Source organism: Vibrio sp. KUL80, assembly GCF_059725495.1.
The window spans coordinates 2015344-2130686 of sequence record NZ_AP045841.1; the positions used below are offsets into that span (position 1 = coordinate 2015344).

General features: G+C 45.6%; 99 protein-coding genes and 6 pseudogenes (2 of these 105 only partly in view). 51 read left to right on the top strand and 54 right to left on the bottom strand.

Translation table 11 applies throughout. From position 1 onward, the window contains the following. Window positions 1-717, bottom strand: partial view of a D-2-hydroxyglutarate dehydrogenase YdiJ gene (ydiJ, locus tag AC6I8U_RS09310; protein WP_498016655.1) — the 5' end (the start) only. The gene continues 2325 nt to the left of window position 1, outside the view; only the first 717 of its 3042 coding nucleotides appear in the window; it begins with the start codon at window positions 715-717; its stop codon lies off the left edge, out of view. Between the two features lie 306 nt (window positions 718-1023). Between ydiJ and AC6I8U_RS09315 the strand changes: the two genes are divergently transcribed. From AC6I8U_RS09315 to AC6I8U_RS09340, 6 genes are all read left to right on the top strand, one after another. Next, entirely contained in the window at window positions 1024-1704 is a 681-nt protein-coding gene (locus AC6I8U_RS09315) for a DUF3334 family protein (RefSeq protein WP_394152118.1), read from the top strand. A 142-nt stretch (window positions 1705-1846) separates the two neighbouring features. Then, window positions 1847-2530 (top strand): DUF2786 domain-containing protein, encoded by a 684-nt coding sequence (locus AC6I8U_RS09320; protein ID WP_042475466.1) that lies wholly within the window; start codon window positions 1847-1849, stop codon window positions 2528-2530. A gap of 35 nt (window positions 2531-2565) precedes the next feature. Continuing rightward, window positions 2566-3591 carry a J domain-containing protein gene (locus tag AC6I8U_RS09325; protein ID WP_498016656.1) on the top strand — a complete coding sequence of 342 codons (1026 nt, stop codon included), beginning with the start codon at window positions 2566-2568 and terminating at the stop codon, window positions 3589-3591. Between the two features lie 140 nt (window positions 3592-3731). Next, the gene (locus AC6I8U_RS09330; protein WP_234493877.1) at window positions 3732-3920 is read left to right on the top strand and encodes a hypothetical protein; all 189 of its coding nucleotides are present in this window, start codon (window positions 3732-3734) and stop codon (window positions 3918-3920) included. Window positions 3921-4222: 302 nt separating this feature from the next. Continuing rightward, window positions 4223-4624, top strand: a complete 402-nt coding sequence (locus AC6I8U_RS09335; protein ID WP_052412951.1) for a hypothetical protein — start codon at window positions 4223-4225, stop codon at window positions 4622-4624. A gap of 259 nt (window positions 4625-4883) precedes the next feature. After that, window positions 4884-5990 (top strand): phosphoribosylaminoimidazolesuccinocarboxamide synthase, encoded by a 1107-nt coding sequence (locus AC6I8U_RS09340; RefSeq protein WP_498016657.1) that lies wholly within the window; start codon window positions 4884-4886, stop codon window positions 5988-5990. A gap of 61 nt (window positions 5991-6051) precedes the next feature. On the opposite strand, the gene AC6I8U_RS09345 is transcribed toward AC6I8U_RS09340, so the two are convergent. The 3 genes from AC6I8U_RS09345 to AC6I8U_RS09355 all read right to left on the bottom strand — a co-directional run bounded on the left by AC6I8U_RS09345 (window position 6052) and on the right by AC6I8U_RS09355 (window position 10516). Next, the gene (locus tag AC6I8U_RS09345) at window positions 6052-7377 is read right to left on the bottom strand and encodes an IS4 family transposase (protein ID WP_498016658.1); all 1326 of its coding nucleotides are present in this window, start codon (window positions 7375-7377) and stop codon (window positions 6052-6054) included. Between the two features lie 200 nt (window positions 7378-7577). Further along, window positions 7578-7964, bottom strand: coding sequence for a transporter (locus AC6I8U_RS09350; RefSeq protein ID WP_498016659.1), 387 nt, complete (start codon window positions 7962-7964; stop codon window positions 7578-7580). A gap of 203 nt (window positions 7965-8167) precedes the next feature. After that, window positions 8168-10516 carry a helicase-related protein gene (locus AC6I8U_RS09355; protein ID WP_498016660.1) on the bottom strand — a complete coding sequence of 783 codons (2349 nt, stop codon included), beginning with the start codon at window positions 10514-10516 and terminating at the stop codon, window positions 8168-8170. A 208-nt stretch (window positions 10517-10724) separates the two neighbouring features. Between AC6I8U_RS09355 and AC6I8U_RS09360 the strand changes: the two genes are divergently transcribed. The 4 genes from AC6I8U_RS09360 (at window position 10725) to AC6I8U_RS09375 (ending at window position 14472) form a co-directional block, all read left to right on the top strand. Continuing rightward, the gene (locus tag AC6I8U_RS09360) at window positions 10725-12413 is read left to right on the top strand and encodes an NAD-dependent malic enzyme (RefSeq protein WP_498016661.1); all 1689 of its coding nucleotides are present in this window, start codon (window positions 10725-10727) and stop codon (window positions 12411-12413) included. Window positions 12414-12500: 87 nt separating this feature from the next. Further along, a complete protein-coding gene (locus AC6I8U_RS09365; protein WP_042475457.1) occupies window positions 12501-12824 on the top strand; it encodes a DUF3392 domain-containing protein in 324 nt (107 codons plus the stop codon). A gap of 80 nt (window positions 12825-12904) precedes the next feature. Continuing rightward, entirely contained in the window at window positions 12905-13564 is a 660-nt protein-coding gene (locus AC6I8U_RS09370) for a SanA/YdcF family protein (RefSeq protein ID WP_498018349.1), read from the top strand. A gap of 80 nt (window positions 13565-13644) precedes the next feature. After that, window positions 13645-14472: a DUF2797 domain-containing protein gene (locus AC6I8U_RS09375; protein WP_394152104.1), complete on the top strand. Its 828-nt coding sequence runs from the start codon at window positions 13645-13647 to the stop codon at window positions 14470-14472. 57 nt (window positions 14473-14529) lie between these two features. Here the strand turns inward: AC6I8U_RS09375 and AC6I8U_RS09380 are convergent, their stop codons facing one another. Both AC6I8U_RS09380 and AC6I8U_RS09385 read right to left on the bottom strand, forming a co-directional pair. Further along, window positions 14530-15753, bottom strand: a complete 1224-nt coding sequence (locus tag AC6I8U_RS09380) for a cysteine desulfurase-like protein (RefSeq protein WP_498016662.1) — start codon at window positions 15751-15753, stop codon at window positions 14530-14532. Further along, window positions 15737-16393, bottom strand: a complete 657-nt coding sequence (locus AC6I8U_RS09385; protein WP_234496094.1) for a 2OG-Fe dioxygenase family protein — start codon at window positions 16391-16393, stop codon at window positions 15737-15739. The genes AC6I8U_RS09380 and AC6I8U_RS09385 overlap by 17 nt, the downstream gene beginning before the upstream one ends. 520 nt (window positions 16394-16913) lie before the next feature. On the opposite strand from AC6I8U_RS09385, the gene trxB reads away from it, so the two are divergent. The 3 genes from trxB (at window position 16914) to cydC (ending at window position 21494) form a co-directional block, all read left to right on the top strand. After that, window positions 16914-17870 (top strand): thioredoxin-disulfide reductase, encoded by a 957-nt coding sequence (gene trxB, locus AC6I8U_RS09390; RefSeq protein WP_128650444.1) that lies wholly within the window; start codon window positions 16914-16916, stop codon window positions 17868-17870. 125 nt (window positions 17871-17995) lie between these two features. Further along, on the top strand, window positions 17996-19780 hold the full coding sequence (gene cydD / locus AC6I8U_RS09395; RefSeq protein WP_498016663.1) for a heme ABC transporter permease/ATP-binding protein CydD: 1785 nt from the start codon (window positions 17996-17998) through the stop codon (window positions 19778-19780). Beyond that, window positions 19773-21494: a heme ABC transporter ATP-binding protein/permease CydC gene (cydC, locus tag AC6I8U_RS09400; RefSeq protein ID WP_498016664.1), complete on the top strand. Its 1722-nt coding sequence runs from the start codon at window positions 19773-19775 to the stop codon at window positions 21492-21494. The genes cydD and cydC overlap by 8 nt, the downstream gene beginning before the upstream one ends. A gap of 72 nt (window positions 21495-21566) precedes the next feature. On the opposite strand, the gene AC6I8U_RS09405 is transcribed toward cydC, so the two are convergent. Next, window positions 21567-22862, bottom strand: coding sequence for a hemolysin family protein (locus AC6I8U_RS09405; RefSeq protein WP_498016665.1), 1296 nt, complete (start codon window positions 22860-22862; stop codon window positions 21567-21569). A gap of 233 nt (window positions 22863-23095) precedes the next feature. Here AC6I8U_RS09405 and AC6I8U_RS09410 point away from each other — a divergent pair. Together AC6I8U_RS09410 and AC6I8U_RS09415 are read left to right on the top strand one after the other, a co-directional pair. After that, window positions 23096-24290, top strand: a pseudogene (locus tag AC6I8U_RS09410) (ISL3 family transposase). Window positions 24291-24395: 105 nt separating this feature from the next. Then, window positions 24396-25589, top strand: a complete 1194-nt coding sequence (locus AC6I8U_RS09415; protein WP_498016666.1) for an ISL3 family transposase — start codon at window positions 24396-24398, stop codon at window positions 25587-25589. A gap of 51 nt (window positions 25590-25640) precedes the next feature. On the opposite strand, the gene serC is transcribed toward AC6I8U_RS09415, so the two are convergent. Further along, a complete protein-coding gene (gene serC / locus AC6I8U_RS09420) occupies window positions 25641-26735 on the bottom strand; it encodes a 3-phosphoserine/phosphohydroxythreonine transaminase (RefSeq protein ID WP_498016667.1) in 1095 nt (364 codons plus the stop codon). Window positions 26736-26866: 131 nt separating this feature from the next. Continuing rightward, window positions 26867-28183, bottom strand: coding sequence for a DUF945 family protein (locus AC6I8U_RS09425; RefSeq protein WP_498016668.1), 1317 nt, complete (start codon window positions 28181-28183; stop codon window positions 26867-26869). Window positions 28184-28293: 110 nt separating this feature from the next. Between AC6I8U_RS09425 and AC6I8U_RS09430 the strand changes: the two genes are divergently transcribed. The 3 genes from AC6I8U_RS09430 (at window position 28294) to AC6I8U_RS09440 (ending at window position 31606) form a co-directional block, all read left to right on the top strand. After that, window positions 28294-30264 carry an ATP-binding protein gene (locus AC6I8U_RS09430; RefSeq protein ID WP_498016669.1) on the top strand — a complete coding sequence of 657 codons (1971 nt, stop codon included), beginning with the start codon at window positions 28294-28296 and terminating at the stop codon, window positions 30262-30264. Further along, window positions 30257-30754: a response regulator gene (locus AC6I8U_RS09435; RefSeq protein ID WP_498016670.1), complete on the top strand. Its 498-nt coding sequence runs from the start codon at window positions 30257-30259 to the stop codon at window positions 30752-30754. The genes AC6I8U_RS09430 and AC6I8U_RS09435 overlap by 8 nt, the downstream gene beginning before the upstream one ends. 306 nt (window positions 30755-31060) lie before the next feature. Further along, window positions 31061-31606, top strand: coding sequence for a hypothetical protein (locus AC6I8U_RS09440; protein WP_042475437.1), 546 nt, complete (start codon window positions 31061-31063; stop codon window positions 31604-31606). Between the two features lie 113 nt (window positions 31607-31719). Here AC6I8U_RS09440 and AC6I8U_RS09445 read toward each other — a convergent pair. Next, window positions 31720-33194, bottom strand: a protein-coding gene (locus AC6I8U_RS09445; RefSeq protein WP_498016671.1) for an IS1182 family transposase whose coding sequence is annotated in 2 segments (ribosomal slippage) — window positions 31720-31772 and window positions 31772-33194 — 1476 coding nt in all. Because the reading frame shifts where the segments join, the coding sequence is not laid out codon by codon here. A gap of 142 nt (window positions 33195-33336) precedes the next feature. Further along, window positions 33337-33927 (bottom strand): TfoX/Sxy family DNA transformation protein, encoded by a 591-nt coding sequence (locus tag AC6I8U_RS09450; RefSeq protein WP_498016672.1) that lies wholly within the window; start codon window positions 33925-33927, stop codon window positions 33337-33339. A 368-nt stretch (window positions 33928-34295) separates the two neighbouring features. Between AC6I8U_RS09450 and AC6I8U_RS09455 the strand changes: the two genes are divergently transcribed. From AC6I8U_RS09455 to AC6I8U_RS09475, 5 genes are all read left to right on the top strand, one after another. Further along, entirely contained in the window at window positions 34296-35219 is a 924-nt protein-coding gene (locus tag AC6I8U_RS09455; protein WP_498016673.1) for an HDOD domain-containing protein, read from the top strand. A gap of 52 nt (window positions 35220-35271) precedes the next feature. Beyond that, window positions 35272-36177: a LysO family transporter gene (locus AC6I8U_RS09460; RefSeq protein ID WP_498016674.1), complete on the top strand. Its 906-nt coding sequence runs from the start codon at window positions 35272-35274 to the stop codon at window positions 36175-36177. A 91-nt stretch (window positions 36178-36268) separates the two neighbouring features. After that, a complete protein-coding gene (locus AC6I8U_RS09465; protein ID WP_498016675.1) occupies window positions 36269-36784 on the top strand; it encodes a hypothetical protein in 516 nt (171 codons plus the stop codon). Window positions 36785-36994: 210 nt separating this feature from the next. Beyond that, window positions 36995-38638, top strand: coding sequence for a pyridoxal-dependent aspartate 1-decarboxylase PanP (gene panP, locus AC6I8U_RS09470; protein WP_498016676.1), 1644 nt, complete (start codon window positions 36995-36997; stop codon window positions 38636-38638). A gap of 374 nt (window positions 38639-39012) precedes the next feature. Continuing rightward, the gene (locus tag AC6I8U_RS09475; protein ID WP_042475430.1) at window positions 39013-39867 is read left to right on the top strand and encodes a MurR/RpiR family transcriptional regulator; all 855 of its coding nucleotides are present in this window, start codon (window positions 39013-39015) and stop codon (window positions 39865-39867) included. Window positions 39868-39953: 86 nt separating this feature from the next. Here the strand turns inward: AC6I8U_RS09475 and AC6I8U_RS09480 are convergent, their stop codons facing one another. Then, window positions 39954-41180 (bottom strand): iron-containing alcohol dehydrogenase, encoded by a 1227-nt coding sequence (locus AC6I8U_RS09480; RefSeq protein ID WP_498016677.1) that lies wholly within the window; start codon window positions 41178-41180, stop codon window positions 39954-39956. A 407-nt stretch (window positions 41181-41587) separates the two neighbouring features. Between AC6I8U_RS09480 and AC6I8U_RS09485 the strand changes: the two genes are divergently transcribed. Together AC6I8U_RS09485 and AC6I8U_RS09490 are read left to right on the top strand one after the other, a co-directional pair. Next, window positions 41588-41851 (top strand): GrxA family glutaredoxin, encoded by a 264-nt coding sequence (locus AC6I8U_RS09485; protein WP_234493899.1) that lies wholly within the window; start codon window positions 41588-41590, stop codon window positions 41849-41851. A gap of 264 nt (window positions 41852-42115) precedes the next feature. Then, window positions 42116-43798 carry an aspartate:alanine antiporter gene (locus AC6I8U_RS09490; RefSeq protein ID WP_234493900.1) on the top strand — a complete coding sequence of 561 codons (1683 nt, stop codon included), beginning with the start codon at window positions 42116-42118 and terminating at the stop codon, window positions 43796-43798. A 110-nt stretch (window positions 43799-43908) separates the two neighbouring features. On the opposite strand, the gene fabV is transcribed toward AC6I8U_RS09490, so the two are convergent. Further along, complete coding sequence (fabV, locus tag AC6I8U_RS09495; protein ID WP_498016678.1) at window positions 43909-45111, bottom strand: enoyl-ACP reductase FabV; 1203 nt, start codon at window positions 45109-45111, stop codon at window positions 43909-43911. 225 nt (window positions 45112-45336) lie between these two features. Here fabV and AC6I8U_RS09500 point away from each other — a divergent pair. Next, a pseudogene (locus AC6I8U_RS09500) lies at window positions 45337-46811 on the top strand (IS1182 family transposase). Between the two features lie 85 nt (window positions 46812-46896). On the opposite strand, the gene AC6I8U_RS09505 reads toward AC6I8U_RS09500, so the two are convergent. The 6 genes from AC6I8U_RS09505 to AC6I8U_RS09530 form a co-directional block, all read right to left on the bottom strand. Continuing rightward, complete coding sequence (locus AC6I8U_RS09505) at window positions 46897-49179, bottom strand: acyl-CoA dehydrogenase (protein ID WP_498016679.1); 2283 nt, start codon at window positions 49177-49179, stop codon at window positions 46897-46899. 66 nt (window positions 49180-49245) lie between these two features. Beyond that, complete coding sequence (gene psrA / locus AC6I8U_RS09510; RefSeq protein WP_498016680.1) at window positions 49246-49872, bottom strand: TetR family transcriptional repressor PsrA; 627 nt, start codon at window positions 49870-49872, stop codon at window positions 49246-49248. Between the two features lie 400 nt (window positions 49873-50272). Continuing rightward, complete coding sequence (gene nhaA, locus AC6I8U_RS09515) at window positions 50273-51442, bottom strand: Na+/H+ antiporter NhaA (RefSeq protein WP_498016681.1); 1170 nt, start codon at window positions 51440-51442, stop codon at window positions 50273-50275. A 307-nt stretch (window positions 51443-51749) separates the two neighbouring features. Beyond that, entirely contained in the window at window positions 51750-52856 is a 1107-nt protein-coding gene (locus AC6I8U_RS09520; protein ID WP_498016682.1) for a lipocalin-like domain-containing protein, read from the bottom strand. A 9-nt stretch (window positions 52857-52865) separates the two neighbouring features. Further along, window positions 52866-55319, bottom strand: a complete 2454-nt coding sequence (locus AC6I8U_RS09525) for an ABC transporter permease (protein ID WP_394152073.1) — start codon at window positions 55317-55319, stop codon at window positions 52866-52868. Further along, the gene (locus AC6I8U_RS09530; protein ID WP_042475417.1) at window positions 55300-55971 is read right to left on the bottom strand and encodes an ABC transporter ATP-binding protein; all 672 of its coding nucleotides are present in this window, start codon (window positions 55969-55971) and stop codon (window positions 55300-55302) included. The genes AC6I8U_RS09525 and AC6I8U_RS09530 overlap by 20 nt, the downstream gene beginning before the upstream one ends. Window positions 55972-56230: 259 nt before the next feature. On the opposite strand from AC6I8U_RS09530, the gene AC6I8U_RS09535 reads away from it, so the two are divergent. Continuing rightward, the gene (locus AC6I8U_RS09535) at window positions 56231-57655 is read left to right on the top strand and encodes a DUF2867 domain-containing protein (RefSeq protein ID WP_498016683.1); all 1425 of its coding nucleotides are present in this window, start codon (window positions 56231-56233) and stop codon (window positions 57653-57655) included. 74 nt (window positions 57656-57729) lie between these two features. On the opposite strand, the gene AC6I8U_RS09540 is transcribed toward AC6I8U_RS09535, so the two are convergent. The 3 genes from AC6I8U_RS09540 to rsuA all read right to left on the bottom strand — a co-directional run bounded on the left by AC6I8U_RS09540 (window position 57730) and on the right by rsuA (window position 60503). Further along, window positions 57730-58383, bottom strand: a complete 654-nt coding sequence (locus AC6I8U_RS09540; RefSeq protein ID WP_498016684.1) for a DUF2913 family protein — start codon at window positions 58381-58383, stop codon at window positions 57730-57732. Then, a complete protein-coding gene (locus tag AC6I8U_RS09545) occupies window positions 58383-59588 on the bottom strand; it encodes a Bcr/CflA family multidrug efflux MFS transporter (RefSeq protein WP_498016685.1) in 1206 nt (401 codons plus the stop codon). The genes AC6I8U_RS09540 and AC6I8U_RS09545 overlap by 1 nt, the downstream gene beginning before the upstream one ends. Before the next feature lie 216 nt (window positions 59589-59804). Then, a complete protein-coding gene (rsuA, locus tag AC6I8U_RS09550; protein ID WP_498016686.1) occupies window positions 59805-60503 on the bottom strand; it encodes a 16S rRNA pseudouridine(516) synthase RsuA in 699 nt (232 codons plus the stop codon). A gap of 70 nt (window positions 60504-60573) precedes the next feature. Here rsuA and radD point away from each other — a divergent pair, with 70 nt between their 5' ends. The 10 genes and pseudogenes from radD (at window position 60574) to AC6I8U_RS09600 (ending at window position 69709) form a co-directional block, all read left to right on the top strand. Continuing rightward, complete coding sequence (gene radD, locus AC6I8U_RS09555; RefSeq protein WP_498016687.1) at window positions 60574-62310, top strand: DNA repair helicase RadD; 1737 nt, start codon at window positions 60574-60576, stop codon at window positions 62308-62310. Between the two features lie 72 nt (window positions 62311-62382). Then, window positions 62383-62790 carry a PepSY domain-containing protein gene (locus AC6I8U_RS09560; protein ID WP_394152062.1) on the top strand — a complete coding sequence of 136 codons (408 nt, stop codon included), beginning with the start codon at window positions 62383-62385 and terminating at the stop codon, window positions 62788-62790. A 25-nt stretch (window positions 62791-62815) separates the two neighbouring features. Continuing rightward, window positions 62816-63472, top strand: a complete 657-nt coding sequence (locus AC6I8U_RS09565; RefSeq protein WP_128649432.1) for a response regulator transcription factor — start codon at window positions 62816-62818, stop codon at window positions 63470-63472. Next, a complete protein-coding gene (locus AC6I8U_RS09570; protein ID WP_498016688.1) occupies window positions 63465-64832 on the top strand; it encodes an ATP-binding protein in 1368 nt (455 codons plus the stop codon). The genes AC6I8U_RS09565 and AC6I8U_RS09570 overlap by 8 nt, the downstream gene beginning before the upstream one ends. Before the next feature lie 161 nt (window positions 64833-64993). Next, entirely contained in the window at window positions 64994-65272 is a 279-nt protein-coding gene (gene rplY / locus AC6I8U_RS09575) for a 50S ribosomal protein L25 (protein WP_042475403.1), read from the top strand. Between the two features lie 458 nt (window positions 65273-65730). Beyond that, entirely contained in the window at window positions 65731-65919 is a 189-nt protein-coding gene (locus AC6I8U_RS09580; RefSeq protein ID WP_038230201.1) for a hypothetical protein, read from the top strand. 16 nt (window positions 65920-65935) lie between these two features. Next, window positions 65936-67204, top strand: a complete 1269-nt coding sequence (locus AC6I8U_RS09585; RefSeq protein WP_498016689.1) for a site-specific integrase — start codon at window positions 65936-65938, stop codon at window positions 67202-67204. Between the two features lie 28 nt (window positions 67205-67232). Further along, entirely contained in the window at window positions 67233-68105 is an 873-nt protein-coding gene (locus AC6I8U_RS09590; RefSeq protein ID WP_498016690.1) for a hypothetical protein, read from the top strand. A 372-nt stretch (window positions 68106-68477) separates the two neighbouring features. Further along, a complete protein-coding gene (locus AC6I8U_RS09595) occupies window positions 68478-68777 on the top strand; it encodes a hypothetical protein (protein ID WP_498016691.1) in 300 nt (99 codons plus the stop codon). A gap of 61 nt (window positions 68778-68838) precedes the next feature. Further along, window positions 68839-69709 (top strand): annotated as a pseudogene (locus AC6I8U_RS09600) (IS5 family transposase). 177 nt (window positions 69710-69886) lie between these two features. On the opposite strand, the gene AC6I8U_RS09605 reads toward AC6I8U_RS09600, so the two are convergent. The 21 genes from AC6I8U_RS09605 to AC6I8U_RS09705 all read right to left on the bottom strand — a co-directional run bounded on the left by AC6I8U_RS09605 (window position 69887) and on the right by AC6I8U_RS09705 (window position 87245). Beyond that, window positions 69887-70354, bottom strand: a complete 468-nt coding sequence (locus AC6I8U_RS09605) for an Sbal_3080 family lipoprotein (RefSeq protein ID WP_498016692.1) — start codon at window positions 70352-70354, stop codon at window positions 69887-69889. Between the two features lie 77 nt (window positions 70355-70431). Further along, a complete protein-coding gene (locus AC6I8U_RS09610) occupies window positions 70432-70872 on the bottom strand; it encodes an excinuclease (RefSeq protein ID WP_446579312.1) in 441 nt (146 codons plus the stop codon). A 16-nt stretch (window positions 70873-70888) separates the two neighbouring features. Continuing rightward, the gene (locus AC6I8U_RS09615) at window positions 70889-71281 is read right to left on the bottom strand and encodes a hypothetical protein (protein WP_446579311.1); all 393 of its coding nucleotides are present in this window, start codon (window positions 71279-71281) and stop codon (window positions 70889-70891) included. 16 nt (window positions 71282-71297) lie between these two features. After that, window positions 71298-72245 (bottom strand): esterase/lipase family protein, encoded by a 948-nt coding sequence (locus AC6I8U_RS09620; protein WP_498016693.1) that lies wholly within the window; start codon window positions 72243-72245, stop codon window positions 71298-71300. An 83-nt stretch (window positions 72246-72328) separates the two neighbouring features. Further along, window positions 72329-73555 carry a beta-ketoacyl-ACP synthase gene (locus AC6I8U_RS09625; protein WP_498016694.1) on the bottom strand — a complete coding sequence of 409 codons (1227 nt, stop codon included), beginning with the start codon at window positions 73553-73555 and terminating at the stop codon, window positions 72329-72331. After that, the gene (fabG, locus tag AC6I8U_RS09630; RefSeq protein ID WP_498016695.1) at window positions 73555-74280 is read right to left on the bottom strand and encodes a 3-oxoacyl-ACP reductase FabG; all 726 of its coding nucleotides are present in this window, start codon (window positions 74278-74280) and stop codon (window positions 73555-73557) included. The genes AC6I8U_RS09625 and fabG overlap by 1 nt, the downstream gene beginning before the upstream one ends. A gap of 17 nt (window positions 74281-74297) precedes the next feature. Further along, window positions 74298-74765 (bottom strand): hotdog family protein, encoded by a 468-nt coding sequence (locus AC6I8U_RS09635; RefSeq protein WP_498016696.1) that lies wholly within the window; start codon window positions 74763-74765, stop codon window positions 74298-74300. Further along, window positions 74758-75951 (bottom strand): beta-ketoacyl-ACP synthase, encoded by a 1194-nt coding sequence (locus AC6I8U_RS09640; RefSeq protein WP_498016697.1) that lies wholly within the window; start codon window positions 75949-75951, stop codon window positions 74758-74760. Before AC6I8U_RS09640 ends, AC6I8U_RS09635 begins: the two co-directional genes overlap by 8 nt. After that, complete coding sequence (locus AC6I8U_RS09645; RefSeq protein WP_498016698.1) at window positions 75944-76528, bottom strand: DUF3261 domain-containing protein; 585 nt, start codon at window positions 76526-76528, stop codon at window positions 75944-75946. Before AC6I8U_RS09645 ends, AC6I8U_RS09640 begins: the two co-directional genes overlap by 8 nt. After that, window positions 76525-78804, bottom strand: a complete 2280-nt coding sequence (locus AC6I8U_RS09650; RefSeq protein ID WP_498016699.1) for an MMPL family transporter — start codon at window positions 78802-78804, stop codon at window positions 76525-76527. Before AC6I8U_RS09650 ends, AC6I8U_RS09645 begins: the two co-directional genes overlap by 4 nt. After that, the gene (locus AC6I8U_RS09655; protein WP_498016700.1) at window positions 78804-79427 is read right to left on the bottom strand and encodes a LolA family protein; all 624 of its coding nucleotides are present in this window, start codon (window positions 79425-79427) and stop codon (window positions 78804-78806) included. Before AC6I8U_RS09655 ends, AC6I8U_RS09650 begins: the two co-directional genes overlap by 1 nt. Next, on the bottom strand, window positions 79415-79825 hold the full coding sequence (locus AC6I8U_RS09660) for an acyl-CoA thioesterase (RefSeq protein ID WP_446579302.1): 411 nt from the start codon (window positions 79823-79825) through the stop codon (window positions 79415-79417). The genes AC6I8U_RS09655 and AC6I8U_RS09660 overlap by 13 nt, the downstream gene beginning before the upstream one ends. Then, the gene (locus tag AC6I8U_RS09665; RefSeq protein WP_498016701.1) at window positions 79826-81367 is read right to left on the bottom strand and encodes an HAL/PAL/TAL family ammonia-lyase; all 1542 of its coding nucleotides are present in this window, start codon (window positions 81365-81367) and stop codon (window positions 79826-79828) included. After that, on the bottom strand, window positions 81360-82997 hold the full coding sequence (locus tag AC6I8U_RS09670) for a glycosyltransferase family 2 protein (protein WP_498016702.1): 1638 nt from the start codon (window positions 82995-82997) through the stop codon (window positions 81360-81362). Before AC6I8U_RS09670 ends, AC6I8U_RS09665 begins: the two co-directional genes overlap by 8 nt. After that, window positions 82994-83338, bottom strand: coding sequence for an ApeI family dehydratase (locus AC6I8U_RS09675; RefSeq protein WP_498016703.1), 345 nt, complete (start codon window positions 83336-83338; stop codon window positions 82994-82996). Before AC6I8U_RS09675 ends, AC6I8U_RS09670 begins: the two co-directional genes overlap by 4 nt. 2 nt (window positions 83339-83340) lie before the next feature. Continuing rightward, on the bottom strand, window positions 83341-84678 hold the full coding sequence (locus AC6I8U_RS09680; RefSeq protein ID WP_498016704.1) for an AMP-binding protein: 1338 nt from the start codon (window positions 84676-84678) through the stop codon (window positions 83341-83343). Window positions 84679-84682: 4 nt separating this feature from the next. Further along, entirely contained in the window at window positions 84683-85225 is a 543-nt protein-coding gene (locus AC6I8U_RS09685) for a COG4648 family protein (RefSeq protein WP_498016705.1), read from the bottom strand. Between the two features lie 12 nt (window positions 85226-85237). Next, window positions 85238-85492: an acyl carrier protein gene (locus AC6I8U_RS09690; protein ID WP_498016706.1), complete on the bottom strand. Its 255-nt coding sequence runs from the start codon at window positions 85490-85492 to the stop codon at window positions 85238-85240. A gap of 1 nt (window position 85493) precedes the next feature. Beyond that, on the bottom strand, window positions 85494-85769 hold the full coding sequence (locus tag AC6I8U_RS09695) for a phosphopantetheine-binding protein (protein WP_498016707.1): 276 nt from the start codon (window positions 85767-85769) through the stop codon (window positions 85494-85496). Beyond that, the gene (locus AC6I8U_RS09700) at window positions 85750-86370 is read right to left on the bottom strand and encodes a lysophospholipid acyltransferase family protein (RefSeq protein ID WP_498016708.1); all 621 of its coding nucleotides are present in this window, start codon (window positions 86368-86370) and stop codon (window positions 85750-85752) included. The genes AC6I8U_RS09695 and AC6I8U_RS09700 overlap by 20 nt, the downstream gene beginning before the upstream one ends. Before the next feature lie 188 nt (window positions 86371-86558). Then, window positions 86559-87245 carry a beta-ketoacyl synthase chain length factor gene (locus AC6I8U_RS09705; RefSeq protein WP_498016709.1) on the bottom strand — a complete coding sequence of 229 codons (687 nt, stop codon included), beginning with the start codon at window positions 87243-87245 and terminating at the stop codon, window positions 86559-86561. Between the two features lie 285 nt (window positions 87246-87530). Here AC6I8U_RS09705 and AC6I8U_RS09710 point away from each other — a divergent pair, with 285 nt between their 5' ends. From AC6I8U_RS09710 to AC6I8U_RS09720, 3 genes and pseudogenes are all read left to right on the top strand, one after another. After that, window positions 87531-88598 (top strand): methyltransferase, encoded by a 1068-nt coding sequence (locus tag AC6I8U_RS09710; RefSeq protein WP_498016710.1) that lies wholly within the window; start codon window positions 87531-87533, stop codon window positions 88596-88598. Between the two features lie 22 nt (window positions 88599-88620). Beyond that, window positions 88621-89151: an acyloxyacyl hydrolase gene (locus AC6I8U_RS09715; protein WP_498016711.1), complete on the top strand. Its 531-nt coding sequence runs from the start codon at window positions 88621-88623 to the stop codon at window positions 89149-89151. Between the two features lie 117 nt (window positions 89152-89268). Further along, window positions 89269-89385, top strand: a pseudogene (locus tag AC6I8U_RS09720) (IS5/IS1182 family transposase); the annotation flags it as partial. A gap of 54 nt (window positions 89386-89439) precedes the next feature. On the opposite strand, the gene AC6I8U_RS09725 reads toward AC6I8U_RS09720, so the two are convergent. The 4 genes from AC6I8U_RS09725 to AC6I8U_RS09740 form a co-directional block, all read right to left on the bottom strand. After that, the gene (locus tag AC6I8U_RS09725) at window positions 89440-89985 is read right to left on the bottom strand and encodes a recombinase family protein (protein WP_498016712.1); all 546 of its coding nucleotides are present in this window, start codon (window positions 89983-89985) and stop codon (window positions 89440-89442) included. Between the two features lie 191 nt (window positions 89986-90176). Next, a complete protein-coding gene (locus AC6I8U_RS09730; protein WP_498016713.1) occupies window positions 90177-90464 on the bottom strand; it encodes a hypothetical protein in 288 nt (95 codons plus the stop codon). A 143-nt stretch (window positions 90465-90607) separates the two neighbouring features. Then, window positions 90608-91729, bottom strand: coding sequence for an ISAs1 family transposase (locus tag AC6I8U_RS09735; protein ID WP_498016714.1), 1122 nt, complete (start codon window positions 91727-91729; stop codon window positions 90608-90610). 69 nt (window positions 91730-91798) lie between these two features. Continuing rightward, complete coding sequence (locus AC6I8U_RS09740) at window positions 91799-92800, bottom strand: integrase domain-containing protein (protein WP_498016715.1); 1002 nt, start codon at window positions 92798-92800, stop codon at window positions 91799-91801. Window positions 92801-93737: 937 nt separating this feature from the next. Here AC6I8U_RS09740 and AC6I8U_RS09745 point away from each other — a divergent pair. Further along, window positions 93738-94628: a hypothetical protein gene (locus AC6I8U_RS09745; protein WP_498016716.1), complete on the top strand. Its 891-nt coding sequence runs from the start codon at window positions 93738-93740 to the stop codon at window positions 94626-94628. Here the strand turns inward: AC6I8U_RS09745 and AC6I8U_RS09750 are convergent. Next, window positions 94588-96202: pseudogene (locus tag AC6I8U_RS09750) on the bottom strand (IS1634 family transposase). The gene AC6I8U_RS09745 and the pseudogene AC6I8U_RS09750 sit on opposite strands and share 41 nt — an antisense overlap. A gap of 362 nt (window positions 96203-96564) precedes the next feature. On the opposite strand from AC6I8U_RS09750, the gene AC6I8U_RS09755 reads away from it, so the two are divergent. From AC6I8U_RS09755 to AC6I8U_RS09800, 10 genes are all read left to right on the top strand, one after another. Then, complete coding sequence (locus AC6I8U_RS09755) at window positions 96565-97083, top strand: hypothetical protein (protein WP_498016717.1); 519 nt, start codon at window positions 96565-96567, stop codon at window positions 97081-97083. A 546-nt stretch (window positions 97084-97629) separates the two neighbouring features. Next, window positions 97630-98661, top strand: coding sequence for an IS630 family transposase (locus tag AC6I8U_RS09760; protein WP_498016718.1), 1032 nt, complete (start codon window positions 97630-97632; stop codon window positions 98659-98661). 322 nt (window positions 98662-98983) lie between these two features. Further along, entirely contained in the window at window positions 98984-100792 is a 1809-nt protein-coding gene (locus tag AC6I8U_RS09765) for a caspase family protein (protein WP_498016719.1), read from the top strand. Between the two features lie 32 nt (window positions 100793-100824). Beyond that, window positions 100825-101490: a hypothetical protein gene (locus AC6I8U_RS09770; protein ID WP_498016720.1), complete on the top strand. Its 666-nt coding sequence runs from the start codon at window positions 100825-100827 to the stop codon at window positions 101488-101490. Next, entirely contained in the window at window positions 101490-102464 is a 975-nt protein-coding gene (locus tag AC6I8U_RS09775; RefSeq protein ID WP_498016721.1) for an LPP20 family lipoprotein, read from the top strand. The genes AC6I8U_RS09770 and AC6I8U_RS09775 overlap by 1 nt, the downstream gene beginning before the upstream one ends. A gap of 22 nt (window positions 102465-102486) precedes the next feature. Continuing rightward, window positions 102487-103710, top strand: a complete 1224-nt coding sequence (locus AC6I8U_RS09780) for a murein transglycosylase domain-containing protein (protein WP_498016722.1) — start codon at window positions 102487-102489, stop codon at window positions 103708-103710. 9 nt (window positions 103711-103719) lie between these two features. Further along, entirely contained in the window at window positions 103720-104172 is a 453-nt protein-coding gene (locus AC6I8U_RS09785) for a hypothetical protein (protein ID WP_498016723.1), read from the top strand. 9 nt (window positions 104173-104181) lie between these two features. After that, complete coding sequence (locus AC6I8U_RS09790; protein ID WP_498016724.1) at window positions 104182-104970, top strand: ETEC_3214 domain-containing protein; 789 nt, start codon at window positions 104182-104184, stop codon at window positions 104968-104970. A 509-nt stretch (window positions 104971-105479) separates the two neighbouring features. Beyond that, window positions 105480-106394 (top strand): SMP-30/gluconolactonase/LRE family protein, encoded by a 915-nt coding sequence (locus tag AC6I8U_RS09795; protein WP_498016725.1) that lies wholly within the window; start codon window positions 105480-105482, stop codon window positions 106392-106394. Window positions 106395-106475: 81 nt separating this feature from the next. After that, the gene (locus AC6I8U_RS09800) at window positions 106476-107258 is read left to right on the top strand and encodes an IclR family transcriptional regulator (RefSeq protein WP_498016726.1); all 783 of its coding nucleotides are present in this window, start codon (window positions 106476-106478) and stop codon (window positions 107256-107258) included. A gap of 2 nt (window positions 107259-107260) precedes the next feature. Here the strand turns inward: AC6I8U_RS09800 and AC6I8U_RS09805 are convergent, their stop codons facing one another. The 6 genes and pseudogenes from AC6I8U_RS09805 to AC6I8U_RS09830 all read right to left on the bottom strand — a co-directional run. Continuing rightward, window positions 107261-108052 (bottom strand): IclR family transcriptional regulator, encoded by a 792-nt coding sequence (locus AC6I8U_RS09805; protein ID WP_498016727.1) that lies wholly within the window; start codon window positions 108050-108052, stop codon window positions 107261-107263. A gap of 134 nt (window positions 108053-108186) precedes the next feature. Further along, the gene (locus tag AC6I8U_RS09810; protein WP_498016728.1) at window positions 108187-112251 is read right to left on the bottom strand and encodes an NPCBM/NEW2 domain-containing protein; all 4065 of its coding nucleotides are present in this window, start codon (window positions 112249-112251) and stop codon (window positions 108187-108189) included. 97 nt (window positions 112252-112348) lie between these two features. Next, window positions 112349-113380 carry an IS630 family transposase gene (locus tag AC6I8U_RS09815; RefSeq protein ID WP_498016649.1) on the bottom strand — a complete coding sequence of 344 codons (1032 nt, stop codon included), beginning with the start codon at window positions 113378-113380 and terminating at the stop codon, window positions 112349-112351. 58 nt (window positions 113381-113438) lie between these two features. Continuing rightward, window positions 113439-113750, bottom strand: a pseudogene (gene folK / locus AC6I8U_RS09820) (2-amino-4-hydroxy-6-hydroxymethyldihydropteridine diphosphokinase); the annotation flags it as partial. Between the two features lie 347 nt (window positions 113751-114097). After that, on the bottom strand, window positions 114098-114661 hold the full coding sequence (locus tag AC6I8U_RS09825; RefSeq protein WP_042475359.1) for an aldolase/citrate lyase/malate synthase family protein: 564 nt from the start codon (window positions 114659-114661) through the stop codon (window positions 114098-114100). 272 nt (window positions 114662-114933) lie between these two features. Next, window positions 114934-115343, bottom strand: partial view of a quaternary amine ABC transporter ATP-binding protein gene (locus AC6I8U_RS09830; protein ID WP_498016729.1) — the 3' portion only. The gene runs 853 nt beyond the window's last position; the window shows 410 of its 1263 coding nt (coding positions 854-1263); the start codon falls outside the window, past its right edge; its stop codon occupies window positions 114934-114936.

Here is a 115343-nt window from a genome sequence, read left to right on the forward strand (position 1 = left end):
TAGATCGTAGCCGGTTAGAAAGCGGTTTAATGGTGGAAACTTTTCGTTAATAAGTGCTTGCTTCGAAGCACAGACCTGTCTTGCAATTTCAACGGCCTGCTTGGCAAACGTGCCTTCATTCAACACATCAACAGATTCACTACTTTCAAGCAGTGAGCCATCGGCAAAAACCGCTTGAAGTGACAAAACGTGATCTGAGGTTTTACCGTATTTAAGCGAGCCTTGTCCGGATGCATCGGTATTTACCATTCCACCTAAGGTTGCGCGATTACTGGTTGATAGATCTGGCGAAAAGAAATAACCAAACGGGCGCACAGCATCGTTTAGGGCATCTTTAACGATACCAGTTTGCACTCTCACCCAACCTTCATCTTCGTTGATTTCAAGCACTTTGTTCATATGGCGTGACAAGTCGATGACCACACCAGATGTTAACGATTGACCGTTAGTACCTGTACCTCCTCCACGAGGGGAAAATGTGACGTTGCTGAACTTATCTTGGTTCGCAAGCTGACCAATCAACTGAACATCGTGCGTTGTTTTCGGATGGACAACGGCTTGTGGCAGTTTTTGGTAGACACTGTTATCGGTCGCGACTGCTAATCGGCTTGAATATTGAGTTTCGATATCACCGGTGAAGCCATTGGCTTCAAGTTGCTGTAAAAAGACCAGCACTGTGGGATGTATATCAGATTGTGAGTGTAATCTTGGTAACATTAGCTTCCTGCCCCTTAAGTCTGCCGATCCACTCGGCAAAGGAGTAAATTGTGAGAATTGCCCTGCGTCGCAGACGTCTTAGAATTGCATACTCAATTGCTGAAAATCCCGCACCTTGAGTTCACTTGATTATATACGTCGCTGAAAGCACATCGATTTTACTTATCCCGTCACTTTACAACAATTAAAAATGTGATCAAATCGGAAACTCACAGTCATTACCTATGTTTTATACCTTTTCAACACCAGAGCTTCGTGACACACTCCTAAGACTAAGGAAGACACCATAAGATCAAGCGGTCCGCAATGAAGAAAACAAAAGTAATCACTACAGAAGATATTCTATTAAAACTTTGCCAATCGGTTTCCACTGTCCTGACATCTGCAACAGAATCTAGCGTTACCTATTCGGCCATGGTTCAGAAGATAACAAAAACCACACTTAAGCCGGACTACGGTTGCTTTGTTTTATTTGATGGCGGATTTTCGGGATTGGTGGTGATTAACTTTACTTCCAAAGCCGCCCTAGAGCTTTATACCAACTACATGCGCAACATGGGCATGCCTGAAGAGGAGCTGGCCATTCACCACAACTCTGACGAAGTGGGCGATGTGCTCGGTGAGTTGATGAACCAACTGGTCGGTGATTTCACGAATAAAGTGCGTAAAGAGCTGCAAACCAACATTACTCAAAACCAACCAAAGATGCTGTCTATCAACAAGCAAGTGGTGCTCTCTGTAGACACTAACTTGGAGCGCCCACAAGCGAGACGCGTTACCTTCTCGACAGAAAACAACAATATCTTCTATCTTGAGTTTGCGATGGATAAGACGGAATTTATTCAAATGGAAGAGTTTGAAATTCAGCCAGACGAGTGTCCGGACGCTATAATTGAGAAAGCTCGAACGGCTCAATCTGAGAAAGCCAAACCCAAAGCAGAAGCAGTCGACGACAACCAAGATCTCCTCGATCAACTCGGGCTGTAAAACGCACCTTCTTTGAATTTCTGTATGGCTGTGTGAAGTTTCATAGCCATACACACCTATTGTAACACCCTTCCACTTTTGCATAAAAGTCGCTAAAATATCCCCCCTTTTTCTTCCACGGTTGAGAAACTTCAGGTTGTCGATGGATAAACAAAAAGCCCTCAAAAAGATCGCTAAATGTCTAGAGCTAGGCAACTCAGCGAACGTCAATGAAGCCGCAAACGCCATCAAAATGGCGCACAGGCTTATGTTGAAATATGGTCTCGATAAAGATGATATCGAGTTCATCAAGATGGGTAAGACGCAATCCACTCACCTGCTTCCGACCAACATCAGCTCAACCTTGCTGCGTGTTATTCGTGGTATCAACACCAAGTTTGGTGTTGAAGCTGTCCTACTAAATCACAAAGGGCTAAAACGCGTCGAGTTTATCGGCGAGGCGGATCGCGCTATCTTTGCGGCCTTTGCGTTTGACATCATTTACCGCGAAATGAACGAGCAGACAGGTCAGTTTAGAAATAGTTTTGCCGGCTCTGGCACGTCTACAACCGAAGTAACACGCCGTGTGAACTCTTTTGTCTCTGGTTGGATTGAGGGAGCGCTTGAAAAGCTGCCAGTCATCACACCAGATGACGAGTCAGCAAACAAGATCAATAACTACATAGATAAAGAGTTTAAAAACATCGACCGTGAAACCTTCAAACAGCAATTAAAAGAAGCGATGAAGAACATCACAGCGGACTATGAAGTCGGTCTCAAAAAAGGTCGAAAGGTGTCAGTTAACCGCCCTATTGACGGTGCGCAGGCTCCAAAACTACTGAAATAAACACCTATCTAACTTGCCAATGGAGTGCAGAATAGATGCTTAAAAGCTTGGCGACTCACCAACGTAGCATGCTGCTTTTTCTCGTATTATTCTGCCTTCCATACTCCGCCCTAGCGTCTACGGAGGCGCTCGAAAAACAAGCCTTACTTAACAATGCCGATGCCCAATATCAACTAGGTCTGGCCTACGAAACAGGTGAAGGTGTTAAACGCGACCTGACAAAAGCAGCACACTGGTATCAACAAGCCAGTGAGAATGAACATCCCGCCGCGACTTTTAACTACGCTCAAGCGCTAGAGTTTGGTCGAGGTGTTCAAGCCAATCCATCAAAAGCCGCGCTACTCTATACTAAGCTCGCGGTTCAAGGTGACGTTTCTGCACTCGGAAAAGTCGCGAAACTCTATCAACAAGCTGCGGTAGACATTCCTAACGAAGACCAAGCGGTTTTGTGGTACTCCCTTGCGAAAGATGCTTCGCCTAGCTATCAAGAAGCTTATGACGCCGCGCTTCAAGCGCAGTTCAATGCTCAGCAGTTGCGACAGATAGAGGCACTGAAACAGCAAGAGCAAGCAAACACACCTCAAACGTTTACTCACATACCCTCGTCGGAGGCGATCTCTTCAGATTGGCGTTGGTTAATCCACGCGAGCTACCTTGTCTTGATCGGAGCAATCATAGCTATTGGAGTTTATCTACAAAGACAAACAATGCGTGCGTCCAATGATCATGAATTGAACCTCGGACAGCTAAAACAAAACCTCGCTAAACAACAACAGATCATCAAAACATTGCAAAAACAACTTAAATCGGCAACCGAACAACTGCGCAGTCGCTCGACTGATTCCCAAAACTCAAGCTCCCAAAGCCCACATTCAACAGTAAGGGATGCCTACCTTCGCTTCGGGCTCAACATAAATGAACCACCTACTGCAAGACAGATCAAGGCGCGCTACAAACAGTTGAGCCGTATCTATCACCCAGATGCCCAAGGTAGTGAAGAAGAGATGAAGCAGCTTAACCTTGCACTGAACACGCTTACCAACCATCTAAAGAGTCGATAATCGCTATTTAAACTGGCGGTTTTATAACCAAATCTGCACAATGCCGCTTTTTATGAAACATATATTTAACATTCCTATTGGTTTTGTGTCATAATACTCCGCGAAAATAACACCCAGACAGATAAGGGTGGGGAGTAATAATGTACGTATTCACTAAAGAAGGTATCTGTGACTGGTGCCACACACCAAGTTATGTCACTAAACATGAGTATATTGACGGCAAGTGCCATCACTCTTGCGAGCAATGTTTAAGTTTTGCCGTTATGGATGTCAGGCAGTTTAATCTCGCAGAAATCGAGCTTCGCAACAAAATGACCGCTCAACCATAAATGAAATGCCATGCGCCTCTGTTAACAGAGGCGTTTTAGTCTCTAGCCCCTCAAACTCCCTACACCCCGCTCATTTCATTGCTTGCCAACAGACGCACTATACAGTGGTTATACAGTACTTTTACTCCAAACTACTGTTGTTACATCATCTCACGCTAAAAACTCACGATAACCTAAAATTTAAATTCATTAAAATTCAGACACTTAAATTTAACTGAGTTTTTAATGAACAAAAAATGCTTGATCTTTCCCCTGCAAAAAACTACTGTATAACCATACAGCATGTATAAAGGAACAGGGTTATGTTACTCAACAATCAAATTCGCTCTCAATACAATGTTTCACGTACTTACAACGCATTCGGTAGCAACATCGCGTCACAAGGCATTCAGGATGAGGTTCTTGAAAAGTTATCGAAGCTAACGTCTAGACCACAGTGGATTTTGATGACAGCGGAATGCCCTCGCCCTTCTGCAGGACAAGCACTTCATTTTCATAAGTTGGGTAAACATATGGTTCAAATGAAACCTTCTGCTAGTTTGACGCAATATCAAGTTGTCGAAAAAGCAATCCGCTCTGGAAACGCATGCGCCATTATCGCCAACGGTCAGTTCAGTACCCAAGAGCAAGCGACTTTGAATGCACTCGCATTAAGCCAGCAATGTGAAGTTGTCTTTTTATCTGGCGAACGTTACCTGCATTAATACGCCTCTTTTCAGACTCGAGGCAGTGAATCTGCCTCGAGACGTACGTACATTACCGCTCACACAATCCCCCTTTACACCAACCTAAAGCCGTCTTTTTAAACAATTGACTCTATAACATAAACAAATTGCGCAAACGTTTGCTTTTTCTCTGGCAGGATCAACCAGTTCTGGTATGATGCGTGGCAATAATGAGTGTTACCACTCTTCCACTTGTTGTCGCTGTTGTCGCGACCTTACATTAGATAGGAATGTCTCCATGAGTCTTGCTGATCAAGTTCTTGCCGTAAACGACGATCTCCCAATTCGCACTAACAAACCAGTTCATAGTGGTAAAGTGCGTTCTGTATATTGGCTGACTGAAGAAGATAGCCGCCGACTTATCAAAGAGAAAGGCTACGACGTAGCAGAAGACGCACCACTTGCGATTATGGTTATCAGTGACCGAATTTCAGCTTTTGATTGCATTTGGCACGGCGAAGGGGATCTTCGAGGTGTTCCTGGTAAAGGCGCAGCGCTTAATGCGATTTCAAATCACTGGTTCCAACTTTTCAAAGATAACGGTTTAGCGGATAGCCATATCCTGGACATCCCTCACCCATTTGTTTGGATCGTTCAAAAAGCTAAACCAGTCATGATTGAAGCTATTTGTCGTCAATACATCACTGGCTCAATGTGGCGTGCCTATGAGAAAGGCGAGCGAGAGTTTTGCGGTATTACGCTACCAGAGGGTCTAGAGAAAGACTCGAAGCTGGAAGATATTCTTATTACACCGTCCACAAAAGGTATCTTGCGCGGTATTCCAGGCGTTCCTGAAGCAGATGATGTCAACATCACTCGCCAGAACATTGTCGACAACTTCGAATCATTCAACTTTAGCAATGCAGCTGACATTGATGGCTATGAGAAGTTGCTTAAAGAAGGCTTTGGCGTTATCAGTAATGCACTTGAAGCGATTGACCAAACGTTTGTTGATACCAAGTTTGAATTCGGCTACGTAACGGATTCAAAGGGCAAAGAAAAGCTAATCTATATGGATGAAGTGGGCACACCTGACTCATCACGTATCTGGGATACGAAAGCCTACGAAACAGGAAGCATCGTTGAAAACTCAAAGGAAGGCTTCCGTCAGTTCCTGCTAAACCACTTCCCAGATCCTGATATCCTTCTAAATAAAGAGCGCATGCCAGAGCGCGAAGCACTTGCGAAAGACAATGCATTGCCGCTAGAAGCACTAATGGATGTATCACGTACTTATACTGGTATCGCAGAAAAGATTACGGGTCGTGAGATCAAGCTAAGCGAAAATCCAAAACAAGAGATCATCGATATCTTGCGTGCCGAATACGACTTAATTGCAGACTAGTACCGCCTCACTGTAAAGAAATTCAGCACCAAAAAGGGGGAGCATAGCGCTCTAATGCCGTTCACTTAAGGTGAGCGGCATTGTTTTTTCTAGGGTATCGGCATGGTTTTTTCTTCACTACTCTAGGGAAGGATCTTTCCCGTCTTGGCTCTAATATTAAACTCTCGCTTATTGAGTAAAAGTTCTGGAGTTGCCTAGGTATTGCTCCTGGTGACGAATATGGAAGGCCTACTAGTAAGCGCATAATATGGGCTAATGCACCGTTGAAGCTTAGTTGGTATGGCAGGTAATCTCCATTCAACGTGTGACACATTTGAACCATTTGATACCTGACCAAGTTATACGTTAGCAAGATCCCCCATAGCTCCTGCTTCACTAATTCTGGAAGTCGACTTCTTAGTGTAAGTCGGTTGCCAAGCATATATTGTTTTTGTTCTCTGTATCCGAGCTCAATTTCCCAGCGGTATCCATAAAGACCAACTATGTCTGACTTTGGGTAAAGCATCGGGTCGGTCATTGAGGTAAGAACATCATATGACTTGCCATTCTTGACCTTCGTGATTAGACGGACAACAACTTCTCGTTCTAGCGTTGGCCATTTCTTGCGAGCTTGCGGATTACTCTTCAGTTTAATGAGTTTATCTTGTCGACCAAGGGACTGAACGACTTCGTAATTTAATCCCTTTTTCATTGGGATGAGCCAATGTCGATTTACACCTTTAGCGCTCCACTCTTGAAGTAACCCAAGAGAGTAAAAGCCTTTATCGAAAAGGGTTAGACTGTTATCGGGAGTCGTTTCTATTAGTTGCTCGGCCAGCGTCATTTCATTCACGGTATAACAGCCGAAAGCGCTGCCTGTTATTAGATGACTGCTTAGTTCCATCTGGCACACCATACGTAGCTGAGGGTACTGTGTTTCTTTACCATCACGATTGGTAGGCTTTGCAAAAGCCTCGGCGTTATCATTAGTATCTTCTGTTCGCCACAAAACCCCATCAACACCAAGCAGTGTGAGTCCGTTCCAGTTGGGTAGTCTTGCATGCTCAAACCAATGCCTTTGCGTACACTTAAATAGGGCTTTAGCCGCGGATTCACCGAGATTTTTTCTACGCTGTGTCAATGCACTCGGGGCAACAAACGGTTTACCTGAACGGTCGACAATATCAAGCATATTGGCGATATCAGCCATAGATTTGTGGTTATAAATAGCCATTCCGACCAAAAGCCATGCCATCGATTCCAAAGTCAGTTTTCGCTTTCTAAGAGTGACTGTGTCTGTCAGCTCATAGGCATCTTTGATTAGCTCAATCGGTAGGAGGTCTGCGAGAGTTTCGACTTGATTCGGTTTGTAGTTATTTATGATATCGAGGGCTTGAGAAACGTGCATAAAAAAATCCGATAAACAGGGTCTATCGGATTTTTACACACTGGAGGGATCATTCAATTGATCTGCCGATTAATGTTTAACTGATCGGCATTAGAGCATAGCGCTCCCCCTTTTCATTGGTTCGAACATTGTTAACTACGCGCATATTGGGGTATTTACATGGCTAACTAAGTCTCAATTTAGCATCGACGAAGCTAATGCTAAGCATGGATCACTGCGATCAGTAGATCTTCATCGGGCACCGCAGTAATACTCGCATTCCCTTTGGCTTGTATCGTCTCTATTTGATCGGCATCGAGTGAATAAGGCATTATCACTTGTAGGCAATCAATATGCTCATCTCGAGCAAGTCGAATTAACGACACTAGGTTGGATTCATCACTACGACTGGTTGATAAAGACTGAAGCGCCATCTCCCATAAGCGGCTGTCTGGGTCACTATCTTGTTTGGTGGTCTCTTTCCAAGCCTCACCGAACACTGGAGCCACAGAAGCTAACGCCTCTAGGAAAGTCCATTTTTTACTGCACGATTCGCCGAGAAAACTGGTGTAATCAAACTCCACTGGCGATTTTTTATCATCACACATCTTCACTCCCGATTGCAGAATGCTACTTGATTACTATCATTCAAGCTTGCTTATATAGCAATAGGATATATAAAAACGGTCTTTTATAGCCCTTTTGCGATGTGAAAAGTGATATAAAAACCCAATACGCAACATCTTCTGAACATTCGCTCAGCAATAGGCAAATTGTTGTGTAACCTGCCTTGACACCTCGCTAACGGACACTACCTCAAGTCTAGCACTCTGCTTGCTTTTCGGTACTTCACTCGCCATCCCGACCAAGCAGGCAGCTCTTTGCGTTTAGGGTCATCTTTTCTTGATCCCGAATGATGACTGACTTCAACTAGTTTACCTTTACCGAAGTACTCAACCGTCAGTGTCAAACCACTCAATTGAATAACAAGCGGATACTTAGCGGCGAAGTCGGCATACTTCCATTCAGGAATGCCTTCAAACTCAAAGTCATTCGCATCGATAAGTTCAAGATCGTCGAAGCTTTCAACGCCAAGTTTGTCAAGTCTACTTTGTAACCAGAGAGACAGCTCTCCAGTCTCATAGCTCTGCCCTTGCCCCAACCCTAGTTCAAGATACAGTTTCCAATGCGCCATTTTTGTCGATAATTCTTGTGCTAACCCAGGGAATAGTTGTCCACTCATTATCGCATCAGCAATAACCGCAAGTGCGGCTTCTCCCTGAGGTTCACTTTCTCGTTTAGCAATTGTTCTTCCTGCATAAACTAGGGTTTCAGTGGTAATGAGGCCTGCTTCCGTCTCAACGGTCTCTCCAGCAACCCACTCACCTATCGAAAGCTCACGTAGCAAGGAGAGTTCAACCGGAACTAGCAAGGTTCCCAAGGTCATCGTCTGTTTCACACCGCGCCCTGGTAGGGAGTGCGTTGATAACACCAACGCAGATTCTGCATTACTCTTGAGTCGACTAGAGCGACCCAACAAGACCTCAATCAACCCATTACCAAGCGCCTCGCGTCGTCTCTCTCGACGCACAAACAACAACGTTGGATTGGCATTGATCATCTGCTTGATCCATTCACTTCGATCGTATCGCGATGCGACTTCTAGACTCGGCAGCTCAAATACCGATCGCATTTGCTCAGACAAACCTTGCGCTTCGCGCAGAGCATCTTGATCTGCGCTGACGCCAGAGAAGCTCTCGCCACGCAGTAAACCAACCATGATTTGCGCATCGCATCCAAACGGCTCTTCGATATCCAAGCGTTCAAGTGCTTCTTCGTTAGATGTCAGTTGATACAACTTGCCCGTGGTGCAGATTGCTGCGGTCAGATCAATCATGACCTCTTTCAGCGCCTTAGTTGGCATCTTAGTGACAAGGTCGGCATAGATAGCATCAATTGGCAGTGGAGCAAGATTTCGCCCATGCTCGGTAATGCCATTATCATCAATCGCCCCTAGCTCTTTGAGCTGCATTTTTGCCGAGGCTAACGATTTGTCCGGTATAGTATCGATAAAACTCAGAGTCTCTAACTCGTGCCCACAAACCGCGGAAGCCAGCATTGGCTCCACGATAGACTCGCGTTGCAACTCCGGTGGCGTTACCGACTCTAATGCTGCATGCTCTCCATACAAACGTACACAAATACCATTCATCACGCGTCCTGCGCGGCCCGACCGCTGCGACGCGCTCACTTTTGAAATGTGAGTGAGCATGAGCGTCGTTTGACCATTTCGCTGGACATTACGACGCTCTAACCCTGAATCTATCACTAGCCCGATATTGGGAATGGTCAGCGACGTCTCAGCAACATTAGTAGCCAGTACCACTTTGCGCTTGTCTTGTGTGGTCATGGCTAAGCTCCGCTCATAATCCGTCACTGAGGCATGCAGCGGCGCTACAAGGATGTCGTCAGTATCACAGAGAGGAGCCAACGCAGTTCTAACTTGTTGTATCTCTTTTCTGCCAGGTAGAAACACCAAGATATCACCCGATGTTTCACCAAGTTGCTCTATCACTTCTTGCTTAATTCGCGTTTCTAGATGACTGCTGTCAGGCAACTGTCGACTGTCATCGCGTCGATGTTGAATATCCACGTCATAAACACGACCACTTGCCACCAGCCGCTCGGCATTGAAGTAACGTGCTAACTTCTCCCCCTCGATTGTCGCAGAGGTAATAATGGTTCGGTGTGACTGCTTCTGTTTGAGTAATGCCACCAACAGATCGGTATCCCAGCGACGCTCATGAAACTCATCCACGATAACAACCGAATATTCAGCTAACTCGTTCTCCGCGTACCAACGTAGTGCCACCCCAGGCGTTACGAATACTACCTGAGATTCCGCGGTAAAACGGTTTTCTAGCTTGATGGCGTACCCTATTTTTTCTCCGACTTTCTCTCCTAGAGACTCAGCTAAAAATTCGGCAAGTGAGGTGCAAGCGATTCGACGCGGCTCAACGACGAGGACTTTACCCAGCTCCATTGCCCAAAGCGGAAGTCTTGTAGACTTGCCCGACCCTGTCTCTGCTTCAACAATAAGGTGGGAATGTGCCAGCGTTTGCTTCACATCTTGTTCAATAGAATCAATAGGTAAGGTCATTGTACTTTCTGAAATCTCGGTCGGATGTCGAGAGTATACCTGTTGCTGCCGCAAGGTGCAGTACAACCTCAGTCAGCGATAGGATTTTTACGTGATATTTTCTACAATTAGTTAACATTTGCACTTCGCTTAATCTCTTAATTTGTGTTAAATTAGCGCGCTAATTGTTCCTATTTCCCGAATGACTGTTCCCATATCAGGTAACCTAATGAACAACAACAAACGACCGCTTTACATCCCTTACGCAGGTCCTGCGCTTCTTAGTACTCCATTACTCAATAAAGGCAGTGCTTTCACTTCAGAAGAGAGAATGTCTTTTAACCTAGAAGGTCTTCTTCCAGAAACGACAGAGACCATTCAAGAGCAAGTAGACCGTGCTTACAAGCAGTACACTAGCTTTGAAAATGACATGGATAAGCACATCTATCTGCGCAATATCCAAGACACGAACGAAACCCTTTTCTACCGTTTAGTTCAGAATCACATCTCGGAAATGATGCCAATCATTTACACCCCAACTGTAGGTGCAGCATGTGAGAACTTCTCGAACATTTATCGTCGTGGTCGTGGCCTGTTCATCTCTTATCCAAATCGTGATCGCATCGATGACCTACTCAACAACGCACGTAACCACAATGTTAAAGTCATTGTTGTAACCGACGGTGAACGTATCCTCGGTCTTGGTGACCAAGGTATCGGTGGTATGGGGATTCCAATTGGTAAGTTGGCACTGTACACCGCATGTGGTGGTATCAGCCCAGCTTATACACTGCCAATCGTTCTTGATGTGGGTACGAACAACCCGCAACGCTTAGCAGACCCAATGTACATGGGCTGGCGTCATCCTCGTATCACGGGTGATGAGTATCGCGCGTTCGTTGAAGACTTCATCCAAGCTGTACAGCGTCGCTGGCCAGATGCACTGGTTCAATTCGAAGACTTTGCTCAGAAAAATGCAATGCCACTTCTTGAGCGCTACAAAGATCGAATCTGCTGCTTCAACGATGACATCCAAGGTACCGCTGCTGTCACTGTTGGTTCGCTATTAGCAGCTTGTAAAGCGGCTGGCAGTAAACTGTCAGAGCAACGTGTAACGTTCCTTGGTGCAGGCTCTGCTGGTTGCGGTATTGCTGAAGCAATTGTGGCGCAAATGGTGTCTGAAGGCATTAGTGACGAGCAAGCTCGCTCACAGGTCTTCATGGTTGACCGCTGGGGTCTATTACAAGAAGGCATGCCAAACCTGTTGGACTTCCAGCAGCGTCTGGTACAAAAACATGAGCACACGCAAAACTGGGAATCAGAGAACTCTGGTTTCTCGCTTCATGACGTAATCAAAAATGCTAAGCCAACTGTGCTTATCGGTGTATCAGGTGCACCTGGCCTATTTAGCAAAGAGATCATTCAGGAGATGCATCAGCATTGTGAGCGTCCGATTGTGTTCCCACTGTCGAACCCAACAAGCCGTGTTGAAGCGACGCCGAACGACATCCTTCGTTGGACTAACGGCCAAGCACTCGTGGCAACAGGTAGTCCATTTGACCCTGTTGTCGTCGAAGGTAAAACCTACCCAATCGCACAGTGCAACAACAGCTACATTTTCCCTGGAATTGGCTTAGGTGTCCTTGCTGCTCAAGCATCTCGCGTAACCGACGAAATGCTAATGGAATCTAGTCGTGCACTGGCTGAGTGCTCTCCACTGGCACAAAAAGGCACTGGTCAGCTACTTCCGCCTCTAGAAGAGATTCATCTGGTCTCTAAGCGCATCGCTTTCGCTGTCGCTAAAAAAGCCATTGAACAAGGCGTGGCGAAAGAGTGTTCAGATGAAACACTACGCAAAGCCATCGAAGAAAACTTCTGGCAGCCAGTTTATCGTAAATATAAGCGTTCAGCGTTCTAACCTGAATCAATGTCACATGAAGGCTCTTGTTATCAAGAGCCTTTTTTTTGTTTAATGAGCCGCTAATTATGAAAAAGGAACCCTTCAATGTTGGATCTATTCGCTCCAGGTGGCAAGTTACTCTCTCCTTACCTTCTTGAAATCTCTACCGCGCTAGTAGCCTGTGCGCTGGTTGTCCTCGGTGCTGACATTAATCGTTTGATGCGTAACGTATTACGTGATACTAATTTCGTTATTCGGACAGGCTGTTTTATACTTCTTAACGCGTTTGGTTATGGATTGATCATCATAAAAGCCACGCCAGTATTAAAGAGTACTCTCAATAATATCGAACCCGGTTTGATGTTTTCCATCGTGGTTCTAAGCTTTGTAGGTATCGGCATTTGGGCTCAAAGGAATCGACAGATTTAGTGACCTTAAGATTTAACAAGGAATCTTGGCAATTAGGTAATGTTCTCCCGTTTTTGAAACGGTGCGTTCGCGTGCTTGCCATCACCTTGGTGTTATTTGTTGTTTTGGTTGTCACCGTCGATCGCTGGGTGAGCTGGCAAGCCGAAGATCACTTGGTGACATCTATTGAAGAAGTGGACAATGTGCAAGTCGCTGTCGTGCTTGGAACCAGTAAATACTTAGGCCGCACACTCAACGAATACTACTCACATAGGATAGATGCCGCGATCAATCTGTATAACGAAGGCAAGGTGTCCCACTTTTTGTTGAGTGGCGATAACGCCCATCGCTCTTACAATGAGCCATGGACCATGAAGAGAGACCTCCTTAGAGCAAATGTGCCAGAGCCTGCAATTCACCTAGACTACGCCGGTTTCAGAACCCTAGACTCTATTGTTCGTGCCAAAAAAATCTTCGACACCGATAACTTTCTTATCATTACTCAGAAATTTCACTGTGAGCGTGCATTGGTGATTGCGCAGCACTATGACATTAATGCCAAGTGTTTAGCGGTCTCAGGTCCTGTTTCGAAAACAGGCTACTCAGTACGACTTCGCGAAGTATTTGCGCGCACGAAGGCGATGCTTGATCTGTATGTCATGAACACTCAGCCTAAGTTTCTTGGTCCCAAAGAGCCTATCGTTACGAGCGATGAGTTTATTGGACCGCTGCTTCCTAGTGAGCAAAACGAAGCCAACTAGTTTCTATACCCCGTTGATATAAGGATTTTTTAGCTTGAATTTGCTAGCATGACAGTACAATCAAAATAAAGAGTAATGTCATGTCACTACTAGCTTCAGGGACGCTGTCTAAAATGCGCGCTTCCCTAGAATCCACTGTTCAATACCGACTTCCGGTTGGTGATGAAGAGGTTGACCTTTCACCATTGATCGGTAAGACCATCACCCTAAACCACACGGGCAATATCTTTTGCGCCTCTTGCGGCAAAAAAACCAAAAAGAGCTATTCACAAGGGCATTGTTTTGTCTGCATGAAGAAGCTAGCAAGCTGCGACATGTGCATCATGAAGCCGGAAACCTGTCACTATGATGAAGGGACTTGTCGTGAACCTGAATGGGGCGAAGCCAACTGCATGGTTGACCATTTTGTTTACCTTTCAAACACGTCGAGTCTAAAGGTTGGTATTACGCGTCACACTCAAATCCCAACGCGTTGGATTGATCAAGGGGCGACACAAGGTCTACCTATCCTAAAGGTCAAAACGCGCCAGATCTCTGGCTTAATTGAAGTAGAGCTGGCGAAGCACATCGCAGACAAAACAAACTGGCGTACACTGCTTAAACAAGATGGTGAGCCATTAGAGTTAGTTGACCAAGCGAAAGCACTTTTGCCACTTGTTGCGGATAAAATTGAAGAGATTCGTGCAAAATACGGTGAAGACGCTGTAGTTGTGCTCGATGAGTGTATTACTCCACTGAGTTATCCGGTAAACACCTATCCGACCAAAATTACATCGCATAACTTTGATAAGCAGCCGTTAGTGACGGGCTTGCTACAAGGCATCAAGGGGCAGTACCTGATCCTTGATACTGGTGTGATTAACATTCGTAAATTCACATCTTACGAAGTAGAAGTCAGCGCTGAGTAACACTTATCACTCGTAACGCTAAAAAACAGCCCGTGTAATGCGGGCTGTTTTTTTTAATTAAAGACTTTCAAGCGTATCGAAGAACCGGTCTACTTCTTCCAACGTGTTGTAGTGCATAAATCCAACACGAAGTACGCCACCTTTATCTTCCAGTCCTAGTTGTCTCACCAAACCTAGAGCATAGAAATGCCCATTCCACACGCAAAGGTTATGCTCACCTAGTGTTTTGGCAAGCAGCTCTGGTGAGTGCGTAGAAGATCGCAGAGCAAAGGTTGGAGTGCGCTTAAGATGATCGCAATTCTCTGTTCCATAAAGCGAGAGTGATTCAACCTTTTGTAATCGCTGTAAGAAATAGCGGCTTAATTGCTCTTCATGAGCGCTAATATCCTTCATGGCGCTGACTAACTTCTGTCGGAGTGAATCCCCTTCTCCCCAAGACACCAGATAGTTCACAGCGGCAATAAATCCTGCGAGTGCTTCAAAGTTCTGAGTACCCGTTTCAAACCTTCCCGGACCAATATCTGTCGCTGGTTCAACCTTGTATGGACGAAGAGATTGCAACCAATCAGAGGCTACGAACGCCACGCCCAAGTGAGGACCAAAGAACTTGTATGCCGAGCATACAAGAAAGTCGCAACCTAGTGCCTCTACATCCACAAGGCCGTGCGGTGTATAGTGAACGGCATCAACATAAACAGCAGCGCCATAGCGCTTTGCCATCTCAACGACGCGACGAATATCCGTGATAGTGCCTGTTGTGTTTGAGGCATAAGTAATGGCAATCAAGCGCGTCTTTTCATTGAGTAGTGATTCAAGGTGAGCTAAGTCCACTGAGCAGTCTTTTGGATCCACTTTCGCTTGCTTAACTGTTGCCCCTTTATCTTCTGCCGCTTGCTCCCAACTCGACACATTAGAGTAGTGATCAAGTGCGGTTACGATCACTTCATCTCCAGCTTGCCAATCACGAGAAATAGCGCGGCTCAACTGGAATGTTAGTGACGTCATATTGGCGCCGAACACAATATTGTCCGCCGTCGGTGCATTGAGAAGCGCACGAGCGTGTTCTCTCGCATCAGCAACCAACTCAACGGTACGTTTGCTCGAAAAGTAATGACCACCGAGGTTTGAATTATAGAAGCCCAAGTACTCGTTCATGGCTGTCAGCACGCTTTGAGGAACCTGCGAGCCTCCTGGACCATCGAGAAAAACCACAGGCTTATTGTTATGAGTTTGACTCAGAGCGGTAAACTGAGCGCGAGCAGTATTAGGAGTGAAGCGCATTTTTCGGACCTTTTGCAGTAAGAACGAAGACATCCATGTAGCCTTCATGTTGCTCATCAACACAGCGAATTGGCGTCGCGTTATGCCATAAACGAGAATCATCCAAAATAGCGACTTCACCAGCGGCCAGCACTTTCTTAAAGAATGGCGCTTCCTTGTGACTGCTATAAAGCATGATGTCGCCACCAACAATGTTTTGGCGCCCGACTCCAACTAAAGCAATATGGTCAAAACCGTCTTGGTGCACGCCCTCTGGCGCTACCTCTGTTTCGTCATAAACCGCTGCGATTCGAATCTGATGGATTTCAATTTCCTGCCCATTCGGCAGGTCATTAGTGCGCACAAATAGAGACACAAGTTCTTTCATCGCATCGCTTTGCAATGTCGATGCTAGAACTGGCTCAAACTGCCTGACGACATCGCCTTGAAAGTGATTGTAGTGCTCTGATTGCACAAAGCTGCTATCTCCCGTATCTAGGATCTCACCATCGCGGTAGTTAATAACAGAGTATCGACGCAAGCGATATTGACCATCTGCATGTTGAGTATTAGGTAAGGTTGCAAAAGTCGGTGCTAACTGTTCGATTGCTCGTCCACTAAGACTAGTGAGATGTAAGGTACTTTCGCTCGAGTGCAGCATCATTAACTCCATTTAATGTTATGTTGAATTCCGATATTTCACACTTTATTTACATATCATTAAATATCACTAATCCTGCAAGATCAACTTTTGACAGCACCAAACTCCACCAAAACCTACATTTAAGATGATATAACCGGAATTTGCACCCTATGTAGGATTACCCTCCAATTTCAGTTCTAGCTACACTCGAAATCTAGAACAGTTCACTAGCATAATAACCACATATATTTTATCGGGTTATTCAAAACCCAACGCAAAATAGCGTCAAGATCACAAAACCAGCAACAACCACTATATCTTCACTATATGGTAGTGATTACGACTTTCGCTATTGGATTATTGAACAACAGAAATGAATCAACTGTGGCAGCTCTGCTTTGGTTTGTGACCAATCGACCAAAATATCACCGTTCATTGCAAATCTAGTATTGATTCTTAACCCTCAACCCCAATATATTAGGTAGCAAAGCCTCACCCACCCGTGGTGTTGATAAGAATAGAGAAAGTGAGAAAAACTATGGCTGACACAAAACACTGTAAATTGCTGATCTTAGGATCTGGTCCTGCGGGTTATACAGCCGCTGTCTACGCAGCGCGAGCGAATCTAGAACCTGTACTAGTGACTGGGATGCAGCAAGGTGGCCAGCTAACCACCACCACGGAAGTTGAGAACTGGCCAGGCGATGCCGAAGGTCTAACCGGTCCACTGTTGATGGAGCGCATGCAAGCTCACGCAGAAAAGTTCGAGACTGAGATCATTTTTGATCACATTAATGAAGTCGATTTTAGCGAGCGTCCATTTAAGTTAACTGGCGATAGCCAGAGTTATACTGCCGATGCTGTCATTATCTCAACAGGAGCGTCTGCGAAGTACCTTGGTCTTGATTCAGAAGAAGCATTTAAAGGTCGCGGTGTTTCAGCATGTGCTACCTGTGACGGTTTCTTCTACCGCAACCAAAAAGTAGCGGTAGTGGGTGGTGGTAACACGGCTGTTGAAGAGGCACTGTACCTTTCAAATATCGCCTCTGAAGTACACCTTGTTCACCGTCGTGACAGTTTCCGTGCTGAAAAGATCCTAGTTAAGCGTCTAATGGACAAAGTCGAGAGCGGCAATATTGTCTTACACACAGATCGCACTCTAGAAGAAGTGGTCGGCGACGACATGGGTGTTACTGGTATTCGCATTAAAGACACACAATCCGATCTCGTTGAGCAAGTCGACGTAATGGGTGCCTTCATTGCGATTGGTCACCAGCCAAACACCTCTCTATTTGAAGGTCAGCTAGAGATGAACAACGGCTATATCGTTGTACAATCAGGATTAGAAGGCAATGCAACCCAAACTAGCATTCCTGGTGTTTATGCCGCTGGTGATGTTATGGATCACAACTACCGTCAAGCCATCACCTCAGCAGGTACTGGTTGTATGGCAGCGCTGGATGCAGAACGCTTCCTTGACGCCCAAGACTCTTAAGAGACTTGCTCTTTTCACCAGCAGCTCATCAATATTGAAAATTGAAAACCCATAGGTATAACCTCTGGGTTTTCTTTTGTATAATTGCTGGTTCTATTAATAATAATACTCATTAAGCCTTCTACATGGATAAGAAAAAACAACGGAGCTTGAATAAGTGGCTCAAAGAGCAAAGTAAGCTAGCAAAGCGCTGGCTTATGATTGCGATAGGGCTCGGCGTTCTTTCAAGTCTGTTCCTTCTCGCGCAAGCCGCGCTTATCGCCACCATTCTTCATCAACTTATTATCGAACATGTCGATAAATATGAACTAATCCCCCACTTTGGCGGACTTGTTGTCGCCGTTGCAGGACGTGCTGCCTGTGCTTGGGGTCGTGAGATTGCTGGCTTCAAATGCGGCGAACAAGTTCGTATTTACATAAGGCAGCTAATACTCGACAAGCTTAGAGAACTCGGTCCAACGTACATCAAGGGCAAACCTGCCGGTACTTGGGCGACTCTAGTACTTGAGCAAGTCGAAGAGATGCAAGAGTTCTTCTCCAAGTATCTTCCTCAAATGTCACTTGCTGTTGCCGTTCCTATTATTATTTTGGTCGTTGTATTTCCAATTAACTGGGCAGCGGGTCTTATCTTCCTTGTGACGGCTCCTCTAGTTCCTATCTTTATGGCTTTGGTGGGCATGAAGGCGGCTGATGCCAACCGCAAGAACTTCAAAGCGCTACAGCGCCTTTCTGGTCACTTTTATGACCGATTGCAATCTATGACGACAATTCGTCTTTTCAATCGCACCAACGCAGAAACGGAAGTGCTGCATGGCGCATCTGAAGTATTTCGTAAGCGAACCATGGACGTTCTGAGACTGGCGTTCTTATCTTCCGCTGTGCTTGAGTTTTTCACCTCTATCTCGATTGCAATCACCGCTGTTTACTTCGGCTTTAGTTACATTGGCGAACTTAACTTCGGTCACTACGGCGTCGGCGTTACCCTCTTTGCTGGTTTGTTTATTCTTATCTTGGCACCAGAGTTCTATCAACCACTGAGAGACTTGGGCACCTTCTATCATGCCAAGGCACAAGCGGTAGGTGCTGCGGAGAGTATTGTAGAGTTTCTTGATCTTGAAGTTGCAGACCTACCCAATGGTCAACAACCATTAAACAAGGATGCAATAACCATCAGTGCAGATAACCTCGAAGTCTACAGTCCTGACGGAACGAAGCTCGTAGGTCCTGTGAGCTTTAACCTTGATGCCAACAAAGCCACGGCGTTGGTCGGTCCTAGCGGTGCTGGCAAAACCAGTTTAATCAACGCTATTCTCGGCTTCATGCCATACGAAGGCTCGCTCAAGATAAATGGTGTTGAGCTCAAATCTTTAGACCAGCATTCATGGCGTCAAGCTATCAGCTGGGTGGGACAGAACCCATTGCTTCTGCACGGCACCATTTTGGATAACGTGACGCTTGGCAATCCTGACGTCAGCGAAGCCCGCGTTAATGACGCTCTGCTCGCTTCGTTTTCAGCTGAGTTTGTCGAAAAGCATGGCCTCAACTATCAAATTACCGACCGCTCTGGTGGTTTGTCTGTTGGCCAAGCTCAGCGCCTGGCACTGGCTCGAGCTATGGTCCAAAACGGCCAATTCTGGTTACTCGATGAACCAACGGCGAGTTTAGATGCTAAGAGTGAACGCTTGGTTACTCAAGGACTACACACCTCAACAGCGGGCAAAACGACCTTAATGGTGACGCACCAGCTTTCACAGCTTAAAGAGGTCGACAATATCCTTGTGATGAACAAAGGCCAAATTGAGCAGCATGGTGACTACACCTTGTTAGCCTCAAATGATGGTCTCTTCAGAACCATGCTTTCCGCACAACAATCTGCAAAAGCCCAAGATAAGGGGAACCTAGATGCGTGAACTTCTCCCTTACCTGAAACTGTATAAGAAGCATTGGTTTGGTCTCTCTCTCGGTATGGTACTCGCGTTCTGTACCCTGTTTGCTTCTATTGGTTTGCTGACGCTTTCCGGTTGGTTCATCTCGGCTTCGGCTGTCGCTGGTCTGACGATTGCTCGCGAAACATTTAACTACATGCTTCCCGGTGCCGGCGTGCGTGGCGCCGCTATGGCAAGAACCGCTGGCCGCTGGGGTGAGCGTGTTGTCAGCCACAATGCGACATTCAAACTACTGACTGACCTGCGCATTTTCTTCTTTAGGAAGCTGGCACCGCTTATTCCAGGTAAAGCGGTTAACATTCGCGATGCAGATATGCTTAACCGACTGGTTGCCGACGTCGATGCCATGGACCACGTCTATCTAAGACTAGTGAGCCCTATCATCGTTGGTGCTTTTGGCATCCTGTGTTTGACGGCCGTACTTTGTTGGTTTGATATGACACTGGGCTTAACACTGGGCGCTATCTTGATGCTGCTTCTCGTGCTTTGGCCAGTTATCTTCTACCGCCTTGGTAGAAGCAATGGTGAAGCACTGACTCTGAACAAAGCCGATCTCAGAATCAAAACGCTAGACTGGCTGCAAGGTTATAGCGAGTTAACTCTGTTTGGCGCTGAGTCGCGCTATCGTCAATCCATCATAGATGCCCAAAACAAGCTGCTATCGAACCAGTTTGTCCACGCTAAGATTTCTGGCATGGCTCAAGGTCTACTGATTCTGGCTAACGGCTGGTTGCTGATTCTTATGCTGTGGCTAGCGGCTGATGGTGTGGGCGGTAATCAACCTGATCCACTTATTGCGCTTATGGCATTTGCCACCATGGCGAGCTTTGAACTGCTCATGCCTATCGCAGGCGCATTCCAATACCTAGGCCAAACGCTGACGTCAGCGAAGCGTCTGAACGAAGTTATTTTGGCTGAGCCTGATGTCACCTTCCCTGCGGAGTCTGTCTCTCACGATAATGCGTTCTCAATTAAGGTGAACAACGCAACATTTCGCTATCCAGATGCGAATCAACCCGCACTAAGAGAGTTGAATCTCGATATTCCTGCTGGTCACAAGCTTGCTGTCGTTGGTCAAACGGGCTCTGGTAAATCAACATTACTGCAGCTGATTACCCGCTACTGGGACGTTAATGAGGGTTCTGTCGAGCTCGCAGGTCACGATATTCGCTCATGGAGTGAAGCTCAGCTTCGTCAATCCACCAGCATTGTGAGCCAGAAAGTCGATATCTTGAACGGAACACTACGCGACAACTTGTCGATGGCGAAACCTGACGCATCCGATGAGGAGCTCGCACAAGTGCTTGCTCAAGTTGGGCTGGAACACCTCAACCAAGACTCAGGCTTAGATGCATGGCTTGGCGAAGGCGGTCGACAGCTATCCGGAGGCGAGAAGCGTCGAGTTGGGATTGCCCGAGCCCTGCTGCATGATGCACCGATATTGCTTCTTGATGAACCTACTGAAGGCTTAGATAAGAAGACAGAGCAACAAATCATGTCGTTGTTTGAGTCGAAGTTTGCAGGTAAGACAGTGATCTTCATTACGCACCGTCTAGTGAACCTGGATACCTTTGATAAAGTTTGCCTGTTAGAAGATGGCGAGGTGCTCGAGCTTGGTCATCATGACGAGCTATTAGCTGCACAAGGACGCTACTTCGAACTGCATCAAACTCTATAGCGCACTTACCTTCACTACCAATAAAAATCCCCGTTCAAATAACGGGGATTTTTATTTTCGCTAGACCGACCATTAGTGATCGTTTGCTTGCTCAATCACTACTTCATGTACCCTAACCTGTGTAATCCGATTGTTCTTTACAGTAACAACCTCGAAAACAAATCGCTGGTAGTAAATAGCCTCACCCTCTTCGGGCAAACGACCTGATAGCCAAGTAAGGAAGCCATTTAAGGTTTGAAAACCTTCCGTTTCTTCCCCTTCAAGGACGTCTAGGTTTAGCTTGGTCTTGAATACTGAAATAGGAATCAGACCATCAAACTGCCAGCTGCCGTCTTTCCCCTTTCGTGCCGACATATGTTGTGTGGTCATGGCTAACTCACCCGCTATCGACGTTAACAGGTCATAATGAGTAACCAGACCTTGAATGTCACCATACTCATCGACCAAAAACGTCATCTCACTACTGGTCTGCTGCATATAGCTAAGTAGAGACAGTCCTTTCATCGATTCAGGAACAAACCTCGGCTTACGCAATAGCTTCACTAAGCGCTCAATGGATAGCTCGCTATATTCATCTAGTAATACCTTAGAGGAGATGGTACCGATAAGGTTATCTAACCCGCCACGACAAACCGGCCACACCGAGTGTTTAGTTTGACGAAGGTTTTTCAGTATCTCGGCTAATGGCTGCTCTATATCTAGATATTGGATCTCACATCTTGGTGTCATCAAGGACGTCGCCATTCTATCGTTGAGCTGCAATAAATTGGCGATCATCTCTTGCTCTTGAAGTTCAATAACCCCAGTTTCTGAGCCTTCCTTTACCAAAGCGACAATGTCTTCTTCAGTGACAGCGTCACCATTAGTGTCCTTTTGTCCCAACAGTTTCAACATGAGATTGGTGGAGAATGTCAGTAGAAGGACAAAAGGCTTAGTGGCGATTGAGAGCCAATAGATCGGATAGGCAACCACCACGGCAATGCGCTCAGCATTGTTCTGAGCGATTCGTTTCGGTACTAACTCGCCCACCACTATCGCAAAATAGGTGATCACCAAAACCACCCCTGTCGTTGCTAACACCGTTGCCAACTCGCGTTCCATGCCCATGCTAACAAGCCATTGCAAAATTGGCGCTGACAGAACCGCTTCACCCCAGATACCACTTAAGATACCAATAGCGGTAATGCCAATTTGAATCGTTGAAAGAAACAAGGTGGGGTCGTCTTTCAGTTTCAGTGCAGTCTGCGCAGAACCAAACTGTTCTGCGAGTTTTCTGAGTCGACCACCTTTGGCCGCCACCAGCGCAATCTCAGACATTGCAAACAAGCCGTTAAGAGCAATCAAACCAAATAAAATCAATATGTCCATAATGCCATCCGATCATCAACACACTCTCAGCATATAGAGGAATGCGAGAGAAGAGTGTGAATAATCGCATGTTCACCAGATTCTTTGATATCGAGTTTACTATGGTTACGATAAGCTTTGATTATTCAGACAAAAAAAAGGTTCATCGCGGATTAGCGGGGACTTAAAACAAAAACGGTAGTAAGTGATAAGGTTACATCGCCAAATACAACCTTGCACAAACTACCGTTTTCATGCCGAATAATACTTTCCTATCATCGTTCTGGGAAGGCTTTCATGTCGTAAAGTCTGTACAAACGTCTTCTCTTATCACGATTACTCTCAAACCCAGTACGACTGCTCGATGTGCATGTGGGCAACATGTTCAAGCCATACATGATTATCAGTGGCGCACCATTAAGGAAGCGATGATTCTTGGCGTACCTGTCGAGCTGCACCTACAAACAAGGCGTATCAAGTGCCCTGACTGCGGTATCAAAACCGAATCTATTTCTTGGCTTGAACCTTTTTGCCCGTCTTACTAACCGCTTGCGTAGTTATATTGAACAGTTGCTGCCTCTTCTCCCTATCAAACATATTTCCCAAATGACGGGTGTTCATTGGCATACCGTCAAGGAGATAGATAAGCGCCGGCTGCAAAATGTAGTGCCAGAGGTTAACTGGGCGGAGCTGCGACAGCTTGTTATGGATGAGTTTGCCCTCTTCAAGGGACATCGTTATGCCACTGTTATCGCGGATGCAAAGACGCATCAAGTACTTTGGATAGGCGTCGGACGCAGCCGAAAAGATATCCGTCCTTTTTTCGAGTTACTCGGTAAGCATGGCCAGAACATAGAAGCGGTTGCGATGGATATGAATACGGCTTTCGACCTCGAAGTGCAGCAGCATTGTCCTAACGCCCGCATTGTGTACGACTTATTCCATGTAGTCGCCAAATTTGGACGAGAAGTGATGGATAGAGTCAGAGTTGACCAAGCTAATCGACTTAAACAAGACAGGAAAGCACGTCAATGGATTAAACGTTCACGCTGGGTTCTCCTCAAAAACAGAGGCAATTTAGACAGTAAGCAGGAGAGTTATCTAAATGAGATACTGAGTATGAACAAGGACTTAATGGTGACGTATTTACTTGGCTCTCAGCTTAAAGAGTTATGGCGGTGCCAGTCAGAGAGCGAAGCGGAAGGCTTGTGGGACATATGGTGGGAGCAAGTTCAAGAAAGCGGGATCAAACCACTAATGGACTTCGCGAGAAAGCTCAAACCGTACCTTCATGGCATAGTTGCTTCTGCAAGGTACCCACTCAACACCTGTACGCTAGAAGGGATAAACAACAAGATAAAGTTAATCAAACGAATGGGCTACGGTTACCGAGATATCGATTACTTCTTTCTAAAGATAAAAGCGGCTTTCCCCGGAAAGCCGCGATGAACCAAAAAAAAGGTTCATCGCGGATTAGCGGGGACTTAAAACAAAAACGGTAGTAAGTGATAAGGTTACATCGCCAAATACAACCTTGCACAAACTACCGTTTTCATGCCGAATAATACTTTCCTATCATCGTTCTGGGAAGGCTTTCATGTCGTAAAGTCTGTACAAACGTCTTCTCTTATCACGATTACTCTCAAACCCAGTACGACTGCTCGATGTGCATGTGGGCAACATGTTCAAGCCATACATGATTATCAGTGGCGCACCATTAAGGAAGCGATGATTCTTGGCGTACCTGTCGAGCTGCACCTACAAACAAGGCGTATCAAGTGCCCTGACTGCGGTATCAAAACCGAATCTATTTCTTGGCTTGAACCTTTTGCCCGTCTTACTAACCGCTTGCGTAGTTATATTGAACAGTTGCTGCCTCTTCTCCCTATCAAACATATTTCCCAAATGACGGGTGTTCATTGGCATACCGTCAAGGAGATAGATAAGCGCCGGCTGCAAAATGTAGTGCCAGAGGTTAACTGGGCGGAGCTGCGACAGCTTGTTATGGATGAGTTTGCCCTCTTCAAGGGACATCGTTATGCCACTGTTATCGCGGATGCAAAGACGCATCAAGTACTTTGGATAGGCGTCGGACGCAGCCGAAAAGATATCCGTCCTTTTTTCGAGTTACTCGGTAAGCATGGCCAGAACATAGAAGCGGTTGCGATGGATATGAATACGGCTTTCGACCTCGAAGTGCAGCAGCATTGTCCTAACGCCCGCATTGTGTACGACTTATTCCATGTAGTCGCCAAATTTGGACGAGAAGTGATGGATAGAGTCAGAGTTGACCAAGCTAATCGACTTAAACAAGACAGGAAAGCACGTCAATGGATTAAACGTTCACGCTGGGTTCTCCTCAAAAACAGAGGCAATTTAGACAGTAAGCAGGAGAGTTATCTAAATGAGATACTGAGTATGAACAAGGACTTAATGGTGACGTATTTACTTGGCTCTCAGCTTAAAGAGTTATGGCGGTGCCAGTCAGAGAGCGAAGCGGAAGGCTTGTGGGACATATGGTGGGAGCAAGTTCAAGAAAGCGGGATCAAACCACTAATGGACTTCGCGAGAAAGCTCAAACCGTACCTTCATGGCATAGTTGCTTCTGCAAGGTACCCACTCAACACCTGTACGCTAGAAGGGATAAACAACAAGATAAAGTTAATCAAACGAATGGGCTACGGTTACCGAGATATCGATTACTTCTTTCTAAAGATAAAAGCGGCTTTCCCCGGAAAGCCGCGATGAAAAAAAAAAGCCGCGAGTAATCGCGGCTTCGAGCAAAATCGAGAGTTGAGTTTATGCGTACTCAGCTTCAAATTCTTTCATGAAGGAAACAAGTGCTTGAACGCCTTCTACTGGCATCGCATTGTAAATTGATGCGCGCATACCACCGACAGCACGGTGACCTTTCAACGCGCGAAGACCGCGTTCATCCGCAAGCTCTAAGAACTTAGCATCAAGCTCTGGCTTCGCTAGCTGGAATGGTACATTCATAAGAGAACGGTTGTCCGCATGAACATTATTGTTGTAGAAAGGCGACGCATCAATATAGTCGTAAAGGATAGCTGCCTTCTCGCGGTTGATACGCTCAATCGCTTGTACGCCACCTAGCTCTTTTAGCCATTTGAATACCAAGCCAGAGAGATACCAAGCAAACGTTGGTGGCGTGTTGTACATCGACTCTTTTTCTGCCAACACTTTGTAGTTTAGAAACGTTGGTAGTACATCGCTTGCAAGCTCCAGTAAGTCGTCACGTACAATCGCGATACAGATACCTGCAGGACCGATATTCTTCTGAGCACCAGCGTAGATCACACCGTATTTCGACACGTCAATTTGACGAGAAAGGATGGTCGAAGACATATCTGCCACGATTGGCAAATCAGTTTCTGGAAGCTCATTAATTTCGATACCGTCAATCGTTTCATTCGGGCAGAAATGCACGTAAGCAGAGTCAGGGTCAATGAACCATTCACTTGCCGGCTGTACTGCTACCTTACCCTCAATTTCCGTCTTTGCTTGATAGACAACTGGTGTACAGTATTTTTCCGCTTCATCTACTGCGCTTTGTGCCCAGTAACCGGCATCAATGTAAGTCGCTTTGTCTTTACCGCCAAGTAGGTTTAATGGCACTGCCGAGAACTGGGCTCGTGCGCCACCCTGGCAAAATAGGACCTTGTAGTTTGAGGGGATGTTCAGAAGATCTCGTAGATCTTGTTCAGCCTCATCGGCAACCTGAATAAACTGCTTGCTTCGGTGACTGATCTCCATAACCGACGTACCCAAGTCATTCCAATCAAGTAGCTCGGACTGTGCTTTTTTAAGCACATCTCTTGGCAACCCTGCTGGACCTGCACTGAAATTAAATACGTTATCTGACATCGGCTCCATGACCCTACTACTCCTAACAAAATACTTAAAGAAGCCATCAGTAATATCACGTTTTCAAAGAGATAAAAAGCAAGAAAAGAGGCTGGAAGCCTCTTTTCTATTGGGGGATGAAAATTTGATCAATCTAGGCGCTATTGCCCCATTGATTGTCCCATCAGTAATGGGAGAAACAACGCAATCAAAGGGATTTGTTGACCGTTTTCAAACACCAATTGTCCGCCCTCAATATTGGCATCCAACTCGTACCCAGCATCTTTCTCTTTGATCATATCCATCACAACCAGCTCATCGACACCCTGCGCGAGCATTGGGTGGGCAAGTGCCATACCTTGAGACATATACGCATTCATGTTTCCTTGCAGCGCCGGCAATACAACACTTGGATCACGAGATACGTTTTCAGTCCCTTCCGGCACTTCAACTAGCCACTTTGACTTGAACTCTTCTTCAGCAATTTTGAAGTGCATGTCATTCATCGACACTTGGAAGCCACGAGCAAACAAGTTTTCGATAAGTGGAGCAATCTCGTTGATATCGGCATGCGCTAAAGATGGATTAGAGCGGTACAGAGAGACTAAACCCTCAAACGCCGAACGGTCGAGTGAGTTCATCGCAAAATCAACTTTTAGGTCGCTCAACTGAGCGCCCTCTGGATAAGTCAGTTGAGTCATATCGAAGATATGTTGAGTATCGATACGATCACTCTCAGCATTCAGAGACGACTTGAAGGTATATCCGATCGTGTCGATATCAAACAAACTATCATGGTTTTGATCAAGGATACTGAACTGCTTCATCGATGCGCTCTGTTCACCGAGCCAGAAACCATTTTCTTGTTTACCTTCGCCTTTAGCAGAGACTTGGTTAATCACTAATTGCTCGCCATTCTCGAAATCGAGCTGAACAGAAGGCACGTTTAGTTGGAATGATACCTGACCAAGCACGGTTGCTGTGCCGGTCGCGACAGACGGCGAAATCGACATACTCACGGTTTGGTCATCACTGCCTTGATAGCTCCAGCTATCCAATGACAACTCAAACTCTGTATTGCCATTGAGTTGAGTGACGGTTTTCAGAAGTAACGGAAAGTCCGGGAAGTTCTTTAGAACCGAGTTCGCGGTCAAACTCATCAAACCGTGGCTGATATCGCTTTTCACCACTAACTCTGTTGGCAACCCATCGACTTCAAGCTGCTCTTTAAGGATTGGGTCTTGGACTTGATAGCGAGTTTCTACTACCGATGAGAGATAGCCGCGATCATAAGAAACGATTTCTGCTGCCACGCCTTCATTGTTGAGCTGCGCCACGCCATCTTCAATAACTTTCTGACCAATGTGGCCAACCGCTAGGGGCCAACACAGCACAAGAGCGACTGCGCCACCAATTGCGCCATACTTCTTAAGTTGATTCATAGAGATAATTAAAACGTTTTGTGAGGTGTATTTCATTCAGTCTAACTCAAGTCGTTAGGATCTCCAATCTCATACCTACTTCTCATAACCCTCTGCTTTTTATTGATATATTAAATTCACGTACGACACGAGAGACTCATGTATCAATGACCCAAAATAACCGTTATGCCGTGCTCTGTTTAGATAGTGATTTAGCGAGCTTAGATAAGCTCGATACTGAGCTTTCTTTGTACCAATCGCATTTCGATATTCATTTGGCGACCTCCATCCTCGAAGGGCATGAGTTGATTCAACAGATCGGTCGACAAGGACAACATCTCGCACTAGTGATCGCAAGACATAGCAGACTGTTTGATGGTGGAGAGTTCTTAGTTCAGCTTGAGCAAATGGCCCACGCTCAATCGGCTAGAAAAGTGCTCATCAGTAAAACAGATGCCCATGACATCACTGCGATTCTCAATGCGGTGAATGAAGGACGACTTGACCACTGTCTGACCTACCCGATCGAACAAAGTAGCCTGCATAAAACAGTGGTGAAAGAGCTCACGCAATATGTAGTGCAACATGAGACAGAACATCTACTGCATTTTGGAAAAGTACTCGATCAGCAAAAAATACTCAGAGCACATATAGAAAACAAAATGCATTCCTATCGTGCGAGCTTTATTCATGATTTTCATGAAATTTCAGACAATCAACTCGCAGTACAAGTCATAGAAGCCTTGCTCGCCTTCTTTGCAGAAAAAGATGAGACTCGAGCCGTTCGAGCCTACTCTGCTGAGCACCTACTCACGGCCGAAGGGCAGCCTAATCAGTTCTTATGGTTTATCGTCGAGGGGCACGTTGCACTTTATAAGAAAGATGACATTGGCCAACAGCGAGAAGTAGTAAGACATGGTAGAGGTGGCATTGTCGGTGGTATGTCTTTCGTGACGGGCGAGCAGTCGTTCTCCACAGCAATGACCCTAACCCCAACTCAGGTCATCAAGCTTGATCGAACGGTATTTACTCAGGTGATGCATTCCAACACAGATTTGCTTCCACTGTTTACCAACCTTTTGCTCCGTCACTTTAACCGGCGATTACAGCGAAGCATCAATACCAAGCTCGAACTACAGAAAACTCTCGAATCACTCGAGTCCGCACATCAGCAGTTAATCGAACAAGAGAAAATGGCCATGTTAGGTCAACTCGTGGCAGGTGTCGCCCATGAATTGAATAACCCCGTTTCGGCCATTCTGCGCGGTTCAGAAACCGTTTCTGACAAGATTGACTCGATTTTAAATGCTAATCATGACGCTAACACCTTTCAATTGGGTTTGGATGTTCTGCAAAGGTCTCGACTCTCTTCGCCACTCTCAACCTCAGAGCTGAGAGAGCGCACCAAGCAGCTTCAAGAAAGAATCAAAGACCGCCGATTGTCTAAGCGTTTGGTGAGCCTGGACCTTCATAATCACTCCACATTGGTCGAGCAAGCCTTAAAACAGCCAGAGCAACTTGCCGACACGCTCTCGAAACTCGAGAGCTTCCAAGTGACGGGGGCAACACTGCGCTCGATTCAAGTTTGCGCCCAGCGCATTGCGGACATGGTGAAAAGCCTTAAAGGTTATTCGAGACAGGATAATGAATCTTATGAGTTCGTTGACCTTCATGAAGGCATCGAAGACACCTTGGTGATATTTGAAAATCGCTTAAAGCGACATAAGCTCATCAAGGAATACGGCGCCCTTCCCTCTATTTTCTGTAAACCTATCGCCCTGCAGCAGGTTTGGACTAACCTCGTGTCCAACGCTTTAGACGCCTTGCCTGAAAAAGGCACCCTAACGATTCGAAGCAGCCAAGTTAATCGAGATGGCGACACTTACAACCTATATGAGTTTATCGACAACGGTTGTGGTATACCTGCTGAACAATTAGAGAGTATCTTTGAGCTTAACTACACCACCAAAAAAGAAGGCAATTTTGGCCTAGGCATTGGCTTGTCGATTTGCCAACAGATACTGGCTCAGCACAAGGGCTGGATTGAAGCCCATTCTGAGTGTGGACAGTACACCAATATGGCAGTGTTTATTCCTGTCACCCAAGAAGAACTGATAAAGGAGCACAACCATGACTGAATATCTAATTTTGTGTGTGGATGACGAAAGAGAAGTCCTTGATAGTGTCTTGCAAGATTTGGATGATTTCGAGGAGCACTTTATCGTCGAAGGTGCGGAGTCGGTTGATGAAGCTCGCTCTGTGATTGCTGACCATACTCGAGAAGGGGCAAAGCTGGCACTCATTCTCTGTGACCATATTATGCCAGAGCAAACTGGCGTGAGCTTTCTTATCGAACTCAGCGAAAACGAAGAACTAAAGGCATGTAGAAAGGTTCTACTTACTGGGCAAGCGGGTCATGAAGACACTATCGAGGCGGTTAATCACGCCTGTTTGGATTTCTATATTAGTAAGCCTTGGAAAGGCGATGAGCTTCGTTCCATTGTTAAGCAACAGCTCACTGATTACATGATAAACAATGTCAAAGATTTGATGCCCTGGGGACGAGTGCTTGATACTGAACGCATCTTCAACGCCATTGCCGACAATAGAATAAACTTTGGTGACTAGTGAATTATGTGCCTTAACGCCTATTCCTGACAACTTGGCTTAGAAAACTCACACTTCCTAGGGCGTTAGTGTGCTACATCTCTCACTTTTGATTACGATTTTCTTACACAAAGCGTCCATATTGCTTGAATTATGTATGGCATTGTAAATTTTTGGGAATTTGCACCCGATAAAGGCACTTTTTGTTGGAGAACCAAGGACAAATTGATTTATCATAGCGAGATACTTTAAGTCACCATAAGCATCTTGCTACGCGCACTCTTATGGTCAAGGAATTGAGTTCAAACAAAAAGGTTTAGAGACACTATGCGCAAAACTCTATTAGCTGCTCTGATGGTTATCACTTCGCAGCAGGCATTTGCCAACCAGGACGAGCAACGAGCGACGATGAGTAACTTCAATTACGATTATGCTGAAGCTCGTATTGGTGCAAGCCCAATGACCTTCGGTGCTGCTATCAGCAAATCAATCCACCCAAATGCTCACATCGTAGGTAGCATCGACTCAAAATTTGAGGGTGACTACGACTTCTCTGGTGGTGTTGGCTTCCACGCACCAGTAAACAACTGGGCAGATTTTACAGGTGAGATGCTAGCTCACATTCACGACAGTGGCGATCACCACAAAACTGACACTGGTATGGAAGTAAACCTAGGTGTGCGTCAATGGCTTGGTCCACAACTTGAAATTGGTGGTAAAGCAGGTTACCTAAACGTTGGTGATAAAGACCGCTGGATGGGTTCTGTATATGGTCGCTTCCACTCAACAGAGCTTTTCTCTCTGGGTCTTGAAGGTCGTATCAACCATATCTATGGTGACCAGTTGATGTTCACTGCTCGCTTTGCATTCTAATCTAACACCTATTTGTAGATTACGCTGATTAGCAAACGAATAAAAACACAAAGACCGTGCTTAGCACGGTCTCAGATTGATGACGAACCCCACTTTTTAAAGTGGGGTTCTTTTTATGAGCGACCGTAGGTCGCGATCGCGATATTTTTTGTCAAGTAACCTGTGGGGCGTTAGTGTTCTTAAGTTGGCGTACATTAGCGAGGATTTGCGATATTTCACTTCGATTTAGGCCGAGTTTACGCAGATAGTTCACCACCAACGCTATCTTTTTGATGTTTTGAGCAGTTGCCGCCAACCAGCACTGCATCTGTACCTTGGCTAGGCCACGGAAGCGAGCATAACGATGACCGTGATGCTGTTTTGCATCGGCGAAGCTTCTTTCTACCGTTTCACTTCTACGCCTGTAGGTCTTCTTTCCATAAGCGGAGACTCGCATCATGTTCGCTCTATCCATGGCCTCCGTATAGATATGCCTTGTAACGACCTTCTTCATGTTTTTACTTTGAGTACATTCATCACGCATTGGGCAGAACACGCATTCTTTAGGGTCTGAGTGATACTCTCGATAAGCGTCGCGTGATGTTGTCTTGTAAATAAGTTCTTGTCCGTTAGGGCAACGATAGCTGTCTTTTTCTTTGTTATAGATGAAGTGCTTCTTCTTGAAGGCATTCTTTGTTCGTGATGGTCGGCGATAGCCGAACACACCAAGTATCCCTCTGCGCTCAAGGGATTCTGCGACAGGGGCAGTGAAGTAACCGGCATCAAGGCCAACGGCGATAGGATTGAGATTAAACTGTTCAAGTGTGTAGTCGAGGCGGTGGATATAAGGTTGGGAGTCATTGATATTCCCCGCGGTCGCGTGGGTATCAACGATGATGCCATGCTGACCATCGACCGTGCGGTGGTCGAGATAGAAGAACCCTTGCGGCTTGTTGTCGCGGGTCATGAAGCCACTTTCTGGGTCAGTCGTACTGCTCTTCGTATTCTTGGTCTTCTGCTCAGAAGGTCGTTCTTTTAGCGGTTTCTTTCCTTCTTTTTCTCGGTCTAGTACCACGTCTTCATCTAACATGTCTAAATAGGCACTAGCTCGAACCGCCGTTTGTTTATTGGTGTACTTGTTTTTGTTCGCGTTTGCTTTGAGGTGAGTGCTGTCAGTAAAAAGCTCTTGTCCAGCGACTAAGCCTTTCGCCATGGCTTGTTGAACGATGTTAATAAAGATACGTTCGAAGACATCCGTACCATTAAAGCGGCGGATACGGTTTTGGCTGAGTGTCGAAGCATGGATGACTTTTTCGGTGAGAGACATGCGTAGGAACCAACGATACGCGACATTCACTTCGATTTCTTTGACAAGTTGACGCTCACTTTTTACGCCGAAGATGTAGCCCAGTAGGATAATTTTGAATAAGCGGACAGGGTCTACAGGCGGTCGGCCATTGTCTTTGCAGTAGAGGTGGGCAACTTCGTCACGAATGAACTCAAAGTCGATAGCAGAATCAATTTTGCGTACAAGATGGTCTTTGGGAACCAGTTGTTCCATCGTCACCATTTCGAGTTCGTACTGTTGTGGAGAGGGTTCTTGGAGCATGTCAGAGTATCCATATTTCGATACTCCTATTAGATCAAAGGTCTAGCTCAATAGCTAGACCTTTGTCAGCAGTCTGAGACCGTGCTTAGCACGGTCTTTTTCAATGCTGATCTAGTGAACTACTGTTTTAACTTCGAATCTACTACTCTATCTTCGAGCAATGCTCCAAAAGTCTCTGTTTCATTGGATCTTGAATCAGTTTCCAATGCACGCCATCGACTGCACCCGCAAACTTCCATAACAGTTTAAGGTCAACATCGTTGCCATACGTGCGTTTCACTCTATTGAAAACACGTGGCGCTCCTAACTCTAAGAACGTCTTAACATCCTGAATCCCCGACTTTTTCACCATGCGCTCTAATGTGAGTTGCATGTTAGGCAAGTCCCTCAATCGTCTATTCTCGACTGAATTCTTACTACAGTGCTGATCGACTGAGTTTTCGATGGACTGTCTAACCAAATCTTTGAGCACAGGAGCTTGCTGGTTGTACAGATTCGTTATGTCGTAATAGTTTACCGTTGCTGTTGATTGTTTTTTTACATGACGAAATTTCTCGCATTGCAGCTCGTGCAACTGAGCATCCAGTCCTTTTCCACCGCGGATGAACACTTTGTCGTTACTGATCAGTGCGTACATGGCGCCTTCCTTGAAGAGCCCTGTGCCACCAAACATCGAACGTTTTTGCGATTCGCCAAATTGAGTCGTGTAGTCGTAAAAAGATTGCTCTATCATTTCCTTTGATCCTTAATCTTTACCCCGATTAATCGATCACCAGAAATAGCAGCTGAAAAAATGAAAAATGTTATTAGCAGGGTCAATTTATAGCAGTATAAAATGCCTCGCTTTTTTATATGTTTTTATAATAGTTCACTATGCAAATTAAGTCTGGCTCAATGTCACAGTTGTGCGAGTTGGTCACAATTCATTTGCGAGTCACTTCACAATAACGCTCATACACAACCAGTTTCAAATCTAGTTACAATTGAATGATGTTCTAAACGCCATTTAGGCGACATTCGCCAATTTAAATCACTAATGTTATTGTCAATGACTGACCCACAAAGGTACACTTGCGCAATCGCTTCACCTGTCGAATGTTTATGAATCACTTATCATTTTATTGGCTTCCAGAGAATCAACAACTCTTCATCAAAAGCCTCGAAACGGAATTTGCAGACTTAGTCGAGCAATCAATCAACACCGGAAAGATTTCCCTTCCTCCTATTTCTGAAGTTGTACTAAAAATACAAGCCTTATGTAATGATGAAGCTACAGGTATCTCCGACATCGCGGACTGTCTATTAGAAGACCCAGGTCTTGCTGCTACCGTCCTTAAAGTCGCAAACTCTGTGATATTCAATCGCAGAAATATCACATGTAACGACCTGAACACCGCGGTCTCCCGTCTTGGTATTTTCCGTGTTCGCGACATAGTCACAGCTCAATCCATCGAACTGCTCAAACACTCCGTCAATTTATCGAAAGAGTGCCATGAAGTACTGATAAACAGTGCCATGGTATCTCGAGAGCTGGCTGCTGTTATGGTCATGGTTACCCGCAGTTTCCAAGAGCTTTCTGTTGATGATTACACCCATCTCGAACAAGAAAAGTCGCTTTTGGTTGGCTTTCTCGCAGATATCGGTCTTTTCTGTTTGGTCAACGAGTACCACCTTTATTTAGAGAAAGGAAACTACCTAGACCCTGATCTCGCGATGCAAATCTTCCAATCTCGCTGTGCACTTACCAGTGAGCAAGTCCTAAACACTTGGGGATTTGATAAAGATTTTATCGAAGTTGCATCAAACCAAGTTAAACAGATTGAGCGACCTGAGGTTTCTTACCTAGACATTGCCCGTATCGCTAACCACATACTTCTTTTCCGAAAGAAAGATCATGACGCACTTGAAGAACACGAAGTGGAAATCAACGTTGATGGTGCAGAAGTCATGTATCAACTTACCTCACTGAGCGAAGTTGAATTCCAGGAAAAAATCAAAGACGTTCTTCGCTCTGCAGGCATGTAATTAGCCGCGAGCCGCTCATTGCTCAAATAATATTTTTACGAGGCACACGGAAATGTTTTCAGGGATGTTGTTCATTTTTACTCCGCTAGTGATTGGGTATTTATTCCCAGTTTCCAACGCGGCGTACCTTAACACCATTAACCGAGCAACATCCTGGTTAATATACGTCATCCTTTTCTTGATGGGATTAAGTTTGGCAGCTCTCGACAATTTCGGGAGTCACCTAAAGACCATCATTACAATGACCGCGACATTTTTTGTCGTCATTGGTGGATGTAATCTATTGTGCCTTCCGATGATTGATAAACTGATGCCTCTTGAAACAGAGCAGCTCAAGAATCAATTGCCGTTGTCTTCGATGGCGCTTGAATCACTCAAGCTCATCGGTGTTGTAGGCTCTGGTCTCATCTTGGGCTTAATGCTGCCAATCGGTCTTGGCTGGGTCGAAGCAGCCAGCGAATGGATTCTGTTTGCCCTCCTCTTCTTTATTGGTATCCAACTAAGAAACAGTGGCCTCACACTCAAGCAAATACTGGTCAACAAACAAGGCATGACCATAGCGACTGTCATTGTGGCGAGTTCTCTTATTGGGGGCATAATCGCAGCGCTTATTCTAGACATCTCTATTTATAAGGGACTAGCCATCGCTTCGGGTTTTGGTTGGTATTCATTGGCTGGTATTTTGATAGGTGATGCGTTCGGCCCCGTTTTTGGCGGCACCTCCTTTATGATAGAGCTACTAAGAGAGCTTGTTGCTTTGGTCATAATACCGATGCTCATTGCCAAACGACCATGCACCGCAATCGGTTATGCCGGCGCGACTGCAATGGACTTTACGCTGCCAATAATTCAAAGCAGCGGCGGTGTTAGATGTGTACCCGTAGCGATAGTTAGTGGCTTTATCCTGAGCTTGCTGGTACCGGTTTTAATGCTGTTTTTTGTTTCTCTTGCTGCGTAGATCTCAGGAATGATTTTCTCATTCCTGTATTCTTGCCCCTCAAACATTACAATAAAGAAAAACGCTCGTTAGCCCACGAAAGGATACAATAATGAAAAAATGGCTCGCCGCTGCGGCAATTTTAAGCACCTCTTTTTCCGCAATGTCTGCAGACTCTACTCAATGTTTCGAGAACAAGTACGATGCGTACATTGATGCGTCTATTCAGTGGTATGAAGATTTGGTTCAAATGACGACCAGCGAATACCCAGAATTGAACGAAGTCAGTAACTGGTTTTTGGAAGGCCGCAAGCACCACTTCGAACTAAACCGTGAAGCCGTGCGCTATTACTTGAAAAATGAACCGCAGAAAGTAGCGACTGAGCAATCTATCGAGACCTGGTTGCAGCTTGAGCAACAAGACGTAAAAGCCTTGGCTCAAAGAAACGATGAGCTTGGACAAATCGCTGCAAAAAGCTTTGCTGACCGTCAAGCTAAGCCACACCCTCAAAACTACGAGCTACGTAGCGCGTTTGCCGATCTATTGAGTCACCCTAAGAAAATCGAGACGGCATTAAATAGATACAATGAATCTATTCAGGAAGTTGAGGCAACCACTTGTAATTAGTGTACTAACTCTTCTCGTTCCAAAAGACGGACAACTCTTAAACAAAAGCTGGCTGATACGCCAGCTTTTGCATTTTTAGTAACCAAATACAGGGACAATACGCTGTGGCACGGCAAAAAATCGGTGCTGTGCTACATTTTTGCGAGACATTCGGACTCAATTGGTTTAGATTGTGCCGCTTGCAGTAACGGAATAATAGTAGATAACGATATGGTATCTGAGCAAAAAATTGCTGATGTCAGCTTTGAGAGCCTCCTTCGAATATTCACTATCCCTGAAGGACCTGACTCGACACTAACGCAAATTGAAGAGAGTTTATCCAAAAACTTGAACCAGTTTTTGCGAGAGCATATTGTTGCGGAAGAAAAACCACTTCACGAAATCGAAAAAGACTTCTCTAGTGCAGCAATTCCAGAGCAGCCAGAGTTCGTCTCTGCTCATACAGAACATCTGTTAGATACTTTAGTTTCGCACTCCGTTCACACCTCATCGCCAAGCTTTATTGGTCATATGACATCGGCACTTCCCTACTTTTTAATGCCTCTGTCTAAGATCATGATCGCTCTTAACCAAAATTTGGTGAAGATTGAGACTTCAAAGGCATTCACACCACTAGAACGCCAAGTTCTAGGAATGCTTCATAAACTGATTTATACCGAGCAAGACAGCTTCTACCAAAAATGGATGCACAGCGCAGAGCATTCTTTGGGCGCGTTTTGCTCTGGTGGCACCATTGCCAACATTACCGCTTTATGGGTCGCAAGAAACCGTGCGTTGAAAGCGCAAGGCGATTTTCTTGGTGTAGAAAAGGAAGGACTTTTCAAAGCGATGAAGCACTATGGCTATGAAGGTTTAGCTATATTGGTATCTGAGCGAGGTCACTACTCACTTAAGAAAGCCGCTGATTTGCTAGGAATTGGTCAACAAGGTCTTGTCGCTGTTAGAACAGACGAAAATAATCGAATCTGCCCTCTAGACCTTGAACGAAAATTCAAAGAGCTGAAACAGCAAAAAATCCACCCATTCGCGGTTATTGGTGTTGCTGGTACCACGGAAACCGGTAACGTTGATCCTCTTCGTGAGATTGCTGCTATCTGTGAACGAGAAGCCTGTCACTTCCACGTTGATGCAGCTTGGGGCGGCGCGACATTGATGTCCGACAAGTACCGCTCCATCCTCGATGGTATTGAGCTTGCTGACTCTGTCACGATTGATGCTCACAAGCAGCTCTACATCCCTATGGGTGCGGGTATGGTACTGTTTAAAGATCCCGATGCCATGAAAAGCATCAAACATCATGCTCAGTATATTCTTCGCAAAGGCTCAAAAGACTTGGGCCGCCACACGTTAGAAGGCTCTCGCTCAGGTATGGCAATGCTTGTGTATGCGGCAATGCATATCATCAGTCGACCAGGGTATGAGCTGCTGATCAACCAAAGTATTGAGAAAGCCCGTTACTTCGCTGATCTTATCGAACAGCAAAATGATTTCGAGCTGGTCAGTAAGCCTGAACTTTGTCTGCTCACGTATCGCTATGTACCAGAGAATGTGCAACAAGCACTAGAGCTTGCATCTGATAGCCAGAAAGATGAGCTGCATGAACTGCTCAATCAATTGACTAAGCTCATCCAGAAGAAACAGCGTGAGACGGGTTTGTCATTTGTATCTCGTACCCAACTTAATCCGACAATTTGGTCTGGTCGTGATACGATTGTTTTTCGCGTGGTGCTAGCAAATCCACTGACTTCAACAGAAGTATTAAGCAGTGTGCTAGAGGAACAGCGACAAATAGCAAACACTTCACCTGAAATACTGACCAAACTAACCAGCTTGGCAGACCAAATTCTGGCTTAACGATACCTCATTATTCGAGAATGAAATCAATTTCACTTCCCCAGTTATGAAACTTTCTTTCTGTTTTGTGGGAGTGATACGGTAAAACTGCGCTAGAAAGAAGCAAAAAGCGAACAATTTTCGCTCTATTGTTTTTTTCTTCCAGTTTTTTGTTTGATGCCTGTCATATTCTAAAGATTTCATGTGAGCTTTTGTTACAGATGACAAGAAGCATCGTTTATACTGAGGTTATGGAGTTGGCGTTAATCGACCTATTATAAAAACTCGACATCACGGACTCCGATTATAACAAACCCTTTTTTACTATCGTGTTGGTTATTTTTCGGACCTGATTAATTACGCCAGCAAGTTGTTCTCTTTACCCTGTGAACACTATGAATACACTAGAGAAAGTCCAAAAAAATTTAGAGAACTTCAGTAAGTCTGAACGCAAGGTTGCTGAAGTTATTATGGCGTCCCCCCAAACCGCCATTCATTCCAGTATTGCTACGCTAGCTAAAATGGCTGACGTTAGCGAACCGACTGTGAATCGCTTCTGCCGCAGACTCGACACTAAAGGCTTCCCTGACTTTAAACTGCACTTAGCGCAAAGTCTTGCTAACGGGACACCTTATGTGAACCGAAACGTCGAAGAGGACGATGGTCCTGATGCTTACACCCATAAGATTTTCGAATCAACGATGGCGTGTTTAGACGTGGCGAAAAACAGCTTAGACTCAATGCAGATCAACCGTGCCGTTGACTTGTTGACTCAGGCGAAGCGTATCTCATTTTTCGGTTTGGGTGCATCATCGTCAGTTGCTCGCGATGCTCAAAACAAGTTTATCCGATTTAACATCCCTATTTCTTGCTACGAAGATGTCGTAATGCAACGAATGAGCTGTATTAACTGCTCAGATAACGATGTTATCGTGCTTATCTCTCATACTGGTCGTACTAAGAGCCAAGTAGAGGTTGCTCACCTTGCTCGTGAAAACGGCGCAACGGTTATCGCCATTACTGCGAAAGACTCGCCGCTTGATAAAGCAAGTTCACTGTCTATTACTGTCGACGTTCCAGAAGACACTGACGTTTACATGCCAATGGCAAGTCGTGTGGTGCAGATGACTATTATCGACGTACTAGCAACAGGCTTTACTCTGCGTCGTGGAAGCGGCTTCCGCGATAACCTTAAGCGTGTGAAAGAAGCACTTAAGGACTCTCGCTACAACAAAGTGCCGAATTACTAATCGAGCCATTTGTATAGCGCTAGATATTTAAAGGAGGTCAATATTGACCTCCTTTTTGATTTTTACGAACCCACCTCAATAAGGCATTAGTCAGTCTCGATAGGATTGTTGCGATATTCTACCTGCATACTGTCATCCCTGTTTTCCGCGCTGCCATCGCAATTACACTGACAGACTTGGTTGAGGATGTAGATGAGGCGGTCCTCGGTTAATGGAATTGGATTGCCTTTTATTGCCATTGACTTCATCGCGTCAGCTGCGACTTGCTCAAACGATGTCCCGCACACACCAAATTCCGACAGTTGTGGAAGCGCTAAGCGCTCTAAGATCATGTTTACCCACTGAATGCTGTCTTCGATAGACGCATCATTTCGCCCAGTCAGTATCTGAGCCATAGTGCGATAGCGGTTTAGTACATCACTGCGACCCGCCCTTTTCGCGGCTTTGATGTTTTCCATCATTACATGTGGAGCCAGCCTTGCAGTGATCACACTGTGAGGCGCGGAGATCTTACCACCAAGCGCAGAGGCTAAGCCGTGTGCTGCTCCCAATTTAGCATTGGTAATCGCCATACCGCCGAGCATAGCGGCAAAAGATAGATCTGCACGAGACTTAGGGTTGTCTTGCTTACACCCAGGAATGATGGAATAGCTCAGCCGTCTTAGCCCCTCCTCACACACCATGTCAGTCAATGGGTTGGGTTCACCACAAACGTATGCCTCCATAAGGTGAGTGAAAGCATCCATGGCACCACGCCCGGAAGTGTATACATTGGTACCGTAAGTTAAGACGGGATCGACAATGGCAACATCAGGAAGCATATCAGGGTTTCGTAGACTGACTTTTACCTTATCCTGCCCTGATTTAAGAACTGCGTTCTTGGTGACTTCGGCCCCGGTGCTTGCGGTGGTTGGAATGGCAATCATTGGAATGGGTTTGGTTTTTAACGGAACATTTCGGCCAACAACTTCTACGTAATCATAGACATCGCCTTGATTAGGAATGATAGCGGCAAGTGCCTTACCCATATCCAACACACTGCCACCGCCAATCGCCACCACCATGTCGGGTTTAAAGCGACGTCCCATGATGGCGGTTTCTTCCACCATGGTAATATTTGGCTCGCCACGGATCGCTACGTGTTGATAACGCATTTTTTGATTATGGAGATAGTGAATAACGGGCTCTGCTCGTTGTCGATCTTGCCCGGTTACTAAGAGAACGCTGTAACCAAATTGATTGATGATAGAAAGAGAAGACTGAAGCGCCCCCTCACCAAAGATAATGCGACTCGACGTCATAAACTGAAACATACCAGACTCCTTTAGGTATACCGTAAACTCACCAGTCGAAACATTGCCAAGACCGCCAGCAATACGAAAAACAAACCATCAGTGAGTGTTATCGGTAGAGCAAACATACAAAGCTGTACTCAGAATGCTATCTCAAAGGACGACAGTTTTTGATTTAAGCCAAGCAATTAGCGCATGTCGCCCGTTTAAATTCGTAACTTTTGCACATCATCACACACTAGATAGGGTCATTGTTACGACGATTTGCCCAACTTCTGCTCTGATAGGTTTTACCTATCGCACCAAGAGACAAATGACACTTTATTTCCTCTTCATCTTAAGGCATAGTGGATTTCAACAAGATGAAAGAACCACAACCATTATTACTCGTGGTTCAAAGAAAAGTTTAGTCTTCAAGGAGAAATTGAATGTTCGTTGTTATTTTTGGTCGCCCTGGTTGTCCTTATTGTGTTCGTGCAAAAGAGCATGCTGAAACGCTAAAAGCAAAACGCGACGATTTTAACTATCGTTACGTTGACATCCATGCAGAAGGCATTTCAAAAGCTGACCTAGAAAAAACCGTTGGTAAGCCTGTTGAAACTGTTCCTCAGATCTTCATCGACCAAGAGCACGTTGGCGGCTGTACTGAGTTTGAAGCTTACGCGAAAGAGAACCTAGGTCTATTCGACTAATTAGCCTCTGCAATCAACTCAAGTATAGTTGACGATAGAATTGAATAAGCCAGCGTTTTACGTTGGCTTTGTTTTTTGCGAGGTAACCCACCTTCGGTACATACTTTCACCAACGGCACAAATAACCCTCTGTTTTTCCTAAGCTAAGGCACTCAAGCTGAACTAATGCAAAAAGGGAAAAAAATTCACTTATCTTTTTGAAAATTTCCGCTACAATCGCCACACTTTATTTATTCTCCACTACTGTCTGTTTGAGTCGTACTAGTGAACATCGACGTCGTCAATTTGCTTGACCAAAACCCTATCCTCCTTATCTTTGTCGTTCTCGCGATCGGCCTCGCCTTTGGCAAAATTCGCTTCGGAAATCTGCAATTAGGTAATTCAATTGGTGTGCTGATCACCTCATTGATCATGGGTCACCTCGGCTTCACATTTAATGCTGAAGCGCTGACTATCGGGTTCATGCTGTTTATCTACTGTGTAGGTATCGAAGCGGGTCCTAACTTCTTTGGTATTTTCTTCAGAGACGGTAAGCACTATCTAATACTCAGCCTCACAGTGCTGGTCACCGCTTTGATGGTGACCTATTTCGCCAGTCACTACCTTGGCTTGGACTACGGCTTATCAGCAGGTGTCATGGCAGGTGCTCTAACCGCAACACCAGTACTCGTAGGCGCGCAAGATGCACTGAATTCAGGACTGGCAACTATTCCGCGCGGTATGGATTTCTCTCTAGTTATTGAGAACCTGTCCGTCGGTTATGCGATGGCCTATCTCATTGGTCTTATTAGTATGATTATGCTCGCCAAGCTACTACCTAAGCTTCAAAAGCAAAATCTACACGACTCTGCGCAGCAGATAGCCCAAGAGCGTGGATTGGGTGGCAGTGGTCAACGTAAGGTCTATCTACCCATTATTCGTGCCTATCGTGTCGGACAGGAGCTTATAGACTGGACTGATGGTAAAAACCTGCGTGAGCTAGGTATCTATCGACAAACGGGCTGCTACATTGAACGTATTCGACGCAACGGCATTCTAGCCCACCCTGATGGTGATGCTATCTTGCAAGAAGGTGATGAAATTGCACTCGTGGGTTTCCCTGATAGCCACGCTCGACTCGATCCAAGCTTTCGTAACGGTAAAGAGGTGTTCGACCGTAACCTTCTTGACCTTCGAATCGTTGAAGAAGAGATCGTTGTTAAGAGTGACAATATCGCAGGAAAAAGCCTGTCCGATTTAAACTTGTCTGAATATGGCTGTTTCTTGAACCGCGTAGTTCGAGCTCAGATTGAGATGCCAATGGACGCTAACATCGTACTTGCCAAAGGTGATATTTTGCAGGTCAGTGGTGAAAAGAGTCGCGTTCATGGTCTTGCTGAAAAAATCGGTTTCATCTCGATTCACAGTCAAATGGCAGACCTGCTCGCTTTCTGTAGCTTCTTTATTCTGGGCATTATGTTCGGTCTGATTACCATGTCATTCGGTCAAGTCTCATTCGGTCTTGGTAATGCGGTGGGCTTACTTTTATCAGGTATCACGCTTGGCTTCCTGCGTGCCAACCACCCCACGTTTGGCTATGTGCCTCAGGGCGCGCTGAATATGGTCAAAGACCTAGGGCTAATGTTCTTTATGGTTGGTATCGGACTGAGTGCCGGTGGCAAGATGTTTGAGCACCTAACCCAAGTTGGTCCTCAAGTAATATTGATTGCCTTCTTGGTCAGTGTACTGCCTGTCGTGCTGGCGTACTTGGTTGGTAACTATGTATTAAAGATGAACCGAGCACTCCTTATCGGTGCAATCGTCGGCGCTAGAACTTGTGCACCTGCGATGGATGTTATCAACGAACATGCGCGCTCAACTATCCCTGCTCTGGGGTATGCGGGTACTTATGCGATAGCCAATATATTAATGACGTTGGCTGGTACGATTCTGATTATCCTCTCTTAGTAGACAGGGTTAAACGCAGACAAAAAAAGGGGCGCTTGCATAGCGCCCCTTTCCTTTGTTACTCAGTTTTTTGTCACTCAGATATTTAGTATCTGAAAGACTGTATCGATTTATAGGTCGATAACATCAAACTCAACTAGTGGAGAAACATCCGCTTCGTAGTCTACGCCTTCAACACCAAAGCCGAACAGTTTCAAGAACTCTTCTTTGTACTCAACGTAGTCAGTCAGTTCTTTTAGGTTTTCAGTCGTGATTTGTGGCCATAGCTCAGCACAGTGCTTCTGGATATCGTCACGAAGCTCCCAGTCATCAAGACGTAGACGATTCTTATCATCGACTTCCGCAGCACTGCCGTCTGCTTTGTATAGACGCTGAGAGAACATGCGGAAGATCTGCTCCATACAGCCTTCATGAATGCCTTCTTCACGCATCTTTTTAAATACCATTGCAATATACAGTGGCATTACTGGGATGGCTGAGCTCGCCTGTGTGACTACAGACTTAAGTACTGCAACGTTTGCGCTACCACCAGTTTCTGACAGTTTAGCGTTTAGCTCAGTTGCTGCGCGGTCTAGGTCCATTTTCGCTTTACCTAGTGCACCTTCCCAGTAGATTGGCCACGTTAGCTCTGTACCGATGTACGAGTAAGCAACAGTCTTACAGCCGTCAGCAAGCACGCCAGCTTCAGATAGCGCGTTGATCCACAGTTCCCAATCTTGACCGCCCATAACAGTCACTGTATCTGCAATTTCTTCTTCAGTCGCAGGCTCTACGCTTGCTTCAATGATCTTGTCAGAGTTAGTGTCTACTGCTGTCGATGTGTAGGTTTCACCAATTGGCTTAAGAGAAGAACGTACAAGCTCACCAGTTTCAGGAAGCTTACGTACTGGAGATGCCAGTGAGTAAACAACCATATCGATCTGACCTAGATCTTCTTTGATTAGGTCGATAACTTTCTGCTTCGCTTCGTTAGAGAACGCATCGCCGTTAATGCTCTTAGAGTACAAGCCTTCTTCTTTCGCTAGCTTGTCGAATGCAGCAGAGTTGTAAAAACCTGCTGTACCAGGTTTTCTTTCTGTCCCTGGTTTTTCGAAAAATACGCCGATTGTTGCTGCACCACCACCGAACGCCGCAGCGATACGAGAAGAAAGGCCGTAACCGCTAGAAGAACCAACCACAAGTACACGTTTTGGTGCGTTTGCGATTGGACCCTGAGCTTTGGTGTAAGCGATTTGTTCTTTTACGTTAGCTTCACAACCAACTGGGTGTGTAGTAGTACAAATAAATCCACGAATTCTTGGTTTGATGATCATATTCAGTTCCTCAAAAAATCCCTAGTAGGATAAGAGTTTCACACCCAGTTCGCATCCTATTTCTGTCAATTTCTCTGATTTTTCTAAGTGGTTGGAGCACTTTCATTCTCTATGAACACAAAAAAAGCGCTCTAGAAACTAGAGCGCTTCAGACTGCTGACAAAGGTCTAGCTATTGAGCTAGACCTTTGATCTAATAGGAGTATCGAAATATGGATACTCTGACATGCTCCAAGAACCCTCTCCACAACAGTACGAACTCGAAATGGTGACGATGGAACAACTGGTTCCCAAAGACCATCTTGTACGCAAAATTGATTCTGCTATCGACTTTGAGTTCATTCGTGACGAAGTTGCCCACCTCTACTGCAAAGACAATGGCCGACCGCCTGTAGACCCTGTCCGCTTATTCAAAATTATCCTACTGGGCTACATCTTCGGCGTAAAAAGTGAGCGTCAACTTGTCAAAGAAATCGAAGTGAATGTCGCGTATCGCTGGTTCCTACGCATGTCTCTCACCGAAAAAGTCATCCATGCTTCGACACTCAGCCAAAACCGTATCCGTCGCTTTAATGGTACGGATGTCTTCGAACGTATCTTTATTAACATCGTTCAACAAGCCATGGCGAAAGGCTTAGTCGCTGGACAAGAGCTTTTTACTGACAGCACTCACCTCAAAGCTAACGCGAACAAAAACAAGTACACCAATAAACAAACGGCGGTTCGAGCTAGTGCCTATTTAGACATGTTAGATGAAGACGTGGTACTAGACCGAGAAAAAGAAGGAAAGAAACCGCTAAAAGAACGACCTTCTGAGCAGAAGACCAAGAATACGAAGAGCAGTACGACTGACCCAGAAAGTGGCTTCATGACCCGCGACAACAAGCGGCAAGGGTTCTTCTATCTCGACCACCGCACGGTCGATGGTCAGCATGGCATCATCGTTGATACCCACGCGACCGCGGGGAATATCAATGACTCCCAACCTTATATCCACCGCCTCGACTACACACTTGAACAGTTTAATCTCAATCCTATCGCCGTTGGCCTTGATGCCGGTTACTTCACTGCCCCTGTCGCAGAATCCCTTGAGCGCAGAGGGATACTTGGTGTGTTCGGCTATCGCCGACCATCACGAACAAAGAATGCCTTCAAGAAGAAGCACTTCATCTATAACAAAGAAAAAGACAGCTATCGTTGTCCTAACGGACAAGAACTTATTTACAAGACAACATCACGCGACGCTTATCGAGAGTATCACTCAGACCCTAAAGAATGCGTGTTCTGCCCAATGCGTGATGAATGTACTCAAAGTAAAAACATGAAGAAGGTCGTTACAAGGCATATCTATACGGAGGCCATGGATAGAGCGAACGTGATGCGAGTCTCCGCTTATGGAAAGAAGACCTACAGGCGTAGAAGTGAAACGGTAGAAAGAAGCTTCGCCGATGCAAAACAGCATCATGGTCATCGTTATGCTCGCTTCCGTGGCCTAGCCAAGGTACAGATACAGTGCTGGTTGGCGGCAACTGCTCAAAACATCAAAAAGATAGCGTTGGTGGTGAACTATCTGCGTAAACTCGGCCTAAATCGAAGTGAAATATCGCAAATCCTCGCTTATGTACGCCAACTTAAGAACACTAACGCCCCACAGGTTACTTGACAAAAAATATCGCGATCGCGACCTACGGTCGCTCATAAAAAAGAACCCCACTTTAAAAAGTGGGGTTCGTCATCAATCTGAAGCGCTCTAGAAACTAGAGCGCTTTAACCTTTCTATATCTTACTAAGCGACGCTGTTTAACTTCGGTTTATCTACTTCGTCTGTTCTTACTTCAGAGAAATCATGACTGAAGTGATCAACCTGAATCGCTTTGTAGCGTAGTGCATCAGCCGCAAGAATCTTATCTACTTCTTGCTCTGTTAGCACGTTAGCTTCAATCGCTTGCTGTAGGCGCTCTTGAAGAAGACCTTTTCTAGCGATCTTGCCCTCTTTCACGCCAATAAACAGCTTCTTCTCGAGGTCACGGATGTCATACATCGCCAAGAACGCGTTTTCCATCAAACCAATCTTGTCATTTGGAGCATCACCGATGTAACAAAGATGCGTCAAACGATCACGGTGTGCACCTGGTACCATCATGCTCTTCGCTAGATTTAGCGTTAGATCGTCAGACGGTTTTTCGAAGTGATTACCCAGTGGGAACAGCAACCCTTTAAGTGTTACACCGGCCCAGCGAGCTGGGAAGTTCTTATAAGCTTCGTTTAACGACTTCGCTGCGTTATGGAAACAGTGTTGAACTGCATAATGCACATAATCAAGGTCTGATGCCTGACGACCATCGTCTTCGTATTTCTTAAGTGCAGCTGATGCCATAAACAGATACGCTAGGCCATCACCCAATCGAGCTGAGATCATCTCTTTACGCTTAAGATCACCACCTAGAGTTAGCATTGCAAAGTCCGCGCTTACCGCAAGCGCTTTACTCAAGCGCGTAAGGTCTTTGTAGTAGACTTTTGTCGGACCACTCATATGCGCTCCAACAAACTTAGAACCTGTTAGCGCTGCAGTGAACGCGCCGAGAGTATTCTTCGTCGCATGACCAATGTGCTTGAATAGAAGCTTGTCAAAATCAGCCGCACCTTGTCTTGCGTCAGGGTTTGCCGCTGCTTCCATCTCTTGTAGCACGTAAGGGTGACAACGCGTTGCACCTTGACCGAAGATCATGAGGTTACGCGTTAGGATGTTCGCACCCTCAACAGTGATCGCAACTGGGATGCCTAAGTAGCTTGAGGCTAAGTAGTTCATCGGACCATCTTGAATCGCACGACCGGCATGCACATCCATCGAATCGTTGAGAATCGTACGCGCCATTTCAGTCATGTGGTACTTAGCAATCGCCGTCACGATCCCTGGTTTTTCGCCCATGTCTAGTGATGTTGTTGTCAATGTTCGCGTCGCTTCGAGTAGATACGTCAGACCACCAATTCGACCCATTGCCTCTGCAACACCTTCGAACTTACCAATCGACATACCAAACTGTTTACGAACATAAGCGTATGCACCAGTGGTTCTCGTTGTTAAGTGACCGATCGCTGTACCAAGAGCCGGAAGTGAAATACCACGACCTGCTGATAGACACTCAACCAACATACGCCAGCCGCGTCCTGCGTATTCCTGACCACCGATCAACCAGTCCATAGGGATGAACACATCTTTACCGCGCGTTGGACCATTCATGAATGCCAGGTGAAGTGGATCATGTCGCTCACCAATCTCTACGCCTTTATGGTCAGCAGGAATCAGCGCACAGGTAATACCAATATCTTCTTTGTCACCCAGAAGCTGGTCTGGATCATGAAGTTTAAATGCTAAGCCCAGAACCGTTGCTACCGGCGCGAGTGTGATATAACGCTTGTTCCAGTTAAGGCGAATACCCAACACTTCTTTGCCTTCATGCTCACCGTAACAAACAATACCTTTATCTGGGATACCACCAGCATCAGAGCCCGCTTCTGGTCCCGTCAGTGCGAAACATGGGATGTCAGTACCATCTGCAAGTCTTGGTAACCAGTAATCTTTCTGCTCTTTAGTACCATAGTGAGAAAGAAGCTCACCTGGACCAAGAGAGTTAGGTACCATTACCGATACTGCTGCACTAATACTGCGTGTCGCAATCTTGGTCACAATCGTAGAGTTAGCAAGTGGTGAAAACTCACGTCCACCGAACTCTTTAGAGATGATTAGCGAGAAAAAACGCTCTTTGCGTAGATAGTCCCAAACCTCTTTTGGTAGGTCACGATCTTCTTTGACGATCTTGTTGTCATCAAGCATTGCAAGCAAGGTTTCTAGCTCATTATCCATGAACGACTGCTCTTCGGCGGTCAGAACGGGTTTAGGATACTGATGCAGCGTCTTGAAGTTTGGCTTACCCGAGAACAGCTCACCGTCCCACCAAACACTACCCGCTTCCATCGCTTCACGCTCAGTGGCGGACAACGGCGGTAGAACCTTTTTGAACAGTTTAAACGCTGGGTCGCTGATCCATTTTCTTCGTAGAGAGCTCATGATACCTATCCTTTTGTTCAGGTGTATTTTTATTATTGGTTTCGTATTTTGTTTTGATTAAAAGCGTTACTCTGCAGCGACACCCGCTGCAAGGTAAGGAATGATTTGGTCAATAATCGCTTCGGCGCTAATTTCTTTCTCAAACGAGCTCAACGCGATTTCAGACAGTGCTTGGCTAGAAGCCATAGTAAATACGCAAGTACCTAGTGTTAGGTGCAAGCGCCAGAACAGTGTCTCTGCATCTAAATTAGGGTTTGCTCGCATCACTGACTGGGTAAACATTGCTAATGCTTCGGTGTAACGCGTCGTGATGAACCAGCGTAAGTGACCTTGTACGTCGGTATACCCTCTTCCGACCAATGACATAAAGCGGCTTGCACCGTTTGGCTTTAGGTTATTGAGTTCTAGGAGTGGCCCTTTCAGCGATTGGAAGACATCAACCATGTTGTAGTCATCTCGGTCGTTCAACTCGTACAGCGCTTTTTCAACCGCCGGCATAAATGCTTCTAGGTAGCGGTTCAACACCGCTCGTACTAGCGTCTTCTTGTCACCGAAGTGATAGTTTACCGACGCTAAATTAACGTTTGCTTTGCTAGTAATGGTGCGCAACGAGGTGTCATTGAAGCCATGCTCTGCGAACAATACCTCGGCTACATCTAGAATCTTGTCCTTCGTGGTTACTCTCGTCGTCATTTCAATCACCCGTATCAAACATATGTTTGAATATACCTCTGCAACACAGGGATAACAAGTGATTAACATCAAACTTTTTAACTACTGGTCGGACAAGATTCACAATTCATTGTTTTAAAACAAATAAATAATTTTATGAAAAATTCTTCATTCTGATGTGAACTATTTGGTTTTAGGTGGGTCTATTAAAGTGTAATCAGCAAAGAATGAGTTTTCTCAGTTTTCTCTATGCCACTGTTTTATCTATGTTGACTACATGCTGCTTTTTTCTTATTAACTCCTATTTGTATCCGCCCAAACCCTTTGTTGGTTTGGGCTTTTTTTTGCCTATAGAACACCGCAAACGTAAAAAACCCAGCCGTAGCTGGGTTTTTTCTTAGTCACTGCAATACCTGAGTGTTTAATATTGTACTTTTGGCTCAGGAGCCGCTTCCTTTGGAAGGCAGAAGTTCAATAGGATATAACCGAGAACTGCTGCTGTCGTTGAGCCCATCAGGATGCCTAGCCTTGCGTAGGTATCAAACTCTGCACTGACACCCGTAAAGGCAAGTGACGCAATAAAGATAGACATGGTAAAGCCAATACCACACAGCACTGACACTGCAAAAATCTGTTTGAAGTCCACACCCTCAGGCAACTTAGCAACACCCATTTTCACCGCAGCCCAGCTGAATGTGAAGATACCCAAAGGCTTACCAATAAGAAGGCCCGCTGCGATACCAAGTGGCAGCATAGAGGTTAACCCTGACATTGATACGCCTTCAAGCGAGATACCTGCGTTTGCGAATGCAAAGATAGGTAGAATACCAAACGCCACATATGGGTGAAGCGCATGTTCTAGATGTTTAAGTGGCGAATGCTCACCTGGCTTACCATTGAGTGGGATAGCAAAGCCGAGCACAACACCTGCCAGCGTCGCGTGAACACCCGATGCCAGTACACTTACCCAGAGCACAGCACCAACGACTAGGTACACAGGGATGCTCGTAACCTTCTTAGCGTTAAGTACAAACAATATGGCCGTCATTATGAAGCCAAGCGTCAAAGCGATAGTTGATAGGTCACTGCTGTAGAACAGCGCGATAATCACAATAACACCCAAGTCATCGATGATAGCAAGAGCAAGTAGGAATACTTTAAGTGCAACAGGTACACGCTTACCGAGCAGTGCCATGATACCGAGTGCGAACGCGATATCAGTAGCAGCAGGAATCGCCCAACCACTCATCGCTTCCGCGTCACCCGCGTTGAAGAGAACATAGATAAGAGCCGGAGCAACCATACCACCGACCGCTGCAATTGCTGGGAAGATAGCCGTTTCTTTGGATTTCAGTGCGCCTTCAAGCAGCTCTCGCTTTACTTCCAATCCGATCAAGAAAAAGAAGATTGCCATCAAACCATCGTTAATCCAGTGTGAAATAGACAGACCGAAAACGTAGGTATGAAGCACGCCTTGATACAATTCATTCAGTGGAGAGTTGGCGATAAACATCGCAATTGCCGCAGCAATAACGAGGATGATGCCCCCTGCCGATTCCATCTTAAAAAAGTTACGAATGACGTCATTCATAATGTAAAGCCCTTAATATTTATTCACATTGTTTGAATGTTAAAAATTGTATATCTAGTTAAATTCCATAAAAAATCGATTCTACAGATGTTAATTGTAGAAATATCCGAATAATACTCTTGTAAGATTCGAGATATGTATACCATTTTGGCAACATTAGTAAAAGTATAGAGCATAGATTGCGCTGATGAATGAATGGCTTAGCCCAGACTAATCAATGTCAATATCATTCTCGCAAGGGAAGCTTTAAGGAGAGAGTAACAGAGCATTACAGATGTAACTGAATAACAGGCAAGAAAAAAGCGGCTTAGTAGCCGCTTAGTTGCATGAATCCTTGAGCCTTGTGAGAGCCGTTAGCCATTGCTGCCCCTTGCCATTGGGGGACAACGAAGTTGACCCAGTTGTCTCGTTTACGAGCCTTCACAACAAGGTCAATGCCTTGACTCGGAATACGCAAGCTCCAACTCAGTGGAACACGAACTCCTGATTCAAATTCTGTATAACCAAGTGCTTTGAGAGCGATGTGGTCTGTAGGAATATTGGTAACATTGCCTTTTCTATCCACTATCGCAGCACTGGTATAGGGCATATTATCTTTATAGCGGTAACGACTTACCATCAGAGCCTTAGCGTCATCGAGCCATAGAATAAAGTTGTCTTCGCCGACATAATTGGCACCAACCAACTCACTGCCCCACTCCTTGCTCAGCCAAGCTCGACCCTTGACCTTTAGCAATCGACCGTCAGCAAGCGACAAACTTCCCAGAGTTCGCACAAATGGCGTTTCAATGACATAAGAGGCGCGCGGAAGGAGATCGTGTTTAATCTGATAGCCCTTGTCACCCAGAACCGCATAGTTACCAACCGCAGTCAGTTGAAGGTTAATGGCAAACTCTTCTGTCGCGACTTTAAGGTTGCCCGGCAGTGGCTCACTCGATAATGAACGCCATGACCAGTCATCAATCCACACTCGAAATGGACGGCTAAGCCCACCAGCTTGACCAATGCCACCGCGTGCTATGCGTTGGTCGGTAAACATACCCAAATGGCTATTGAGCACGACGTTAGAAATATAGATTTGAGGATCTTGCCAGCCAGTCGCCACGCGATCATCACTCGCATAACGGAAGAAACGAAGGCGTAACCAATAGGTTTGACCCGCCTCATCTTCAAGCTGAGCCACGACCTGCCACCATTCATGTTGAAATTCAGGATGGAAACGAAAATCTCTCGGCAGTGTCACTTCCCTATCAGGGAGTACTGGCTCAAATACTTTCTTGCCTGGGGAGCCGAAGATTGCATTTATCTGGCTTGTCTTCGTCACCTTGATTCGGTTGTTCTCTGGCTTAGCAAGCCATATCACCGTGCCAGCGACAACCACAATCAATAAACAAACGAAGATAAGTTTCTGCATTCGACTCATTTATAGCGCATCCCTTAACGAATGAATCGGACTGTTGCGAATGAGCTTAAGAACAGGCAATGCACCTGCAACTACCAGTGCAGCCAGAGACCACAAACACGTCCCCAAGTACTGCCAAGGTACAATTTGCAGCTGAAGTGACCATCCAAAAGATTGCTTGATAACAATGTCAACAATCAACTGAGCAAGTGCAATACCCAACGGCATGGCAATGGCCGCTGAAATCAAACCAAACACCAAAAGTTGCAAGCCGCCAATTAGGACTAGTTCTTTTCCGGAGACACCAAGACACCGCAAAAGCGAGGTATGCTTTTGACGTGTTATCTCGCCAGCGATAGTTGCAAAGAAGATACCAAACACCGCGATAACTAGAGTAATGTTTCCTAACGTATCAGCAATGGCAAAGGTTCGATCAAACGTCGTCATTGCCTTGTTGTGAATCGACGTATTATCGTAAATACGTTCGCTACTTAGGCGGAACGTCGACTGCAATCTTTGCTCTACAAACAGAGACTGGGACTTATCGTTTAGAACTGCACCAAGTGCAACATCACCGCTACCGGCAAGATTCGCTAACCAACGATTTTGAGACAACAGCACTTGGTCATAGGGATTACCATAGTCGTAGTACACCCCGACAACATGCCAGTTTTTGCCCAGCGGCGCTCCTAGATTGACGTAATCGCCCGGTCGTAGGTCACGCTTCAACGCCATCGACTCACTGATCATCACACTGCGTGAATGATGCAAGTGATACCAATAGTTAGGGACAGCAATTTTCACTGTCAGCGCATCCATCTCGCCATTGGAGTCACCAGTACTCACGACCTGCATTAGCCCTGATTCTGTTGGGATTTCCTCTTCCCAACGCCACCAGACTCTCTCAACTTCAGGCTGAGCTTCAAGCCAACGGCTCATACGAACCGCACTGTTGTTCGTTGGATACACGTAGATATCCGCAGCGAGTCTTTGAGTCAGCCAACGGTCGGTCGTGTCTCTAAAGCTACCCACCATGGTTTCAACACCCATATTGGCCGCCATCGCCAACATAAACGCCATATTGGCAACTCCGCGATAACTCATACTTGCCGCTGCATCAGCAAAGAACCAACGAAGTTTCACCCAGCGCAATGAGTAAGAGAACAGAGTGAAAATCTTCCAAGTAATAAATGGCGTGATTAAGGCGACACTGAGCAGCATTAATACAATGATGGCATAACCCGAGTTTTGCGACTTAGGCGCTTGGTAAATCGCGATAGCAGCGACACACAACCCACACGCAACAAAAGCCTGCCACGTGAACTCTGCGCCTGTAAAGCGCATCAAAGATAAGCGTGCAGACAATCGAATCGGCTGCGTCTTAAGCAAGCGGATTAATGGCCATCCACAAGAAATAATTGCACCCGACAATGCGAGAACTAAGCTGTAGAGGCTCCACTCCCAACTCCAATCGATCGTCAAACCAATATTCGCGTCATAAAGATCGCTCAAGCTCTGCGAAACCGCAGGGATCAATTGATTAGCGAGTACTAAGCCAAATACGTTTCCACATAGCCAGCTTAAGAAAACGAGAACAGCGAGTTCTAAACACAGCGCCTGAGTCAACTGCCAGCCGGAGACACCCACTTGTCTTAGGTTACCTACCAATGGCTGTCTTTGCGCAAGCGAAAGTGACATTGCTTGATAGAAAATAAAGAGGCCCACAACAAACGACAGCATACTCATTGCTGACAAGTTGGTATGGAACGCAGCTGTCAGTGACTCTAGCTCAGACTGCGAGCTGCGCGACAGTGTCATCCCATTAGGAATCAACTTTCTTAGCTTCTCCAATTGAGCTGGGCTCATATCGCCACAAGCAATCACAGAGAGACCAGAAGATCGCTTAATCGCGCGAACCAAAGACATGTCGGCAACCACCTGCATCCCTTTGATGCCGGCTTTCTGGTCAACCTTTACTGGCCCTAAAACAAGCCCACTATCGAGCGTAATGGAGTCACCATCTTTCCAGCCTTTGTGCTCGGCAAGATCTTGGCTAACTAGAATGGTGGTCGGAACTTTAATCAGATCTTGCGAAGCAATGTCACTGATAGTGACTCTGTGCTTTAGTTGCAGTAGCGAGATTGGGTCGGCACCAACAAGATTGAGTTCTATACCATCATTGGTTGTCACTTTTTGGATATCAAACGGGACGCACTGCTTAAAGCCTTCACGTCGAAGTTGAATATAGAAGCCTTGCGGGATCTTAGTTTCCGCATGTTTTGGACGAATGCGATAAGGTACCGGATTAGCAAACAAACGTTCGCCGCTGGCATAGGCTTGTTTGGCGTGGTGATTGATGGCCGTAACGCCCACCAAGAGTGAAACCCCTAGGGTTAAACCAAGCCAGACTAGAAGAATTTGAAGAGGATGGCGACGGTAGTGCCCAAGTAGTGCCTTAACTACGGGCCATAACATGCAATTGCCCCCCTTGAAGGCGAATCGATCCATCCATATGAGACGCCACCTTCTCACTGTGTGTGACGACCAACAAGGTACACTCTAGATGACGAGTCAGTGAGGTAAGAAGGCGCATGACCGCTTCAGCGTTGCGCTCATCGAGGCTTCCAGTTGGCTCATCCGCTAAGAGTATTTTAGGCTCCATATACAATGCACGAGCAATCGCAGCACGCTGCTGCTGTCCACCCGAAATCTCTTCTGGGTAACGACCAAGCAAAGCCATCAAGTCGAGCGCAGACAAAATTTGACGCCAGAGACCACGGTCTTCAGGCAAGCCTTTGATCTGACGACAAAAGCGAATGTTATCGGCGATGTTCAAAGTAGGCAAAAGGTTAAACTGCTGGAAAATATGGCCAATATTGTTGCGGCGATAAGCCGTACGTTGGCTTTCTTTGGCTTCGTGCATGGCAAAATCTGGGTACCAAATTTCACCGGAATCAACCTTATCAATGCCCGCAATCAGGTTCAGCAAAGTACTTTTGCCAGAGCCACTTTCGCCCATTAATGCCAACTGCTCACCTTGCGACAGGGTTAACTCTGCACTTTGCAGTACGGGATGAAACTCACCACCGTCAATGTAGCCTTTGCTAAGGTCAGACAACTTAAGCATTAATACTCTTTAAACAAACGAAAATTTGGACACTGAATCTACACTAAAAACGCCTCACAAGGAAGGGTAATCACGGAGATAACCTGACTATTCTGCCCCTTCACTGCCAAGGCGAAACAAGGCACCAGTTTGTTACTGTTAGACCTGTCGATTATTCGTGTTTCATTTCATTAAATAGCGATGAAATTTACGCCAAGACTTTCTGAAAAGTCTGAAAATTGTGATAAGTTTTAGAGAGATAGTTTTTTGAGGGATACAAATGAAGCGCGTTTTAGTCTTAGGAGCATCCGGTTACGTCGGATCTCAATTAATCCCTATTCTATTAGACCAAGGATACCAAGTCACCGCAGCCGCACGGCAGATTGATTACCTAAAAGCGCGGGTACTCCCCCACTCTCAACTGACATTCGAATATTTGGATCTTGCCGATCGAAAGGCCACCCTTGCGTTGGTGCCTCAGTTCGACATCGTATTTTTTCTTGTCCACGGCATGGCACATGGACATGATTTTCTCGACTACGAGCTCTCTCTGGCACAAAACTTTCGGGACGCCTTGGAGCTAAGCAACGTCCAACACGTGATTTATCTGAGTGCGATTCAGCCACAAACAGGAAACTCTGAGCACTTAGCGGCGCGCAAAGCCACAGGCAAGCTACTTAGAACCAGTAAAGTCCCCATCACCGAGCTTCGTGCAGGCGTTATCATTGGCCCGGGTTCAGCCGCCTACGAAATAATGCGCGACTTTGTTTATAACCTTCCTGTTTTGATTGCGCCTAAATGGGTGGAATCGAAAGCCAACCCCATAGCACTAGAAAATCTTAACCATTACCTCATTGAACTCGCTAAAGAGACGTCCCCTACTACCGAAATCTACGAAGTTGGCGGTCCTGATACTCTCTCCTATCGAGAGCAGTTTGCGACTATCTGCAAACAAATTGGCAAGCCACTGCGATTATGGGCAACGCCTCTTCTTACACCCAAGGTTGCGTCCTATTGGCTCGGCGTCGTCACATCGGTTCCATCCAATATTGGCCGTGCACTCCTCGCAGGGTTAGAGCACGATTTCATCGCAGACTCTTCAGCAATTAGGCAGCGCTTCCCACAGACGTTGATTTCCTACGAGCAGGCTGTCAAAACCAGTATCGAACAAGACGGTAAGTTTATCCGAAGCAATGTATGGGGATTTGAGCCAGCGGCACTCAGTCGTTGGCAAGCGGGCTACGGATACTACCCTAAGAAAACAGGGGCGAGCTTCACCACCTCCAAAACCGCAGAGCAGCTTTGGGATGTGGTGAAAACCATTGGCGACCCTAAAGACAGTTACTTCTTCGCAAACATTCTGTGGCGTACTCGAGAATGGCTAGACATTTTCTTCGGTGGAGGGAGACCTGTTAGGCGCTCTCCAGAGGGACCTGAGCTTAAAGTGGGAGATTTTATTGACTCGTGGAAAGTCATTCGCTGCGAGCAGCCTTATTTCCTATCACTCTTGTTTGGGATGAAAGGTCCGGGATTGGGTCGACTAGAGTTCACCATCACCGACCACGGAGATAAGAGGGAAATCAACATTAGCGCTTGGTGGCACCCTAAAGGCTTTTTGGGGCTTTTGTATTGGTTTGCCATGATGCCCGCTCACCTGTTTATCTTTAAAGGTATGGTGCGAGCGATTGTTCGCAAGGCGAAATAGTACCTCCCAGTTACGTCTTATCAAAACGAAAAAGCGTAGCCATTTAGCTACGCTTTTCTCGTTAAATCAGTCTACTACGCCTTGAAAGAGAGTGGGATCTCGGCAAGCTGCGTACCTTGATTCAATGGGTATACTAGGTACTCGCCGTGGTACTTCACCTTAGACTTATAATCGGTCACTTTATGAAGCATAAAGCCCGCTTCATACGCCTTGGTAATAAACTCTGCGTGGTTACCGCGGATAAACCAGCTCATAGGCTTAATAAGGTTCTCGCCTTCAAAACAGTCGTCACATTGGTTAGCGCATACCGCAAACGAGTTAGCACCATCGGTAAAGAACTGCACTTTGCTGCCATCCGTCAGCACTTCTGAAGTACATACACCCCAACCTGCCGCTTCCATATCGTCAATGAACTGCTCAATTTTTGCGTCTGTAATTGGTGCAATGTCGCCACCAAAAAAGCCTGCATAGTAAGCAGAGATGCGCTTAAACGTCGGCTCTAGCATGGAGTCATTGCCTTTAGAACGTCCTGTTTTTTGCCATTGAACTAGGTTGGCACTGGTCGCTTTACCAAAACGTTGAGTCTTAATGGCACGAGTCACCCACCTTACAAGGAAGTGATTGTTCGTTACAGGCGAGTTAATCAGCTTACCTGAGGCGTGCTCTGCCGCTAACTCTTCTAAAGCTGAGTTCACGACCATTTGAATTTCTGAATAATATGCAGACATTATGCTTTCTTTCCCAACGTCCAATACAAGGCGGCGGATAATACCGAACAAATTGCCATTAATGCAATCATTGGCCACTCAGTGCCACCTGGTAAAAAGGCAACAATCGCCCCGACAACAGAGCCTGTACCAAATCGTAACGTACCAGCCAGTGACGATGCCGTACCCGCCATAGTTGGATAACCACTTAGTAATAACCCCATAGCGTTACTGCCGATCGTAGACAGGGTGCCGACAAATAGCATCACAAATGGCACAATGCCCCAGATACCAAGTTCGAATACACCGCTCACCAGAAGTCCCATCCCAGCAAATAGCTGAACACCGATACCAAAACGCAGCATTCCATGCAGCCCGACTTTCTTGACCAGACGACCATTGATACTCGTCATGATAATCATAGTCACAATATTAAGGCCAAACAGATAGCCAAACTGATCAGGTGATACACCATAGATATCAATATAGACGAATGACCCGGCGGTTAGGAATGCAAACATCCCGGCAAACGAAAACGCGCCCGAGAAAATAAGCCCCATTGCGACCGGATTTTGACAAAGGCGTAAATAATTCTTGATGGTCGTTCGAAAACGCAGCGGTTGCCTGTTTTCTGGTGCCAGCGTTTCCGGAATTTTCCACAGCACAGCAGCGATCACCACCACCGAAAAGCCCGTCAGTACCCAAAAAATCGAGCGCCAGCCAAACCAAACAGCTAGGTGACCGCCAATCATAGGCGCAACCAAGGGTGCCAGCGTGATAACAAGAGTAACGAACGACATAGTGCGCGCGAAATCTTCTTTATCGAACATATCACGCACGACGGCCTGAATGATCACCGCCGCCACCGCACCTGCAAAACCTTGTGCAGTACGGACCAGCGTCAAAGACTCAATACTGGTTGTCGTCGCACAGACGGCCGACGCAACGCCAAAAAAGAATACGCCAAATAACAGGATTGGTCTTCGACCAAAACTGTCAGCAAGCGGACCATGCAAAAGCTGTCCAATAGCAAACCCAGCGGTATACACAGTTAACGTGATCTGCACAGCACCAGCAGTGACACCCATATCCTGCGCGATCGTTGGCATCGCAGGGAGGTACATGTCAATCGCCAGCGGCGTCAACGCACCTATAGCGCCAAGCACTAAAAACAGTAACAAACCAAGTTGAGGTGTATTGGGCTGCGATGTGGTTTGAGAACTCATATCGCTCCTAACAAAACGTCGATGAGCCGCATTCCTTGCTTTTATGCTCATGTTTTACTCAACTTCCCGTTGAGTGAGAATGGTTGTGAAAAGGGTCGCGAGAATAGGAAGGTTGTCAGCGCAAAACCGAATTGGTGTTAGTGCTGATAAAATTGAAGGCTCGCGACCATTGCATTCACAGGGTGAATCTAAACTTTGTAAATCAAACTATTAGTATTACTTTTTCCAGACTGAGTCAATTTCTTCTTGAGTGAGATAGCGATACTCGCCAGGCTCTAGCATATCATCCAAAACGATGTCACCAACGCTCTCTCGGTGCAAACCTTCAACCTTGTTGCCAAGTGCCGCAAACATGCGCTTAACTTGGTGGTATTTGCCCTCGTGAATCGTCAGTAGGACTTCTTTATCGTCGATAATCTCAAGCTGCGCGGGAAGAGTCGGTGCTTTTTCATTTCTAAGCTCAATCCCCTCTTCAAACGCTTGCTGGTAGTTTGGCTGAACAGGGTCTGCCAACCAGACTCGATAAGTCTTCGCACACTTGTGTTTTGGTGAAGTGATTCTGTGAGACCACTTGCCGTCGTCAGTAATTAAAACCAAACCTGTCGTATCCACATCTAATCGACCGGCAAAGTGAAGGTTTTCCATCTTCACTTCATCGAGCAACATAAAAGCGGTATGGTTAAAGCCATCTTCATGAGAACAAACAAAGCCATCTGGCTTAAATAACATTATGTAGCGAGGGCCTTGCATGCGAACCTCACGATCCTGCCACTCAACACTGCTCTCTTCAGTAACTTTAAATGCACCACTCTTTTGAATCACACCATCTACGGTCACATCACCAGATTTGATGATTTTTGTGGCTTCTTTACGTGTTGCGCCTAACGCGTCACACAAAAACTTATCTAAACGCATGAATACCTCGTTTTCATTTCGTGGGGTATTATAGAGGGGTTTTTCAAAATGTAGAGTAAAACTGAGCCGTATGTACACGCTTCGACCTTATCAAGCCGACTCCGTTAAAGCCGTTATCCATTATTTCCGTAAAAATGACACACCTGCCGTTATCGTGCTCCCAACTGGAGCCGGTAAAAGCTTGGTCATTGCCGAACTCGCGCGTCTCGCTCGTGGCAGAGTATTAGTACTTGCCCACGTGAAAGAACTCGTTGAGCAAAACCACGCTAAATACGAAGGATACGGTCTCAAAGGCTCCATTTTCTCAGCAGGTCTCGGGCGCAAAGAAACCTCTGAGCAGGTTGTCTTTGCTTCGGTACAGTCTGTGGTCCGAAACCTAGATGCGTTTGCTAATCAGTTTTCACTATTAGTGATTGATGAGTGTCACCGCGTACCAGAAACCAAAAGCTCCAGCTACCAGAAGGTAATAAGCCACTTATGCGAGATTAACCCTGGCATTAAGATCCTTGGGCTTACTGCAACGCCTTACCGACTCGGAGTGGGTTGGATCTATCAATACCATACCAAAGGTTTGGTTCGAAGCGACGAGCCCCGCTTCTTTAAAGACTGTATTTTTGAGCTCCCTATTCAATATTTGCTCGACGAAGGTTTTCTAACACCCGCCAAATTGATCGATGCCCCAGTGCTAAGTTATGACTTCTCGCAGTTAAAACCCACCAGCATGGGTAAATACAAAGAATCGGAGATGGACTTGGTCATCGAGCAGTCCAAACGCGCGACCCCACAAATCGTTGAGCAGATCATCCGCTACAGTGAAGATAAACAAGGCGTGATGATTTTCGCCGCAACCGTGCGTCATGCTCAGGAAATCCTTTCTTTACTACCCGAAGATTCCAGTCAGATCGTCATCGGTGACACGCCGACACCTGAACGCGATGACATCATCAATCGATTCAAACAACGAGAGATAAAGTTTTTAGTCAACGTATCGGTACTGACCACAGGCTTTGATGCGCCGCATGTTGATTTAATCGCGATTCTTCGACCAACCGAGTCGGTCAGCCTGTATCAACAGATTGTTGGTCGTGGCCTTCGTCTTTCTGATGGTAAGACCGAGTGTCTGGTACTTGATTATGCGGGCAACACGTATGATCTCTACCAACCCGAAGTCGGAAATCCAAAGCCAGATTCAGACTCAGAAATCATCACGATTCCCTGCCCTGCCTGCGGCTTCAACAACGACTTCTGGGGTAAGCTCGATTCCAACGGCTTTTTGATTGAGCACTTTGGCCGCAAATGTCAGGGCTACTTTACCGATGAAGAGACCGGCGAACGAGAGCACTGCGACTACCGATTTAGAGCCAAGTACTGTAATGAATGCGGGGCTGACAACGACATTGCAGCGAGAATTTGTCACGAGTGCGATGCAACTTTGGTTGACCCAGATAAAAAGCTAAAAGAGGCCCTAAATCTCAAAGATGCTCTGGTGTTCGAATGTGTTGACATGAACCTACAGGTCCACAAAGACGAAAAGGGTAAAAGCAGCCTTCGAGTCAACTATATTGGTGAGAACGATGCACAAGTCAGCGAGTTTTGGTCTTTGACGACGAAGAAGCAAAAACAAACCTTTCTGTCTAAGTTCGTTCGTCCTCATCTGGCCGACAAACATAGAGAGTTTGATGCCACATCGCCGACCAAGGTGGTCAACAACCAGCACAGATTCAGATTACCAGCGTTTGTCATCGCCCGTAAAAGCGGACGTTTTTGGAAAATGCGCGATAAAGTATTTGATGATGAATTAAACTAAACAGCCGTTCAGGTTTGATTCATATTTCACGTTTTATATTAATACCATGTTCGATAATGCTGAGATCTTGCTATGCCTAACCAAGTGAATAAAGCTCTTGCCACACTTGCTATCTTTACCTTAATAGCGACACCGCTGGTTGCTCATGCAAACTTTTTTTCTGACAACCCAAGCGGCCATGAACTCGTTCAAGATGTTGAAACGGGTGATACGCGTATTGAGTTTGAAGAAGATCAGGACGAGGTCTATGAAGCGGTTCAGCAAGGTCTTATTAAACCTTTTTCTGAGCTGTTTGCGACAGTTGAAAACGACCTTAACGGTCGAGTCATCAAGGTCGAACTTGAAGAAGACGATGATGAGTGGATCTACGAGCTAAAGCTTTTACATGACCAGGATATCATTAAGGTCGAATACAACGCGGCAACACTGGAGATGATGGAGATCAAAGGCCATAATCTACAACGAGTTATCAAGAAATAACGTCACCAATAAAAAGAGAAAAATAATGAAAATTCTTGTTGTTGAAGATGACCCTAGGTTGGGCGAACAAATTCTAGAAACTCTTGAAAGTGCCGGCTGGGTGCCTGAACTGGCTCAAGATGGTATTGATGCCCTCTATCGTGCGACTTCTGAAGAGTGGGATGCCATCGTTCTCGATTTGGGTCTGCCAAAGATCGACGGTCTTACGGTACTAAAAGGCATTCGAGATGAAGGCATCAATACACCTGTCGTCATCCTCAGTGCACGCGACACCCTAACACAGCGTGTCGAAGGGCTTAACGCTGGTGCTGATGATTATCTAACCAAACCATTTGAAATGATTGAGCTCATTGCCCGTATTCGCGCACAGTTGCGCCGCGCATCCGGTAATGCTTCACCCCTTATGCAGATTGGCGATCTTAGTTTAGACACGCGCACATCTAAAGTGATGTGGCAAGGCAATGCAGTGAGTCTTACTGCGCTTGAATACAAAGTTGTCGCTTACTTTATGCATAATGCCGACAAAGTCATCTCGCGTACAGAGCTTGTCGAGCATATCTACAAGCAAGATTTTGACCGCGACTCCAACACCATAGAGGTGTTTATCGGACGCATCCGTAAAAAGATTGCCCCAAACGTTATCAAAACCGTTCGAGGCCTTGGGTATCAGTTGAATGCCTAACCTTTCTAAAGAGAAACTACGCCAAGGCGTCAAAAAGCTCAGCCTCAAGACTCGCCTACTCCTTGCTGCAACCCTCTGGTTATCAGCGATGACCATAGCGGCGGGTGTCTCCATACCAGGACTAGTGCGAGATTATTTAATCAGCGATCTCGAGATCCAACTTGGGCATGCGATGGATGAAATCGCTGCTAACTTAGAGGTTGATGACCAAGGTCAACTGGTGCTGGCGACTCGCTTATCTGATCCTCGCTTCAATCAACCCTACAGTGGGCTTTACTGGCAAGTTAACACAAAGAGCGACTCTTTGCGTTCTCGCTCCTTGTGGGATAAGACACTCCAAACCAAAGGTAAAGACAAACGCCCCCACTACTTTGGTGCGAACAATGAAAAGCTCATCGCCATCAAGCGTACTTTGTTCTTACCTGATGTAAGTGACGGCGTCACGATTGTTATTGGACAAGATGAAGACCCTATCGACGATACCCTTGAATCTCTCACTGGAGAATTATGGCTCATTCTCGGCGTTATGGTGATGGGTATACTCGCCCTTATTGTGGGTCAGGTCAGCTGGTCTCTAAGACCACTAGGCAAAATGCAGCGGGAGTTAAAACGGTTACGAACCGCAGAGCAGCATTCATTAGACGAGCAGTATCCAAAAGAAATTGCGCCTTTAGTAAAAGATCTTAATGCTCTGTTATTCCATTACCAAGAGCTATTGGAGCGAGCCAGACACCACGCGGGTAACCTATCTCATGCCCTAAAGACGCCATTGTCTGTACTCAAAAACGAGCTCGAGAGTTTATCAGAAGAAGACAGGGCCAAGCTACAACCTCAAATAACACAAATCCAAGCTCAGATTGACTATCACTTGGGACGTGCACGCATGGCAGGTGCAATGAACATCCTTGCGGTAAAATCGTCACCCAGCGAGCGTGTCGACGCCATTTCTCTCGCGTTTGATAAAGTCTATGCGGAGCGTGAAATTGCTCTAATTAGCGAACTTGATACCGATCTTGAGGTTGCCGTAGAAAAAGCCGACCTAGACGAAATGCTCGGTAACCTACTCGAGAACGCCTACAAATGGAGTGACAGTTTAATCCGAGTTCACTCTAACGATATCGACGACTCTGAGGTAGAACTCATTATCGAAGATGACGGACCGGGCATTCCATTAGAGCAATGCCGTGAGGTAACCAAGCGCGGCGTTCGCCTTGATGAAAGCACCCCAGGCACCGGTCTCGGGTTAAACATTGTCTCTGAAATGGCGCACAGTTATCGTGGCCAACTGGAGCTTGGCGAGAGCAAAATGGGCGGATTGCGTGCAGTTCTTAAGCTAAAGCGTACAAAGGGCGAAAAATAGTAGAGTTATAAGCAATTTGCTATTGCCGAGCCCCACTATGAATGTTAGTATCCGCGCTCGTTTTGAGAGTATCTTTGCGATCACTCAAAACGATTAAAGTTTTGACTAGGTCGCTATGTCAAAACGTATTTGTTAATTTTACTATTTTGAGAGTAAAAACTATGAAATTCGAAGCAGTAGTACGTACTGAACTAGGTAAGGGTGCGAGCCGCCGCCTACGTCACGCTGGTCAATTCCCAGCAATCGTTTACGGTGGTGAAGCAGCACCTGTATCAGTTGCTCTAAACCACGATGACATCGTAAACCAAATGGACAAGCCAGAATTCTACGAAGGCATCACTCTAGTGATCGCTGGCGAAGAAGTTAAGGTTAAGCCACAAGACGTTCAACGTCACGCGTTCAAGCCAAAAGTTGAGCACATGGACTTCATCCGCATCTAATTCCCCTACCAAGGAATTAATCGGATTTAATCCAAACCTTATGCATAGAAAGATTCTCGGCCTTACCAACCAAGAATTTTAAAAAATTCGAAACCCCGATGCTACCAACATCGGGGTTTCACCGTTTTAAAAGGGAGCAAAACCCTCTTAACCTATGGTTAATAAAGACTTTTTACCCTTCTCTCTTCTTCGCACTCCCCTTCACGATCAGTAAAATTACAAAATAATTACAATATACAGTAGTTGTAAACCCCGGTTTCAGCCCCTACCATCAGGCTAGAAAAGTGAATAACCATTCAAAACATTGCCTAGCTCGAAAGCCATTTAGCCAACATATCAACACTCAAAAAAAGTGCCCTTTTTCTTTAAGGGACGTCATTTGGGCTGCTTAATCCGCTTTCCGCTACTTTTTAGTCGCCACAATAAGAGCGAGATGTTTGCTGCTAATGGAGGCGCTTATGAAATATCGGACTTTAAAACCCCAACAATTTCTCGATGAGTTCTATCCCGACTCTGGGATTGGCATCCGCACTGTCTATAACTGGCTCGATCGCGGATTGCTCACCTTCGTCCTGACTCCTACAGGTAAAAGGCTGGTGGTCATCGACGAGTACGTCCTTTCTCTTACCGCTCGCACTGATCTATAAGCCTTGGTAAGACGATATGGGACGCAGACGCACCGAGCGCAATTCAGACCTTCCACCCTATCTGTATCGCTACAGAGATGCGCAAGGTCGAATCCGATTCCAGTTGGAGCTCATCGATAAAACTCGTATCACGCTCCCGCCTGGTGTCTCGCCCCATATCGCCAAGATGCAAGCGACGAACTACAACATCCGTTACCGCGACACATCAGCTATTTTTGACCGAATAAGCGATGACGGCCACGCCAAGAAACCAACCGGGAGCCGCTTCAATGTTCCTTTAAGCGACGCCATCCAGATTGTGGATAAAGAAGTCGTACGAGAAGAGCTCTCCGATGGTTACTTACAGAAGTACCGCAGCACCATGGTTAAGCTTGAAAGCGAACTAGGCGGCGTTCTGACACGTAACCTCAATCTCGAACTGGTCAATGAGTTTCTTGAAGAACACTACCAGTCTACCAGCGCTAAAAACTTCAATAACATTCTTGCTCACATTAAGAAGTTAGCGAGCTATCTCGCGGATAAGACCTACATCTTGGATAACTTCATGCGCAACAAAAAGAACCGAAAAATCACACGCAGCGAAGGCAAGAAGACACGTCAGCCATTAACAATGGAAGACTTCATGGCGATTCATGACGCCGCCCCTACGTTTCTTAAAGTAGCAATGAGACTTGCTTTTGAAACGACTCATGCGGTGAAAGAAATCACCAGAATCAAACACACCATCCCTCGCCCTAAAGAAGGCGTGTGTGGCATTGTTTGGAACGACAAACGCCAACCAATGCACATCAATGGTGTCGAAGTGTATGGCACGCTCTACATCCACAGACAAAAGTCCAGAAACCATGACAGCTCTCGAGTCGCCATCCCTGTGACTCGAGGCATTTATGAAACCATAGAACTAGCAAAAACCGATCGCCTTGTTTGCCCCTACGCAGTTAGACGACGTCCGCGCCAATCACAAAGAGGAACGGCGAAAGGCAACGATCACCCTTTTCAACTGGATAGCCAGTACTTAAGCAAGGCGTTCAGTCGCGTTCGCGATGAAGTAGGTGTAAAAGCTAACCTACCAAAAGCCGAACGCCCGACTTTTCACGAGATACGCGGTTTGTCCGCTAGAGAGTTTGAACGACGCGGCTACAACCCAAGCGCACGAATGGCTCACAGCAATACTAAGACAACCGAAATCTACACAAAACCGGCTGAATTAACCTGGGTAGAGGTCGAACCACTCGATATTTGGGAAAATAATTGTGAAGTTCGTGTGCCTGCTCCCTATAGATAGAGCAGAAAATAAAATTGAGGAGAAAGACATGTCATATTCAATTGGTATTGTCGTAAACGTTGGAACAGGAACCGTTCCTTTTGCTGACATTTTACTGGCAGGTGATACGAGCTCTACTCGCTTCTTCGGAGCAAATACCTCGAGTTTAAAATGCCACGGAAGTGTCTATTTGAATAATATCTATTGGCGCTCCCATAAACCCTTTGCCGAAAACATACTCCCACTTTGGATTCCACTGCCAGAAGGCTACAAAAATAGAATGGCTAGCCTAAATGCCACCTTCATCGATGACTTTCTCAAGCTGAACAGGTTTGTAGAAAAGGTGAACCACCCAGCCTTAACACCCTTCGTAGAAAAACTGCAGCATGACGAAGGCTTGTTGGAAGCATTCATCACCATCCCTGCTAGTATGGGCAATCATCACTCATGTCCACATGGACTGTTAGCACATTCGGTAGAGGTAACCCAGCTTACGTTCGATCGCCTCTCAGCGCTCAATAAGTCTGACGAGGAAGTACAAGTAGGTATCATCGGCGCCCTTTTTCACGATATTGGCAAGTGCTTCCATGCTGCTTGTACAAACGAGCTTAAATACGTGCCAAATAGCCATGAAGAAAAAACCATGGTGATACTTGCGGAAGCAATAAGCGCACTCTACAAGTGGGAACCAAGCTGGCTTGACATTCTAGAGGCTTGCTGGGCGACAAGCGCGAGCGTTAGAAATGTGAGTAGCCCTATCGTAAGCATCGTTCGCAATGCAGATAAGGACTCTGCCTGCGACGACGACTGTGTTAGAAAGTTTGAGGGGATGCCTAGCCGGTTCTGGTTTAAAGTCGTGCGTGATAATGGAAAGGTCACTAGGTTTTTGCGTTCTAGAACGCCACTGAAGCGATTTGGGTAGAACTGGCACGGGGTCGGGCGCAGCTGCATCAGCGTTAATTGATGTTCCATAAATTCGCATTCGTCGAACATCCTAGCGAGATTTGACGTAGCTCTCGCTAGCACGTTTATGGACAGAAACGAGTTTGTATCATTGCCGTAATACCGTGGCTATTGATAAAAATAACTAATGAAAAACAGGGTCATCTTCTAATTGCCATGCTTCAGTATGTGTTAAATTGAGTATAAGTACCTACACACATCACGGAACACTATGAGAACTTAGCAAGAAATTTTTGATGAACTAGAGGTAATTGCTGCCCAAGAAGGTTTCTGGGAAGTTATTGCTTTTTTCTGTTGGAAAGACACTTTTATTCATTTTTCTGGTGAAAAGTTGGACGCTGAAGCCTTCTCACAGGCATTTGATAGAACTCGCTTATCCAGAACTGAGCTTTCAACACTCATTGGTTTACCTTGTAAAAGCGGATTCAGCGATAAGCAACTGAGCTTAGATGAATTAAAAGAAAGAGCGGAACATGTCTGGCATCTTCTCGATGAATTACATCATAGCTTTTATCCACCACTAAATTTTGCTGCCTTGTCTGAAAAATTTGGTTCCAAGGAGGCTTTGTTGCACAAATCGAGTGAACTAAATCAGAATCTCACGCTCAGTTCAGGGAAACTCATTCACTGACTTTGATTTCATGCCGAAGCCTCGTTACAAAACCACCAACTGACGCAAGTACAATAACTCCTTGATCAACAGGGGTTCACTCACGTTCTGGATTGACGTGGAGGCCATAGCTGAGTGGAAACAACCTAAACAGGACAGACGTGGCAGACCAAGACTGTTTAGTGATCTCGCTATCACGACGGCTCTCATGGTTAAACGCATTTATTCCATACCTTTGAGGGCACTACAAGGCTTTATCGACTCAGTTTTTAGATTGGCTAACGTGCCATTGGTTTGTCCGCACTATACCTGTATAAGCCGCCGAGCTATGGGGGTGAGGTTGATTTCAAAGCCTCAACACGAGGTACCATCCAACACCTGGCCATCGATGCAACTGGGCTCAAGGTATACGGTGAGGGAGAATGAAAAGTAAAAAAGCATGGAACTGATGGCAAGCGTCGAGTCTGGCGTAAGCTCCATCTAGCGGTTGATACAGATACACATTGAAATTATCGCTGCTGAGCTGACGCTATTGGGTGTGACTGATGCGGAAGTACTTCCCAACCTACTCAAGCAAACACGCCGAACCATCAAAGAAATCTCGAGGAGATGGAGCATACGATACCAAAGAGTCTCACAGAGCGATTAGGATCACGAAAGCGACACCTCTTGTCCCTGCACGTGAGGGGACAGCTTTCTGGGGAAAAGCTCATCCGCGTAATTTGGCAATGGGCTGTCGAAAGCTCTATGGCTCGAACAAAAAGTGGAGGAAGAAGTATGGTTACCACAAGCAGTCATTGTCGGAGACCGCAATGTATCTCGTAAAACAACGACTAGGCGCTTCACTCACGCTTCGAAATTATAACGGACAAACTGTTGAGGCTTACGCCATGATCAAACTACTCAACAAGCTAACTAGGATAGGTATGCCAGCAAATCAGTATGTTGTTTAAAAAAACGAACTATTTAGCTAGCATTCACTCTTTCGCTAAATTCGACAACAAAGCCTTCCAGCATACCTAAACCCGCAAGATTTTGTAGCACTTTATTAGTAAAACAACCACTTGGGATACGCAATGGTTTGAACATGATTCATTAAACCAGGCTCCCACTCCCTTCAATATTAATAGCTACATCTCTCCTGACGCTATCTTCTCTTGAGCACCAGCTACTGATTCAAGGCCAAAGAGCAAATCTAACATCGTCGTAATGCGCTTACTATCGTTACCCCATTTGCTAGGGTTAGTATTATTTGGTGCTAAAAACTCGACCTCACCTACCTTTGTATTATCCCTGTAAGCTTTCACTTTAGCGTCTGCGATAAATGTCTTAAAGTCCCAGCTCCAACGCGACACGTAACTTAAGGTTAATTCATTCTCATCTGGTGGTGTTCCATCACTCACGACTTTGCATTTATGTGCGGTATCCATACACCACTCCTGCATTGAATCTAAAAAGATGTCTCGCGTTGCATCATCTCTAATTATCGTAACCTTATCACTCTGTTCAGTCGGATCGATTGGAACGACACTGTATCTTGGCGCAGAACACGCAGTTAACAAAATGGTGAACGCGAATATTAGGCAGTTCCGTTTCATAAATCATTCTCTCTTTATGTATTAAATAAGGGGAAGCCTTTCGCTCCCCTAAAGTTTTTATACGTTAAAAAGCTTTCCTATTTTAGTGAGACCACTTTACCTGTTAATGCAACACCAGCGACAAAAGTGCCAGCACCACATTGAAACGTTTCTCTGCTTGATGTTAGGTTATTCTTGTAGTTCGACTTAATATCTACAACCGCATTTGCACCTTCTTTGAGCGCGCGTTCTTGCAACGTAATCATGGCTGATAAAAATACCCACTCACAAGCCTCTTTATCTGATTTGTTAAGTGCATTGGTTTTCTTGTTGGTTTTAAAGGTGCCAAAATCATGCGCCACCTTACCGTAGTCCTGGTCACCAAAGTAAAACTTCACACTGCCACCCAGTTTTGCTATTGCATCTGGAGAACTCAGCGCATTCTTTATTTCATAACTGCCGACATCATCCCTAGCCATTGCAGAGCTGCATAAAAGGGCGCTTGCTATCGCCACTATCGTTGTAATTTTATTCTTCATTCTTATCCCTTTTCAATCAGTTTGCAGCTAGCAACGTGCGTTGAATATCGCTGTTTAGGTTTTTCACCCAGCCGTTATATTTTCTGTGGATCGTGCCATCGGGTTTGTACTTCATATTCTCGCTATCACGATAATCGATATCATAAGTATCTTTGTGGAGAGTAATAAAAACAGAAACATAGTGTTTTCTTACCCAAATATCGGCAATGAGCTTGTTCTCATCGTCAGCTTGCTTCACGACCCAACCACGCTTTGCACCAGCTTTCGCAAAAAGCGATTTCGCCTCATCGAAACTGAATGATGAATGTAATGGTTGTCCCGTAACGGGAATTACTTTTGCAGCATGTGCCATTGGGGCAAAAGCAATCAGCGACAGTAGTAGCAGTTTTACTAGGTTCATGATTTTCATTGTTACCTCTTTTTTATTACAAGTAGTTGTTATAAATCTTTTGCACCACAACAGAAAATTGCTGCAATTCCCCTTGGTTTGGGCGGGCCATTACTTCAAACTGTTGTAGCGTTTCGATAAGTTTCCATGGTACCTCGACTTCATTACCAACAATTTCCGCATGCCCTGCGGCAACCGTAGTAGACTCACTTCGCCTCATGTTATCAACTGATAATTGACTCTGCTCATAAAGTGAGAAAACATAGTCATCTTGCGTGCATTCGCCTGATGAACTATTTAAACGACAAGTGCCATATTCGTCAGTTTTTATTATTAAATGTCGAGAAACCTCCGGTACCAAGTCACCGGGGAAATTAATAAAGTCTGTTTGCGGCGGAATCTGTAGATATTTTTCACCTGTTACTAAATAGCAAATACCATCTATAATTCCAAGCGTTGCTATCCGTAACCATTTAATACCACAGTGTGATGATGCTTCAATACCATTAAAAGGGGCGGACACGGTAACTAACTCTAAATTAGAATGAGTAACGGTTTTTCCATCCTGACGATATGCCATCACCGCCCGGCGAGAAATTAGACCACCTTGGCTATGCCCAATAATAGTCAATTTTTCGTTACCAACAACTGAGCTCAGTTTATTGATACTTTGCGCTAGTTCACCTGAAACCCGCTCGAGACTATCTCGGTCATCATATTCAAAGCAAGCAACCTGTTGGTCTAAGTGCTCATATACACCTGCAAGCGCCTTAAATTGCCCTGCCGAAGCAAAACAACCGTGCACGATAAGCACTAAAGGCTTCTCTCTATTGATATACAGCGGCTGTTTCGAGTTGTCGCAGCGCTTAACTGAATGTTCTGGAAATAACGTAGTTAAGTCGACCATAGCAGAAACATCTTCCGCAGTAGCGTTTATTGAAAATATTAAAGATAAGAAAGCAAGCCAATATTTGAAACTATCCATCGCGCCCTCCATGGCGAGATTCAACACATGCGTTGTTGCAGCCGCAGTATTCACTGTTAGTTAGCGGCTGCTCTGTTCGCTGTTTATATCATTTTGAATATCATTGACGTATTAATACCACCAAAAGCAAAATTATTGGTCATCACGTACTCACATGATATCTGACGACCCTTATCTTTAATGTAATCTAAGTCACCACATCTGTTATCTATTGATTGCAAATTTAGCGTCGGGGCAAACCATTTCTCACGCATCATATTAATAGTAAGCCAAGCCTCAATTGCACCACATGCTCCTAATGTGTGACCAAAGTAGCTTTTCAAGCTTGAAATAGGCATACGTGAACCAAACACATTATAGGTTGCTTGGGTTTCGGCAATATCGCCTAATTCTGTTGCGGTGCCATGACCATTGACGTAGCCAATTTGATCAGCGGTTAGGTTGGCGTCTTGCAGCGCCATTTCCATACAAATCTGCATCGTTTCGGCGCGCGGTTGAGTCACATGAGCCGCATCACAGTTCGAGGCAAAGCCAACCAACTCAGCAATGGGCTTCGCACCGCGAGCCATAGCATGTTGATATTCTTCTAGCACTAAAGCGCCGGCACCCTCACCAATCACCAAGCCGTCGCGGTCGCTATCATACGGACGAGGGCTTAACTCTGGTTGTGAGTTGTATTGACTGGTCGCGAACAAGGTATCAAATACCGCCGCTTCAGTCGGGCAGAGCTCTTCCGCTCCCCCCGCTACCATCGCCTTTTGTATGCCGTGCTTTATCGCCTCATAGGCATAGCCAATTCCTTGAGAGCCGGACGTGCATGCCGATGATGTCGGAATAACGCGCCCACGCAATCCAAAGAACAGCCCGGTGTTTACTGCAGTAGTGTGCGGCATCATCGCCACATAGGTATTGGCATTGATATTACGGGTGCTGTGATCGAGTAACATGGTAGCAAAAGCGGACACTGGTCCGGTACTGCCAGTAGACGAGCCGAAAGCGATACCCGTTGAGCCGTCTGTCAGCGCTGACTCATCGAGAAGACCCGACTGTTGCAGTGCATACTCCGATGCTCTGGTGGAAAGTAGTGATACTCTCCCCATTGAGCGAATTTTCTTTCTGGTGTAATGCTTTGGCAACTCGAAGCTTTGAATCGGTGCAGCAAGACGGGTTTGTAATCCATCATATTTGTCCCATTCATCCATCGTCACTACCGCATTTTTGTACTGTTGCAGGTTTGACCAAACGGTATCGAGGGTCTCACCTAGTGCGGTGACCCCAGCCATACCCGTTACCACTACTCTATTTGTCATTAGTAAAGCCCTCCGTTGACTCCGATAACCTGACGATTAATGTATGCCGCTTTGTCTGACATTAAAAATGCTGCCAGCTCAGCCACTTCCTCGGGCTTGCCCATTCGTTGAACCGGTATTTGAGGCATAACACGATCAACGACGTGAGGCTCTACCATGCCGGTATCAATGAGGCCAGGTGCGATACAGTTGACGGTGATTTGACGACGTTTATTACTGAGTTCGAGCGCCAATGCTTTGGTTGCGCCAATAATCCCCGCCTTTGCCGCTGAATAGTTTACCTGCCCTCTATTGCCAATCTGACCACTAAGTGATGAAAGCGTGATGATACGGCCCTGCTTCAAGGCGATCATCGGCATAATCAATGGGTGGATCACGTTGTAAAACCCATCTAGGTTGGTATGTACCACCCCTTGCCACTCGTCACTGGTCATCGATGGGAACGCATTGTCTCTCGACATCCCGGCATTGTTAACAACACCGTAATAGCCCCCATATTGTTCTATTTGTGATTCAATCTCCTGCTTGCAGGCTTCTCTGTCACTGATATCAAACTGAACCAGTCGGCAGTGACCACCCGACGCCTCGATCATTTGCGCTGTCTGCTCGGCTCCGGCACGATCTCGGCCATAGTGGACCGTGACGCAATAGCCCTCTTCTGCCAGCTTTACCGCAATCGCTTGTCCGATGCCTTTACTGGCGCCCGTTACTAGCACATTTTTCATTGTATCCGTTCTCTCTTTTAATTCTTTTTCGATAGCTCGGCGAGCATTTCGTCGCTCGCGACCACGGTGTTCACTTGGCCGGTACTCATCACGTTTCCGTTAACATCGACGATGTCACATTGATAGACAGCCATATTGTCATCTCTCACCAGTTCATTTGCTGTGATTAGGTAAGTCATACTCTCAACAAAGGGGCCACCTTGGTGTTGATAACGTCTCGCTCCGAGCAAAAAGCCAATCGGTGGTTTTTGCCCTTCATCGCTGGCTTCGATTCCACCCAATGCAGCGATGGTTTGCGCCATGTACTCAATGCCTACCTGCGCTGGCACACTGCTGTGCTGAGGCTCATAAAGAAAACTGTCTGGAGTGATCGTCACCTCACAGCAAATGTGCTTCGCGCTGTGCTCTACCACATTATCAAGCAAGATCAGTGGAGCGTTATGCGGCAACAGTGCCGCAATATCTGGGTATAATTTGTTATTCATCGCCTTGGCCTACTGCGCTTAATACTATTGATGCATTGTTACCGCCAAAGGCAAACGAGTTAGACATCACATGGTTTAGCGCTTCAATCTGGGTATCTTGTACAAGGTGAATGTCTGCTAAGGCAGGATCTGTCTCACGTGGCAAAGGCCACTGTTTCGGAATCGGCTCATTGTTAGCGCGTAACAACAGCGTGCAGACCACCGCCTCGACGGCGCCAGCGGCACCCAAGCAGTGGCCGGTTAATGCTTTGGTAGAACTCACCGCAACCTCGTTACCAAAAAGCTTATGAATCGCTGCGCTCTCCATGGCATCGTTTTGCTGAGTTGATGTACCATGAGCGTTAATGTAACCCACATCACTTGGCGTTACTGCCGCTGTTATCAATGCCCCCTGCATTGCTTGATAGGCCCCGGTACCGCATGGCATTGGACTCGATAGATGGTGAGCATCTGCAGACTCACCAAAACCGCTAAGTTGCACATCACTTTTATCTTTAGTCACGATGAGTAGCGCACCACCTTCGGCAACATTGATCCCGTTGCGCTGCATATCAAACGGACGACAAGGCTCAGCCGACACCTGCTCTAGCGAATCAAAACCGTTCACAGTGAGTTGGCAAAGCGTATCAACGCCCCCGCACACCACGGCATCACAAATACCACTTTGGATAAGCTTACTGGCACTGATCATCGCACGCGTAGATGAAGTACATGCTGTCGACACGGTGTAAACAGGGCCTTTGGCTCCTATAAGCTTCGCCACCACCTGAGAAACATCACCCATATCTTGATGCTGATAGTCATAGGTCAGCGGCATTTCACCCGTTTCGGCCTGCTGCTCGGTAAAGGATTCTGTCGTTTCAATCCCAGAGGTACTGGAACCAATCACCACGCCAATGCGCTCGGCAGCGTAGCGTTGATGTAATGAGGCAACACCCGCTTCTATTTGCTGGCACAAGAAGTGCGCTAGCCGGTTGTTGCGGTTGTAGGCATAGTCTGCTTCACTTACTGTTGGAAGGTCATGGATAACCCTTGCGACATACGCCTCTCTCCCGGAATACAGCGGTTTATCCCATGCCATGAGGCCCGGCGCTTCACCTGCGCGTAAATTGGCAAGCAGTGCTTCGGGCTCAAAACCTAAACTGCAACTGACTGCAATATCTTCTATGTATATCTTTTTATTCACTCACTACCTTCCATTGAAGAGTTTGCAATTGGTAACTCACACCATACTCCGGATAACTCACAGAGATTGATCCATGAGCATGGTGATGATTGTCATACTCGATACTCATCACCAAATCATTGGCTGAGTCATAAAACTGTCGTCGATTTTCGCTGCTGTCTAAGCGCCATTCCTTTGCTGCTAGTAGCGGGGCTAGGCTTGGTGTTGGCCAAACAGCCAGCATCATATCGCTCATAACATTTCGCGGTTCTATCGATGCCTTATCTAAACCCGGCATTGACTCACTTTTCAGCTCAGATCCGTCCCATGTCACGGTAAACAGTGGCACTGACAGCGTTGAGAACCCAGCCAGCTTTACCTCATTGGCATCAACCTGCAATAGAGTGCGAACTCGGTGTTGCTGCTGTTGATAATCCACCGTAAGCAATTGCTGGGTGAACAACGTTCCACCATAAGACTCAGGGGACAACAAAACCTGAGGTGTGGAGACACTCGAGGAACTCATGAGTGAACCACAGCCCGATATCCACATCACACCAATACATAACAATGTCTTAATAAACCCAGCTCGTGTCATGCTTGCTCCCTTGAATACGCATGCTTGGTGCTGTTGGCATTTAACAACACCATTGGTGCTACGAGCCAGCTAGACAAAATGCCTATACCGACCGTGAGACCAAAGCTGGCAATTGCGTAGTTACTTGAAAGGGCCATCAAGCCAAATGACAGCAATGAGCTTATCCCAGCGACAAACACTGCCAATATCGTATGTTCAGAATCGCCATGGCAATGAAGGAATAGACTGTAGTCGATGCCAATGCCAAAGATCAGAAATAGACCCAGTGCGTGGAACAGCGTTAATGGCTGTCCCAGTGCCGCTGGCAATACGGCAGCGATAACGACCGCGAGCAGAGGGGCGGCCATCAATCTAGGCAGAGCACGCCAGCCAAAATAGACCCCAACGATTGCTACGACAGCAGCAATCGCCACAATAAGCAATCGAGAAACACGCTCACGGTAGTGACCTAACATCACGCCAATATCATCCACGTAGTTGATATAGAACTGTCCTTCGTCAAGCATATGACTGTCAATCTCGCCGGTCATGCCAGATAACTGCACTAAGGCGAAGTGACGACCGTCATCAAGCTGGCTAGAGAGCGCAGGGATACCCGTAAGGCGCTGGTGGGCAGTTAAAGGCTCAAATGGATTCACCGTCGGCGTTGTATCTAGCGACGCAATACTTGCTAGCTTATGCCCTTGCTCTGCCACTAATTGTTGGTAGTGTTTCCAGTTACTGGCTTGCTTAGCGATCGATGGGATCCATTGACTCGATGCAACATAGCCTTGCAACTGGCCGTTATCGATCATCTGGTCTAGTTTGCGCGTTAATTGCTCTTCGCTTTGTGCCACACGCTCAGCACTCTCACCAACAACGATCAACCAGTCTGAGCCACCGAAGCTTTGCGTCAATGCCTTAATACGCTGTTCATCGTTGACCAGCGCTGGGTCTGGCGACTGCAGCATCCGCACATCATCATTGGTCTCAACCACGTGCCAAGCGTACACAGCAATACCGCAATAGATCAGCGCTACCCACCATACCCGCTTGGGATGACATAGACGTTGAGTGATCCTCATTAATCCAGAGGCTACACGAAGTGGTCGTGGCGATGTGTTCCACACTCGCATAAATGGATACCAGAACAGCACGGTCGCCAAGGCGCCAAACAGCCCAAACACCGAAAAAACCGCCATCTGATTTAGCACTGGCAGGTTGGCAAATAATAGGAAACTATAGGCTATTGATGAACTCACCACACCGGCCAACAAGGCGGTACGTAGCTTGGTCACTACGCTCTGACCATTCATCACGCTGTCATGGCAAGCGCGATAACTTAGGTAGTGAAACGAATAGTCAAAGGAGAGGCCAATCAGGCTGCTTCCCATTACAATGGCGAGTACATGTATCTCCCCAAACCATGCTAGCGTGGCAGCAAGCCCGAAGATGACCCCGCTAATAATGGATAACAGCGTCATAACGAGGGGCTTGGTATTGGCGAATACCCACATCACGACCACTACCACCAGGAGCAAGGCTCCACCACCAATAATCGATACCTCAGAGGTAGCTTTATTCATTGCACTAGCGGAAAAGAACCCCGCTCCAGTGCGATAAACCACGACCTGATGCTGCTCGGACACCGACGCAAGGATGTCGTTAAGCGTTGCGATTGCCCCAAGTGAGTCACTACTAAAGGCACTGCTGGCTAACGTTAACTGCATCAGTGCTTGGACTTTTTGATCTTGATTGCCGATTAAAAGGTCATCTTGATAGCGAAAGGTATTCTGGTCGACAATCGCTAACATGTAACGCTCAAAGGTTTGCCAAGGATCGTTGACAAATGCTTGGCCACTGATCCCCGCCGGAGAGTAAAGGCGGCGAAGGGAAGACGCGGTCAAAGCATCACTGTTTCCGCGGCTTATCGTCTGGCTATCGGCCTCAGTAAGCAACTGATGGCGATAGCAAAATAGTGTCTCGATAAACTCAAATCGCTGCTCTGCCCCTACCACAGTAACGTCATCGATAGTTGCTGTTAACTCTGTGATTTGCTGAGCCGCTTGCTTAACCTGAGATAATTGCTGTCCCTCGACCACGACCAGTAGGCTATGCTCAAATGCTTTTGAGGCATGCTTGAGCGCAATATCGAGCGCTTCGGTCTGTGTCTCTGAGGGAAACATACTAAACAGACTAGTTTGCACCGCACCGCCGGCAAGCCACCGACCACCACTAAACAGCAGTGCAGCACCTAGCACGGCAGCCCATAACCAAGGGACCAAAGCGCGGCGCATTACTGACCGCCTCGCTGTAACCAAGACGCCAGCGCGTCGCTAGTGGCGGTTGGTAGTAGCTCTACCACCGTATGGTCACCCGTCACCTCATACATGGTGATTTGTTCAATCGCCTGCTCGGTGCCTTGCAGCACCACGAGTGAAAAAATCGCATTTAATGGTGCCGAGGTTGGGGTCATCTCGATGCCCCAACCAGCGGGCGATTTAACACCTTCAGGATTGTCGATAACGGACAGTTCAAAGCTACGTTGTAATGCTTGTTTATCACCCGCAAGCATTGCAGTAAACACCTCAGCCATCAGCGAAGATACACTGGCGGGAACATCCTGCAGCACCAGTTGGTCACCTTGGCCGCCATACAACTTTCCTGCTTTAATCACCAGCAAGTCTTCAAACGGCACTCGCTGTTGCCACACCACACCATTTTCTAGCTCAATGCGGTACGTCCCCTCAGACATCAGTGGCTCGCTAAATCCTTTGATGGATTTACGCTGTTTATAGTGGCCAACTTGTACCGTTTCTCCGCCCAAGGCGGAGAGAACGGCGTCGAGCTGATCCACTGTCTCAGCTGATGTTGGCAGAGCAAGAGCAAGCGCCAGCGCGCCTAGTATCAGTTTACGCATGCTTCGACCTTGTCTAACAGGCACTGCGGTGAGGCAAACAGCATCTCTTGTGTTGTCAAACAGACTGCACATTGAATGGTGTGTGCTTTAATGCTTACCTTTCCCGTGGTGTGGTTAAACACCACAAAATCCATCTTGACTCGATTTTCCCACTCCGTCAGTGTCGCGGTGATCTCAAGCTTATGCGCATGTTGACTCGGAGAGACAAATTTCATTCGCGTGTCAACGATGGGAAAGGCATAACCTGCACGCTGCATGTCCGCATAAGAGAAGTCGATACGATCGAGCAAAGCGCGGCGTGCCTCTTCTAGATAGCGATAATAGTTGCCATGCCACACTACCTGCATCGGATCGCAGTCTTGGAAGGCAACAGTGACAAACGCATTAGAGCTGATCATCTAATACCCCTTAAAATAGCGACCGTTAAGTCGGGTTACACACTCACGCAGTTCTGCTTCTAGCGGGCGATCGTGAGTTAAAAATGGAGAAAACTCTCGCACCTCAGCAATCGTGGTCGCAATCACAGAGCTCAGTTCACCCGATTCCAACTCTTTGCTGCTCAAACGCAGTTCGACCCCTTGCGTAGCCGCAAATAGGCAGGCTGCGGTTACTTGTTCGGTCAGTTCAATCACACGTCGGCAATCACGAGACGCGATAGTGCCCATACTGACTTTGTCTTGGTTGTGACTTTCAGTTGAGCGCGAAAACACCGAGGCTGGCATAGTGTTTTTTAGCGCCTCTGCTGTCCATGCCGAAACACCAATCTGCACCGCTTTAAAACCGTGACTGATTGGCAAGGTAGCCTCGTCAGCACCCGTTAGGTTGTATGGGAGACCGTTGTTAAACTTGTAGTCACATAACTGCGCCAATTGTCGATCTAGCAGATCTGCCACATTCGCCACGGCGGTTTTTAAACTGTCCATTGCCATGGCAATATGCCCACCGTAAAAATGTCCACCGTGCAGCACGGTCTCATCTTCACCATCGATGATTGGGTTATCATTGGCAGAGTTAAGCTCGGTTTCAATCAGCTGTCTGGTCCAGGTTAATGTGTCCTCGAGCACGCCAATAACATGCGGTGCGCAGCGCAGTGAATAGCGATCTTGCAGACGGTCAGAGTTACGTGGTGGACGCTCAGAAGCAAGGTCCTCACGCAACCTTTTGGCGCATTTAACCTGACCAGGGTGAGGCTTAACCGCATGCAGACGCTCGTCATAGTGAAAGGCATTGCCCTTCATCGCTAACGTCGTCATGGCCGTAATACGCGTTGCCATCTGCGCTAGGTAATCGGCTCGTTGCCAGTTGAGGCAGGCAATGGCTGTCATCACAGCGGTGCCGTTCATCAGCGCTAGGCCCTCTTTCGGGCGCAACACAATTGGTGTCATCCCAGTTGCTTGCAGCGCTTGTTTTGCCGGTACCTGCTCACCTTTATAAACAACGTCACGCTCACCAATAAGCGCTGCGGCAACATAAGAGAGCGGGGTTAGATCTCCCGAAGCACCCACCGAGCCCTCCTCCGGTATCAGAGGCATAATGTCATGCTCAAGCAGATGAACTAGGCCCTTGAGTAGATCACCTGAAACGCCAGATTTACCAATGGACAGCGACGCTAAACGCGCCGCGACAATCGCACGCGACTCGACCTGACTAAAATGGTTACCCAATCCACAGCCGTGAAATCGAGTCAGTTGCAGGGGTAGAGACTCAACAAGATGTTGTGGAATGGTGACGGTGCAGCTGTCGCCATAACCCGTAGTCACACCGTAGATTTCGCCGTCTTCTTTCAACAATCGGTCTAAGAAGGCAACCGAACGCTCGATGACATCAACGTACTCTGGTGTACCACAAATAGCTGGCTTCGCGTTACGCTGTGACAAGGCATTAATACATTCAATAGTGATAGGTTGACTGCCAAACATCACTGTCTCTAAACTACTCATTATCTAACTTCCAAAAATCAAAAAAATTAAACCATTGCAAAGGGTAACGCAGCGCATAATGCTCCAAACGCGATACATAGAGATCAACGTTGTGCTGAATATCCTGCTCTCGGTTATGCCGACTCAAAGGCTTGAGAGGCAATGCTTCAAGGTGAACATCAATGCCGTCTTTGTCACTAAATCCAAACATCACATAAGTGGGATGCTTTAGCACTGATGCCAAAATAAAAGGGCCTAAAGGAAATGGGGCTGACTGACCTAAAAAGTCACTCCACACCACTCGCCTGTTCTGCGACACTGGCGTCCGGTCGCCAACGATGACCACCCACTCGCCTTGCGCCAGCTTCTGCTTCAACAGTACCGCAGTGTCTGGACCTAGATCGGTCACCTGTATTAGGTTAAGGGCACTATCTGCATTGACAGATTCCATGACTGCATTGAACTTTTCAGCGTGTTGCGTGAACACGATGGCATTCATTTTAAGTCCGGTATACTGACGACTGAGGGCCCGACATGCCTCTAGATTACCAAGGTGACTGCCAATGATGAGGCAGCCCTGCTGCTGATTTGCAGCTTGATCGAGCAGCGCCCTATCATTGATCGAGATCTGATTGACATCGTACTCCCCCATCCAAGCCGCGAGCTTGTCTAGCATGGATGAGCCAAAATGGTACAGATGGCGATAGCTACTGTGCACCTTGCTCTCACTACGCTCAGCTATCGCTAACTGAAACTGTTTTGAAGCACGACGAGATTTGTGGTCGGCAAGGTAGTAGTAAGCGATAACGGGATGCAAAAGGAGATTAAACGCACCGCGACCAAGCAATCGATACAGCGTAAACAGTAACTTCATCCCCAACACAGTGCCGTTCTCTTTGCGCTTAGACCAGTGGACATGACGACTTAGGTTGCGCAGTAACAGTTGTGGCATTCTTGGCACCATGCCAGTAATCAAACGCGTGTGTAGCCAACTGATGCGAAGGTTATCTTTCACCCCAGAGAAATGACTGAGTCCATCCTCTGGATAATGGACCTGTACCGGCACATAGACAATATCCACTCCGCGCCAGTAAAGACGCACCAAGACTTCGATATCGAAGTCCATTCGTGTACCTAACTTAGTGCTATCAAACAAACGACAACACTCATCCAATGGATAAACTCGAAAGCCAATCATCGAATCTTTGATCTGCAGCGATAGTGTTTCAATCCAAACCGAGATATGGGTCGCATAACGTCCGTAAAGGCGCGCCTTGGGAACCGACTCACCATAAACGGGCATTCCAGAGACCAGTTTGTGAGGGTCTTGCTTGGCTGCAGTTAATAGATTGGGGATTGCCTCCAAATCGTGCTGGCCATCAGCATCAACCTGCACAGCATGGGTAAAGCCCGCTTTATGCAAGTGACGGATTCCAGCCATCACCGCGCCACCCTTACCTGAGTTTACGCTCAGGTGCAGTTTGCCTACCAACAGGTTGTCGCTGGCGAGTCGATCAATGATCTCCGTGGTTTGCTGATCGCTGCCATCATTGACAATAACAATAGGCATCTGCAACGTGACCAGCGATTCGATCACCTTGATCAGCGCCGGACCATGGTTGTAGCAAGGGACAAGGATGGCACTCTTCATCGCAGCTTTACCTTACCTCGAGAATAGGTCTTGGTTGAATCAAAGTAACAAAAGCTAAGCTTGTTGGTCGTAGCATCCAAGGAAAATTCTAGCGTGAGCCGCGTATTGGGTGGCACTGGACTCTGATACTTAATTGCTTCCATTCCAACCAACTCGAGTCTTTGCTGGTACATCAACTGGGCGTAATGAAGCACCCAATCAAGCTGAGACACGCCGGGCAAGATAGGAAAGTGCTCGAAGTGTCCCTCAAAATAGCGCAGGTTAGCGGGCACAAACAGGGTTAACGACCAGCTACCTTGGTGCTGTTGGCTCTGTTCTAGTTGGGGTAATTGCCTTTCCATCGTTAAACAAATAACTCCTCGATTTGCTGAGTATTGATCTTGCCTTGGGTGTTGTATGGGATCTGCTCGATGACCCTCACCTTGCGTGGCAACGCTACAGATTCGATCTCTTTGAGCAGATGTTGTCTTAGCAGCCTCCACCAATCACCGGACTTAAATGAGTGATTGAGTTCAACGCCCACTTCACTCAACACGATAGCGAGGTTAATGGCCTTGCGGGTATCCGTCTCAATAGTAACGGCAACCGCGTGGGCAACTTCTGGCAGCGTCTCTGCCAAGCGTTCGATGGCCGTCAAAGAGATCCTTTTTTCGGCAATCTTAACGACGCGATCACTGCGCCCCAGCAAGCGAAAGCTTCGCTCGTCTATGGCCACAACTCTATCGTCGGTAACGTAGTCTTGCTCTGGTAAAATAAAAGGCGAGCGGACAATCAGTTGTCCTTGCGATGTCGAATAGCTGAGCCCTTGCAACAGTTGCCACGGCTTATCGGCCTCGCTGGCCTGCCGCCATGCGATACCGCCCGTCTCTGAGCTACCAAATACCTCGATTGGCAACAGGCCCGAGAGCGCTCGAAAACCTTGTGACGCGGTATAACTAAGTGGTCCACCAGAGCTGAATACTTTTGCAGCACAAAGCCCAGAGCCCGCTGTATTTAAGTGTTCAATAAACACCGGGCTGGTAACAAACCCTGTTTGCTGGTCACACAATGCGTTCGCCGTGTCCGGGTTGGTTACCATACTGGTGTGAAACGGACGCCCTGAGAGCAGCGGCCAAACCATCAAGAACAGAAACCCGTAGATATGAATGTGTGAAACGCTGCCGACTACCTTGTTTACTGTTCGGCACTGACCAAACTCTTGCTCCAGCACGGCCGCCTCACGCTCAAAGACCAGTAAAGGCTTGGTGATTTTTTTCGGCGTACCAGTGGAACCAGATGTGTATAGCTCAACCTGACAACTTTTCGCGTCAATGGGCTGGAACCTGACGTCAACTTCTTGTCGCGTGGTATCACTCCAGCTCACCAGCAGATCGGGCTTGGTTTCGTGATTGTCTGACATCAACGCTGCATGCTGTTGATACTGAGACAATGTCGCCGGTGCTAGATTATGCGGAAAAACCACCGCTTTACCTGCCTGTTGGCAAGCAAGCATCGACACCAAGTGTAGCCATGGATTATTAAAGGCTAAAACCACACGCTGTTGCTGCAACGAGCGACATTGTAGAAGTAATTCAGCGACCTCTGTTCTGAGATCTAGGACAGTTTTGTTGTTGGTTCTGGACAATGCCAATATTGAATCGTCTTGTGAAGACTCTAATAATTGATGTAGCTTGGACAGCATGCGACTAGCCTAATTTCCTTTTTCGATATATCCATTCACCGCCACCCAACGCGCCAATGAGTAAGTAGCTAATAAAACCGTTATAGAGCATCCACACCTCATGGCTAATGCCTATGGTAATCGCAGCCATTGAGCCGTTAACGAGAAAAAACAGGCTCCATATTTTGGTCAGTTTCCGCGTATACACTAAACCAGCTTGATCCAGTGGCTCACGTAATTGAGCAAGCCGAGTGATGACCGGAACTCCAGAGTTCAGCGAGGAATAAAAGGTGGTAAACAACGCACCATTGATGACCACCGGATAGATCAGCATTCCCAATGCCTGTTCACTCAACAGAGAAAAGACCATCACCGAGAGACCCAGTACTGAAGGCAACCAGTGGTTGATCTCTCGCTCGCCCTGAACATAGTGCGTGAGCAGCTTACAAAGTAATAAAAGCGACATGACGCCCGCTACTAACTGAAGATATCCATTCGACATCGCCCAATACAGTGCAAATGGATAACCCAATGTAGCGAGCAGTAGCAGCGGCTTGATAAGGCTCACTAACACGCCGCGTTATACTTCTGCAATTGCGACGAGCTTAACCACAACGTCGACGATGTCTTTTACCTGACGAACAGACTTAAACTCTTCTGGCTTGATCTTGATTTCCGTTTGACGTTGCAAGTGAACAATCAAATCAACCGCATCAATGCTGTCGAGTTCAAGATCATCAGCAATATTGGCTTCTAAGGTGATCTCTGCTGGGTCAAGCTCAAACAGCTCTACCATCGCGTCTTTGATCAGTTCAAATACTTTCTGTTGGTCCATACTAGGCCTCCGCAGATGCGCTTTGTTGTTCGATCAACGCCGCTAAGCTAGCAACTGAACGAAAGTACTCTTTCGCTTTTGGGTCATCACCGTTGATGACGATGCCAAACTCTTGCTTAATCGCCAAGCCAAGCTCTAACGCGTCGATAGAATCGAGGTTCAGACCAGATTCATCACCAAACAATGGCTCATCAGTACCAATGTCTTCAATAGAGAGGTCCTCAAGGTTTAGCGCATCGATAATGAGTGTCTTAATTTTATTTTGTAAAGTTTCCAAGAACGTAATCCTCTATCGTCATTTGTTCCGGTTTGAGACTCGGCTCAAGCGAAGCCTCAAAGTAGCGAGTTAATCGTCGTGCAGCAATTGGGGTCGAGCGTGAGCAATCGACAAGTGCTTGTGTCGACTCACACTCCAAAATTACTACATCTATTTGTGGCTTGGTTTGCGGGACATCGTACCAAGCGATCCCCTTGTAAAGCGTTGCTGGATTGCTGGTGATCAACACTCGTTGGATATCGGTGTTGCAACGAATAGCAAGTTGAGCAGCGCCTCTTTGGCATTTGACTAGTGAGTTTGGCGTAGTTCGTGTGCCCTCGGGGAACACAAGCAGTTTACGTCCAGACGACATCTTACTCTCACAGATGTCCAGAATGTCTTCTGAGTCATTAGGGATATAACCCGCCATCTGAATAACATGTCGAATAAATGGGTTTTTCCAAAGGGAGGCCTTTACAATGCAATCACATTGACGCAGTTGCCCGATAATGATAACTACATCTATTAATGTCGGATGGTTCGCCACAACCAACGCCCCTTTATTTGTGACAAACCTCTCTTTATGATGCACAGCAATAGAGAGAACACCGACAAAATTCATGAACCACACAAAACCTTGGAATGCTACTGATATCCACCATTGACATAAGTCTTGCCTAGCTAGCTTATTTCTTTCACAGATAAAGATTAAAGGGAAAATGACATAGGAAAGAATTAAGCCACCGAATCCAAATAGTGTGAAGCATATCCCAAAACCTAACTGCCTAAGCTTAATTGATAACTTACTCATTATAAAGCCACTAAGGAAATTCTTAATCGATTCGCCACTAAGTTTGCCGACTGTTTGTTAATTACCTTACTGATAAAATTAACCAGCTGCTGTTGACTTGAATCCGTTAACTGCGAGTTATTATTGTCATCAACAGGTGTTAATCTAAATCGAAAATCAGTTCCTGCAGTTAATATCATAGCCAAGACACCTGCATCATCACGGTTTATGAACGGTTCCAGTTCGGGTGGCGGATATTCGTCGGCTAACACCAAACAAACCGTAGAACCCGGCGACGCACTTAAGTGAGAAACTGCCTCAACCATTGCCATGGAAAATGTATTGTCACTAGCACAAATTGTTGTAAATGAAACATTTTTACTGTTGGCTATAGTGAAAAGACCGGCGGCAGTGCTATGAACAGACTGAGCAAACTGCGTCGGAGATAGTTCCTGATTATGTGCCAGACTTTGCAATAATTTCTGAGTGCGATTGAGTTCCCCATGCTTGGTAGCAAACACAAGGAAGTCAATGTCTGAACCAAAAATAAAATCACTAAACGCCAACACCTCTCTGGTCAAGGTGCTGCTTCGTCGAAGTATTGACTTTGGGATATTCGGTGCTTGCGATGGAATGTAGACGTTATCTAAACTCGTGCATCGTGCTGTAAATCCTTGGCTCATAGCGAGCTTAATCTGTAAATCCATTTCTTACATAAACGCTAAAAGTTATAACATTTGCAATCCTATATAATATATTTGGATCGGTAAAGTGGTTTAGTTAGCAAACCAAACTAGTTGTTTAAAAAACTAACAACATAATCAATATAAATATTTAAAAGCAAGAATCAACAGTAAATACACATTCCTTTAACATATATCGAATTACACTACCAATGTCAGAGCAAAGAAAAATACAACCTATTGCACTAGCAAAGGAATTAAAATAGGCTATATCTTGCAGTTCAATCATTAGATATTAGATAGCAGTAGATGGATTTTTATAGCAACGATACACTGACGGCAGTTCAAGCCAAAGAAGAAGCACAACGACTCGCATTTGCACCAGTCGCATTTCAAGCAGCAAAATCTTTGCGTGATCTTGGTATTCTCAATGCGCTGGCTACATACCGAAAACAAGGCGCATCAGTTGAAACTCTCGAGCAACTAGTAGACGTAGACCACTACGGAATCAAAGTGCTACTAGATATGGGACTATCGGTAGGACTCGTCACTTTACGAGACGGCAACTACGTCTTGACTAAGCTTGGTCATTTCGTCAATCACGACGAGATGACTCGTGTCAATATGGATTTTGTGTCTGATATTTGCTATCAGGGCATGGCTGAGCTAACGGCTTCTATTTTAGAGTCTCGCCCAGCTGGCTTAGAGGCTCTAGGTAATTGGCCAACTGTCTATGAAGGACTATCTAGCCTTCCTGAACGAGAGAAAAAAAGCTGGTTCGAGTTTGACCACTACTATTCTGATCGCAGTTTTCCTACCATCCTTGAGGCGGTCTTCTCTGGATCAGCTAAGTCAATTTGCGACATCGGCGCTAATACCGGTAAATGGACGCTAAAATGTTGCGAGTATAATCCAAACATCTCAGTAACCATGGTTGACCTACCCCAGCAGCTTGCTGTCGCCACTACAAACATTGAAGCTCAGGGTTACAGTAATCGTGTTGCTGCCCATCCTACCAACCTTTTGGACATTAATGCGACGCTACCTGAAAGGCACGATATCTATTGGATGAGTCAGTTCTTAGATTGCTTTAGTCAGGCGGAAGTCGTCAGTATCCTGTCTCGAGTCGTTGAAGCGATGAAGCCAGATTCAGAGGTATACATTTTGGAGCTGTTCCCTGACAGACAGGACTATGAATCAGCGAGCTACACCCTCAACGCCACTAGCCTTTATTTTACCGCAATTGCAAACGGCAATAGCCGTTTCTATATGAGTTATGACTTCCTGCCTTTAATCAAAAAAGCTGGACTGAAGGTCGTATCCATCACAGACAAGATTGGCTTGGGTCACTCGCTTGTCCACTGTGTAAAAGCGTAAACCTAACTAGGAGCAAACTACTATGTATCGTCTGTCTCAGTTTTTGCTCCTAACTTGTTGCCTCTCTACGACAAGCCAAGCAGGTGAGATCCTGTTCGGGTTAGGCGCTGGCCCTCAGTATGGTACTGATGACCACAATCAAGCCGCCTTTGTTGATGCCATCCTTTACGACTACCACCGAAGCTCTAGCCAAATATTGAGCCTAGGAACGAGTATTACCCACCTAAGGACAAACAGTGCATCTGGAAGTAAACAGCTCACAGCGTTTTCTATTTTTCCGGAATTGCGATTGAGCTCGGCATTGGGTGGAAAAGAAGTGTTCTTTCATGTTAGAGCTCTGGGGCCTAGTTATCTGACCAAAACCACACTCGGAAAGCGAGAACAAGCTATGCATTTCGCGTTTCAAGCTCAAGTAGGGGGCGGGATCTATTTAGATCAAGATAAAAAATACCAACTAAGATTTCAATATCGGCACTTTAGCAACGCCAACCTAAAACAGCCGAATGACGGAATAGATGTACCATTTATCGCAAGTTTTGGCGTTCAATTTTAAACTCAAGCAAACAATTTAAGCCAATATAGATTCAATTAACTTTGTTGCCGAAATCAAATTAACTAAGTCAAAATCTTACGATCATAGCTAGGACATTCATTCAGTGACTTTTATTTCATGCCGAAGCCTCTCTATGAAACCACTAACTAGCGCAAGTACAATAACCCCCTAGTCAATCGGGGATCGCTCACGTTTTGGAATCACGAAGAAGTAATAACAGAATGGGAACAATCAACACTCAAACAAGGCGCTGTTTCGTGTATATGACAGCCCCTTCCCAAACATATATCAACCCTTGCGCAACACCTTATAAACTGTAGATCGACTGCACCTCAACTCCCGACTAATCGCATTCTTACTCCAACCACCAGCAGCCAGGTCTTTAATACGCTGATGAAGATCCAAGTTAGGAAAACGCCCAAGGTGCTTTCCTAACGCTCGCGCTCTTTCCCGCCCTTCATTACAGCGTTGCAGAATCCGCGAACGTTCCATTTCCGCAAAAGCACCAATGGTGGTGTAAATCACCCGGCCTACGTCACTGTTAATGTCTAAATCGCCAAGGTCATGACATACAAGTCCTGCGCCACGCGCGCTTAATTGATCAGCGACGCCAAGCGCATCGATGGTGTTTCTAGCGATGCGATCCACTTTTGTCACATGAACTACGTCCCCTTCCCTAGCAAATTCGAGAAGTTGCTTAAGTCCATTGCGCTCAGCGCTCTTACCGCTGGCTTTGTCCTGAAAAATCTTTTCGCAGCCTATTTGGGATAGTTGTTCAATTTGAACATCAAGATTTTGTTCGTCACTGCTGACTCGCGCATAACCTATTAACATGGGAGCCCCTTTTAAGTGTCTGAAAAGTCCCTTTTGTTGCATGTACATGTGCAGTTAGCAATTTGCCGACTTAATACACACAATTTAGGGTACCATTCGGCCAAACCAGCAGAGTCCGAAAAGGTACACCTTTTGGACACGCCAATCGAGAATGTTAGGCCTTTGGTAAATCTCCGATAAGCATCAAAAGCTCACTTAAAGATTGGTGGATCCGATGCGCGTTGCAGAAACTGACGCCAAATCACGTTAATTGCATAGTAATAGTCTCGGCGTGTAGAAGGTGCCAGATGACGATTGTCGCGATAAAACCGGCTGACTTGTTTTCGCCCTATCTGCTCGAGCCCTTTAACCTTCTCTTTTTCGACCATATACCCTATTACGATGCGCATTTTTTGTGCCTGTCGCTTTCGGCTCGTTTTGCCTCCGCTGCACATATAAAGGTGAAGATGTTTTTCAAGTTGAGCTATGGCTTTGTTCATCGCGTTTCCCCCTAATACACATACACTCTCGAAATGCTTGCCCTCTCGTGGCCTAGTTGCTTTGAGATATAACTAAGAGCTTGGAAATTTAGCTCTGATGCCTCTGTAAGGAAGTCATGCACGCAGGGCGACCGCATGAGTGTCTAGTTTTTCGCCATTTGACTAAAACCAGCACTTAATACTGCCTCTAGCATGGACGTATTCATCATACATCGCTTTTGTTTCCCTACTATGCTTAGCTTGGTTGGCTCTTCTCGGAGCATGTTCAAGCTCATATGACGTAGACATGATAGGTTCTCTGCACCGTGCTCTTTGTATATCTGGCACGCATCTTCATTCATGGTGACATCAAGTACCCAGTGCATTGATTCTATGCCCCAATGTTCTCTGACTGCCATAGCTGCTTGCTCTGCACTAAGCTCTTTAGAGCTGATGTAATAACGGTACTCTAGGTCGACAGATTTACCTTTCTCTAGGCGAAAATTTTCAACCATTACAATGCTCTTCAAGCCTTTCCAGCGAGAGAAGTTACCTTCAAGTTCGGTACTGTCAAAAACATAGCATTGGCGAGACTCTATGCGGCCGTGTCCTTGCTCAAGAGAGATGTCATCAGCCATATTAACTCGCTGCGAAGAGAATGCCTTTTCGATTGCTTGTCGGAGTTTTCCTTGGTTGCTTTTTACAGCAAGCAAGTAGTCTCCACCTTGATTTACAATGGCTTTAGCAATCTTGGTTTGACAGGCCATAGCATCAATAGTTACTAGGGCTCCCTTGATATCGAGCATCTTTATCAGTTCAGGGATCGCTGTAATTTCATTGCTTTTTTGTTCAGTCTTTAGCTGTCCTAGTACGAGCTTGTTTGACGACGCATAGGCGCTGATCATATGAATGGTGCTGGTCCTGTCTTCACGATTATATGAGCCGCGAAGTGTTTTGCCGTCAATCGCAATCACTTGACCTTCGGTAAGAGTATGTATTGATGACATCCAGTTAACGAAGCACTCATGAAATTGCTCTGGCTCAACGGTAGAGATGATACGAGCAATAGTGTCATCCGCAGGAATGCCATTCAAAAACAAGTCATTACGCTTAAACCAATCATGATGACCCAGAATGTATTCACGAATATCAAACCAGCCTTTCGCGCCTGCAATTACCGCACATAGTGAGCCAAAAAGGACTTCAAACAGGCAATAAGTGACCTTTGCACCTTGGCGATGGTCGATAATCGTTTGAAAATGTTCTTTGAAGTGGTCAATGTGCATGATGCTCTCCCTTAAAAGGGAGTATATGATCACAGCTAAATGTGATCGTCAAATCGATCGTAATTTTGATTAAAAAACGTTCACGATCTCACCCTGGTCATGCACGCTTCTCAAACGAACATCACTGTAAAGACCGAATGTATCCTGGTAGGCGCAATAGAGTTCATTGGCAATAATGCGAACTTGTTGTTTTCTATCATAATGATTGACGATTGGCGCAATCACTGAGAGCCCCTTTCTAGCAAAGAACAGTTCATATAGCGTCCTAGCAAACTCGCGGCGCTGAGTATGGGTGCGATATCCGATTTTCCCTATTTGTCGGTAATAGAAGCTTCGATACTTTTTGTAGCTGCTATTTTTTAGGATCATCGATTTGTGGTCGCCTTGATATTTAGTTGCATTTTCCAAGGCTTGATATTGAGAGTCACAAAACACGTCAACTCTCCTGGGTTTACCTCCTTTCGTACCGGCAGTGATGGAAATGTATTCATTCCGCTGCGCTTCTCGCAGTGCTCGGTGAGCATTGAGCTTCGCAGCCTCCTCAAATCTCAGCCCAAACGCACGTTGTAGCGAAGCTATGCTGAACTCTCTTCCTCTCAAAAGCCTCTGTAAGCTTTGAAATTCCTCATCAGAGCTGCCTTTAGCTACGCCATATTCAAACTCACGCTTCGATAGCTGAGCTTCCGTTCCAGTGACTCGACATTCACAGTCGCCTCTCGCCTGCGAAAGTATCGTGTTCACCGCAGACAAGTAGTTCTGTGCCCAAGACGCGCTCTTTTGAGTGCTATTAGCGACAGCACGCAAATGCCTTGCATAACCTTCGACATGCTCACGTCTTACTCTGCGCATGTCCTTAATCTGATAGCGTTCTTGCATGTAGTGCACAAAGAACGCAAACCTTTTTACTTGCTGATTACGCGAGCTAAAACCGCATGCGCTGGCAAGGCGTCGCTCCTCCATTGCGTGTTCCGCAGCTTTCAGCATGCAGCGCGCCCTGAGCCCAAAGTTACGAGCATTGGGATTAGCGCGCTCAAAACGATGCCTAGACCGAACTTCATTTCTTGTGGACATACCAACTTCCTGAGTGGTTGCGGAATGGAGACTAGGGAACAGTAATAGTGAGTGTTAGTGGTAGGTGAAATACCTACACGCGCGAATACGTCGCGCAGCGCTGTCTCCTTTTATGTTTTTCGAGGTTTAGTATTAGCCCCACAGCTTAGCGCCCTATCGCGGACTTACTTACCATGATAAGCGAGTCATTTAGCTGCCTACTGCACCTGTTCAGAGCGACATTCGTCGTTTTTCGTCCTAGATACATGGGGATTGTTTAGCTGCTTAGTTCTTGAATAGAAAATAAAAACTACATACGCGAGAAACCGATTTAAGTTGCCTCTATGTTTTTTTCCTATATTCGAACCACACCTCTCTACGAGGAAACCTCGAGCAGCAATTGGGTAAAATTTGTCTACGTATCGGGCGATACGGGCAGATGCGAAGCGCATCTATGGTCGGGCTTTGAGCCCCGAGAGTGTGTAGCACGCATTACTATTGAGTGCTAATTAGATGAAGCAGTGGTCAGTGACATGAGTCTGCTCATATAAAGGTTATATCCCATTTTGCCCTGGGATTGAGGGGGATGTGATGTATTTGTACATCAGAGTCGTTGGCAGCGACCCAGCTGTGCTGGAGATTGGAACAACATAACAATGTGAACCAAATCGCCATTAGAATAGTTAGAGTTCAACAGAGAATGGAGGAAATGCAAGTTGTTTTGGTTTTGATAGTAGTTTTTGGTTGCTTAATCCTTCACCTAGGCCATCTGTAAGCACTGACAAGACCTATTGAAAGCATTTAGAAAATAAGATTACCGAGTCGAATAACGCTGTGGTGATTCCCATAAAAACTTCAAGCAAAACCAGATCGCGATCAATTTTTAACCACCCCATCACACCAGATTGCAATCAGTTTGATATAACTATTCATATAGCCAATGGCAAAGGACACAACGTTGAAAGTACGTTTCATACCAACTTGGACTCGATACCTCCTGCCTGTAGTGGCTATATCGTTTTGGTGTAATCATATATTTGCTGAAGAGACCAGCAGCACTTTTGAACAACTACCTGAAGAAGTAAGTTTTCTCGAGGATGGGAGAACACAAAGCACAAGATGCGCTGGTTATCATAAATTGAACGGTCGTATCAGAGGAGTAAGCGACGCCAAACAGCTCGCCCAGAAAGATGCAATTGAAGCTAACTCAACTTGGATTTTAAGTCAGTTGGAATCAACAACGAAATGTAATAAAAAAAACAGAAGCGCAGAGTGTAGCTATGAGCTAGATAAGATAACGAAAAGTGCTAGCGAAGGCTTTTTAAGTAAAGCTGAAACAAAAATCTACGATTATTCTGAAGACATTGTATGTGTGACTCTTACAGGAAACGTCCGCGTCAACCAAGAAGCAATCAACTCTCCAGAAACTCCTCATAACAAAAACCTAGGGTTCGCCTTACACGAAAACTTGCTTAACAACGGTGATTTTAAAAAGCATTATACGAATGGTTGGAAACTCACAAGCCAAGTCCCTCGTGGGAGTATTGCACGTATAAAAATGCAAGACAGAGGACTTAAGTTAAGCTATCGAGGAAAGGGAACTAGTCAGGTTCAGTGGGCATTAAGCCAGACAGTACCCATTGATGCGAGAAAAAAATTTAAGTTTGACAGTACGTTTAGCACCTCTGATGACATCGATGCTAACTTGTTTCCAGCGATTAAACTGCAGTTCTTAGACAGAGAAGGCGTTGTTATATCAGAACAAGTTTGGTCAGCAGATAATTATTATCCGATATTCCGCAGCCAATTTAGGAATAAACCGCTTCATACAGTGCGCCAAGAAGCTTGAGCAGCCGAATCTGATGCTCTTGAATGCCCGTGATGAAGTTTTGACCGCCAAACTCGAGTGTGTCGATACCTTCGAATTTTAAGAATACCCAACGAGCCGTCGGTTTGGTTGTCGTTTTGTTCTTCACCATGCTAGGAAAGAACTCTTCGGTCTTAGTGAGACTCTCTCGGATTTTGTGCTCTAAGCTTGCGTAAACGAGTAGGCTAAGCGTCATGATCATCAACAGTGCCTCAATTCGCTGAGGTTTCTTCAGGAAAATTGATGATGTTAGGAACTCAGGGCTTTTCAAGAAGCGAAATCCGCGCTCTACCTTTTGCTGTGACTTGTAATGCTCAAGCAACTCAGCCATTGTTAGATCGGCGCAGTCAGTATCGTTGGTTGCGAGAATAAACATACCTGCTTTAAGCTTGGCCAGCTTCACTCTTTCTAGATCGGTATAAGGCGTAGCATCTATAACATAATGGTAACCCGCTGGCTTTGCGCCTTTCTTCGGCCGACCGCGACCTGAATAGATTGGCTCTTTAACGATGGTTGGTTGCGCAAAGCCAAGCAAATGACACTGGCTGACGAAGTCGCTCATTTGCTTGCTCGGCATCCACTGCGCAAGCAAACTTCTTTTTCATTAGTTGTCCCAGTACTTTCAGCTCTTTGGTGATATTTTTATCTAAGTTCTTATAGAACGTTGCCTCTTCTCGTTTGGTTGCTTGTTCACTATGAACCAACAGCCATTTCTGAGATACTGAGCCATAGTCAGCGTCAATCCAACAACCCGAGTAACCATTACCGATAGGACTCAACTGCTTTAGTTCAAGGTTCATTAAGGCTTCTTTGGCCGACTTAATGGTCATTGGAACACGCGTAATAAACTTCTGTTGTTGCTCATCCAGTGAACGAATGCTTTCCTCGGTGTATAGAGCGGCATCGGCGATGAAGTAGCGACTGTTTTGAGCAGCCTTAAGGCAATGAATATGCCGTTTAGTGACCTCTGAAAATGCCTTAGCGTCATTGGTGTTGCCACTGAGCGCTTGCATGTAAACAGGTAGGCCTGCTTGATTTTCACAAATCAGTTCAAGAACCACTTGATTTAGCTCTGGACGGTGGTCTCGGCTGTAGCCTTTTACCAGTTTGATGGCATTAAGATCTTCGTTTTGGGCGTATTCACCATCGACATGAAAACTCGTGATATCGAGGTGGACAGAGTCTGTTTTAAGTCCAAGCTTATCAACGACATGCTCTGCAATCGCTTGATAAACTGCGGACACATCTGCTTCATATAAAGCATCTAACGTGCGTCCGAGTACATCGTCAGTTAAATGGTGCGCTTCAATGTCTTTAGCGAGTAACTTGGCAACAGGCTTCGTCTCGAAGAAGTCAGAGAACATATGCAGTGTTCTACTGTGAAAGCCAAGACCATTCAGAATCATAGCTAAGACTGCATCGCCATGTGAGACGTTGTGATCCGAGTACTTGGGAATGATGCGATCAATAATGCCTGGTAAACCGACTTCATGACAGAAAGCAGCGATTAGCCCTAAGTGGTCCAGGCGTTTAATGACAGGTTGAACAGCAGACATAATAAGTGACCGTTAAATAACAGTAATAGATCAAAACTGGGGATCGCGGTCAAGAGGCCTATCGCACTAACCGTTGTAAATGATCACTGGATCACATTATTTTAATTCTGAAATTGGCTGCGGAATGACGGATTATCAATCAAAATTTAGATTTAAAAGGGTGCCTTTACAATTAGGTCAAGTGGAAGATGTGACTTTTGATAGTAAATTTTTGCCAGAAGAGCTGCCCACGTCTCTAGTAAACCAAATTCATAGCCTAAAGGTATCCTTTGATGTCAGCGCTCCCAAGGAGGAACGTTGCTTAATTTGTGAAATCAACGTTGAACAAGCAAGGATATACTATTACTAATAGGGAAGTTAACATGAAAAGATTTTTACTATTTTCAACGGTACTATTATCGACTTTTTCCAGCAACATTGTTGCAAATGAGGTTCGTCTAAACTGGCAGTTCAAATATGAAGCTGACTACGGGACTGATGCGGGTATAGTCAAGTTTTCAAGAGCAAAGATTCATAGAGACAGCATAGTTTTTGATGCGATACTGCACAACAACCATAAGGACAGATATCAATGTTTTTACATGTCAACCTCTGACAATCAACTCCACTTAGATGATGAGTTGGGTAATGAGTATCCTGGATTTTCTCTAACTTTCAACAATGGACAAAGCAACAAGCTTGCCCTTAATCAGCGAAAAAAAATCAGGATCACTATTCCCAAGCCAGTAAATGATGTGACATTGGTAAATTTACACTTAGGAATGTACTTTCATGACATAGGTTCAGGTAAGCAGTGTGACAAACCAATCGTTAAGTACGGGTTGAATTTTCACAAACTCGATTGGGATGTCTCAGAGTTAATGGCCTCCCCTGAAAGCTAACTGCAAATTATACTTTTTGTTAAGTTCTCTTAATTAAGGCGTTAACAGCCATGTTTGTCTCTTCCGATATCTAGCTAACAACATACCTCATTTTCCTGTGAGCTAGATATCGAAAGTACAGTCATTAATCACCAATCAAGCCATACTCTAGTTTTATCAATATTGCGGGCACCAACGATTCAAAATCTACAACATTATGGCCACCGATTGAATTGTACAAAGGCTCATAATGTCCGCAATGTACTTCTTCCATATAATAATTACCAATCCTAGCGCGAGGACAATAAGAAGTGCGTCAATTGTGCCATTCGATTTAATCGCGGAAGTGATAGATTTCTATCCCTTCTAGCACTTTGTATCGCTCTCTCGATGGCTTTGTTGCTTAAATCGATGAAATTGAATTAAGAAGCAACAATCTGATCCGCTATCCTACCAATGGTCATAGCCTTATTGAAAAACAACTAGCTTAATACAGTCAATTTAGGCTATACCCGTGATCATTGAAGACGCTTGATTTTTCCTGAATAGAGGATCATGCTAGCAACTATGAAAATTACTCTGACCAATGAACAAAAGCAGGAACTAAAAATCCAGCACAGCACAACGCGTGACGGACGAGTTCGTGACCGTATAAAAGCGGTTATTCATGCGAGTAATGGTTGGTGCCCCGAAGAAATTGCAGACGCACTTCTTATTCATGAATCCACTGTTCGACAACATATCAAAGATTACCTAGAGTCGAACAAGCTCAAGCCTGAAAATGGCGGTTCACAAAGCTATCTATCGGCTCGGCAAACCCAAGAGTTGGTTCAGCATCTAACTGAAAATACATACCACCATTCGTCCGAGATTATTGCGTACGTGTTTGAAAGGTTTCAGATTCACTATAGTGTTCCTGGCATGAACAAATGGCTTCATCACAATGGTTTCAGCTACAAGCAGCCGAAAGGCGTTCCACATAAGTTCGATGAGGAAAAACAGCAAGCGTTCATAGAGGCTTATGAAGCACTGAAAGCAAGCTGTGGCGAGGATGAATCGATAGTGTTTATCGATGCCGTTCACCCCACACTGTCAACCAAACTCTCCCATGGTTGGATACGTACAGGTCAAAGTAAAGTTCTGGACACAACAGGTAATCGTAGCCGATTGAACATTGTTGGTGCTCTGAACCTATCAGATATTGGAGCGACCATTGTTAGCGAATACGACAGCATTAACAGTGAAAACATGGTTCGATTTTTCTGCAAACTCAGAGAGAGCTACCCGCTAAATCACAAGCTCCATGTCATCTTAGATGGAGCTGGATATCACCGCAGTGATTTAGTCAGAGATGCGGCATTTGTCCTTAATATTGAACTGCATTATCTCCCACCTTACAGCCCGAATCTTAACCCAATAGAGCGGCTTTGGAAGGTTATGAACGAGAAGTCAAGGAATAACGTTTACTTCAAAAGTAAACGGGATTTCAAGGAAGCCATTACCCAATTCTTTACGGTGACTCTTCCAGAGATTGCAGGCTCGCTGACGTCTCGAATCAATGATAATTTTCAGGTGTTCAAGCCTGCATCTTCAAGTTGATTGGGTATATACGCGGGAGATCTCGCTGATCTAGCAAATAACACTCATATCCTCTACTCAAGACAACAGCTTTTTACGAGACGAGAATATGCTCGAAATCACCTGTTGACGGTCAAAATGGTCTATCATGAGTTAATTTTAAGTGCATGATATTTGGTAAAATTAAATCTGCTTACAGGTTTTATTGTTATATTTGTTCCGGTTTTATACTGATATTGTTGACATTGTTCTCACTACACAAAGTTTGACCTTGTAACCATTTAGTAGAGTGAATATGTTATCTGTTTAGTGTGATATTAATCCCATATGGAATTTCAATTTAATGAAACGGAATCGAATCGCCAGTGGCTTATTGTTAGCACTGTGTCCAACTATTGCTTTCACAGCATCAAGTAATAACCAGTTTGAGTTTTCAAACACACTTCACGGTACCGTTTGCTCTGCGAACCCTGATGTTTGGTTACTTGGTGGAGAGTTAAAAGTTGATGCTCCTATAACAATTAACGGCAATGTAATTACTCGCGAGGGTATAGACCATGCGAGTAATACATTAGCGGCGCTTTCTAGCAATACGGACACCACAGCGCAATACTATATGACAGACGCTATTGGCTGTATTCAAAGTGATGACCCTATCGCTTTGGTTGGCGCAGTTGCTTCTCTTTACGAAAAGCAATTTACCAGTCTAAGCAGTGCAGATATTCCTGCTCCAATACCTGAGCCTGACTTACCTGAGGCGCCAGAAATAGTCAAAGACCAATTTGAAACGAAAGCGCAATTTGAGGAACGTGTTGAGACGATACGTCTTGAGCGTCAGCAAGAAATCGCTGCAATTCAACAAAAATATCGCCAGCAAGTAGAGGCTCGAAATGCAAAAATTCGCGCTCTGCAAAGTAGCATTGATCATCGCAAAGAAAATTTGGACGAGAAAAAGTCTCAGCTTGTTGCTCGTGCGTTCAGAGATGTAATGGGAAAACCTGTAGTCTCAACCAAGAGTTATGATGCTGAAAATCAGAAAATGCATTTGCTGTTCAAAGCCTCTAATCAAGACTACCAACGAGATATCGTACTCAATGTTCCGCTGGGTCAAGCCCGTGAACTCTACAATAACGTCGAACAACTAGATCTGGCTTTAACCTACAGCTATAACCAAGATCAGCTAGATTTGATAAATATTTCAGGCAATTATAAAGGTAGTGAATTCGCTGGAGACATTGCAAAAAGCCAATTTGAGCCCGAAGCTCTTTCTGTCTTACTCGAAGGTAGTTCATCGGTTGTGGTGCCTGGGTTAGAGATGCAAAACCCTAACTTGATTGATAGTTTTGAAGTGGATTCTCGCCTATCTGGCAACGATAATACTACCGCTGATGAATTGAAAGCGCTGCTTGCCGATATTACTCCAGTTGAAGCCAATACATCTACTTGGTTCTTTAATCTTTCTATTGAGGACTATGCTAATTCAGATCAAGTAGCATATGCGCGCAACAGTGGAGAAATTATGTCAGACGTTGCGACTAAGGTACTCGGTGTGCCAGAACGTCACGTTTATGAATTGATTGACCAAGAGGCCACGAGTGGCGCGATTAAAGATAAGTTGAGATTGATGCTCGACAACGTCTCTGAAGGTGACACTGTCTACTTCTACTATAGTGGCCATGGTATTCCAGCTATTCCAGAAAACGAACCTTACATTCTACCTCAAGATAAGATCCCGGATTACGTCACCGATGACCCGTTTTTTAAGCTTGATAACGTCTACAAAACGCTTTCTAGCAGTAAAGCTGGGAAGATCGTTGTCATGGTAGACAGCTGCTTTAGTGGTGCAACAGATGGTGTATCCGTAATTAAAGGTGTGGCCGCATCTCGTCTTGCACCAAAGAAAGTCAGTATCGACCCCGAAAGAATGGTGGTCATGACGGCTGGGCGTGACAAAGAATATTCAAATATGTACCAAGAAAAAGGTCATCGCTTGTTCAGCTACTACCTAATGAAATCCATGATCGAGGGCAACCGTAATATCGATATGCTCTATCAAGATGTCTATGACCAAGTGAAGTCTGCTTCATTTGAGATGGGCGATCTAAAACGTCAGCACCCAACGATCACCGGTAATCAGACTATTTCACTTTAACCTATTTAGAACATTGATTAAGGCTTACATCCATGTTTAAGAAAACACTATTAGCAACTACAGCAGTTCTGTTCGCAACGTCTCCATTTGCTGCTGATGTAGACAACACCAACCTTGATATTGCATTCCAAGGTGCGCACTTTCAGGGCGCTGGTAACCAGATCACTATGCTGCGCGTCCCTGTAACTAATAAAGATACCGGTGAAACTCAACTCTTTGATATGAGTGCGGTTTTCGCTGCGGACAAAAATGGCAACCTGATTTTCAAAGATATTAGTTCTGTTAAGTCCTTAGCTTTTGCTAGTGCTAACAATCTGGTCGCTGGGCACTATTTAGATACCAAAAATTGTAGTTGGTTTATCGAGGGACCATCTGTGACGGCAAATGGTAGAATGAGTTGGAGTCTAATTAGGCCGGTGGACAATGTCGGTTGTAGTCAATATGAAAAAGCAAGGTCGGGCCAAGTACTAAGTGGGCCGTTAGAGGGCAATCAGCTAGCGATTAATCAGAAAAAGATATACAAGAATTTAATTAAAAACCCAGAGAGTAACCTAAATTATGGTTCTTATAGCTCTAGCTATATACTTGCTGCGGTACAAAATGGGAATAGTATTTCTCTATCCCTCTATCATGAAAATGGGATGTATGACAGCTGGGCTATCATAAAGGCACCATACCCTGGTAAAAAAGAAGACTGATGAAGTACTCTGCCATACTCTCTGCTTTGGCTAGTATTTGTGTGAATGCTTCTCCGTCTTGGTACGGGGAAGTACCTTCTGATGCCTCTCTCAGCTATGGTTTCGGCCAAGGAAACACTTACCAGCAAGCGAAAGACCACGCTTATTATGACCTAGCGAGATCTCTCGAGTCTCGCGTGATCAGTAAGTCTAGCTCATCGAAAGAGTTCAAAGACGGCAAGTTAACTAAACATGCATCTTCTGAAAAAACGTCTCTGTCTGACATTGTTTTTCGAAATAACGTTACTATCAGCAAAAGCGAGCAGATTGCCGGAAGGTTCTATCTTGAAGTCCAATATGATCCAACTTCCTTTGCACAAAAGCTCTCAAAGTGGCTACATGGTGCAAAATGCAGCGGTGAACTCCATCCCTATTGGGTAAATACTGCAATGCTCAAAAACTGGGTAGAGCAACATCACTGTTTGCCAAGTATAAATATCGAGCGTTTTGCTGGTGGATGGCAACTAACAAACGGCTCTGGACATTTAGTTTTGCCCGAAGCGCAGTACAACCATCTTTTTTTCACTCACCGCGCTTCTTCTTTAACTCTTGAGTCAACTAGTAATCGATTGAGCGCAGGTGACTACTACTTCATCAACCTATCAACACAGAAAGCAGGTTACCTCTCTTTGTTTCAAGTTTACGAAGACGGTAGTACAGGCGTGTTAGTTGAGAATAAAAAGGTAACTCCAAAAACGCATATCGAGTTTCCAGATAAAAAGAGGTACGACGGAATTGAAGCGCTCTTAAACGATGGCAACGATACTTACGACACTAATATTGCTTTGTTGTGTCCGAATAGAATCGATACATCTAGGTTTGAAAAGCTTGATGAATCGCGCCTGTCAAAAGATACACCAGGATTTAGTCTAATCCTTGATTACATAGAGCAATGCGATTTTGTCATGGAACGACTATCGATTACTAAAACCTAGTCGATTGCGCAAAGGATATGATATGAATAGAAACATTATACGCTTATTGCCACTTTCGCTACTACTTTCTTGTACTCCAGGTTATGCAGAGACTGTACTCGAAGCCTGCCAATTGGATATTACAGAAAATCAATGTACTAGCGTCGATTACTTTGTCAATAGACCCTTTGAAGCTAAAGACGACTTTGAAAAATACAAACTTTGCAGTGAAGCTAAGTTCGACTTGTATCAAGTGCAAAAGAACTGCGAGTTTGACCAATACCTTGCCAATGCTGAGAAGACCTTTAATGAGTTTAAAAAGACCGTAGCGAATAAATGGGATCAGCCCAATTTTAGCGACCAGTACTCATGGGTCAGCTATAGCCCGAATCTTGAGCTCAAGCGAGAGGTGAACTTTGAACAGAATGTTATCAAAGTGACAACTATTGCAGGCGAAGAAACAAGTATTGAAGAGCTAAAGGAAGAAATCATCGCGACCTCTCAACTAACAATAGGAGAGGCACAAAAAGCAGATGTATTCACAGCAACTCTAATTGAAGAAACTAAGGTTAGTGAACTTAGTGATCAGCCATTACTACCTGTTGCTAAAGAACTGACTGTGCAAGCTCAAGAGCTTGAAAAAGCTATTGAAAAAGTAGTCATTACCGAATCGTTGGATAGCAAAGGAAATAAGCTTGTAGAAGCGAAAATTAGCTTTCCACCGACATGGTTAAATCGCAAAGAGAAGCGCTATTTCGATACCGTTGATGCTTACGCTAAAAAGTATGAACTAGAGCCTGAGTTTGTACTTTCTATCATCAAGACAGAGAGCGCATTCGATCCTACTGCGGTTTCGCACATTCCAGCATTCGGTCTGATGCAAATAGTTCCAAGCTCTGCTGGTCTTGATGCAACAAGCTTTCTTTTTGGTGAACAACAGTTATTAAAAAGAGATTACTTGTTTGATCCTGAGAAAAACATAGAGGTGGGCACAGCTTATCTTCATCTTCTTCGCTCGCGTTACTTTAAGGGTATCGAAAATGAAGAGAGCCTAAAATACTGCGTTATCGCAGCTTACAATGGTGGGATGGGCCCAATTTATCGTATGTTTGGTGGCAGGAGGTCTGTCGCGATAGAAAACATAAACCAACTTACGCCTGAGCAAGTCTTTCGTACTATTCAACAAAAACACGCTGCAGCAGAAACACGTAACTATCTAAAAAAAGTACACAAAGCGGAACTCAACTACGAAGAAAACATGATTTAGGGAATGAACATGAACAAGATTTTACTTATTACTTCTACTATCGCTCTTGCTTTTCAAGTATCTGCTAATACTGAGTTTCCTGAGTGGCACATGAACCCTCAAGCAGATCTGGAAGATGGCTTAATCGCAGGTGTTGCATGCGTTGAAAGTATGGGCGACCTAACGCTGGATATGGATGTTGCTGTAATGGAAGCGCGTGCATCCTTAGCAGCGTCTTTAGAAGCTATGGTGCAAAAAGAATTAGAGACCAACAGAACGTCTGAAAAGAAGAAAATTGTTACGGCAGATCGTAAAGACAACGTGGTAACGACCACTATTACGGCATCTTCAAAAACTAAGCAACTGACAAACCAACTAATGAAGTACACATGGTTATCAGAATCTGTTTCGGTTGAAAAAGACGTGGACGAATATCTATGTACTCGCGTCGTTGCTCGCTTACCTCAAATTGTGACCGAGTAAGAGGTATAAATGAAAGATCAAACAGCTCAACTACCAGAGGAACCTTCAGTAGGTTCACCTGAGACGGAACAAGACATCCTCAACAAGTTGAGAGATAAAACCCCAAACCCACTTCTAGCGGTTATCGCTCTCATAATTGCGGCTGGTCAGTTTAATGACGCAATCGATATGACAAGCAAAGGTTGGGATTTACTAGTTTCGAATTTTTCTGACGCGCCATCAAATGATCGTCTGTCTAATGTATATATTCGAGCATCGAGCGGTGTACTTGAAGAAACTTTTGGATCACCTGTCTATACAAAGTTCTCTAATGGTGAAGTCGAAATTAAATACTATAAGGACAATAAATTTATCCTCTCGGCTATCACATCCAATGACACAATAGATGCCTTTCTTGTGTTTCCGAAGCCGGGTTTTGTCCCTGAGATAAAGGCGCACGCTGGTGGCGAAAACTTTCTTCAAACGACATTTGCAAACTCAACAACACCGCTAGAAGCTACCTCAAATCTCGCTAGAAGCGGTAATTACTACATTGAGGAGGCAGAAGGTGGTCGGTATGAACTCCTATACAACTCTATCGGTGGATATAGCGAGTACTTATCGAATCTCAGCAAAAACCAAGTGCAGCTTCTCGCCACTTTTAACGATAAATTAATGATGGAAGAAGATACTTCTTCTGCTTTGATTAAATTACGTCAAGAAATCAAACCTAATTTCTACGGTTATAGCGCCGTGGGTTTGACGGATTTAGCTCCGGCAATCTTAACAAAGCTTGAGTATGAACTGATCACAGACTAGCTCTGATAATCATTCTGTCGCATTTCTTTTAGCCTTCAGCCGAAGGCTAAAAGTTACGAGTAGACAGCTAAACTCTTTAACGTCCCTCGTCATCATGGTTAATTGGAGCCAAATCAAAAAACAGTACGACTCATCCCTAACCCTATGATCTTAAGTGTATGAATTAGATCGATTTTCCTCAAAATCACAGCCATTGCTCCAACCATTTTCAGCTCCTACACTCTATATATCAATTAGTTATAAGCTAGAATATTTTCTTCCTACCAACGTCGGGGTTTCACCTTTTCTAGACCTCATGATAAAAAAACTATTACGAGCACCTCAGCTATTCCTAAATCACTCAATTCCAAAATGCGAACCTTTTCAACTAACTACCTCTATATGTGAATCTAAAAATAGATTTATCTTTTTAACTTAGCTAACCAATCTCACACTTTTCAGATACAAGAACATTCAATTAGGAATATGATCTATATTGATACATATAGTATCAATATGAGATTAAAGGCATGTTAGTCTACAAACGCATCCGAGCCACTATCGGAGAGTCACCAATCTGGTCCGAGCGCAATCAGTCCATCGTTTGGGTTGATGCCGCTGGTCATGATATATACACATGTTCGTCCGTGAGTGGTATCACTCACCGCTATTCGGTGCCGTTCGATGTCACGGCTATCGTTCCAACAGACAATGATTCTTGGATTTGTGCTAGTAAACAAGGTCTGTACCTTTTAAGCAGTGAGTTTGAAGTGACATCGAAGGTCACCGACCCATGCAGCGAGCAAGCTCACCTTCATTTAAATGATGCCGTCGCATCACCAAGCGGCGAGATTTGGTTTGGAACAATGAATAGTGAAGATTTGAAGTCTCCTGATGGAAAGCTATTCATGTTACATCAACGTCAGCTTGTTGAAATGGACCAGGGCTTTAGTGTGGCAAATGGGATTGCGTTTAACGCTGAGCTCAGGCGTGCGTACTGTTCAAATATGTTCCAGCGTAAAGTTTATGAGTATCAATTGGATGACTCTATGACTCGCATAGTGAGTAAGTCCGTTTTCCTGGAGTTCGACGAATCTCAAGGCTATCCCGATGGCTTAACCATCGACAGTTTAGGTAACCTTTATGTCTGTCATTGGGATTGTGGTGTGGTTAGCTATCACGCACCATCTACAAGCCACATCGGAAGAGCAGCAAAGTTGGGCGAATTATCGCTTCCTGTTAAACACGCTACTCGTTGCACGTTTGGCGGACCTAATCTAGAGACTCTCTACGTGACAACTGCCAATTACGAATTATCAGAAGACGAGACCAAGCGCTACCCTCATTCTGGTTGCTTGTTTGCCATATCAGCTCCGACGAAGGGGAACCCTGAACCTTGGGTGAAAAAAGAGGTCACATTGCCCTCACTTCTTGTAGCAGGTTGAAACTCAACGCAGAGTTTGGGAATATAAACGCTTAATGCTCTTAACCTATTACAGGGCATACTTTTTTAAGGGAAGATTAAGGTGTCAGGAAAAGTAAACTCAGTTGACCGCCTCATCGATGTCATTGAGCGAGTCGGTGAAGCAGGAAGCCCGATTGCAGCGTCCGACATAATCTTTGAATCTGGCATTCCTAAACCGACATGTCATCGACTCTTACAGCAACTTGAAGAAGCTAGCTACGTTCAGTCTGACGAACGTGGACACTTTTACCCTGGCTCACAACTGCTTTCTATTGCACTAGACGTGAGATGGACAAATCAGCACAAGTTGCAGCGCCAAGCAATACTTAAAGGGTTATCGGATAAGCTCGAGGAAACCTGTGGATTGGCGCTCGTTAACGAAGATCCTTCCCCACACATGGTTTACTATGACCGAATCCAAACCAACTGGCCACTTCAGATTGTTATCCCTGTAGGCTTCCCTACCCCACTTTGGGCATCCGCCAGTGGAAAGCTATTTTTGAGTACCCTATCAGCAACACAGCTGAGGAGAGTCTTCAATAAAATAGAACTAACTCAATATGCTAAAAACACCATTACTGATGTACAAACTCTTAAAAAAGAGCTGAGTTTGATTCAAAAGCGCGGCTTTAGCGTGGATGATGAGGAGTTTATCGATGGTATGGTTGCGATTGCGCTACCTCTTTATGACCAAGACGATAACTTCATGGCAGCATTATTCTGTCACTGTCCTAAAAGTCGTAAAGACGTTGCTGAGTTAGAGAACTACTTGCCTATCTTGAGAGTCGCACAGCAGAACTTAGAGAAAGTATACCAAGATATGAAATCACAACTCACTAAGTAAAATTAGCTGTCCACAATGTTGCGCTGTGCAAGGGTAAAATCCAAGATTTCTTGAGCCGCGCTCTTCATAGCAGGAATATGTTGCTTCAGGCTTTCTAGCGACATTCGAAAACTTGGCGAGTGGCAAAACAGGTAACCAAAGTTTAGGGCGTCTGAGCCAATCGGCACAGAAACTGCGACCATTCCATCAACAAACTCTTCATTGTCTTCCCCGAAACCTTGTGCCTCAATGCGTTCGAGTTCGGCCAAGAACTGACTTTCGTTAGTAATGGTCTTGGGCGTATGAGCTGTTAACCCCATATGCTGAACAACATTTTCTCTTATCTCTGGCTCTAAACTGGAGAGATATAGCTTGCCCGATGCGGAGGCTGCAATTGGTACAGGACTGCCTTCTGCCAAATTGATTTGCAGTGGCCAGTTGCAGTTCACACGCTCAAAGTAGATCATTTCGATACCATTAGGCACTGAAATTCCGCACGTTTCACCAATCGTGTCAGCAAGGCTTTGTAGAACCGATGTTCTTTGTTCAGAAAAGCGTTGGTTCTTCAAAATATCATGAGATAGAGACTGCAGGTTCGGCCCCGCAATAACGCGACCAATGATATTTTCTTGGAGATGGCCTAAAACGATAAGCTGGTTGATCAGTTTGTTCGCAGACGCAATTGGCATGGACAGTTGTTCGGCAATAGATTCTCTATTGAGTTGGCCACGGCTGTGAGCCACGATGGCGAGCACTTGTAGTACTCGGTCTAGGGTTGAACCTTTAGTAGTATTTGCCGAACTAGAGCTTGCCATAGAGCTACATTCATCCTTGATACGGTATTTAATATGCTTTGAATAGCCTATTGCTTTTACTGATTAAGTGCAACCGTGTACAAAGCCTAAGTGACAGATATTAAAAGGGCTTGCCGGAGCAAGCCCTGTTCAAGTTAGTTTTGCAATAGTTTCGCATCCCCCCAACTCGCGTGGTCATAACCATTGCCATTTCCAGCATCATTCGCCTTAAGTGTAATGGTCGTAGCGTCTACTGGAATATCAACAGAAACGGATTCTGCGTTATCTGAACCGGTCAATGTCGCACTTTGATAGTACAACACGCCATCTAGTTCTACTTGGAATATTACCGAGCCAGAGTTACCCACTTCGTCATCAACACCAACACTCGCAGTAAAGCGACTGTATTGACCGGCAGAGATGGTATAAGTGATAGTTGAGTTCGCATGTACCCCCAATCCTTTGGCGAAGGTTTGCCCGCCTATTGAAATGGTGGTGCCATCTTGCGCTTCTCGCTCGCCATTACTCATATCTTTTTCGATAGGGCCCCAGCCGTTGGTCGAGCTGTCTTCCTGTAAGTCGCTAAGATAAACGCTCGCTGGCGGTGTGGGCGAGCTTCCTGGATCCTCAGTCATAAATAGATTACCCGAACCGTTATCGGCTGGATGAATCCAATTGCTGCCACCGTCTGGGTCATAGGCAAAAGCCAATCCAGTATGAGGTCCGCTGCCACCATTGCCATTACTTAGCCTCAACTCAAACTGATGCCAACCAGGAGATAAGTTTAAGTTGCCAGTCGAGACCCGATCACTCCAGAGGTCACTACTTAGCACCAACTGTCCATCAATCCATAGACGCGTTTTGTCATCATTGTTTTCACTGAAAGAAATCTGACCGTCGGCATCGTAGATATAACCGGTAAACACCTCGGTCGTATTACCCGCAATCGCATCTTCCGTTTCGCTTAATGAGGTTGTTATGGATGTTTTCGGGTTAGCATCGGTTTCATTAATATTGCCCGAAACGGTGCCATAAAACAGCCCAGGAACAGCGGCACCACCCCCTTCACTTGGTGTGCGAAGCTTAGCGTCTCCCCAAGAACCATGGTCACTACCGACTCCGTCACCGGCATCACTCACCACTAGCTTGAGCTCCTGCGCGCTACTTGGAATGTTCACTTGCACGTACTCGGCAACATCACTTCCTCGTAATACGCTACTTTGATAAGCCATCACGCCATCCAACCAAACCTCGAACACGACGGAACCTGAACTCCCCGTCTCATCATCAACACCGATGAAAGCAGTAAACTGATCGTAAGTGCCACCCGTCAGGCTGTACGTCACCTCTGAATGAGCATGAACACCGAGTCCTTTGGTAAATTCACTACCACCAATGGATATCGTTTGACCATCACCCGCAGCGTTTTCACCAACACTGGTGTCTTTTTCAATCGGTCCCCACCCATTGGTTGCGCTGGTTTCTGAAAGATCACTTAGGTAGGTATAGGTTGTTGCTTGCGGTGGTTCGGGTACCACTATATCGGGGCCTTCGTATTCAATCTGTTCTAGATAAGCCACCAATGCAGATCGTTCTGAGTTATCCGCCACGCTATGTTGCGAGCCAATTTGTAACACATCATCCAGCGTTGCCGCTTGACCGTTATGGAAATATGGCGCGCTACCCCAAAGACCAATCAAACTCGGTGTATCAAAACCCGTACCTACTAATGGAGCTCCGATGCCTTGCCCTGAAGAGGCATCAATGGTACCGACATCGTGCCTTTGCATGTCGGTGTAATACACTCCCGCATGACAAGTGTCACACCCTTTCGAGGTGAACAGCGCCTGCCCCGTTAAGGCTTCAGCTGTTAACGCGCCAGAAGAATCTCGGTGTGGACTTTTAGGGAATTGATTTAAGCTACTGACGTAAAACGCGAGGTTATCTAAGTCTTCACTTTTACCTGATTTCGATGTTCCTAATGGGTTTTCTGACAGGCTAAATAAGGCGTCTACCATAAACCCACGACCACCGAACGCGTAGCGAATATCGTTTTCGAAATCCTGTATCTCGTCAAAATTCGCGGTCCAATGCACTCGACCATTGCCTGTGCCTGTCTTACCCAATAACGAGATAGTGTTTCTTAACCCTTCACCACGGTCGGTAAAGTCCCACACCCTATGGTCGCTATCGCCATCTGCGTGGCAGCTGGCACAAGATATGTAGCCATCTTGGGTCATTCTCGCATCGGCTGCGTTGTAGAAGATCTGTTTGCCGCGTAGCACTCGTGGATGCAGTGTTTCATTCGCCACCACAGAGACTTGTGCCAAGGTTGGAATGTCACCTCGATCGGTCAAAAACGCATTGACGTCATGCACAGACACCGTTCTTGACATAAAGTTGTGAACAAATAATGTCGACCCTGATAGTACGAGCCCTCTTGGTGCTAAGCCAGTATCAAAAATCTCCCCAGCTCTGTTTAAGTTGTAGGTATTGCGAATCTCAATGCTATTTTGACCTTCTACCGCAATAAAAATTAGGTCGCCTATATCGCTGAATACGGCCGCTTTGGGCTGTGCACGATCATCAATATCTAAGGCATTATCCATCACTGTTTTCGAATTGAGATCGAGTCGGTTAACCACAGCTCGAATCGTCGTTTCAAACGTCAGCGTTTTGGTTTCATCACCTTCTAAATAGGGACCACGATCAACGTTTGCTTTATTAGATGGCAGCCAAGCACTATATCCATCCGGCGAAATTGCGACGGAACCAAGGTAGTTAGCAATGCCTCGGCTTCTATCTGGGCCATCTATTGTTGTCGTATCTTTAGCGATAAGATAACTCTGGTCGATGGTCATACTGGATGCATCAACCGCGACTACTTCCGCGTTAGTTTGAGGCGAAACAAAGCGTGTCACCAGAACCTGTGATGATGAACTGTCAACCGCAATGCCTCTTGCGCTATGACCAACATCCACTGTTGCCACGATAGCTTTGGTGCTTGGGTCGATCTTGAGCAACTTACCACTTGCCTGCAGCGACACAAAAGCGTTAGTGCTATCTGGGGAGAAAGCGATGCCGTATGGCTGAGACGCTCTTGGCAGCACAATCGTATCCACAAACTGGCCAGTATTTGTCAGCACAGTGATACTAGCATCTGCCTGATTAACCACCCATAAATTGCCATTAGGCGCTACCGCTAGAGTTCTCGGCTGATCACCCACCGCAGCTTCCCATAATTTGCCGTACGGAGCTGTGTTTTCGATAGCACTGACGGTATCGTTGTCTTCGTTAACCACAACAACCTGGCCATTGGCTTCCACTATGGTTGATGACGCCGTTGGCGAGACTGTTGTTGGTTGACGATATACTGTAATGGGTACCGACTTACTACTCTCAAACACGCCATCAGCCGTGGTTTCTTTAATCGTCACCACCGCAGACCAATGGTTAGGCTGATTGTAGGTATAACTCGCGTTTCCGCTGGTCGAAAACGGTGTCGAACCACTACCATCGCCAAAGTTCCAAGAATACTCCAGACTGCCCCCTAACAAAGGTGTCGTAGAAGCAGACACATTAACACTACTACCTAGTGTCACTTTATCATTGGCTGACAAGCTCACATCGTGGCCGACTTGTGATCCCGTCGCAAAGCGATATTCAGTACGAGCCATTGGGTTGCCAGCAAAGTCCTCTATACCTTCCAGTACGACTTCGTAAATACTGTCCGCTTCCAGTGCTTGGGATGGAGTAAAGTGGATGAATCCGAGGTTGGTGCTGTACTCCCCTTGAAGCGGGGTTGAACTACCGATTTTGGTGACAGTAAACGAGCTACTATTGACCGATTCCATCAACACGCTATCTGATAACGCCACACCAATACGGGTCGATAAAGGTTGCAGCGTCGCGTCGATCGCTGGGTTAGCGGCGGATATATAAGGAGGAACATTGTCCGGCATACTTTGATGTGCAATCAAACCACTGCCAGAACCATGGTCGTTTCCAACCCAAACTAGGTTACCAAATGGGAACACCTGACCATGGTCAGTGTTGCTGCTTGTGGCATTCAATGAGCTGCGCCCAAGTTCACGTATATTGTTGATATCACTGACATCTAATACCGCAATATCGTCTTGGTTACCCAGAAACAACTTGTTGTCTTGAACGTTACAATAAAGATTTTCGAATCCAGTCAGTTTTTCATTAACTAACGTCATCGGGTTAGTAGTCGTGTCATAGACACGCAAATAGTCATTGGTGCTTCGCGCTCCGAAATACGCATATTTGCCATCCCAACATGAAGCATATACCCAATCAACTTGAAGATGCAGGCTTGAACACCTGAAAATTATCATTAATTCGAGACGTCAGCGAGCCTGCAATCTCTGGAAGAGTCACAGTAAAGAATTGGGTAATGGCTTCCTTGAAATCCCGTTTACTTTTGAAGTAAACGTTATTCCTTGACTTCTCATTCATAACCTTCCAAAGCCGCTCTATTGGGTTAAGATTCGGGCTGTAAGGTGGGAGATAATGCAGTTCAATATTAAGGACAAATGCCGCATCTCTGACTAAATCACTGCGGTGATATCCAGCTCCATCTAAGATGACATGGAGCTTGTGATTTAACGGGTAGCTCTCTCTGAGTTTACAGAAAAATCGAACCATGTTTTCACTGTTAATGCTGTCGTATTCGCTAACAATGGTCGCTCCAATATCTGATAGGTTCAAAGCACCAACAATGTTCAATCGGCTACGATTACCTGTTGTTTCCAGAACTTTACTTTGACCTGTACGTATCCAACCATGGGAGAGTTTGGTTGACAGTGTGGGGTGAACGGCATCGATAAACACTATCGATTCATCCTCGCCACAGCTTGCTTTCAGTGCTTCATAAGCCTCTATGAACGCTTGCTGTTTTTCCTCATCGAACTTATGTGGAACGCCTTTCGGCTGTTTGTAGCTGAAACCATTGTGATGAAGCCATTTGTTCATGCCAGGAACACTATAGTGAATCTGAAACCTTTCAAATACGTACGCAATAATCTCGGACGAATGGTGGTATGTATTTTCAGTTAGATGCTGAACCAACTCTTGGGTTTGCTGAGCCGATAGATAGCTTTGTGAACCGCCATTTTCAGGCTTGAGCTTGTTCGACTCTAGGTAATCTTTGATATGTTGACGAACAGTGGATTCATGAATAAGAAGTGCGTCTGCAATTTCTTCGGGGCACCAACCATTACTCGCATGAATAACCGCTTTTATACGGTCACGAACTCGTCCGTCACGCGTTGTGCTGTGCTGGATTTTTAGTTCCTGCTTCTGTTCATTGGTCAGAGTAATTTTCATAGTTGCTAGCATGATCCTCTATTCAGGAAAAATCAAGCGTCTTCAATGATCACTGGTATATGCCTACTCGCTCATCGTAGAGAAGAATATCGATATCCAACGTGCGTGAAGCGTATTCTTTAGTTACACGCTGGCGTCCATTCTCTCGTTCAATTTGTTGCAAAACCCTCGCTAATTCTGCGATAGCAAGGTCGCATTCGAACCGAACGACTAAATTCAAAAAATTATCCCCCTCGAATCCAACAGGCTCGCAATCGTAGAATTTAGATATAAGTAGGTTTTCAAAGCGACTATTCAATGCCTTGAGGGATTGCGTAATGTGATATTCTCGGTTGATGTTGCTTCCGATACTGACATAAACATTCGCCATATTATTTTCCCGTTTTTGCCCGTTGAATACGTGCCAGGATTTATGTCGATCAGTGTCGTAGAAGCTGCGTGCTATTTTTTCCCCTTATCTTCTAACTTTATCTGATTAAAAACTCGTTTGAGTACACAGTCAAAGCAGGCCAAAAACGAAGATGCTCCGGACACGAGGAATTGGCAATGGATATCACTCATGCCTTAGGGCACTTTAGATACTAAGGCTTTTTAGGTTAAATGTGGTTGAGCTCTGATGGCTAGAGAGGTTGAAACTAGCGATGTAGTTCTGATTTAGATGGAGAGATAATTGAAAAAAGCCTCAATATTGAGGCTTCTTCGTTTCACGTAAACCTATCACGCAGCATAACTAAACATCAGAGTATAATCGTCACCATTCTTCGCTACATACTCTTTATCTTCATTACTCGCAGCTGGGTGACGCTTTTCATCGCCCTTCACCAAGCTAACCCAGTGGCGTAAGCCCATTTCTTGTGTTGCGCCGAAAGTCGTACAGGTTTCGATTTGAATATCGTCAATTTCCACATACTCAAGACAACCTGTGCCTTTTTTTCGACGTGCTATGGTGATCTCTACGTGAGTGCCGCTTTCGTCGCGGAACAAGATGTTGTCAGGGCTGCATTCGTCACCAGTGTATGCCACAAAGTGTTTGTTGTTGCGAAGACCGCTGTGTTGTCCATTCTTGAAGTAAGCTTGCACGTGACGGTAGTTGATTTCGTAGCTTACTACGTCTTCGTGTGAGCCGTTTTCTAGTGGAAACAGTGTGTCTAGCAGTTGCTTGGACATTTTCTGTTTTTGTGTCATCTCACCAGCGTCGACCATTTCAACGGCAAACACGGCTTGTGCGATAAAGTTTTGTGGATTTTGTTGCTCTGTCTTATCGAATGTTTGCATGTTCATAGTCTATTCCTTCAGCTGCTTTGAGTACTGCATTAACCAAGCCCTGTTACTTCTTTATGACCGTTTGGTTACCGCTTGATTTTTAGAATAGCGCTTTTTTACAAACAATTTCACAACAAAATTTTTACACTGTCAATTTTACAAAAATGCACTTTTACACATTTCGTTTTTCATCTACCTCACGATCAAAAAAAGCGCAAACCATTGGTATGCGCTTTGCTTCTTTACGTTGAATTAGTCAGTTGCTGATTGAATATGTCAAACTTCTTAGTCTAAGCAGCCCCTTTATCCGACAAACGCTCCTCGACCGTTGCGTCATCGCTCTCAGGAGACTCACTCGCATTACTGTCACTCAATACCTCTGCAAGCGTCGACTTCGATAAATGGCCTTGTAGGTCACCATTATCATCAACCACAGGAAGCGGATGGTCACTGTCTAGTGTTTCTGGAATGACTTCTTCAAGCAAAGCATCACTTTGAACAGCGGGTACGTCATCTAGCAAGTCTTCCGGTATCTCTTTGTGATAGTCGTTTTTGTTCACTTGCTCCAACGTTTCTTGAGTAATGACACCTTGGTATCCATCATCGTTGACAACATATCCGTAATCTTCTGAAGATTTACGCATCTGACTGATGGCCTCGCCTAATGTCTCCGCGGTGATACGCAGAACAGGAGGTTGCA

Coding starts and splice junctions, on each gene's coding strand:
- AC6I8U_RS09315 (WP_394152118.1), top strand. CDS start 1,024: ATGAAGAAAACAAAAGTAATCACTACAGAAGATATTCTATTAAAACTT.
- AC6I8U_RS09320 (WP_042475466.1), top strand. CDS start 1,847: ATGGATAAACAAAAAGCCCTCAAAAAGATCGCTAAATGTCTAGAGCTA.
- AC6I8U_RS09325 (WP_498016656.1), top strand. CDS start 2,566: ATGCTTAAAAGCTTGGCGACTCACCAACGTAGCATGCTGCTTTTTCTC.
- AC6I8U_RS09330 (WP_234493877.1), top strand. CDS start 3,732: ATGTACGTATTCACTAAAGAAGGTATCTGTGACTGGTGCCACACACCA.
- AC6I8U_RS09335 (WP_052412951.1), top strand. CDS start 4,223: ATGTTACTCAACAATCAAATTCGCTCTCAATACAATGTTTCACGTACT.
- AC6I8U_RS09340 (WP_498016657.1), top strand. CDS start 4,884: ATGAGTCTTGCTGATCAAGTTCTTGCCGTAAACGACGATCTCCCAATT.
- AC6I8U_RS09345 (WP_498016658.1), bottom strand. CDS start 7,377: ATGCACGTTTCTCAAGCCCTCGATATCATAAATAACTACAAACCGAAT.
- AC6I8U_RS09350 (WP_498016659.1), bottom strand. CDS start 7,964: ATGTGTGATGATAAAAAATCGCCAGTGGAGTTTGATTACACCAGTTTT.
- AC6I8U_RS09355 (WP_498016660.1), bottom strand. CDS start 10,516: ATGACCTTACCTATTGATTCTATTGAACAAGATGTGAAGCAAACGCTG.
- AC6I8U_RS09360 (WP_498016661.1), top strand. CDS start 10,725: ATGAACAACAACAAACGACCGCTTTACATCCCTTACGCAGGTCCTGCG.
- AC6I8U_RS09365 (WP_042475457.1), top strand. CDS start 12,501: ATGTTGGATCTATTCGCTCCAGGTGGCAAGTTACTCTCTCCTTACCTT.
- AC6I8U_RS09375 (WP_394152104.1), top strand. CDS start 13,645: ATGTCACTACTAGCTTCAGGGACGCTGTCTAAAATGCGCGCTTCCCTA.
- AC6I8U_RS09380 (WP_498016662.1), bottom strand. CDS start 15,753: ATGCGCTTCACTCCTAATACTGCTCGCGCTCAGTTTACCGCTCTGAGT.
- AC6I8U_RS09385 (WP_234496094.1), bottom strand. CDS start 16,393: ATGCTGCACTCGAGCGAAAGTACCTTACATCTCACTAGTCTTAGTGGA.
- trxB (WP_128650444.1), top strand. CDS start 16,914: ATGGCTGACACAAAACACTGTAAATTGCTGATCTTAGGATCTGGTCCT.
- cydD (WP_498016663.1), top strand. CDS start 17,996: ATGGATAAGAAAAAACAACGGAGCTTGAATAAGTGGCTCAAAGAGCAA.
- cydC (WP_498016664.1), top strand. CDS start 19,773: ATGCGTGAACTTCTCCCTTACCTGAAACTGTATAAGAAGCATTGGTTT.
- AC6I8U_RS09405 (WP_498016665.1), bottom strand. CDS start 22,862: ATGGACATATTGATTTTATTTGGTTTGATTGCTCTTAACGGCTTGTTT.
- AC6I8U_RS09415 (WP_498016666.1), top strand. CDS start 24,396: ATGCCGAATAATACTTTCCTATCATCGTTCTGGGAAGGCTTTCATGTC.
- serC (WP_498016667.1), bottom strand. CDS start 26,735: ATGGAGCCGATGTCAGATAACGTATTTAATTTCAGTGCAGGTCCAGCA.
- AC6I8U_RS09425 (WP_498016668.1), bottom strand. CDS start 28,183: ATGAAATACACCTCACAAAACGTTTTAATTATCTCTATGAATCAACTT.
- AC6I8U_RS09430 (WP_498016669.1), top strand. CDS start 28,294: ATGACCCAAAATAACCGTTATGCCGTGCTCTGTTTAGATAGTGATTTA.
- AC6I8U_RS09435 (WP_498016670.1), top strand. CDS start 30,257: ATGACTGAATATCTAATTTTGTGTGTGGATGACGAAAGAGAAGTCCTT.
- AC6I8U_RS09440 (WP_042475437.1), top strand. CDS start 31,061: ATGCGCAAAACTCTATTAGCTGCTCTGATGGTTATCACTTCGCAGCAG.
- AC6I8U_RS09450 (WP_498016672.1), bottom strand. CDS start 33,927: ATGATAGAGCAATCTTTTTACGACTACACGACTCAATTTGGCGAATCG.
- AC6I8U_RS09455 (WP_498016673.1), top strand. CDS start 34,296: ATGAATCACTTATCATTTTATTGGCTTCCAGAGAATCAACAACTCTTC.
- AC6I8U_RS09460 (WP_498016674.1), top strand. CDS start 35,272: ATGTTTTCAGGGATGTTGTTCATTTTTACTCCGCTAGTGATTGGGTAT.
- AC6I8U_RS09465 (WP_498016675.1), top strand. CDS start 36,269: ATGAAAAAATGGCTCGCCGCTGCGGCAATTTTAAGCACCTCTTTTTCC.
- panP (WP_498016676.1), top strand. CDS start 36,995: ATGGTATCTGAGCAAAAAATTGCTGATGTCAGCTTTGAGAGCCTCCTT.
- AC6I8U_RS09475 (WP_042475430.1), top strand. CDS start 39,013: ATGAATACACTAGAGAAAGTCCAAAAAAATTTAGAGAACTTCAGTAAG.
- AC6I8U_RS09480 (WP_498016677.1), bottom strand. CDS start 41,180: ATGTTTCAGTTTATGACGTCGAGTCGCATTATCTTTGGTGAGGGGGCG.
- AC6I8U_RS09485 (WP_234493899.1), top strand. CDS start 41,588: ATGTTCGTTGTTATTTTTGGTCGCCCTGGTTGTCCTTATTGTGTTCGT.
- fabV (WP_498016678.1), bottom strand. CDS start 45,111: ATGATCATCAAACCAAGAATTCGTGGATTTATTTGTACTACTACACAC.
- AC6I8U_RS09505 (WP_498016679.1), bottom strand. CDS start 49,179: ATGAGCTCTCTACGAAGAAAATGGATCAGCGACCCAGCGTTTAAACTG.
- psrA (WP_498016680.1), bottom strand. CDS start 49,872: ATGACGACGAGAGTAACCACGAAGGACAAGATTCTAGATGTAGCCGAG.
- nhaA (WP_498016681.1), bottom strand. CDS start 51,442: ATGAATGACGTCATTCGTAACTTTTTTAAGATGGAATCGGCAGGGGGC.
- AC6I8U_RS09520 (WP_498016682.1), bottom strand. CDS start 52,856: ATGCAGAAACTTATCTTCGTTTGTTTATTGATTGTGGTTGTCGCTGGC.
- AC6I8U_RS09525 (WP_394152073.1), bottom strand. CDS start 55,319: ATGTTATGGCCCGTAGTTAAGGCACTACTTGGGCACTACCGTCGCCAT.
- AC6I8U_RS09530 (WP_042475417.1), bottom strand. CDS start 55,971: ATGCTTAAGTTGTCTGACCTTAGCAAAGGCTACATTGACGGTGGTGAG.
- AC6I8U_RS09535 (WP_498016683.1), top strand. CDS start 56,231: ATGAAGCGCGTTTTAGTCTTAGGAGCATCCGGTTACGTCGGATCTCAA.
- AC6I8U_RS09540 (WP_498016684.1), bottom strand. CDS start 58,383: ATGTCTGCATATTATTCAGAAATTCAAATGGTCGTGAACTCAGCTTTA.
- AC6I8U_RS09545 (WP_498016685.1), bottom strand. CDS start 59,588: ATGAGTTCTCAAACCACATCGCAGCCCAATACACCTCAACTTGGTTTG.
- rsuA (WP_498016686.1), bottom strand. CDS start 60,503: ATGCGTTTAGATAAGTTTTTGTGTGACGCGTTAGGCGCAACACGTAAA.
- radD (WP_498016687.1), top strand. CDS start 60,574: ATGTACACGCTTCGACCTTATCAAGCCGACTCCGTTAAAGCCGTTATC.
- AC6I8U_RS09560 (WP_394152062.1), top strand. CDS start 62,383: ATGCCTAACCAAGTGAATAAAGCTCTTGCCACACTTGCTATCTTTACC.
- AC6I8U_RS09565 (WP_128649432.1), top strand. CDS start 62,816: ATGAAAATTCTTGTTGTTGAAGATGACCCTAGGTTGGGCGAACAAATT.
- AC6I8U_RS09570 (WP_498016688.1), top strand. CDS start 63,465: ATGCCTAACCTTTCTAAAGAGAAACTACGCCAAGGCGTCAAAAAGCTC.
- rplY (WP_042475403.1), top strand. CDS start 64,994: ATGAAATTCGAAGCAGTAGTACGTACTGAACTAGGTAAGGGTGCGAGC.
- AC6I8U_RS09580 (WP_038230201.1), top strand. CDS start 65,731: ATGAAATATCGGACTTTAAAACCCCAACAATTTCTCGATGAGTTCTAT.
- AC6I8U_RS09585 (WP_498016689.1), top strand. CDS start 65,936: ATGGGACGCAGACGCACCGAGCGCAATTCAGACCTTCCACCCTATCTG.
- AC6I8U_RS09590 (WP_498016690.1), top strand. CDS start 67,233: ATGTCATATTCAATTGGTATTGTCGTAAACGTTGGAACAGGAACCGTT.
- AC6I8U_RS09605 (WP_498016692.1), bottom strand. CDS start 70,354: ATGAAACGGAACTGCCTAATATTCGCGTTCACCATTTTGTTAACTGCG.
- AC6I8U_RS09610 (WP_446579312.1), bottom strand. CDS start 70,872: ATGAAGAATAAAATTACAACGATAGTGGCGATAGCAAGCGCCCTTTTA.
- AC6I8U_RS09615 (WP_446579311.1), bottom strand. CDS start 71,281: ATGAAAATCATGAACCTAGTAAAACTGCTACTACTGTCGCTGATTGCT.
- AC6I8U_RS09620 (WP_498016693.1), bottom strand. CDS start 72,245: ATGGATAGTTTCAAATATTGGCTTGCTTTCTTATCTTTAATATTTTCA.
- AC6I8U_RS09625 (WP_498016694.1), bottom strand. CDS start 73,555: ATGACAAATAGAGTAGTGGTAACGGGTATGGCTGGGGTCACCGCACTA.
- fabG (WP_498016695.1), bottom strand. CDS start 74,280: ATGAAAAATGTGCTAGTAACGGGCGCCAGTAAAGGCATCGGACAAGCG.
- AC6I8U_RS09635 (WP_498016696.1), bottom strand. CDS start 74,765: ATGAATAACAAATTATACCCAGATATTGCGGCACTGTTGCCGCATAAC.
- AC6I8U_RS09645 (WP_498016698.1), bottom strand. CDS start 76,528: ATGACACGAGCTGGGTTTATTAAGACATTGTTATGTATTGGTGTGATG.
- AC6I8U_RS09650 (WP_498016699.1), bottom strand. CDS start 78,804: ATGCGCCGCGCTTTGGTCCCTTGGTTATGGGCTGCCGTGCTAGGTGCT.
- AC6I8U_RS09655 (WP_498016700.1), bottom strand. CDS start 79,427: ATGCGTAAACTGATACTAGGCGCGCTGGCGCTTGCTCTTGCTCTGCCA.
- AC6I8U_RS09660 (WP_446579302.1), bottom strand. CDS start 79,825: ATGATCAGCTCTAATGCGTTTGTCACTGTTGCCTTCCAAGACTGCGAT.
- AC6I8U_RS09665 (WP_498016701.1), bottom strand. CDS start 81,367: ATGAGTAGTTTAGAGACAGTGATGTTTGGCAGTCAACCTATCACTATT.
- AC6I8U_RS09670 (WP_498016702.1), bottom strand. CDS start 82,997: ATGAAGAGTGCCATCCTTGTCCCTTGCTACAACCATGGTCCGGCGCTG.
- AC6I8U_RS09675 (WP_498016703.1), bottom strand. CDS start 83,338: ATGGAAAGGCAATTACCCCAACTAGAACAGAGCCAACAGCACCAAGGT.
- AC6I8U_RS09680 (WP_498016704.1), bottom strand. CDS start 84,678: ATGCTGTCCAAGCTACATCAATTATTAGAGTCTTCACAAGACGATTCA.
- AC6I8U_RS09690 (WP_498016706.1), bottom strand. CDS start 85,492: ATGGACCAACAGAAAGTATTTGAACTGATCAAAGACGCGATGGTAGAG.
- AC6I8U_RS09700 (WP_498016708.1), bottom strand. CDS start 86,370: ATGAATTTTGTCGGTGTTCTCTCTATTGCTGTGCATCATAAAGAGAGG.
- AC6I8U_RS09705 (WP_498016709.1), bottom strand. CDS start 87,245: ATGGATTTACAGATTAAGCTCGCTATGAGCCAAGGATTTACAGCACGA.
- AC6I8U_RS09710 (WP_498016710.1), top strand. CDS start 87,531: ATGGATTTTTATAGCAACGATACACTGACGGCAGTTCAAGCCAAAGAA.
- AC6I8U_RS09715 (WP_498016711.1), top strand. CDS start 88,621: ATGTATCGTCTGTCTCAGTTTTTGCTCCTAACTTGTTGCCTCTCTACG.
- AC6I8U_RS09725 (WP_498016712.1), bottom strand. CDS start 89,985: ATGTTAATAGGTTATGCGCGAGTCAGCAGTGACGAACAAAATCTTGAT.
- AC6I8U_RS09730 (WP_498016713.1), bottom strand. CDS start 90,464: ATGAACAAAGCCATAGCTCAACTTGAAAAACATCTTCACCTTTATATG.
- AC6I8U_RS09735 (WP_498016714.1), bottom strand. CDS start 91,729: ATGCACATTGACCACTTCAAAGAACATTTTCAAACGATTATCGACCAT.
- AC6I8U_RS09740 (WP_498016715.1), bottom strand. CDS start 92,800: ATGTCCACAAGAAATGAAGTTCGGTCTAGGCATCGTTTTGAGCGCGCT.
- AC6I8U_RS09755 (WP_498016717.1), top strand. CDS start 96,565: ATGAAAAGATTTTTACTATTTTCAACGGTACTATTATCGACTTTTTCC.
- AC6I8U_RS09760 (WP_498016718.1), top strand. CDS start 97,630: ATGAAAATTACTCTGACCAATGAACAAAAGCAGGAACTAAAAATCCAG.
- AC6I8U_RS09765 (WP_498016719.1), top strand. CDS start 98,984: ATGAAACGGAATCGAATCGCCAGTGGCTTATTGTTAGCACTGTGTCCA.
- AC6I8U_RS09770 (WP_498016720.1), top strand. CDS start 100,825: ATGTTTAAGAAAACACTATTAGCAACTACAGCAGTTCTGTTCGCAACG.
- AC6I8U_RS09775 (WP_498016721.1), top strand. CDS start 101,490: ATGAAGTACTCTGCCATACTCTCTGCTTTGGCTAGTATTTGTGTGAAT.
- AC6I8U_RS09780 (WP_498016722.1), top strand. CDS start 102,487: ATGAATAGAAACATTATACGCTTATTGCCACTTTCGCTACTACTTTCT.
- AC6I8U_RS09785 (WP_498016723.1), top strand. CDS start 103,720: ATGAACAAGATTTTACTTATTACTTCTACTATCGCTCTTGCTTTTCAA.
- AC6I8U_RS09790 (WP_498016724.1), top strand. CDS start 104,182: ATGAAAGATCAAACAGCTCAACTACCAGAGGAACCTTCAGTAGGTTCA.
- AC6I8U_RS09795 (WP_498016725.1), top strand. CDS start 105,480: ATGTTAGTCTACAAACGCATCCGAGCCACTATCGGAGAGTCACCAATC.
- AC6I8U_RS09805 (WP_498016727.1), bottom strand. CDS start 108,052: ATGGCAAGCTCTAGTTCGGCAAATACTACTAAAGGTTCAACCCTAGAC.
- AC6I8U_RS09810 (WP_498016728.1), bottom strand. CDS start 112,251: ATGACGTTAGTTAATGAAAAACTGACTGGATTCGAAAATCTTTATTGT.
- AC6I8U_RS09815 (WP_498016649.1), bottom strand. CDS start 113,380: ATGAAAATTACTCTGACCAATGAACAGAAGCAGGAACTAAAAATCCAG.
- AC6I8U_RS09825 (WP_042475359.1), bottom strand. CDS start 114,661: ATGAACATGCAAACATTCGATAAGACAGAGCAACAAAATCCACAAAAC.